The sequence below is a fragment of the Nonomuraea sp. NPDC002799 genome (assembly GCF_053592075.1).
This window is the reverse complement of the sequence record NZ_JBSFVA010000014.1, coordinates 1-114,278: the sequence shown is the minus strand read 5'-3', so window position 1 is coordinate 114,278 and position 114,278 is coordinate 1. Positions and strand designations below refer to the sequence as shown.

The 114,278-nt window shown below is 70.5% G+C and carries 100 protein-coding genes and 1 pseudogene (1 of these 101 running past the window's edge); 43 read left to right on the top strand and 58 right to left on the bottom strand.

Annotation, left to right across the window (positions count from 1 at the left end):
* Window positions 1-72, top strand: the 3' end of a protein-coding gene (locus tag ACWD0F_RS25280) for a 3-hydroxyacyl-CoA dehydrogenase NAD-binding domain-containing protein (protein WP_449879367.1). 2,019 nt of this gene lie to the left of the window's left edge; 72 of the gene's 2,091 nt are visible here — the last part of the coding sequence; its start codon lies off the left edge, out of view; its stop codon occupies window positions 70-72.
* 88 nt (window positions 73-160) lie between these two features.
* The gene (locus tag ACWD0F_RS25275) at window positions 161-544 is read left to right on the top strand and encodes an SSI family serine proteinase inhibitor (RefSeq protein ID WP_449879366.1); all 384 of its coding nucleotides are present in this window, start codon (window positions 161-163) and stop codon (window positions 542-544) included.
* Between the two features lie 46 nt (window positions 545-590).
* Here the strand turns inward: ACWD0F_RS25275 and ACWD0F_RS25270 are convergent, their stop codons facing one another.
* Complete coding sequence (locus ACWD0F_RS25270; RefSeq protein ID WP_449879365.1) at window positions 591-2,066, bottom strand: amino acid permease; 1,476 nt, start codon at window positions 2,064-2,066, stop codon at window positions 591-593.
* Between the two features lie 126 nt (window positions 2,067-2,192).
* A complete protein-coding gene (gene dxs, locus ACWD0F_RS25265) occupies window positions 2,193-4,073 on the bottom strand; it encodes a 1-deoxy-D-xylulose-5-phosphate synthase (protein ID WP_449879590.1) in 1,881 nt (626 codons plus the stop codon).
* A gap of 159 nt (window positions 4,074-4,232) precedes the next feature.
* On the opposite strand from dxs, the gene ACWD0F_RS25260 reads away from it, so the two are divergent.
* Together ACWD0F_RS25260 and ACWD0F_RS25255 are read left to right on the top strand one after the other, a co-directional pair.
* A complete protein-coding gene (locus tag ACWD0F_RS25260; protein WP_449879364.1) occupies window positions 4,233-5,093 on the top strand; it encodes a neutral zinc metallopeptidase in 861 nt (286 codons plus the stop codon).
* Window positions 5,094-5,142: 49 nt separating this feature from the next.
* Window positions 5,143-5,892 carry a neutral zinc metallopeptidase gene (locus ACWD0F_RS25255; RefSeq protein WP_449879362.1) on the top strand — a complete coding sequence of 250 codons (750 nt, stop codon included), beginning with the start codon at window positions 5,143-5,145 and terminating at the stop codon, window positions 5,890-5,892.
* A gap of 4 nt (window positions 5,893-5,896) precedes the next feature.
* Here the strand turns inward: ACWD0F_RS25255 and ACWD0F_RS25250 are convergent, their stop codons facing one another.
* The 6 genes from ACWD0F_RS25250 to ACWD0F_RS25225 form a co-directional block, all read right to left on the bottom strand.
* Window positions 5,897-7,102 (bottom strand): ROK family transcriptional regulator, encoded by a 1,206-nt coding sequence (locus tag ACWD0F_RS25250; RefSeq protein WP_449879360.1) that lies wholly within the window; start codon window positions 7,100-7,102, stop codon window positions 5,897-5,899.
* Between the two features lie 35 nt (window positions 7,103-7,137).
* Complete coding sequence (locus ACWD0F_RS25245) at window positions 7,138-8,400, bottom strand: sugar ABC transporter permease (protein WP_449879358.1); 1,263 nt, start codon at window positions 8,398-8,400, stop codon at window positions 7,138-7,140.
* On the bottom strand, window positions 8,397-9,161 hold the full coding sequence (locus ACWD0F_RS25240) for an ATP-binding cassette domain-containing protein (protein WP_449879356.1): 765 nt from the start codon (window positions 9,159-9,161) through the stop codon (window positions 8,397-8,399). The genes ACWD0F_RS25245 and ACWD0F_RS25240 overlap by 4 nt, the downstream gene beginning before the upstream one ends.
* Before the next feature lie 56 nt (window positions 9,162-9,217).
* The gene (locus ACWD0F_RS25235) at window positions 9,218-10,330 is read right to left on the bottom strand and encodes a sugar ABC transporter substrate-binding protein (RefSeq protein ID WP_449879355.1); all 1,113 of its coding nucleotides are present in this window, start codon (window positions 10,328-10,330) and stop codon (window positions 9,218-9,220) included.
* Between the two features lie 277 nt (window positions 10,331-10,607).
* Window positions 10,608-11,588: an aldo/keto reductase gene (locus ACWD0F_RS25230; protein ID WP_449879353.1), complete on the bottom strand. Its 981-nt coding sequence runs from the start codon at window positions 11,586-11,588 to the stop codon at window positions 10,608-10,610.
* Window positions 11,576-12,502 (bottom strand): EamA family transporter, encoded by a 927-nt coding sequence (locus ACWD0F_RS25225; RefSeq protein WP_449879351.1) that lies wholly within the window; start codon window positions 12,500-12,502, stop codon window positions 11,576-11,578. The genes ACWD0F_RS25230 and ACWD0F_RS25225 overlap by 13 nt, the downstream gene beginning before the upstream one ends.
* 35 nt (window positions 12,503-12,537) lie before the next feature.
* Here ACWD0F_RS25225 and ACWD0F_RS25220 point away from each other — a divergent pair, with 35 nt between their 5' ends.
* Together ACWD0F_RS25220 and ACWD0F_RS25215 are read left to right on the top strand one after the other, a co-directional pair.
* Entirely contained in the window at window positions 12,538-13,020 is a 483-nt protein-coding gene (locus ACWD0F_RS25220; protein WP_449879349.1) for an Lrp/AsnC family transcriptional regulator, read from the top strand.
* 335 nt (window positions 13,021-13,355) lie between these two features.
* On the top strand, window positions 13,356-15,335 hold the full coding sequence (locus ACWD0F_RS25215; RefSeq protein ID WP_449879347.1) for an alpha/beta fold hydrolase: 1,980 nt from the start codon (window positions 13,356-13,358) through the stop codon (window positions 15,333-15,335).
* Window positions 15,336-15,585: 250 nt separating this feature from the next.
* On the opposite strand, the gene ACWD0F_RS25210 is transcribed toward ACWD0F_RS25215, so the two are convergent.
* Window positions 15,586-16,065, bottom strand: coding sequence for an RrF2 family transcriptional regulator (locus tag ACWD0F_RS25210; RefSeq protein WP_449879345.1), 480 nt, complete (start codon window positions 16,063-16,065; stop codon window positions 15,586-15,588).
* A 76-nt stretch (window positions 16,066-16,141) separates the two neighbouring features.
* Window positions 16,142-16,708: a TetR/AcrR family transcriptional regulator gene (locus tag ACWD0F_RS25205; RefSeq protein WP_449879343.1), complete on the bottom strand. Its 567-nt coding sequence runs from the start codon at window positions 16,706-16,708 to the stop codon at window positions 16,142-16,144.
* Between the two features lie 69 nt (window positions 16,709-16,777).
* Here ACWD0F_RS25205 and ACWD0F_RS25200 point away from each other — a divergent pair, with 69 nt between their 5' ends.
* Window positions 16,778-17,566, top strand: coding sequence for an ABC transporter ATP-binding protein (locus ACWD0F_RS25200; RefSeq protein ID WP_449879341.1), 789 nt, complete (start codon window positions 16,778-16,780; stop codon window positions 17,564-17,566).
* 11 nt (window positions 17,567-17,577) lie between these two features.
* A complete protein-coding gene (locus ACWD0F_RS25195; protein ID WP_449879339.1) occupies window positions 17,578-18,888 on the top strand; it encodes an FtsX-like permease family protein in 1,311 nt (436 codons plus the stop codon).
* Window positions 18,889-19,414: 526 nt separating this feature from the next.
* Here the strand turns inward: ACWD0F_RS25195 and ACWD0F_RS25190 are convergent.
* Both ACWD0F_RS25190 and ACWD0F_RS25185 read right to left on the bottom strand, forming a co-directional pair.
* On the bottom strand, window positions 19,415-20,512 hold the full coding sequence (locus ACWD0F_RS25190) for a family 43 glycosylhydrolase (protein WP_449879338.1): 1,098 nt from the start codon (window positions 20,510-20,512) through the stop codon (window positions 19,415-19,417).
* The gene (locus tag ACWD0F_RS25185; RefSeq protein WP_449879336.1) at window positions 20,488-20,886 is read right to left on the bottom strand and encodes a family 43 glycosylhydrolase; all 399 of its coding nucleotides are present in this window, start codon (window positions 20,884-20,886) and stop codon (window positions 20,488-20,490) included. Before ACWD0F_RS25185 ends, ACWD0F_RS25190 begins: the two co-directional genes overlap by 25 nt.
* A 413-nt stretch (window positions 20,887-21,299) precedes the next feature.
* On the opposite strand from ACWD0F_RS25185, the gene ACWD0F_RS25180 reads away from it, so the two are divergent.
* Window positions 21,300-21,659: a cupin domain-containing protein gene (locus ACWD0F_RS25180; RefSeq protein ID WP_449879334.1), complete on the top strand. Its 360-nt coding sequence runs from the start codon at window positions 21,300-21,302 to the stop codon at window positions 21,657-21,659.
* A 92-nt stretch (window positions 21,660-21,751) separates the two neighbouring features.
* Here the strand turns inward: ACWD0F_RS25180 and ACWD0F_RS25175 are convergent, their stop codons facing one another.
* Together ACWD0F_RS25175 and ACWD0F_RS25170 are read right to left on the bottom strand one after the other, a co-directional pair.
* On the bottom strand, window positions 21,752-21,874 hold the full coding sequence (locus tag ACWD0F_RS25175; protein ID WP_449879332.1) for a hypothetical protein: 123 nt from the start codon (window positions 21,872-21,874) through the stop codon (window positions 21,752-21,754).
* 434 nt (window positions 21,875-22,308) lie between these two features.
* Window positions 22,309-23,037 (bottom strand): sulfite exporter TauE/SafE family protein, encoded by a 729-nt coding sequence (locus ACWD0F_RS25170; protein WP_449879330.1) that lies wholly within the window; start codon window positions 23,035-23,037, stop codon window positions 22,309-22,311.
* Between the two features lie 112 nt (window positions 23,038-23,149).
* Here ACWD0F_RS25170 and ACWD0F_RS25165 point away from each other — a divergent pair, with 112 nt between their 5' ends.
* The 8 genes from ACWD0F_RS25165 to ACWD0F_RS25130 all read left to right on the top strand — a co-directional run bounded on the left by ACWD0F_RS25165 (window position 23,150) and on the right by ACWD0F_RS25130 (window position 30,897).
* On the top strand, window positions 23,150-23,470 hold the full coding sequence (locus ACWD0F_RS25165) for a hypothetical protein (RefSeq protein ID WP_449879328.1): 321 nt from the start codon (window positions 23,150-23,152) through the stop codon (window positions 23,468-23,470).
* A complete protein-coding gene (locus ACWD0F_RS25160) occupies window positions 23,451-23,783 on the top strand; it encodes a type II toxin-antitoxin system PemK/MazF family toxin (protein ID WP_449879326.1) in 333 nt (110 codons plus the stop codon). The genes ACWD0F_RS25165 and ACWD0F_RS25160 overlap by 20 nt, the downstream gene beginning before the upstream one ends.
* 54 nt (window positions 23,784-23,837) lie before the next feature.
* Window positions 23,838-24,635: a neutral zinc metallopeptidase gene (locus tag ACWD0F_RS25155; protein WP_449879325.1), complete on the top strand. Its 798-nt coding sequence runs from the start codon at window positions 23,838-23,840 to the stop codon at window positions 24,633-24,635.
* A gap of 44 nt (window positions 24,636-24,679) precedes the next feature.
* Window positions 24,680-25,408, top strand: a complete 729-nt coding sequence (locus ACWD0F_RS25150) for a metal-dependent hydrolase (protein WP_449879323.1) — start codon at window positions 24,680-24,682, stop codon at window positions 25,406-25,408.
* A 143-nt stretch (window positions 25,409-25,551) separates the two neighbouring features.
* A complete protein-coding gene (gene acnA, locus ACWD0F_RS25145; RefSeq protein WP_449879321.1) occupies window positions 25,552-28,281 on the top strand; it encodes an aconitate hydratase AcnA in 2,730 nt (909 codons plus the stop codon).
* Between the two features lie 439 nt (window positions 28,282-28,720).
* Window positions 28,721-29,455: a PadR family transcriptional regulator gene (locus ACWD0F_RS25140; protein WP_449879319.1), complete on the top strand. Its 735-nt coding sequence runs from the start codon at window positions 28,721-28,723 to the stop codon at window positions 29,453-29,455.
* Window positions 29,456-29,558: 103 nt separating this feature from the next.
* Window positions 29,559-30,128, top strand: a complete 570-nt coding sequence (locus tag ACWD0F_RS25135) for a DUF1707 domain-containing protein (protein WP_449879317.1) — start codon at window positions 29,559-29,561, stop codon at window positions 30,126-30,128.
* 88 nt (window positions 30,129-30,216) lie between these two features.
* Window positions 30,217-30,897, top strand: coding sequence for a DUF6879 family protein (locus ACWD0F_RS25130; protein WP_449879315.1), 681 nt, complete (start codon window positions 30,217-30,219; stop codon window positions 30,895-30,897).
* Here ACWD0F_RS25130 and ACWD0F_RS25125 read toward each other — a convergent pair.
* The 6 genes from ACWD0F_RS25125 to ACWD0F_RS25100 all read right to left on the bottom strand — a co-directional run bounded on the left by ACWD0F_RS25125 (window position 30,887) and on the right by ACWD0F_RS25100 (window position 38,753).
* Window positions 30,887-33,229 (bottom strand): glycosyl hydrolase 2 galactose-binding domain-containing protein, encoded by a 2,343-nt coding sequence (locus ACWD0F_RS25125; RefSeq protein WP_449879313.1) that lies wholly within the window; start codon window positions 33,227-33,229, stop codon window positions 30,887-30,889. The two genes, ACWD0F_RS25130 and ACWD0F_RS25125, sit on opposite strands and share 11 nt — an antisense overlap.
* A 10-nt stretch (window positions 33,230-33,239) precedes the next feature.
* Window positions 33,240-34,115 carry an ATP-binding cassette domain-containing protein gene (locus tag ACWD0F_RS25120; protein WP_449879588.1) on the bottom strand — a complete coding sequence of 292 codons (876 nt, stop codon included), beginning with the start codon at window positions 34,113-34,115 and terminating at the stop codon, window positions 33,240-33,242.
* The gene (locus tag ACWD0F_RS25115) at window positions 34,115-35,056 is read right to left on the bottom strand and encodes an ABC transporter ATP-binding protein (RefSeq protein ID WP_449879312.1); all 942 of its coding nucleotides are present in this window, start codon (window positions 35,054-35,056) and stop codon (window positions 34,115-34,117) included. Before ACWD0F_RS25115 ends, ACWD0F_RS25120 begins: the two co-directional genes overlap by 1 nt.
* Complete coding sequence (locus ACWD0F_RS25110; RefSeq protein ID WP_449879310.1) at window positions 35,053-35,937, bottom strand: ABC transporter permease; 885 nt, start codon at window positions 35,935-35,937, stop codon at window positions 35,053-35,055. The genes ACWD0F_RS25115 and ACWD0F_RS25110 overlap by 4 nt, the downstream gene beginning before the upstream one ends.
* Complete coding sequence (locus ACWD0F_RS25105; protein WP_449879308.1) at window positions 35,934-36,929, bottom strand: ABC transporter permease; 996 nt, start codon at window positions 36,927-36,929, stop codon at window positions 35,934-35,936. Before ACWD0F_RS25105 ends, ACWD0F_RS25110 begins: the two co-directional genes overlap by 4 nt.
* A gap of 66 nt (window positions 36,930-36,995) precedes the next feature.
* Window positions 36,996-38,753 carry an ABC transporter substrate-binding protein gene (locus ACWD0F_RS25100; RefSeq protein ID WP_449879306.1) on the bottom strand — a complete coding sequence of 586 codons (1,758 nt, stop codon included), beginning with the start codon at window positions 38,751-38,753 and terminating at the stop codon, window positions 36,996-36,998.
* Window positions 38,754-39,327: 574 nt separating this feature from the next.
* Between ACWD0F_RS25100 and ACWD0F_RS25095 the strand changes: the two genes are divergently transcribed.
* Window positions 39,328-40,194: a CAP domain-containing protein gene (locus ACWD0F_RS25095; RefSeq protein ID WP_449879304.1), complete on the top strand. Its 867-nt coding sequence runs from the start codon at window positions 39,328-39,330 to the stop codon at window positions 40,192-40,194.
* A gap of 88 nt (window positions 40,195-40,282) precedes the next feature.
* Here the strand turns inward: ACWD0F_RS25095 and ACWD0F_RS25090 are convergent, their stop codons facing one another.
* From ACWD0F_RS25090 to ACWD0F_RS25075, 4 genes are read right to left on the bottom strand one after another with little or no spacing between them, the layout of a single operon-like run.
* Window positions 40,283-41,683, bottom strand: a complete 1,401-nt coding sequence (locus tag ACWD0F_RS25090) for a sugar porter family MFS transporter (protein ID WP_449879302.1) — start codon at window positions 41,681-41,683, stop codon at window positions 40,283-40,285.
* 54 nt (window positions 41,684-41,737) lie between these two features.
* On the bottom strand, window positions 41,738-44,197 hold the full coding sequence (locus ACWD0F_RS25085; RefSeq protein ID WP_449879300.1) for a polynucleotide kinase-phosphatase: 2,460 nt from the start codon (window positions 44,195-44,197) through the stop codon (window positions 41,738-41,740).
* The gene (locus tag ACWD0F_RS25080; RefSeq protein WP_449879298.1) at window positions 44,181-45,719 is read right to left on the bottom strand and encodes a 3' terminal RNA ribose 2'-O-methyltransferase Hen1; all 1,539 of its coding nucleotides are present in this window, start codon (window positions 45,717-45,719) and stop codon (window positions 44,181-44,183) included. The genes ACWD0F_RS25085 and ACWD0F_RS25080 overlap by 17 nt, the downstream gene beginning before the upstream one ends.
* A gap of 44 nt (window positions 45,720-45,763) precedes the next feature.
* Window positions 45,764-46,678 carry an LLM class F420-dependent oxidoreductase gene (locus ACWD0F_RS25075; protein ID WP_449879296.1) on the bottom strand — a complete coding sequence of 305 codons (915 nt, stop codon included), beginning with the start codon at window positions 46,676-46,678 and terminating at the stop codon, window positions 45,764-45,766.
* A gap of 119 nt (window positions 46,679-46,797) precedes the next feature.
* Between ACWD0F_RS25075 and ACWD0F_RS25070 the strand changes: the two genes are divergently transcribed.
* From ACWD0F_RS25070 to ACWD0F_RS25055, 4 genes are read left to right on the top strand one after another with little or no spacing between them, the layout of a single operon-like run.
* Window positions 46,798-47,901, top strand: coding sequence for a hypothetical protein (locus ACWD0F_RS25070; protein ID WP_449879294.1), 1,104 nt, complete (start codon window positions 46,798-46,800; stop codon window positions 47,899-47,901).
* Between the two features lie 41 nt (window positions 47,902-47,942).
* Window positions 47,943-49,061: a sensor histidine kinase gene (locus ACWD0F_RS25065; protein ID WP_449879292.1), complete on the top strand. Its 1,119-nt coding sequence runs from the start codon at window positions 47,943-47,945 to the stop codon at window positions 49,059-49,061.
* Window positions 49,058-50,152, top strand: a complete 1,095-nt coding sequence (locus tag ACWD0F_RS25060) for a sensor histidine kinase (RefSeq protein WP_449879290.1) — start codon at window positions 49,058-49,060, stop codon at window positions 50,150-50,152. The genes ACWD0F_RS25065 and ACWD0F_RS25060 overlap by 4 nt, the downstream gene beginning before the upstream one ends.
* A 55-nt stretch (window positions 50,153-50,207) precedes the next feature.
* On the top strand, window positions 50,208-50,807 hold the full coding sequence (locus ACWD0F_RS25055; protein ID WP_449879288.1) for a response regulator transcription factor: 600 nt from the start codon (window positions 50,208-50,210) through the stop codon (window positions 50,805-50,807).
* Window positions 50,808-51,161: 354 nt separating this feature from the next.
* Here ACWD0F_RS25055 and ACWD0F_RS25050 read toward each other — a convergent pair whose 3' ends face one another.
* Window positions 51,162-51,740, bottom strand: coding sequence for a DUF4352 domain-containing protein (locus ACWD0F_RS25050; protein WP_449879286.1), 579 nt, complete (start codon window positions 51,738-51,740; stop codon window positions 51,162-51,164).
* A gap of 873 nt (window positions 51,741-52,613) precedes the next feature.
* Between ACWD0F_RS25050 and ACWD0F_RS25045 the strand changes: the two genes are divergently transcribed.
* Window positions 52,614-53,468 (top strand): Ig-like domain-containing protein, encoded by an 855-nt coding sequence (locus tag ACWD0F_RS25045; RefSeq protein WP_449879284.1) that lies wholly within the window; start codon window positions 52,614-52,616, stop codon window positions 53,466-53,468.
* Between the two features lie 24 nt (window positions 53,469-53,492).
* Here the strand turns inward: ACWD0F_RS25045 and ACWD0F_RS25040 are convergent.
* Window positions 53,493-54,730, bottom strand: a pseudogene (locus ACWD0F_RS25040) (IS30 family transposase).
* 67 nt (window positions 54,731-54,797) lie between these two features.
* On the bottom strand, window positions 54,798-56,048 hold the full coding sequence (locus ACWD0F_RS25035; protein ID WP_449879282.1) for a class I SAM-dependent RNA methyltransferase: 1,251 nt from the start codon (window positions 56,046-56,048) through the stop codon (window positions 54,798-54,800).
* 97 nt (window positions 56,049-56,145) lie between these two features.
* Between ACWD0F_RS25035 and ACWD0F_RS25030 the strand changes: the two genes are divergently transcribed.
* Entirely contained in the window at window positions 56,146-57,789 is a 1,644-nt protein-coding gene (locus ACWD0F_RS25030; protein ID WP_449879280.1) for an alpha/beta hydrolase, read from the top strand.
* On the opposite strand, the gene ACWD0F_RS25025 is transcribed toward ACWD0F_RS25030, so the two are convergent.
* Entirely contained in the window at window positions 57,776-59,821 is a 2,046-nt protein-coding gene (locus ACWD0F_RS25025) for an APC family permease (RefSeq protein WP_449879278.1), read from the bottom strand. The genes ACWD0F_RS25030 and ACWD0F_RS25025 overlap by 14 nt on opposite strands.
* 103 nt (window positions 59,822-59,924) lie before the next feature.
* On the opposite strand from ACWD0F_RS25025, the gene ACWD0F_RS25020 reads away from it, so the two are divergent.
* Entirely contained in the window at window positions 59,925-60,590 is a 666-nt protein-coding gene (locus tag ACWD0F_RS25020) for a potassium channel family protein (RefSeq protein ID WP_449879276.1), read from the top strand.
* Window positions 60,590-61,249, top strand: coding sequence for a potassium channel family protein (locus ACWD0F_RS25015; RefSeq protein WP_449879274.1), 660 nt, complete (start codon window positions 60,590-60,592; stop codon window positions 61,247-61,249). Before ACWD0F_RS25020 ends, ACWD0F_RS25015 begins: the two co-directional genes overlap by 1 nt.
* A gap of 27 nt (window positions 61,250-61,276) precedes the next feature.
* On the opposite strand, the gene ACWD0F_RS25010 is transcribed toward ACWD0F_RS25015, so the two are convergent.
* A complete protein-coding gene (locus ACWD0F_RS25010) occupies window positions 61,277-61,480 on the bottom strand; it encodes a hypothetical protein (RefSeq protein ID WP_449879272.1) in 204 nt (67 codons plus the stop codon).
* 92 nt (window positions 61,481-61,572) lie between these two features.
* The gene (gene aroA, locus ACWD0F_RS25005; RefSeq protein ID WP_449879270.1) at window positions 61,573-62,820 is read right to left on the bottom strand and encodes a 3-phosphoshikimate 1-carboxyvinyltransferase; all 1,248 of its coding nucleotides are present in this window, start codon (window positions 62,818-62,820) and stop codon (window positions 61,573-61,575) included.
* Window positions 62,821-63,047: 227 nt separating this feature from the next.
* Here aroA and ACWD0F_RS25000 point away from each other — a divergent pair, with 227 nt between their 5' ends.
* On the top strand, window positions 63,048-64,778 hold the full coding sequence (locus ACWD0F_RS25000) for an HAD-IIB family hydrolase (RefSeq protein ID WP_449879268.1): 1,731 nt from the start codon (window positions 63,048-63,050) through the stop codon (window positions 64,776-64,778).
* A 151-nt stretch (window positions 64,779-64,929) separates the two neighbouring features.
* Here ACWD0F_RS25000 and ACWD0F_RS24995 read toward each other — a convergent pair whose 3' ends face one another.
* The 6 genes from ACWD0F_RS24995 to ACWD0F_RS24970 all read right to left on the bottom strand — a co-directional run bounded on the left by ACWD0F_RS24995 (window position 64,930) and on the right by ACWD0F_RS24970 (window position 69,130).
* Complete coding sequence (locus tag ACWD0F_RS24995; protein ID WP_449879267.1) at window positions 64,930-65,601, bottom strand: DUF3159 domain-containing protein; 672 nt, start codon at window positions 65,599-65,601, stop codon at window positions 64,930-64,932.
* A 4-nt stretch (window positions 65,602-65,605) separates the two neighbouring features.
* A complete protein-coding gene (locus ACWD0F_RS24990) occupies window positions 65,606-65,992 on the bottom strand; it encodes an OB-fold nucleic acid binding domain-containing protein (RefSeq protein ID WP_449879265.1) in 387 nt (128 codons plus the stop codon).
* Between the two features lie 28 nt (window positions 65,993-66,020).
* The gene (locus ACWD0F_RS24985; RefSeq protein ID WP_449879263.1) at window positions 66,021-66,665 is read right to left on the bottom strand and encodes a DUF3710 domain-containing protein; all 645 of its coding nucleotides are present in this window, start codon (window positions 66,663-66,665) and stop codon (window positions 66,021-66,023) included.
* Window positions 66,666-66,713: 48 nt separating this feature from the next.
* Window positions 66,714-67,181, bottom strand: a complete 468-nt coding sequence (dut, locus tag ACWD0F_RS24980; RefSeq protein WP_449879261.1) for a dUTP diphosphatase — start codon at window positions 67,179-67,181, stop codon at window positions 66,714-66,716.
* A complete protein-coding gene (locus ACWD0F_RS24975) occupies window positions 67,178-67,732 on the bottom strand; it encodes a PaaI family thioesterase (protein WP_449879260.1) in 555 nt (184 codons plus the stop codon). The genes dut and ACWD0F_RS24975 overlap by 4 nt, the downstream gene beginning before the upstream one ends.
* Window positions 67,733-67,897: 165 nt before the next feature.
* Complete coding sequence (locus tag ACWD0F_RS24970) at window positions 67,898-69,130, bottom strand: AI-2E family transporter (protein WP_449879258.1); 1,233 nt, start codon at window positions 69,128-69,130, stop codon at window positions 67,898-67,900.
* Window positions 69,131-69,336: 206 nt separating this feature from the next.
* Here ACWD0F_RS24970 and ACWD0F_RS24965 point away from each other — a divergent pair, with 206 nt between their 5' ends.
* Complete coding sequence (locus tag ACWD0F_RS24965) at window positions 69,337-71,484, top strand: DUF6351 family protein (protein WP_449879256.1); 2,148 nt, start codon at window positions 69,337-69,339, stop codon at window positions 71,482-71,484.
* Here the strand turns inward: ACWD0F_RS24965 and ACWD0F_RS24960 are convergent.
* Window positions 71,462-72,703 (bottom strand): MFS transporter, encoded by a 1,242-nt coding sequence (locus ACWD0F_RS24960; RefSeq protein ID WP_449879254.1) that lies wholly within the window; start codon window positions 72,701-72,703, stop codon window positions 71,462-71,464. The two genes, ACWD0F_RS24965 and ACWD0F_RS24960, sit on opposite strands and share 23 nt — an antisense overlap.
* 57 nt (window positions 72,704-72,760) lie before the next feature.
* Here ACWD0F_RS24960 and ACWD0F_RS24955 point away from each other — a divergent pair, with 57 nt between their 5' ends.
* Window positions 72,761-73,279: an ArsR/SmtB family transcription factor gene (locus ACWD0F_RS24955; RefSeq protein ID WP_449879252.1), complete on the top strand. Its 519-nt coding sequence runs from the start codon at window positions 72,761-72,763 to the stop codon at window positions 73,277-73,279.
* Between the two features lie 8 nt (window positions 73,280-73,287).
* Here ACWD0F_RS24955 and valS read toward each other — a convergent pair whose 3' ends face one another.
* Window positions 73,288-75,765, bottom strand: a complete 2,478-nt coding sequence (gene valS, locus ACWD0F_RS24950) for a valine--tRNA ligase (RefSeq protein WP_449879250.1) — start codon at window positions 75,763-75,765, stop codon at window positions 73,288-73,290.
* Window positions 75,766-75,872: 107 nt separating this feature from the next.
* Between valS and ACWD0F_RS24945 the strand changes: the two genes are divergently transcribed.
* The gene (locus ACWD0F_RS24945; protein ID WP_449879248.1) at window positions 75,873-76,157 is read left to right on the top strand and encodes a DUF4235 domain-containing protein; all 285 of its coding nucleotides are present in this window, start codon (window positions 75,873-75,875) and stop codon (window positions 76,155-76,157) included.
* On the opposite strand, the gene ACWD0F_RS24940 is transcribed toward ACWD0F_RS24945, so the two are convergent.
* From ACWD0F_RS24940 to paaN, 10 genes are read right to left on the bottom strand one after another with little or no spacing between them, the layout of a single operon-like run.
* Window positions 76,090-77,523 (bottom strand): alpha,alpha-trehalose-phosphate synthase (UDP-forming), encoded by a 1,434-nt coding sequence (locus ACWD0F_RS24940; protein WP_449879246.1) that lies wholly within the window; start codon window positions 77,521-77,523, stop codon window positions 76,090-76,092. The two genes, ACWD0F_RS24945 and ACWD0F_RS24940, sit on opposite strands and share 68 nt — an antisense overlap.
* Before the next feature lie 24 nt (window positions 77,524-77,547).
* A complete protein-coding gene (locus ACWD0F_RS24935) occupies window positions 77,548-79,092 on the bottom strand; it encodes an FAD-dependent monooxygenase (RefSeq protein WP_449879244.1) in 1,545 nt (514 codons plus the stop codon).
* Window positions 79,089-80,036, bottom strand: coding sequence for an MBL fold metallo-hydrolase (locus tag ACWD0F_RS24930; protein ID WP_449879242.1), 948 nt, complete (start codon window positions 80,034-80,036; stop codon window positions 79,089-79,091). The genes ACWD0F_RS24935 and ACWD0F_RS24930 overlap by 4 nt, the downstream gene beginning before the upstream one ends.
* 15 nt (window positions 80,037-80,051) lie before the next feature.
* Window positions 80,052-81,080 (bottom strand): 2Fe-2S iron-sulfur cluster-binding protein, encoded by a 1,029-nt coding sequence (locus ACWD0F_RS24925; protein ID WP_449879240.1) that lies wholly within the window; start codon window positions 81,078-81,080, stop codon window positions 80,052-80,054.
* Window positions 81,081-81,084: 4 nt separating this feature from the next.
* Complete coding sequence (gene paaD / locus ACWD0F_RS24920) at window positions 81,085-81,570, bottom strand: 1,2-phenylacetyl-CoA epoxidase subunit PaaD (RefSeq protein WP_449879238.1); 486 nt, start codon at window positions 81,568-81,570, stop codon at window positions 81,085-81,087.
* A gap of 40 nt (window positions 81,571-81,610) precedes the next feature.
* Window positions 81,611-82,324, bottom strand: a complete 714-nt coding sequence (gene paaC / locus ACWD0F_RS24915) for a 1,2-phenylacetyl-CoA epoxidase subunit PaaC (RefSeq protein WP_449879236.1) — start codon at window positions 82,322-82,324, stop codon at window positions 81,611-81,613.
* Window positions 82,321-82,593 carry a 1,2-phenylacetyl-CoA epoxidase subunit PaaB gene (gene paaB, locus ACWD0F_RS24910; protein WP_449879235.1) on the bottom strand — a complete coding sequence of 91 codons (273 nt, stop codon included), beginning with the start codon at window positions 82,591-82,593 and terminating at the stop codon, window positions 82,321-82,323. Before paaB ends, paaC begins: the two co-directional genes overlap by 4 nt.
* Window positions 82,590-83,507 (bottom strand): 1,2-phenylacetyl-CoA epoxidase subunit PaaA, encoded by a 918-nt coding sequence (paaA, locus tag ACWD0F_RS24905; RefSeq protein ID WP_449879234.1) that lies wholly within the window; start codon window positions 83,505-83,507, stop codon window positions 82,590-82,592. The genes paaB and paaA overlap by 4 nt, the downstream gene beginning before the upstream one ends.
* Window positions 83,501-84,310, bottom strand: coding sequence for a 3-hydroxyacyl-CoA dehydrogenase family protein (locus ACWD0F_RS24900; protein WP_449879233.1), 810 nt, complete (start codon window positions 84,308-84,310; stop codon window positions 83,501-83,503). Before ACWD0F_RS24900 ends, paaA begins: the two co-directional genes overlap by 7 nt.
* 37 nt (window positions 84,311-84,347) lie before the next feature.
* Complete coding sequence (gene paaN, locus ACWD0F_RS24895; RefSeq protein ID WP_449879232.1) at window positions 84,348-85,994, bottom strand: phenylacetic acid degradation protein PaaN; 1,647 nt, start codon at window positions 85,992-85,994, stop codon at window positions 84,348-84,350.
* An 80-nt stretch (window positions 85,995-86,074) separates the two neighbouring features.
* Between paaN and paaK the strand changes: the two genes are divergently transcribed.
* Both paaK and ACWD0F_RS24885 read left to right on the top strand, forming a co-directional pair.
* On the top strand, window positions 86,075-87,391 hold the full coding sequence (gene paaK / locus ACWD0F_RS24890; RefSeq protein ID WP_449879230.1) for a phenylacetate--CoA ligase PaaK: 1,317 nt from the start codon (window positions 86,075-86,077) through the stop codon (window positions 87,389-87,391).
* Window positions 87,392-87,395: 4 nt separating this feature from the next.
* Complete coding sequence (locus tag ACWD0F_RS24885) at window positions 87,396-87,986, top strand: TetR/AcrR family transcriptional regulator (protein ID WP_449879228.1); 591 nt, start codon at window positions 87,396-87,398, stop codon at window positions 87,984-87,986.
* Here the strand turns inward: ACWD0F_RS24885 and ACWD0F_RS24880 are convergent.
* The 4 genes from ACWD0F_RS24880 to ACWD0F_RS24865 form a co-directional block, all read right to left on the bottom strand.
* Window positions 87,975-88,796, bottom strand: a complete 822-nt coding sequence (locus ACWD0F_RS24880; RefSeq protein WP_449879226.1) for a hypothetical protein — start codon at window positions 88,794-88,796, stop codon at window positions 87,975-87,977. The genes ACWD0F_RS24885 and ACWD0F_RS24880 overlap by 12 nt on opposite strands.
* Before the next feature lie 15 nt (window positions 88,797-88,811).
* A complete protein-coding gene (locus ACWD0F_RS24875) occupies window positions 88,812-89,111 on the bottom strand; it encodes a DUF4193 domain-containing protein (protein ID WP_090929286.1) in 300 nt (99 codons plus the stop codon).
* 309 nt (window positions 89,112-89,420) lie between these two features.
* A complete protein-coding gene (locus ACWD0F_RS24870) occupies window positions 89,421-90,689 on the bottom strand; it encodes a sensor histidine kinase (protein ID WP_449879586.1) in 1,269 nt (422 codons plus the stop codon).
* Window positions 90,690-90,727: 38 nt separating this feature from the next.
* Complete coding sequence (locus tag ACWD0F_RS24865) at window positions 90,728-91,381, bottom strand: response regulator transcription factor (RefSeq protein WP_449879224.1); 654 nt, start codon at window positions 91,379-91,381, stop codon at window positions 90,728-90,730.
* Window positions 91,382-91,612: 231 nt separating this feature from the next.
* Here ACWD0F_RS24865 and ACWD0F_RS24860 point away from each other — a divergent pair, with 231 nt between their 5' ends.
* On the top strand, window positions 91,613-91,777 hold the full coding sequence (locus tag ACWD0F_RS24860; RefSeq protein ID WP_449879222.1) for a hypothetical protein: 165 nt from the start codon (window positions 91,613-91,615) through the stop codon (window positions 91,775-91,777).
* Between the two features lie 50 nt (window positions 91,778-91,827).
* Here the strand turns inward: ACWD0F_RS24860 and ACWD0F_RS24855 are convergent, their stop codons facing one another.
* Window positions 91,828-92,616: an inositol monophosphatase family protein gene (locus ACWD0F_RS24855; RefSeq protein ID WP_449879220.1), complete on the bottom strand. Its 789-nt coding sequence runs from the start codon at window positions 92,614-92,616 to the stop codon at window positions 91,828-91,830.
* Window positions 92,616-94,637 carry a prolyl oligopeptidase family serine peptidase gene (locus ACWD0F_RS24850; protein ID WP_449879218.1) on the bottom strand — a complete coding sequence of 674 codons (2,022 nt, stop codon included), beginning with the start codon at window positions 94,635-94,637 and terminating at the stop codon, window positions 92,616-92,618. The genes ACWD0F_RS24855 and ACWD0F_RS24850 overlap by 1 nt, the downstream gene beginning before the upstream one ends.
* Window positions 94,638-94,648: 11 nt before the next feature.
* Between ACWD0F_RS24850 and ACWD0F_RS24845 the strand changes: the two genes are divergently transcribed.
* Window positions 94,649-95,608 (top strand): ferrochelatase, encoded by a 960-nt coding sequence (locus tag ACWD0F_RS24845; RefSeq protein ID WP_449879216.1) that lies wholly within the window; start codon window positions 94,649-94,651, stop codon window positions 95,606-95,608.
* Here the strand turns inward: ACWD0F_RS24845 and ACWD0F_RS24840 are convergent.
* On the bottom strand, window positions 95,599-96,771 hold the full coding sequence (locus tag ACWD0F_RS24840; protein WP_449879214.1) for a lytic transglycosylase domain-containing protein: 1,173 nt from the start codon (window positions 96,769-96,771) through the stop codon (window positions 95,599-95,601). The two genes, ACWD0F_RS24845 and ACWD0F_RS24840, sit on opposite strands and share 10 nt — an antisense overlap.
* A gap of 92 nt (window positions 96,772-96,863) precedes the next feature.
* On the opposite strand from ACWD0F_RS24840, the gene ACWD0F_RS24835 reads away from it, so the two are divergent.
* From ACWD0F_RS24835 to ACWD0F_RS24825, 3 genes are all read left to right on the top strand, one after another.
* Window positions 96,864-98,066, top strand: a complete 1,203-nt coding sequence (locus ACWD0F_RS24835) for an MFS transporter (RefSeq protein WP_449879212.1) — start codon at window positions 96,864-96,866, stop codon at window positions 98,064-98,066.
* Between the two features lie 105 nt (window positions 98,067-98,171).
* Window positions 98,172-98,846: a polysaccharide deacetylase family protein gene (locus ACWD0F_RS24830; protein WP_449879210.1), complete on the top strand. Its 675-nt coding sequence runs from the start codon at window positions 98,172-98,174 to the stop codon at window positions 98,844-98,846.
* 44 nt (window positions 98,847-98,890) lie between these two features.
* Window positions 98,891-100,168, top strand: a complete 1,278-nt coding sequence (locus tag ACWD0F_RS24825; protein ID WP_449879208.1) for a D-arabinono-1,4-lactone oxidase — start codon at window positions 98,891-98,893, stop codon at window positions 100,166-100,168.
* Here ACWD0F_RS24825 and ACWD0F_RS24820 read toward each other — a convergent pair.
* Window positions 100,144-100,902, bottom strand: a complete 759-nt coding sequence (locus ACWD0F_RS24820; protein WP_449879206.1) for a hypothetical protein — start codon at window positions 100,900-100,902, stop codon at window positions 100,144-100,146. The two genes, ACWD0F_RS24825 and ACWD0F_RS24820, sit on opposite strands and share 25 nt — an antisense overlap.
* Before the next feature lie 141 nt (window positions 100,903-101,043).
* On the opposite strand from ACWD0F_RS24820, the gene ACWD0F_RS24815 reads away from it, so the two are divergent.
* Window positions 101,044-102,153 carry a S8 family serine peptidase gene (locus ACWD0F_RS24815; RefSeq protein ID WP_449879204.1) on the top strand — a complete coding sequence of 370 codons (1,110 nt, stop codon included), beginning with the start codon at window positions 101,044-101,046 and terminating at the stop codon, window positions 102,151-102,153.
* Window positions 102,154-102,314: 161 nt separating this feature from the next.
* The gene (gene sepH, locus ACWD0F_RS24810) at window positions 102,315-104,993 is read left to right on the top strand and encodes a septation protein SepH (protein WP_449879202.1); all 2,679 of its coding nucleotides are present in this window, start codon (window positions 102,315-102,317) and stop codon (window positions 104,991-104,993) included.
* 127 nt (window positions 104,994-105,120) lie between these two features.
* On the opposite strand, the gene ACWD0F_RS24805 is transcribed toward sepH, so the two are convergent.
* Window positions 105,121-106,782 carry a PH domain-containing protein gene (locus ACWD0F_RS24805; protein WP_449879200.1) on the bottom strand — a complete coding sequence of 554 codons (1,662 nt, stop codon included), beginning with the start codon at window positions 106,780-106,782 and terminating at the stop codon, window positions 105,121-105,123.
* Complete coding sequence (locus tag ACWD0F_RS24800) at window positions 106,779-107,300, bottom strand: PH domain-containing protein (RefSeq protein WP_449879198.1); 522 nt, start codon at window positions 107,298-107,300, stop codon at window positions 106,779-106,781. Before ACWD0F_RS24800 ends, ACWD0F_RS24805 begins: the two co-directional genes overlap by 4 nt.
* Window positions 107,301-107,919: 619 nt before the next feature.
* Between ACWD0F_RS24800 and ACWD0F_RS24795 the strand changes: the two genes are divergently transcribed.
* From ACWD0F_RS24795 to ACWD0F_RS24780, 4 genes are all read left to right on the top strand, one after another.
* Window positions 107,920-108,438 (top strand): YbhB/YbcL family Raf kinase inhibitor-like protein, encoded by a 519-nt coding sequence (locus tag ACWD0F_RS24795; RefSeq protein WP_449879197.1) that lies wholly within the window; start codon window positions 107,920-107,922, stop codon window positions 108,436-108,438.
* Window positions 108,439-108,622: 184 nt separating this feature from the next.
* Complete coding sequence (locus ACWD0F_RS24790) at window positions 108,623-110,188, top strand: hypothetical protein (protein ID WP_449879195.1); 1,566 nt, start codon at window positions 108,623-108,625, stop codon at window positions 110,186-110,188.
* A 78-nt stretch (window positions 110,189-110,266) separates the two neighbouring features.
* A complete protein-coding gene (locus ACWD0F_RS24785) occupies window positions 110,267-112,501 on the top strand; it encodes a SulP family inorganic anion transporter (RefSeq protein WP_449879193.1) in 2,235 nt (744 codons plus the stop codon).
* Between the two features lie 634 nt (window positions 112,502-113,135).
* The gene (locus ACWD0F_RS24780; protein WP_449879191.1) at window positions 113,136-114,125 is read left to right on the top strand and encodes a quinone oxidoreductase family protein; all 990 of its coding nucleotides are present in this window, start codon (window positions 113,136-113,138) and stop codon (window positions 114,123-114,125) included.
* The last annotated feature ends 153 nt before the right edge of the window (window positions 114,126-114,278 follow it).

Genomic DNA, 114,278 nt, shown 5'->3' with positions numbered 1-114,278 from the left:
CCGTACCTCGACAGAGCCGGCATAGCGCAACCGCGCTTCCTCGCTCCCGGGGTCGCCTCGCTGCCCGCGTGATTTTACGGAGGCCCGTACGGCGGGCCTCCGTAACTCCTTGCCCTCTCCGCCGTAGCGTTTGGTGCCGTCCTACGAACGGAGAGTAATCATGATGCGAGCAATCGGCACGATCGCACTCTGCGGCACCTTCATGCTGGGCGCGTCGGCGCCCGCCATGGCCGCGCCCGCCCCCAAGGCCGAGCTCAAGATCGTCGACGCGACCAAGGGCGGCCCGACGAAAACGGCCTGGCTCTACTGCGGACCCGCCGGCGGCACCCACCGCAACGCCCGTGAGGCCTGCCGCCTGCTGGACCGCGTCCAAGGCAAGCCGGACAAGCTGAACGTCTCGCCGAAAGCCGCCTGCAGCCAGGAGCTCAAGCCGCACGCCGTCGTGGTCGTGGGCCGGTGGTACGGCAAGTCGGTGCACTGGGCGAAGGTCTTCCCCAACGCCTGCCAGATGAAGGCCGCCACCGGCGCGGTCCTCGCGGTCTGATCCCGCCCGGGGGTGGGCCGTGCGCCCACCCCCGCCCCCTCTCGGCTCAGCGGCGCGCCTCGGGCGCGGCGGACCGCACCCTGCTGTGCCAGTAGCCGAAGCCGAAGTAGAGCAGCACGCCGATGACCATCCACACGACGAAGCGCACCCACGTCAGCGTCGGCAGGTTGAGCATCAGGTAGAGGCAGGCCAGCACGGACAGGATCGGCAACACCGGCACCAGCGGCGCCCGGAACCCGCGCGGCAGGTCGGGCCGGGTCCTCCTGAGCACGATCACGCCGATCGAGACGATCATGAACGCGAAGAGCGTGCCGATGTTGACCAGCTCGGCCAGCTCGCCGAAGGACACGAACCCGGCCAGCACCATCGTCACCACCCCCACGATGACCGTGAGCCTGGCGGGCGTGCCGAAGCGCGGGTGCACCGTGGCCAGGCCGCGAGGCAGCAGCCCGTCACGGCACATCGCGAACAGCACCCGGGTCTGGCCCAGCATCAGCACGAGCACCACCGTGGTCAGACCGGCCAGCGCGCCCACGCTGATGATCGTGGCCAGCCAGGGATAACCGACCGCGGTGAAGGCGTCCGACAGCGGCGCCGACGTGCTCAGCTCGCTGTAGCGCTGCATGCCGACGACGACGAGCGAGACGGCGACGTACAGGAACGTGCAGATGGCCAGCGAGCCGAGGATGCCGCGCGGCACGTCGCGCTGCGGGTCGATGGTCTCCTCCGCGGCCGTGGCCACGATGTCGAAGCCGATGAACGCGAAGAACACGATCGCGGCGGCGGAGAAGACGCCCAGCACGCCGAACGCGACCGGCGTGATGCCGAACATGAGCTGGATCAGCGGCGCCTCGATCCCCTCCACCCGCTCCGTGGGCACCGAGTCGGGGATGAACGGCGTGTAGTTGGCGCCCTTGATGAAGAACAGCCCGGCCACGATGACCAGCAGCACGACCGCGATCTTGGTGATCACGAGGATGAGGTTGACCCGCGAGGACACCTTGATCCCCACGGCCAGGATCGTGGTGAGGATGGCGACGATGATCACGGCGGGCACGTTGACCACGGGATCGTCGCCGGCGATCGTGCTCGGCAGGTCGATGCCGAGCGAGGAGGAGAGCATCGAGGCGAAGTAACCCGCCCAGCCGACCGCCACCACGGCCGCGGCCAGCGCCAGCTCCAGGATCAGGTCCCAGCCGATCACCCAGGCGGGGAACTCGCCCAGGGTGGCGAAGGCGAAGGTGTAGGCCGAGCCGGCCACCGGGATCGTGGAGGCGAACTCCGCGTAGCACAGGGCCGCCAGGCCGCAGACGACGGCGGCGATGACGAACGAGATCGCCACCGCCGGGCCCGCCAGCTCCTTGGCGACCTGCCCGGTGAGGACGAAGATTCCGGTACCGACGATGACGCCGATGCCGAAGACGGTGAGATCCGTGGCGGTGAGGCGCTTTCGCAGCTGGTGCTCGGGGGCCTCGGTGTCGCGGATCGACTGCTCCACGCTCTTCGTGCGAAAGATGTCCACGGCCGGTGATCCTTCCCGCACACGCGGTGATCATGCGCCCGACGGGCAGGATCAGTGCCGGTCCCGCGCCGCGGGCCGGGGCGGCGGTCGCCTACCGGCGGCCACCGCCCCGGCCCGCGGCGGTGCTCAGTGGCGGGCGGGCTCCACGGAGGAGGTCCGCTTCGCGACCGCCTCGGTGATCTGCCGGGCGAGGTCCTGGCCGGTGAGGCCGACGCGGGCGAGGATCGCGGCGCGCTTGGCGTGGTCGAGGAACTCCTGCGGGATGCCGAAGGTGCGGACGGGCACGTCGACGTCGGCGTCGCGGAGCAGGCGGGCCACGGCGTCGCCCACGGCGCCGACCCGGCCGTTGTCCTCGACGACGGCCACCAGCTTGTGCGCGCTCGCCGCCGGCACCAGCGCCTCGTCGAGCGGCTTGACCCAGCGCGGGTCGACCACGGTGGCCGCGATGCCCTGCGCGTCGAGCAGGACGGCGGCGTCCATGCAGATCTGGGCCATCGGGCCCACGCCGACCAGCAGCACGTCGGGCTCGCCCGCCGGGGCGCGCAGCAGGTCCATCGCGCCGAGCCGGCCCACGGGCTCGATCGGCTCGGCGACGGGGCCCTTGGGGAAGCGCAGCACGGTCGGGCCGTCGGCGACCTCCACGGCCTCGCGCAGCAGCGCGGCGAGCCGGTCTCCGTCGCGCGGCACCGCGATCCGCAGGCCGGGGACCACCTGGAGGATCGACAGGTCCCACATGCCGTTGTGGCTGGCGCCGTCGTCGCCCGTGACACCCGCGCGGTCGAGCACCACCGTGACGGGCAGCCGGTGCAGGGCGACGTCCATGAGGAGCTGGTCGAAGGCCCGGTTGAGGAACGTGGCGTAGACGGCCACCACCGGGTGCAGGCCGCCCAGGGCGAGCCCGGCGGCGCTGGTCAGCGCGTGCTGCTCGGCGATGCCGACGTCGTAGATGCGCTCGGGGTATTCCTCGGCGAAGGCGTTGAGCCCGGTCGGGTGCAGCATGGCCGCGGTGATCGCGACCAGGTCGTCGCGCTCCTTGCCGAGCCGGACGAGCTCCTCGCTGAAGACGTTGGTCCAGATGCGCGGCTTGGGCTTCTCCGCGCCGGTGGCCCGGTCGAAGGCGCCGGGCGAGTGGAACTGGTCCTCGTCGTGCTCCTCGGCGGGGGTGTAGCCGCGGCCCTTCTGGGTGAGCGCGTGCACGATGACGGGGCCGCCGAAGCCGCGGGCCTTGCGCAGCGCCGCCTCCATGGCCTGCTCGTCGTGGCCGTCGATGGGGCCGACGTATTTCAGGCCCAGGTCCTCGAACATGACCTGCGGCGACAGGACGTCCTTGACGCCCTTCTTGAAGCCGTGCAGGGCGTCGTAGAGGACGGGAACGTTCCCTATCTTGTCCTTGACGAATTCGAGCATGTCCTCATAGCGGCGGTTGACCCGCAACGAGGACAGGTGGGAGGCCAGGCCGCCGATCGTGGGCGAGTAGGAGCGGCCGTTGTCGTTGACCACGATCACCAGCCGCAGGTCCTTGGCGGCGGCGATGTTGTTGAGCGCCTCCCAGGCCATGCCGCCCGTCAGCGCGCCGTCGCCGATCACCGCGACCACCGTGCGGTCACTCTCGCGGCGTAGCTTGAACGCCTTGGCCAGGCCGTCGGCGTAGGACAACGCGGTCGAGGCGTGGGAGTTCTCCACGATGTCGTGCTCGGACTCGGCCTGGCTCGGATAGCCCGACAGGCCGCCCTCCTGCTTGAGCGCCTCGAAGCCGGCGGCCCGGCCGGTGAGGAGTTTGTGCACGTAGGCCTGGTGCCCGGTGTCCCAGACGACGGGGTCGTGCGGCGAGTCGAAGACCCGGTGGACGGCGATGGTGAGCTCGACCACACCGAGATTGGGGCCCAGGTGGCCGCCGAACCTGGCGCACGAGTCGACGAGCAGGTCACGGATCTCCCCTGCGAGCCGCGGCAGCTCCTCGACAGCGAGCCGTTTGACGTCGTGCGGTCCCTCTATCGAGCCCAGCAACCCGCTCACGGATCCGACCCCCCTCTGCTCTTGCCCAGCAATGCCCCGAGTCTAGTTCGCGGCGGCCTCACTGGCTCCATCGAGTCGATTGCACCCACATATGTCAGATCTTGACCTACCCTTTCGGTACCTATGAACTCCGTCCCTAAAAGTAAGATCGTGGCAATTGTGGCAGCGATGCTGGCACTAGCCCTGGCCGCGGCGGCCCTGGTGATCGTGCTGGCCGAGGTGGCCACGACGTCGACGGAGTCCGCCAACGAGGGCCAGCAGCTCGCTTCGCCGCCCGCCAAGGTCGCCGGCAAGCAGAAGGCGGCCTCCCAGCTCAGCGAGACGCTGGCCACGGAGAACGCGCTGTACGAGAGCGGCCGGCTCACCGACGTGAACTGCGCGCCCGGCGCCCTGCCCGCCGGGAGCATGACCGCGTACCGCCGCTTCCTGACCCGCGTGACGAGCTGCCTGAACAAGGCGTGGGGCGCCCAGTTCCGCAAGGCCGGTCTGCCGTTCACCAAGCCGCGGTTGCGCATCATCACCAGCAAGATCAAGACGCCCTGCGGCGCGTGGAACACCGGCGCCGACGGCGTCTACTGCTCCGCCGACCGCACGATGTACCTGATGATCAGCCGGACGCAGATCCGCAACCCGTTCCCGCTGGGCATCACCCGGCTGGTCGCCCACGAGTACGGCCACCACGTCCAGCAGATCTCCGGCATCTGGGACTACTACTGGTCCGCCAGGTCGGGCGCCGGCAAGGCCAGGCGGCTGCAGCTCTCGCGCAACTCCGAGCTGCAGGCCGAGTGCTTCTCCTCGGTGTTCATGAGCACCATGAAGGGCACGGCGCTGGTCACCGACTCCGACTGGGCCTACACCGTGGACTGGTTCCGGAAGAACGGCGCCAAGGGCTGGCCGCAGAACGACCACGGCAAGGGCCCGACGCAGGCCGCCTGGATGATGCGCGGCTTCGTCCGCGGCACCCCGGGCTCGTGCAACACCTGGTCCGCCCTCGCCAAGAGGACGCTCTGACGGCCGCGCACCTCCCTAAGCACCACAAATTCATCTATGATCCGCGATCGTGCGCATTTCCCTCATAGCGGTTGCTGTGTGCATGCTGGCGGGCCTGCTGGCCCCCCGGCCGGCCGACGCGGCGGCGGGGGTCGGGCAGGCCGGGCTGTCCGGCGTGATGAGCGGCGACGAGCTTCCGCGGAAATGCGCGATCCCGGGGATCCGGGTGGGCGACGCCGGCTCGCTCAAGTCCTTCCACCGCGCGATGGCCACGTGCGCCGACCGCTTCTGGGCCGCCAGGTTCGCGGCGGCGGGGCTGGCGTACAGCTCGCCCAAGGTCTCGATCACGACGGGGACCGGCTCGGTCTGCGGCAAGATCAGCAGCAGCGGCGCGCACTACTGCCCCGAGCAGCGGGCCATCGCCATCCGCATCATGAAGCACGACCTGCGCGATCCGTTCAGGATGAACATCGCGCATTCGGTGGCCCACGAGTGGGGGCACCACGTGCAGCAGCTCATCGGCGTGCTGGACGCGCAGAACGCGCTCTACTGGCCGGCCACCGACAAGGCGCGCGAGCTGCTGAGCCACCGGCTGGAGATGCAGGCCGAGTGTTTCGCCGGCGTCTTCTACAGCGCGACGCTGAAGTCCATCAAGCCCGGCATCGCGTGGAAGGAGTGGATCGAGGCGGTGCGGCTGGCGGACGAGAGCGAGATCCACGGCAGGCCGGGCAACCTGGCCTTCTGGCAGGACCGCGGCTACCGGGGTGGCGCCACCGGCTTCTGCAACACCTGGACCGCGCGGACGAGCAGGATCACCTGACGCGTCAGGTGTTGGCCCTGGCCAGGACTTCGAGGGGGTCGGCCAGCACGTGGGCGAAGGCCAGCTCGGCCGCTCCCACCAGCGTGGCGTCGTCCCCGAGCGACGACGTGCGCAGCCGCAGCCGCTCCCGCTGCGGCGCCAGGGCGTGCAGGGTGAGCTGGCTGCGCACCTGCGCCGCCGAGCCGAGATAGATCTCTCGCAACATCCCCCCGAAGATCACCATCTCCGGGTTGAAGATGTTCACCAGGTTCGCGACCCCGAGGCCGAGCCAGTCGCCGACCCTGCTCAGCGCCTCCTGCGCCACGATGTCCCCCCGGTCGGCGGCCTCGACCACCGCCCGGACCGCGTCGCGGCCGTGCTGCCCGGCCTTGAACCGCCCGGCCGACTCCAGCAGCGCCCCTTCGCCCACCTCCGCCTCCAGGCAGCCGTGCGAGCCGCACGGGCAGGCACGCCCGCCGGGGTTGACGACCATGTGGCCGACCTCGCCGCCGTAGCCGTCGTGACCGCCGAGCAGGTGGCCGCCGGCGATGATCCCTCCGCCGATGCCCACGTCGCCGTGCAGGTAGATGAGGTCTCTGACGGCCGCGCCGACGCCGCGGCTGTGCTCGGCCAGCGCGCCCAGGTTGGCGTCGTTGCCCACGCTCACCGGCAGGCCCAGGCCCAGCCTGCGGCCCAGCTCCTCGCCGAACGGCACCTCCTCGGCCTTGAGGTTGGGGCCGAACCTGACCACCCCGTCGGCCTTGCGCACGCCCCCGCTCACCGCCGCCGCCGCGCCGACGCACACGGTGTCGGGCCTGGTCTTGCGCCGCATCTGCCGGGCGAACGCGGACAACATCCCGGTCAGCACGTCCAGGTCGAACGTGGCGCGATCACGCACGCTCTCCCTGCGGTCGAGGATGACCCCGCCGAGCCCGACGCGGGCCACCGCGAGCCGGTCGGGGCCCACGTCGAAGGCGAACACGTAGACCCGCGCCGACTCGGGGCGCACCACGAGCGAGGGCCGGCCCGCCCGGCCGGTCTCGCGCGGCAACTCCTCGCGCACCAGCCCGGCGGCCGTGAGGTCGGAGGTCAGCGCCATGATCGTGCTGCGGTTGAGCCCCATCTTCGAGGTCAGCTCGGCACGCGAGATCGGCCCGCCCAGGTGGACATGACGAAGCAGCGCGCCGAGGTTGTGGCGCCTGATGTCCTCTTGGGAGGGGCCGGCACGCATCGTCTGGGGTTCCTTCAGGGGCTGTGAGTCGCTGATCACCTTAGACCAGCGGCCGCCGCCCGCTTGCGCGCCAGGGCGTCGACGCCTGCGGCGAGCAGCAGCACGGACCCGGTGACCAGGTACTTCACGCTCGCTCCGTACCCCATCAGGCCCATGCCGTTCTCGATCACGGCCACCACCGCGCCGCCGAGCACCGCGTCCAGCACCCGGCCCTTGCCGCCGAACAGGCTCGTGCCGCCGATGACGGCCGCGCCGACGGCGTACAGCAGGACGGAGCTGCCGCCGGTGTTCGGGTCGACGGAGCTGGCCCTCGACGCGGCCACGATCCCGCCGATCGCGGCCATCGAGGAGCAGATCACGAACGCGCTGATCCTGATCCGGTCGACCGGGATGCCCGCCCTGCGTGCCGCCTCGGCGTTGCCGCCGACCGCGTACAGGTGGCGGCCGAACCCGGTGCGGCGCAGCACCAGCGTCCACACGACCAGCAGCGCCAGGATGATCGGGACCACGATGGGCACGCCGGTCAGGGAGACCAGCGCGGGGTTGCGGCTGCGCTCCAGGTTGAGCGCGAAGACCGCGAGCCCGGCGAAGAGCGCCAGCGCGCCGACGCGGAAGGCGATCAGCGACAGCGGATCGGCCACCAGCCCCCGCTGGGTGCGCTTCCTGGCCCGCAGGAGCTGCACGCCCGCGTAGACGGCCACGCAGCCGGCGTAGAGCGCCCAGCCCAGCCAGGGCGGCAGGTTCTTGTTCGCGATCGCGACGATCACGCTGTCGCGGACGGAGATGTTGGTGCCCTCGTTGACGAGCACCAGCACCAGGCCCTGGAAGGCGAGGAACGCGGCCAGGGTGACCACGAACGACGGTATGCCGACCTTGGCGACCAGCGTGCCCAGCACGGTGCCGATGACCACACCGGTGAGGATGGCGGCCAGCGCGCACACGTACCAGGGCAGGCCGAGGCTGGTGAGCGTGACGGCGAGGACCGCCGCGCACACGCCGCTGGCGAAGCCGGCCGACAGGTCGATCTCGCCGAGGAGCAGCACGAAGACCAGGCCCATCGCGATCAGCGTGATCGCGGCGCCCTGGGTGAAGAGGTTGGCGAAGTTGATCGAGGTGACGAAGGAGGGCCGGGCGATGGCGAAGACCGCGCAGAGCACGACCAGCCCGAGCACGGCGGGGAGCGCTCCCATGTCGCCGCCGCGCACCCGCTGGAAGTAGGCGAGGAAACTGTTGGCGATCGACGGTGACTGCGCCGCCGCGACGATGGCCTCGCCGGGGAGTTCTTTGACCTTGCTCATGAGGTGACCCCGTTCTTGAGGCCGAGCTCGCCGCTGCGTCCTGAGGTGATCAGTTCGACGACCTGCGCGTGCGTCACGTCGGCGGTCTTGACCTGGGCGGCCATCCTGCCGAGGTAGAGCGCCGCGATCCGGTCGGAGACGGCGAACACGTCGTTCATGTTGTGCGAGATGAGCACGACGGCCAGACCGGTGTCGGCCAGGCGGCGCACCAGCTCCAGCACCTGCGCCGTCTGGGCCACGCCCAGGGCCGCGGTCGGCTCGTCGAGGATGACGACCTTGCTGTTCCACAACACGGCCTTGGCGATGGCGACGGTCTGGCGCTGCCCGCCGGACAGACTGGAGACCTGCTGCCTGATGGACTTGACCGTGCGCACGGAAAGGCTGCTCAGCGTCTGCTCGGCCAGTTGCTCCATGCTGTCCTCGTCGAGCAGGAAACCGCTCTTGCGCTCCCTGCCGAGGAACATGTTCTGGACGATGTCGAGGTTGTCGCACAGGGCCAGGTCCTGGTAGACGATCTCGATGCCGAGCTCGCCGGCGTCGCGCGGGCTGTGCACGTGGACCTGGCGGCCGTCGAAGAAGATCTCGCCCGAGTCGGTCGGGTAGATGCCGCCTACGCACTTGACCAGCGTCGACTTGCCCGCGCCGTTGTCGCCGACGAGAGCGGTGACCTCACCGGGGTAGGCGGAGAAGCCCACCTTGTGCAGGACCTTCACCGGTCCGAAGCTCTTGTCGATCCCGCGCACTTCAAGGAGGGGGGTCATGATGCTCCCTAAAGGGGGTACGGCCGCGCCCGTGGCGCGGCCGTACCCCTTTGGTGTTATTGGATTCCGGCCTCGGTGCACTTCGCAGCGAAGTCACCGGTGCACAGTTCCTCCTTGGTCACGTAACCGTCGGCCACCACGTCCTTGACGTTGTCGGCGTAGATGGCCTGCGGCTCGAGCAACTCGGAGGGGACGTCCTGGTTGGACTCCGGGTCCTTCACGCTGGCGCTCGCCGTGGGCTTCTCCCCCTTGGCCAGCGCCACCGCGAGCTTGGCACCCGCGTCCGCCTCCTTCTTGACGGCCTTGTAGACGGTCATGCACTGGTCGCCGGACAGGATGTTCTGCAGACCCTGGACGGTGGCGTCCTGGCCGGTGACCGGGACCTTGCCGTTGAGGTTCTGCTTCTTCAGCACGGTGATGGCCGCGTTGCCGAGACCGTCGTTGGCCGCCAGCACACCGGCGATCTTGGGCTGCTGGGTGAGCATCTGCTCGAAGATCGTGCCGGCCTGGGTGTTGTCCCAGTCGGGAACGGCCTGGTCAGGACCCTTGACATAGTCGCCCGCGTCGAACTTGGGCTTGAGCACGCCGTCGTACCCGTTCTTGAACAGGGTCGCGTTGTTGTCCGTCGGCGAGCCGTTCAGATAGGCCACGATCGGCTTTTCGGCCTTCTTGTCGGTCAGGCACTTGCTCAGGCCCTCGCCCTGCAGGGTGCCGACCTTCGTGTTGTCGAAGCTGACGTAGTAGGCGGCGCCGCCGCCGAGCGTCAGCCGGTCATAGTCGATGGTGGCCACGCCCTGCGACTTGGCCTTGTCGATGACGGCCTTGCCGCTGCCGCTGTCCAGGTTCACGATCATCAGGACGGTGGCGCCGTTAGTGATCATCTGGTCGGCGATGGTCTGGAACGCCGTCTTGTCGTTCTGGGCGTTCTGGATGTCGTACTCGACGCCGGCCGCCTTGAACGCCTCTTCCAGGTACTTGCGGTCCGCCGTCTCCCACCGTGCCGAGGACTTGCTGTCCGGCAGGATGACACCGACCTTGCCGGCCTTGGCCGCCGAGGCGGTGGCGGACGCCGTCGACGTGGTGGTCTGACCGCCGTCGCCCCCGCAGGCGGTGAGACCGAGGGCGAGTGCTGCTGCCGAGGCGGTCAGGCTGAGGATCCCCTTGCGCATGGTGCAGGGTCCTTTCTTTCGGAGGGGCCCGAATGAATGTTGTTTGCGGCAACGTATTCCGGGATGGCCTGCTTTGGAAGAGCTTGTCGCTGGGCAGTTTGTTGTATCGGGTAACAATCCAGAAACGTCACCTCAACCTTCCCGACGCCTGGCGGGTGTGGGTGCGGAGCCGGAGTGCGGGGCCGACGCCGTCGCGTCGTGGCTGTCCGGCCCGGTGCGGACGTACGCTCAGGTGGCCCGGGACCTGGGCATCAACCGTGAGACGCCGTCGCCTCGGTCAAGAGTGCCCGATGATCTGGTGGGGCCGGTAGGGGGCCTCCAGGCGGGCCGTCTCCTCCTCGCTCAGGGACACCTCCACCGCCGCGATCGCGTCGTCCAGATGACCCACCTTGCTCGCCCCGACGATCGGCGCGGTCACCCCGGGCCTGCCGAGCAGCCACGCGAGCGCCAGCTGCGCCGGAGGCAGTCCTCGTTCGCCGGCGACCGCACGCACCACGTCGACGACGTCGAAATCCGCGTCCTCGTACATGCTGTCGGCCAGCTGGTCGGTGCCGGATCGGACCGTACGCCGCTGACCGTCGCGCCGGCGGCTGCCGGTGAGCAGTCCGCGCGCCAGCGGGCTCCACGGGATGACGCCCACCCCCTGATCCAGGCAGAGCGGCATCATCTCGCGCTCCTCCTCCCGGTAGACCAGGTTGTAGTGGTTCTGCATCGACACGAACCTGGTCCAGCCGGCCGTCCGAGCAAGGTGCTGCGCCTTGGCGAACTGCCAGGCGTACATGCTGGAGGCCCCGATGTAGCGGGCCTTGCCGGCCCGCACCACGTCGTGCAGGACCTCCATGGTCTCCTCGATCGGCGTCTCGTCGTCCCAGCGGTGGATCTGGTACAGGTCGACGTAGTCGGTGCCCAGCCTGGTGAGCGAGGCGTCGATGGCGGCCAGCACGTGTTTGCGGGACAGCCCACGGTCGTTCGGGCCAGGTCCCATCGGGAAGTAGACCTTCGTGGCGAGAACGTAGTCGTCGCGGCGGGCGAAGAGCTTGGCGAGCAGCCGCCCGGTGATCTCCTCGCTCGCGCCGCCGGAGTACATGTCGGCGGTGTCGAAGAACGTCACACCGGCCTCGACCGCGCGCCGCACGATCGGTTCGGCCGCGTCCTCGCGCAGTATCCAGTCCCTGGAGCCCGGATCACCGTACGTCATCATGCCCAGGCAGATCCGGGAGACCCGCAGCCCCGACGATCCCAGCTTCACGTATCGCATTCCGTCGTACCTTCCGGTAAGGGTGTGGCTTTCTCCTCGGCTGGAGGAGGCTGAAGCTCGCGGTGGAGGGCGACCGAGAGCACGACGAGCCCGACTCCGGCGAGCTCGGCGGGTGAGGGGAGCTGCCGGAGCACCAGGATGCCGATCACCGTCGCCGTGGCGGGGAGCAGGGCCACCAGCAACGCGTACGTGGAGCGGGCCATGCGTGCCATGGCGAGTTGATCGCACACGTACGGGATCACCGACGAGCAGATCCCCACCCCGATCCCGGCGGCGAGCGCGACCGGGTCGATCACGGCCGGAGCGGCCTGCCAAACGCCCACCGGCGTGACGAACACACAGGCGACGAGCATGGCGGCGGCCAGCCCGTCGATGCCGCTGACGCCACGCAGACGCCGAGCCGTACGGTGGGCCAGCACGATGTAGGCGGCGAACAGCACCGCGTTGGCGAAGGCGAAGACCAGACCCAGCGGCTCCCCGGTCAGCCGGATGCCGGTCAGCACGTAGACACCGCCGACGGCTGCCACGAGCGCCGCGAGGTTACGTGCCGTCCGGGCGCCGAGCGCGGCCAGCACGATGACCGGCAGAAACTCGATCGCCGCGACGGTGCCCAGGGGGACGCGGGCGATCGCCAGATAGAAACAGACGTTCATGGCCGCGAGCACCGCGCCCGAGGCGATGATCGTACGACGGCCCTCGGCGTCGAGCCGGGCGAGCGTCCGCCAGGGACGGCGCCAGAGCGCGAAGACGAGTGCGGCGCTCCAGATCCGCAGCGCCGCGACCCCGAGCGGGGCGAGTCTGGCGAACAGGAGCACGGCGAAGGCCGGGCCGAGGTAGTGGAAGACGGCGCTCCCGATGAAGTAGGTCCAGGGAGGCGCCGCGGACAGGAAGGCACGACGGGCGGTGGGCGGCATGACTCTTATCGTCGGCCAACCCGTACTTTAGGAGAATGGCGAAGCGGAAGATCAGACCCGAGCGCGCATACGAATCCAAGGCGATCGACGCCATCGACCTTCGTATTCTCGCCGAGCTGCAGGTCGACGCCAGAGTGAGCTTCGCCGAGCTGGGCCGCCGGGTCGCCCTGTCGGCCCCCGCGGTGGCCGACAGGGTGCAGCGGCTGGAGGAGACCGGAGTGATCACCGGCTATCGCGCCGAGGTCGACCCGCGGGCCCTGGGCTTTCCGGTCACCGTGATGGTTCGCATCCGCCCGGCGATCCGGGAGCTCCAACGCATCTCCAAGATCGCCCAGGAGGTTCCCCAGATCGTCGAGTGCTACCGAATGACCGGCGACGACTGCTTCTACTTCACGATGCACCTGCGGGCGGTCGACGAGCTCGAACCGATCCTCGACCTGTTCACCCCGTACGGTCACACGACCACGTCTCTCATCCACACCGCGCCCGTGCCACGCCGCCCCCTGCCCCTGGAGTGAGGCCAGGGCCCGCATCGCCTTCACTTCAGGCCATTTGCCGATGCCGGCATGGTCTTCCGGGCGCCCGGGGCCGAACGCGTCGATCGTCAGGATGAGCTCGCCTCCCGCACGTCAGCGATCAACGGGTTCCCACCACGTCACCTTGGCGGCCACTCGTCACTCATCGCGCGGGTTGGGGGGGTGGCCCCTCCCCCGGATAGACCGGGTGGCATCCATGCGCCGGGGACTTCGGCCGTACCAGACTCGAGAGCGAGCACGTCGGCGTGGCGCTGGTCTTCGAGGGCGGGCGACGAAAGCGCCGCCTCCACTGCCCCGCACCCACCCGAGAGGTCGACATGGAGCCGAGGCCGCGATTACGAGGTTTCACCGGCGCGAGGATCGTCGCCCTGGCGGTGCTCGGGCTGATGGCGCTCGCCCTCGGCCACGTGAGCGTCCAAGGCAAGGCGGCACCGGTGGTGCCTGCCGGCGCCAGGGCCGGTGCGCTGACCCTGAGCCCTTGCACGTACGACACCGAAGCCGGAGCCCTCCCCGCCGACTGTGGCACGCTGGTGGTCCCGGAGAACCACCGCGTTCCCGGCTCCCGCCTGATCGCGCTGTCGGTGACCCGCGTCCGGGCCACCGGCCGCAACCCGGCCGAGCCGATCTTCCGGCTCGGCGGCGGCCCCGGCACGTCGAACATGTCCTTCAAGGAAGCGAGCCGCCTGACCGAGCGGCACGACGTCGTCCTGGTCGGGTACCGGGGCATCGACGGGTCGGCGGTCCTCGACTGCCCCGAGGTGACCTCGGCGCTGCGGCACTCGGCCGACCTCACCGGACCGGAGTCGTCGCGCCGCGTGACCCAGGCGTACACCGGATGCTCCAGGCGGCTGGCCGGGGACGGCGTCGACCTCGACGGCTATTCGATGCCCCAGCGCGTCGAGGATCTGGAGACGGCGCGCGTGGCGCTGGGCTACCGGCGGATCAACCTGATCAGCACGAGCGCGGGAACGCGCCTGGCGATGATCTACGCCTGGCGTCATCCCGGGTCGATCCACCGGTCGGTGATGATCGGCGTGAACCCGCCGGGCCACTTCCTCTGGGATCCCGGGATCACCGACGGCCAGCTCGCCCACTACGCCGAGCTGTGTGCCCAGAACACCCGATGCGCCGCGCGCACCGACGACCTCGCGGCCTCCATGAGGGCCACCGCGGCCCGCCTGCCGGACCGCTGGGGGTTCCTGCCCATCAAGAACGGCAACGTCCGCGCCGCGACGATGTTCGGGCTGGTCAACTCCACGCAAGCCGCCGCGCCTTTCAACGCGCCGGCGATGCTCGACGCCTGGCTGACGGCGGCCGACGGCGACCCGAGCGGTCTCTGGGCCGTCTCGGTGCTGGCCGACCTGTCCTTTCCGACCTCCTTCGTCTGGGGAGAGTCCGCCTCGACCGCCATGATCGACGCGGGACAGGTCGACCGCTACTACGCCGCGGGCGGCGATCCGGGCTCGATCCTCGGCAACGCCGGCGCGGACCTGCTGTGGGCCGGCGGGGGCCTCACCAAGGCGTGGCCGGTCAGCCCCGGCAACCTCGAATACCAGAAGGTGCGGCCGACCGACGTGGAGACCCTCCTGATCGGCGGCACCGTCGACTTCACGACACCGGCCGAGCTGGCCACCGACGAGCTGCTGCCCGCCCTGTCGAACGGCCATCAGGTGATCCTGGCCGAGCTCGGGCACAGCACCGACTTCTGGCACCACCAGCCCGAGGCGAGCCGGCACCTGCTGAGCGCCTTCTTCGACCGCGGCCAGGCCGACGATTCCCGGTACGGCCCCCGCCAGGCCACGTTCGACGCCGGCGCCCTCAGCATGCCCAACCTGGCCAAGATCCTCGTGGGTGTCCTGGCCGGCTTCGCGCTGATCGCGGTCGCCCTGCTCGGCGGGATGGCGCACCGGGTGCGTCGCCGGGGCGCCTTCGGACCCAGGGCCGGTGTCTGGATGCGCGTCCTGACCCCGCCGCTCCTCGGCCTCGGCGGCTGGTTCCTGGCCGTACTGATCGCGTCGAGCCTGTGGCCGGCGGCGTTCGCCGGTGATCTGCTCATGACCGTGCCGCCCATGGGCACGGCCATCGGGCTCGGCGCCTACTGGGCCTGGGTCCACCGTGACTGGACGCCCCAGGCCCGATACCGAGGCTTGGCGGCGGCGCCGGCCGGGGCACTCGTGGGAGCCTGGTTCGGCTTCTCCGTCGCCGAGGGCCTCACCGGAGCGATGACCACGATCGTGGGCGCGGCCATCACCGCCAACCTCGCCCTCCTCACCCTCGGCATCGTCCGCGACCGGTGAGCCCGTTCAGGAGCTTTCAGGTCGGCCGCCTGCTGCTCCCGGCCGTCGTGCGTGCCGTGAGGGCGGCGACCGCCAGGATCGCTCCGAGGCCGTACACGGTCGCCGGTCCCACGGGGAGGGTGACGCCTCCGAGTACGGTGCCGAGGCCGATGCCCAGATAGATCCCGGAGGAGTTCAGGGCGGATTCTCCTTACAGGCGTGCCCCACCGGTCTCGTGGAGCACTGAGCGAAGCCAAGTGGCGCTGAGTGATCAGCGCAGCGGGCGCTCGTAGTAGCGCCGGGTGCGGTCCGCGGCGTTGGGCGGCGCGGCGGCCATGATGTCGGCCAGCGTCTGCGCGGCGAGTTCGCGGCGCCATGCCAGCTCGGCCCTGCGCATCGCGGTGGCGATGCCGCAGGCCCGCTGGAACTCGCGGGCGGGTGCGCCCGCTCCTTCTCCGCGCTGGCGGATCTCGGTACAGCGGAAGGCGTCGTCGGGGCCTTCGATGGCGGTGACGACGTCCATGAGCGTGATCCGCTCGGGAGGCCGGGCCAGCCGGAAACCACCCCGGGCCCCCGGCGTCGAGCTCAGGATGCCGGCCCGGACCAGCGCTTGCAGCCGCTTGTTCAGATAGGCCGGTGGCAGGTCGAACCAGGCTGCCAGCTTCGCCGTCGGCACCGGTTCCTCATCCCCGACCCACGCCAGTGTCAGGCAGCAGTGCAGCCCCCACTCGACTCCCTCGCCCATCCGCATAACCAGGACATTACACCTCCAGATTCCAGGTCCCGCACCGCGGCGGCCACCCTTGCGAAGAGACAGCGTCAGCGCCTCACCAGCCGGAGCCGGAGTTGGCGGCGACGAACTGCTCTGCCGTCGGCGCGCGTTCAGGGTCGCTGAGCCATTGCGCGGCCAGCCCGACGAGCAGGGCGAGGTAGTGCGATCCGGCCGCGTGGACCTCGCCCGGATCGCCGTCCGGCCCGAGGCCGGCGAACGCCCGCGCCAGCGAGGCCCTCGCGAGCTCCTGACCGCTGGCGATCATCCCCCGGATCTCGTCGTCCTGCCGAACGGACGCGACGGATTCGAAGTTGACGAACCAGAGCGATCGGTTCGCCTGGATCGAGTCGATGATCCGGCCCCACAGGTCTTCCTGAGCGCCGGGCCCGGACCGCCGCGACCCGCCGGACTCTTCGAGCACCGCGAACAGCAGCTCACCCCACTCCGTGTTGAGATCGCGCAGGGCCCGGGTGAGCAGGTGCTCCTTGGACCCGAAGTGGTAGTTGATCGACGCCTGGTTCGCCCCCGACGCCGCGACCAGGTCTCGCACGGTCGTGTGCGCGTACCCCTGGGCCAGCAGACACTCACGCGCCGCCAGCAACAGCTTGTCCTTGGCACTCATATGCTCTACCGTATCAAATAAACATTCGTATGAAACGATCATTTAAAACGGTCCTTTAGAGAGGCTCCCTTGACTCCGCACGCCACTGCCGCACCCGCGCCACCCGTACTCCGCATCCGCGCTCTCCGCTGCGAATATCCAGGAGAGGCCGGACCCATCCACGCCCTGCGCGACGTCGACCTCAACGTCGCCCGATCAAGCTTCTTGGCGATCATGGGACCGTCGGGTTCCGGCAAGACCACCCTTCTGCACTGCGCCGCCGGGCTGCAGAGTCCGACGTCAGGCTCCGTCGAGCTCGACGGGCAGAACCTCCGCGGGCTCGATCAGACGCAGCTCGCGCGGTTGCGCCGGCGCCGCGTCGGATTCGTCTTCCAGTCCTTCAACCTCCTGCCCGCGCTCTCGGCCATCGACAACGTCGAGCTCCCTCTGCGCCTGGACTCCCGCAGGACCGAACCGGCGCGCACCACCGAACTGCTCACCCGCGTGGGTCTCGGCAACCGGGGCAGTCACCGCCCTCACCAGCTCTCAGGCGGCCAGAAGCAACGCGTCGCCGTCGCCCGAGCCTTGATCACCGGCCCCGACATCGTCTTCGCCGACGAGCCGACGGGCGCCCTCGACATCCGCAGCGCCAGGGAAGTCCTGCGCTTGCTGCGCGAACTCGCGGACCACGGGCAAACGATCATCATGGTCACCCACGATCCGGTCGCCGCCTCCTATTCCGACGCCGTCCTCTTCCTCGCCGACGGCCGGATCGTCGACCACCTCCGGCACCCCACCGCGCAGCAGGTCGCCGGCAGAATGGCCGTCCTGGTCGAGTCGGCGGAACAGGCCGCCCACGAAACGGCGGTGAACCGGTGATCAGGATCGCCATGCGCTCTTTCGCGCATCATCGCGCCGCCGCGATCGCCACCGGCCTGGTCACGCTCGTCGGCACCATCCTGGTGACGGGCATGATGAGCCTGCTCGGCACCGGGCTGGCCGAGAGCACGGCCGCCGCCGACCGCGCGTTCCTGGTGCAGTTCCCGCTCATCATGGGCGGCTGGGCGGTCGCGATCGTCCTGTTCGCCATGGTCTCGACGATCAGCGTCGCTCTCACCGGCCGCGCCGGGGAGATCGCGGGCATCCGTCTCATCGGCGCGACCCCCCGGCAAGTGCAGCAGATGCTCGTCGTCGAGACGGCGGCCGTCTCGGCCATCACGGCGCTCCCTGGCCTGGCCACCGGCTACGCCGTCGGCTGGATCGTCACACGGAGCATCCAGTCCGCCGGGCTCACCGACGCCGCCTCGGTCTTCGCGCCGGGCATGCTCCTCCCGGTCCTCGGCGTGCTCATCGTGATCGCCGCGAGCGTACTCGCCGCATGGATGGGCAGCCGCGCCCTCGCTCACCGCAGCCCGGTGGCCGACGCGTCTCCGCCCCCACGCCGTCGTACGGGACGGCATCCGGGACGGCGCCGCCGGATCACCGCGGCGATCATGATCGCCGCCGGCCTGGCCTCATCGGCCGCGGTCCTCGCCATGGACCCGGCCGACGTGCTCACCACCGCGATGACCGGGCCCGGCTGCGTCCTCGTCGCCGTCGGCATGTGCCTCCTCGCCCCGGAGCTCGTCGCCACGGCGAACGCCACGCTCAACGCCGTCCGCCCGGCGCACACCACCGCCCCCGCCCATCTGGCCGCGATCAATCTCTCCGCGGCCCCGGACCGGGTACGGCCGACCGTGACCTTCCTGACCCTCTTCATCACCGTCGCCGCGGGCACGCTCAGCATGCAGGGCATCGAGAACAGCGTCGGCACGGCGGACAGCACGGCCCAGGTCCTCGCCTCGATCAACTACTTCGTCGTCGCCCTGATCGCGGCGTTCATGGCCATCGCCCTCACCAACAACCTCGTCGCCTCCATCACCCAGCGCCGCGAGGAGTTCGCGGTCATGTCCCTCATCGGCTCGACCAGCGCGCAAACGCAGCGAATGCTCGTACGCGAGATCGGCGCGGCCACCGCCATCAGCACCATCGCCGGAAGCGCGGGGGCGTTCGTCACCGTCCTGCCCTTCGCCATCGTCAAGACCGGCGACCCCCTGCAGGCAGCGGCACCCCTGCCCTACGCGCTCACCATCGTGATCGGGATCGGCGTCACCCTCGGCGTCACCTCTCTCATCGGGAGGCGCGCCATCCGCACGGCGTGAGGTCGCTCACCTCCGCCTTCCGTGCCGGATGAGTGCCGCTGACCTTATCTTGACGTTGACAAGATAGCGATCCTCCTCCGATCTGTCCGATGACAAGATTGGAGGAGGGATGTTACGTCCGCATGGATGGCCTTTCGCGCTCGTTGTCACCCTGCAGCTGATCGGCGCTCTCGCGGGCCTGGCGCCGCTGCTGGCGGTCGCCGAACTGGGTCGTGCCCTGCTGGCCCCCGGTCCGATCGATCGCGGTCAGGTGTGGGCGGTGGTGATCGTGGGTGTGGCCGGCTTGCTGGTCCGGCTGGTGTGCACGGCCGCGTCGTCCGGCGCCGGGCATCTTCTCGACGGAGCCCAGGCCCGGTGGCTGTTACTACTCCGAAGAGGACGACCCGGCGGTTTGCCGCCGCTGAAGCGGATGCCGATGGAGGCGAGTACAAGGTCGCGCCCGGCCCCACGCCGGGTCCCGGACCCTGCTGAAGCACCTCATACCGAGTTCCCGCCTCGGCAGAATTCCACCAGCAACTCATCCACTTCACACCTCGCGACCGGTGTAACGGAAATCGAGGAAAGTGACGGTGCCGCCGCCGGCGTACATGCCGGTCACCCGGCCGGTGAAGGAGGCGCAGGTCTCGGCGGTCCAGTATCGGCCGTCCAGTTCGGTGACCAGCGTGTCGCCGGCGTAGAGACGGATGCGGTCTCCGCGCGTCATCTCGCCCATCGCGGCGGGCGGGGGTGGTGCGGTCTCGATCCGCAGGTCGATCTCGCCGGGTGGGACCTCGATCCGCCAGGACTGGGCCAGCCCGGCGAGGTGGGCCCTGGCCGTGATCGTGGTGCCGTGGGCCTCCAAGGCGAACCAGTGGTGCTCGTCGTAGCGCGAGGCCAGCCCGCCCGTTCCCGACCGCGCGTCGACAACGGCCGCGAAGGTCGATGTCATGTGCCGCTGCCGCCGCCCGAGGAACCGGACGTACGGGTGATCGAGGTCCGCCGTGCCGTTGATGGACAGCTCACCGTCGGCGACGGTGGCGGTCTCGGCCGGCGTGGCGCGCACCGACAGCCAGCCGGGGTCGGCCAGGGCGGTGACGTCGGCGAACCGGAAATGCTCTTCCTCGGTGCCGGGGCGGGGCGCGAGGTGGACGGGCTCGGCGTGGGGCCACCCGTCTGCCCACGTCAGGCTGGTGGCGAAGGTCTCACGGCCCAGCGGCGAGAACGACGGGAGCCCGCCCAGGGGGCGCATGCCGAGCAGGACCAGCACGTCGCCGTCCGGTGTGGAGACGAGATCGGCATGACCGGTGTTCTGGATCGGCCGGTTCGTTCCCTTGGCGCTGAGGAACGGATTGGCGGGGTGACCGATGAACGGCCCCTCGGGCGCCGGGCCGCGGGCGATGCTGACGCTGTGCCCGCGGTCGGTGCCTCCCTCGGCGATCAGCAGGTACCAGTGCTCGCCCCGGTGGTACAGATGCGGGGCTTCGGGCGCCTTGAGCCCGGTGCCGGACCACATCGGCCGCGGCTCCTCCAGTGCCTTTCCGGCCTCCAGGTCGACGCGTACCTGCTGGATGCCCTTGTGCGAGCCCGCCTCGGGGCCGTTCAGGACGAGCCCTGAGTACGTCACGTAGGCGGTGCGCCATCCCACGCCAGGTCGGGGTCGACGCCGCCGACACCCTCCAGCGTCGTGCCGTCGCTCCACGGGCCGGCCGGGTCGGTGGCGGTGAACACCACGCACCCGCGCGAGGTCATCGCGATCGTGACGATGACGTAGAAGACGCCGTCGCGGTGGCGGATGGTCGGCGCCCAGACGCCCCCATTGGAGGGCACGTCGTCGAGGCCGGCCTGCTCGGGACGGGTGATGACGTTGCCGATGTGCTCCCACGTCACCATGTCGGTGCTGCGATAGACGGGGATGCCGGGCAGGTATTCGAAACTCGACGTGACGAGATAGTACGCGTCGTCGGCGCGAACGACGCTGGGGTCGGGATTGAATCCGGGAATGAGGGGGTTGGGCAGCATAAGGCATTCTTTCGCGCGTCGAGCTGCCTCGGGGCGATCGGCCGCCTGGGGATCCCGGATCTTCCGCTTGCCGCATCCGCACCCCGGTACGCAGGACGCTCTCCAGCGCAAGCAGCCTGAGGCCGAAGGGAGCACTCAATCGCCAGGCGACAGTCCAGCAGAGTCCCCTCAAGGAGATCGCCGGGCGCACCGGTGTCGGTCTGAGCGCCGACGGGCGGTATCTGTACCTGGTCACGCTCGACGGATGCGAGAACGCCACGGACGGCTTCCGTCATGGAGGCGGCTCCTACGACATCGCGCAGTGGCTGATCATCGCGCGCGGCGTCCTGACCATCAAAGAGTAATTTGCCCAGCTAAACCCCGCTGAAGGGATGGATTCGGGTCAGACTGGAGCTGACGGGAGGGGGAACGTCATGATCGAAGTCAAGAGCATCGACAAGCCGGACGAACGGCGCGACTTCCCGAAAGGGCACTTGGAGGTGTGCAACCTCAGCGGTCTGAGCTTCGGCGTCGCCACCTTCGAGCCGGGCTGGCGCTGGTCCGAGTCGGTCAAGCCGATCGCGGGGACCGAGTCGTGCCAGGTCCACCACAACGGGTTCGTCGCCGCGGGGCGGCTGCGGCTGCGGATGGAGGACGGTACCGAGGCCGAGGCGGGGCCGGGCGAGGTGTTCGTGTGCCCACCCGGGCATGACGCGTGGGTGGTCGGAGACGAGCAGGCCATCGTGTACGACTTCGCCGGCGGCGCCGCCGAATACGCCAAGGCGCGGTCCTGAGGCCGGCGAGTCCAGCACGCCATAGGTGGCGGCGGCCTGCCTGTTCCTCGATCCTGCGGCAGGCGCGCCAGAGGTAAGAGCGGCAACGTGGGTCACCGCCGCCTGGCGGGCCGGCGATAGGTGACGACCTTGTCCCCCGGCCCGGGGTAGGCCATGATCAGCAACCGCTGGGTGCCTTCTTTCTCGCCCTTCCAGGGTGCCCAGGAGAAGTGCACGCGAATGCGGTAGTGCCCCTTGCTCGCCCAGCGGCCCGTAGCCGATACGTAACCAGCGGGGCATGGCCCCGGCGAGCACGACGAAGAACAGGACGAAGACGGCCGCGTGCAGCAGCGTGCTGATCACGCTCTGCCTCCAGAAGTACGGGATGGGGAGCCTGAAGAGACACGTGCAGGCGACGTCCGCGTACAGGGCCGCCCGCAGCAGGCCGACCGCCCGGCCGTGTCGGCCGGCTCGCCTTTGACACGTCCGCGCAGGATCTGCCAGAGGGCCCAGTCCTGCAGCGCCCCGCCCGCGACCAGGGCGGCCTCCAGCCACCAGGTGTAGGACCGCCCGCGGCGACGGCCGGACTCGGCACTGGCTGCGGACCTCCTGGACGGCGGCCTGGAAAGGACCGGGACCGGCGACCCGAAGACTGACGCGATCAGCGGGATCACGAGGTGAGGACGCCGGTGACCACGTTCTGCGCGATCAGCGCCAGCGCCGAGGCGACGGCCACCACCAGGACCGCCGTGCGCACCCGGCCGCCGTCGAGATAGCGCCGCAGCCGCCCCGACACCAGGAACCCGAGCACCATGGGCGCCAGCAGCACGGCGCCCGTCACCAGCGACCGGGCCGGCAGCTCGCCCACCGCCGCCAGGATGAGCAGCGACTGCAGGGCGCTCAGGAAGAAGAACATCGCCAGCGTCGCCCGGATCTGCGCTCCCTTGGCGTTCTGGTACACCAGCGCGATGGGCGGCCCGCCGATTCCGGTGGCCGTGCCGGTGATCCCGGAGACGAAACCGGCCGAGGCGATCGTCGCCCCGTTGCGCGGCACGCTCAGCGCCTTGGCCGTCAGCACGACGGCGATCAGCACCATGACGGCCACGAAGATGCCTCTGGTGTAGACAGAAAAGTAGACAATGATCGCTGCGCCTACGGCGCTGCCCGGCAGTCTGCCCAGCACCGCGAAACCGAGGCCGCGCCAGTCGACCCTGCGCCACTCCATGGCCAGGGTGAACAGCGGCAGCGTCATGTTGACGACCTGGATGGCGCCTGGCATGAGGTCGGGGCTGAGCATGGTGAGCACGGGCGCCGCCACCAGGCCGAGGCCGAAACCGACGCCACCCTGGACGATCGCACCGACGAAGACTGCCAGACCGCCGATTATCAGGATTAACACGGTGTTGGTCATGTCCGCCAGTCAAGCATCTTTACTCTCTGTCATCTTTTCGGCTGCGAGAGTGACGAGGCGGCCTTAGTATGGGCGATGACGCGGACGTAGCCTCTGGAGTATGAGCATGAAGTCTAAAGCGACGACAATACGCGTCAGCGTCAAAACAAGGGATCGCCTAGCCCGCATCGCCCGTCAGGAGGGCCGCAACATGACCGAGGTGCTCAACGACGCCATCGCAGATTACGAACACAAGCAGTTCTGGCAGGGAGTCAACGAGCAGATAGAGCAGACCCAGCGCGAAGACCCCGACGGCTGGGCCGACTACCTCGCCGAACGCGAGCTCGTCCTGGGCTCGCGCCCGCGCTCCCGCCACGTCGCGCCCGAGTGGGAGGGCCTGATCACATTCCCCGAGGAGAAGGATGAAACTGACACAAGGTGATATCTGGTTCGCCCGGTTCGGCGATCCCGCGGGGCGCGAGCAGGGCTTCGACCGGCCCGCTTTGATCCTCAGCAACGACAGTCTCAACCGGTCGAAGCTGGGTCTCGTGCTGGTGGTGCCGCTGACTACCCGCGAGCGCGGCTATCCCACCCATGTCCGCATCCGCCCGGACAACAGCGGGCTGGCCAAGACGAGCTGGGCGATGGTCGAGCAGATCCGCGCCATGTCGCCGGACAGATTCGACTTCTTCGTCGGCACCGCGCCCGACGAGGTCGTCGCCGACGCGACCAACGTGCTCATGCGGATGATATGAGTATTGCCGCCCGGCGAAATAGCACTTCGCCGGGTGGCGTTCTCATCGTGCCACATGCCGCTGATCGTTAAGCTGCCGATCGTGCGATCCCTCCCGTTCAAACGTGCCACGGCTCTCGTCGCCCTCATGACGATCGCCTGCGTACCCGGTCATAACGCCCAAGCCGCCACCCCCCACGCCGAGGCCACCGCTTCCGCGAAGAAGGTGTTTCCCAAGAAGGCCGGGAGGCTGGCGGACGGCTCGTGCCCGGAGACGGCGATCACCGCCGGCGGGATTCCGCGGTCGCGGCAGTACCTGGAGACCGTGGTGAGATGTCTGGACAAATCGTGGTCGGCGTATTTTGACCGGGCGGGGCTGCGGGGGTTCGTCGAGCCCGTCGTCCGCTACTACGAGGAGCCGGTGAGCACCGTGTGCGGCGGAGGGTGGCCTGACGCCGACGCCTTCTACTGCATCGAGCGGGGCACGGTGGTGTTCCCGCTCGACGGGGGCTGGATCCGGGACCGCACCGATCTCTACCCGTTCAAGACGGCCGCCCACGAGTACGGTCACCACCTGCAGTGGCTCATCGGATGGCGGCGGGCCTACGGGCCGGGCGAGCCCAAGCGGCGCTACGAGCTGCAGGCCGACTGCCTGGCGGGCGTGTTCATGGGCAGCGTGTGGAGCTCGCTCGCGCGCGGCGGGAGCGACTGGGCGGCGCTGCTCGACGCCGTCAGGGCCAATGGCGACGAGGGCGGCGAGCGCCGCACCCACGGCAAGGGCATCAACCGGGCCTACTGGCTGCAGCGCGGTTACCGGGCCGTCTCGCCCGCCGCCTGCGACACCTGGTCGGCGCCGGCGGCGAAGGTCGCCTGACGAGGCACCCGCGCAAAGGACTTCTTTGCCGTAAAGTTTTGATCATGATGGGGCACACGCACGCGATGACCGGGGCCATCGCCTGGCTGGGGCTGGCTCCCCCGTTGGCCGCGCTTCCGCTGATCAACGAGACCTCCCGATTCGTGGACACCGGCATCATGGCCAGCGCGCTGAGCCCCGCCGAGCTGATCGCCGGCGCGCTCATCTGCGCGGGGGCGGCGATGCTGCCCGACCTGGATCATCCGAGCGCGACCATCGCGCAGACGTTCGGGCCGGTCACGTGGGCCCTCAGCAAGGCCGTGTGCTGGATGAGCGGCGGGCACCGGGGGGCGACGCACTCGCTGGCGTTCGCCGTCGCGCTCGGGTTCGGGGCGCACTGGCTGGCCAACGCCTATCCGATCGGGCGCGACATCATGGTCGTGCTGCTCATCGGGCTGTCGCTGCGGGCGATCGGCGTCGGGATCCCGGGCAACAAGATGGGCTCCGCGCTGGTCAACGTCGGTCTCACCGCCGGACTGTACGCCGTCTTCCTCTCCCTGGGGGTCGGCTACGCCTGGCTGGGGCTGGCGGTCGGGATCGGCTGTCTCATCCATGTGGTCGGCGACTGCATGACCGAGCGGGGATGTCCGGTGTTGTGGCCGCTCGGAGCCAAGTTCGTGTTGCCGTGGAAGATCGGCATCAAGACGGGCAAGAAGTTCGAGCAGAAGATCCTCGCGCCGGTCCTGTCCGTGGCCATCGTCGGCCTGCTCTTCTGGCGGCTCGCACCGGTTTAACTTGATGTCGAGATAACCTAGGGATATCTTGACGTCGAGACATCCGCCGCAGCCTGCGGGTTAGGGTTACCTAACGTGCTTGGTGTTCGAAGAGTGCGGCAGGATTTGGTCTGAACACTTGTCTATCGAGGAGGCGAATCACCGTGTCCGCGAACAGCTTCGGCAGCCGTGACACGCTACGCGTCGGCGACGCGTCATACGAGATCTTCCGGCTGGACGCCGTCGAGGGCGCTGCACGCCTCCCGTACAGCCTGAAGATCCTGCTGGAGAACCTCCTCCGCACCGAGGACGGCGCCAACATCACCGCCGACCACATCCGTGCGCTGGGCGGCTGGGACCCGAACGCGGCCCCCAGCGTGGAGATCCAGTTCACGCCAGCCCGCGTGATCATGCAGGACTTCACCGGCGTGCCCTGTGTGGTGGATCTCGCCACCATGCGCGAGGCCGTACGCGACCTCGGCGGCGACGCCGCCCGCATCAACCCGCTGGCGCCGGCCGAGATGGTCATCGACCACTCGGTCATCGTCGACTACTTCGGGCACCCCGACGCCTTCCAGCGCAACGTGGAGCGCGAGTACGAGCGCAACCGCGAGCGCTACCAGTTCCTGCGCTGGGGCCAGACGGCCTTCGACGAGTTCAAGGTCGTGCCGCCCGGCACCGGCATCGTCCACCAGGTCAACATCGAGCACCTCGCCAGGGTCGTCATGACCCGCGACGGCAAGGCCTACCCCGACACGTGCGTGGGCACCGACTCCCACACCACGATGGAGAACGGCATCGGCGTTCTCGGCTGGGGCGTCGGCGGCATCGAGGCCGAGGCCGCGATGCTCGGCCAGCCGATCTCGATGCTGATCCCGCGCGTGGTCGGCTTCAAGCTCAGCGGCAAGCTGCCCGCCGGCGCGACCGCCACCGACCTGGTCCTGACGATCACCGAGATCCTGCGCAAGCACGGCGTGGTCGGCAAGTTCGTGGAGTTCTACGGCGAGGGCGTCTCCTCGGTGCCGCTGGCCGACCGGGCCACGATCGGCAACATGAGCCCCGAGTTCGGCTCGACCTGCGCGATCTTCCCGATCGACGGCCAGACCATGGACTACCTGCGCCTGACCGGGCGCCCGGAGGAGCAGACCGCCCTCGTCGAGGCGTACGCCAAGGCCCAGGGCCTCTGGCTCGACCCGTCGGCGCCCGAGCCGGTCTTCTCCGAGTACATCGAGCTCGACCTCGGCACCATCGTCCCGTCGATCGCCGGACCCAAGCGCCCGCAGGACCGCATCGTGTTGTCGGCGGCCAAGGAGACCTGGCGCCACGACGTGCAGAACTACGTGGCCGACGACGTCGACGAGGCGGGTGAGGAGACCTTCCCGGCCTCCGACCCGCCCGCCTCCAACTCCGGCGTCAACGGCCGCCGGCCGCACAAGCCGGTGCCGGTGACGCTGGCCGACGGCACCACGTTCGAGATCGACCACGGCATCGTCTCGATCGCCGCGATCACCTCGTGCACCAACACCTCCAACCCGTACGTCATGCTGGGCGCGGCCCTGCTGGCCCGCAACGCCGTGGAGAAGGGCCTGACCCGCAAGCCGTGGGTCAAGACCTCGCTGGCCCCCGGCTCGCAGGTCGTCACGGGCTACTTCGAGCGTTCGGGTCTCCAGACGTACCTCGACAAGATCGGGTTCAACCTGGTCGGCTACGGCTGCACGACCTGCATCGGCAACTCCGGCCCGCTGCTGCCGGAGATCTCCGACGCCATCCAGGCGAACGACCTGGCGGTCACGGCCGTGTTGTCGGGCAACCGCAACTTCGAGGGCCGCATCAACCCCGACGTGAAGATGAACTACCTGGCCTCGCCGCCGCTGGTGGTCGCCTACGCGCTGGCCGGGACCATGGACCTCGACCTCGACACCGAGCCGCTCGGGCTCGGCGCCGACGGCGAGCCGGTCTTCCTGAAGGACATCTGGCCCGCGCCCGAGGAGATCTCGGCCGTGGTCACCTCCTCGATCGGGCGCGACATGTTCGAGCGCGACTACGCCGACGTCTTCAAGGGCGACGACCACTGGCGCTCGCTGCCGATCCCGACGGGCAACACCTTCGAGTGGGACCCGTCCTCGACGTACGTGCGCAAGGCCCCCTACTTCGACGGCATGCCGGAGAAGCCGGAGCCCGTCACCGACATCGCCGGCGCCCGCGTGCTGGTCAAGGTCGGCGACTCGGTCACCACCGACCACATCTCGCCCGCGGGCTCGATCAAGGACGGCACCCCGGCCGCGCAATACCTGCGGGCCAACGACGTCGAGGTCAAGGACTTCAACTCCTACGGCTCGCGGCGCGGCAACCACGAGGTGATGATCCGGGGCACGTTCGCCAACATCCGCCTGCGCAACCAGATCGCCCCCGGCACCGAGGGCGGCTACACCCGCGACTTCACCCAGCAGGACGGGCCGGTGTCGTTCATCTACGACGCCTCGGTCAACTACGCCGCCGCTGAGACGCCGCTGGTGGTCCTGGCGGGCAAGGAGTACGGCTCGGGCTCCTCGCGTGACTGGGCGGCCAAGGGCACGGCCCTGCTGGGCGTGCGCGCGGTCATCGCCGAGTCCTACGAGCGCATCCACCGCTCCAACCTGATCGGCATGGGCGTGCTGCCGCTGCAGTACCCCGAGGGCGGCTCGGCGCTGGCGCTGGGGCTGACCGGCGAGGAGACGTTCGACATCACGGGCGTCGTGGAGCTCAACCAGGGCGGCATCCCGCGGACGGTGCACGTCAAGGCGGGCGACGTGGAGTTCGACGCGGTGGTCCGCATCGACACTCCCGGCGAGGCCGACTACTACCGGCACGGCGGCATCATGCAGTACGTGCTGCGCTCGCTTCTCGCGAAGTGACGTTCGCGAGGTGACGTTCGCGAGGTGACTTCCCGCGCCCGCGCCCGGCCATGAGCCGGGCGGGGGCCGGGGACCCTTGGCCGAGGCCGGGGGTGGGGCGTGATCCTCACGCGCCCGTATCGGGGGAACCACCCGACATGCAAAGAGCCGCCCGGCGGGACAACCCCGCCGGGCGGCTCTCGCGTTTTGCGGACCGGAACGAACCGGCCGCGAACGCAGACGAGGTCGTCTCCGCGGCGACAGCACCCCCCAGCCCTGCCGACGCGAAACGACCTCGTCTGCTCTGAACAACGTGCCTCCGGTCAATCCTGTTCCCCGATTCCGCAACTTTTTCGTGATGTGGCTCACTCAGCGTCTGGGCTTGCTAGCGACATACTATCGATATATCTTTGACGCATCGAGAACAGATCGAGAACCGATCGCGATATAGGGGGATCCTATGAGTTCCGCACAAGCAGCAGGCGGGCACTGGCCCGGAGCACATGAGTATGGCCGCGCCGCCCGCGAGGCGTTCAGGGCCGTGTCCGAAGCCTTCGAGCAGATGGGCGGCCACCACCACCGTCACCACGAGCACCGGCAGCGGGGCCGGCGCGGCGGGCCCGGTGGCCCCGGCGGTCCCGGCCCATTCCCGTTCGACTTCGGCCGCGGCGGACCCTGGGGCGGCCCCGGCGGCCCGTGGGGCGGCGGGCACCGCGGCTGGGGCGGCCGCGGCCGCAAGGCCAAGCGGGGCGACGTCCGCGCCGCGATCCTGGCCCTGCTCTCCGAGGAGCCGCGCAACGGCTACCAGATCATCCAGGAGATCGCCGAGCGCAGCGAGGGCGGCTGGAAGCCCAGCCCCGGCGCCGTCTACCCGGCGTTGCAGCAGCTCACCGACGAGGGCCTGGTCATCGCCGAGGAGAACGAGGGCCGCAAGTCCTTCCGCCTCACCGAGGAGGGCCGCACCTACATCGAGGCGCACGCCGACGAGGTGCGCGCCCCGTGGGACGAGATGCGACCGGACATCGACGACAACACCGCCGATCTCTGGCACATCGCCCGACAGTCCGCATTTGCCATGATGCAGGTTCTTCAGACCGGAAACGACGCACAAATCCGCGAAGCGCGTAAGACTCTGGTAGAGACCCGACGCAAGCTCTACCAGATCCTGGCCGACGGCGAACCCGGCGAGGAGTGAACGAGCCGGCTTCGCCGCTCGCCCAGCGGGCGGCGGAGCGACGCGACGGGGACGACGCGGCGGCACCGGGCGACCGGGCCGCCGCACCGAGGAAGGCAGAGACATGCGCATGACCGGCGTCACCAGGGATGACCGGTTCGGGGAGAGCGAGGAACCGGCAGTGGACCGCAACGATCTCCGCATCGGCGACGCCGAGCGTGAGCAGACGATGGCCGCCCTGCGCGAGCACTTCGCGCAGGGCCGCCTGACCCATGAGGAGCTCGACGAGCGACTCGACCGGACGCTGGCCGCCAAGACGGCCCGCGACCTCGGCCAGGTGACCGCCGACCTGCCGGGGGCGACGGCCGGCCTGCCGGGGCAGCAGCCCGCCCCTGACCTTCGCGAGCCCATGCCCCAGTGGGACCGGGACGCCTGGCGGTCGTCGATGCACGCGCACCGGCAGCAGATGCAGGCGATGCACCACGCGCGGCGCGAGATGCGCCGGCAGTGGTCCCAGCAGCAGCACCCGTGGCGCCGGAGCCGGGGACCGCACCCGATCCTGCCCGTGCTGTTCGTGTTCATGGTGCTCGGGTTGATCTTCGGCGGGTTCGGGATCTTCAAGGTGCTCTTCGTGGTGTGGCTGGGAGTCATGCTCTTCAGCCTCGTCCGCCGGCGTTTCCACCGCCGCGGCTGACGGCCCGGCCAGATCGTTTTTGGGCCTTGACCCTGTCAAGGGCTCAATTGATGATCTGGGCGGGTCTTCGACGCGAAGGGAACACCGTATGACCGAGCACGGCACTCCGGGTGGCCGCACGAACCCGTTCGCCGCCGTCGCGCACGCTGACGGCCTCGTTCTGGACGCGCCGGAGTACCAAGCCGGGTTCGACCACGACTACGAGCACAACACCGAGCCGATGTGGAAACTGGAGCGCGCGCAGATCTTCTACGAGCCGGACGTGGCGAGCTGGCGGGCGATGATGGACGGCGACTGGGCGGGCTCGCTGGCGCTGGCCGACCGCATGGCGGAGCCTCTGACCGACTACTTCCGCAGCCGGGCGCCGGTCCGGCGGGTGCGGGTGGTGGACTTCCCGATCACCGCGTACCTGCAGTGGGAGATGCACGTGCTCGCCCTGCGCGCCCGGGCGGGCGCCCCCTGCCGGGTGGTGGCCGCCGCGCGGGTGGCGGCCCTGGACCCCCTGCCGGAGCTGGTGATCTTCTCTCCGTCCCTGATGTACGAGGTCCTCTACGACCGGTACGGCGGGGGCAGGGGCGGCCGGCGGATCACCGATCCCGCGGTGGTCACCCCCTGCCTGCGGGCGGTCGAGGCGCTGTTCGCCGAGGGCGAGGACCTGCTCACCTTCCACCAGCGGGAGATCGTCCCGCTGCCGCCGCCGGTCGTCACGGACCGGATGCGGGCCGCGCTGCCCGCCTACGCGCACCGCACCGAGGAGTTCAGGGTCTGACCTCCTCGTTCACGCAGCGCAACACCGGGAAGCCGGTCAGCGCCCCGGCGTCCAGCTCCCGGGCGGAGGTGACGCGGAAGATCGTGCTCTCCCCCGGCAGCAGGGTGACGAGCTGGTCGTCGACGGAGGCGCCGGGGTCGAGCCGGTCGGGGAAGAGGGCCAGCTCGCGCAGCACGGTCACGGCGGTGACGATCACCCGGTAGCCGTCGTCCGTGCGCTCGACGTGCGCGTCGAAGGCCGCCCTCGGGAACGCCACGGCGGTGTCCTCGGCGTAGCAGCGCACGGTCCGGACGCCGCCGAGGCGGGCGGTGAGCAGCTCGCGCGCCGGATCGTCGGGAACGGCGACGGACGCGGGCAGCGCCACCTTGGTCACCGACCTCGGGTGCACGCGCACCTCGACGACCTCCTTGGCCAGCGGCCGGCCGGCGAGGTCCCGCCGGACCAGGCGCAGCTCGCCCGTCCAGGGCTCGGCGGCGTCGTTGACCAGGGCCAGCTCGCCGTCCTGGACGGTGAGCAGGCGGTCGGCGTAGGCGCGGCGCAGCGCGTACCAGAGCGGTTTGCGGCGGCCGTCGCCGTCGATCGCCGACCACGACGTGACCGGCCAGCAGTCGTTGAGCTGCCAGACGATCGTGCCCATGCAGTACGGCATGAGCGAGCGGAACCGCTCGATCCCGAACGCCATCGCGCGGGCCTGGTTGAGCTGGGTGTAGTAGTGCCAGTCGTCGAACGTCTCCGGCTGAGGCAGATGGTCGCCGAGCCCGCGCAGCAGCTTGGCCTGCCCGTCGGCGGCCTTCTGGTGCGCCGAGTCCGGGGTGAGCGGCTCGTCGGAGGAGGACCGGCGCAGGGTGGCGTAGGCCGGCGGCCCCTGGAAGCCGAACTCGGCCACGAACCTGGGCCGGTAGCCGGCGTAGCGCGTGTAGTCCTCGCGGTTCCAGACGTCCCAGATGTGCACGGTGCCGCGCGCGGGGTCGTTCGGCGGCAGTCCGGGGGCGCCCGAGTAGGGGCTGCCCGGCCAGTACGGGCGCGCCGGGTCGAGCTCGGCCACGATCGACGGCAGCAGGTCGTGGTAGAAGCCCGCGCCCCAGCTCCGCCCGTCGAGCCGGTCCTGCCAGTGCCAGTCGGCGTGGCCCTCCAGGTTCTCGTTGTTGCCGCACCACACGGCCAGGCTCGGGTGCCGGGCGAGCCGGGCGACGTGCTCGCGCGCCTCGGCGGCCACCTCCGAGCGGAACGGCTCCTCCTCCGGGTAGGCGGCGCAGGCGAACGGGAAGTCCTGCCACACCAGCAGGCCCAGCTCGTCGGCCAGGTCGTAGAAGCCGTCGCTCTCGTACCGGCCGCCGCCCCAGACGCGCAGCAGGTTGACCCCCATGTCCGTGGCCTGGCCGAGCCGCTCGGCCAGGCGCTCCCCGGTGACGCGGGCGGGGAAGCAGTCGTCGGGGATCCAGTTGACGCCCCTGACGTAGACGGGGACGCCGTTGACCTTGAGCGTGAACGCCTCGCGGTCCAGCTCGACGTCCCTGAACCCGATCCGGCCGTGCCACTCCTCGCCGCCGAGGCGCACGGCCAGGTCGTACAGGGGCTGGTCGCCGTGGCCGCGCGGCCACCACGGCGCGGCGCCGGGGACCCTGAGGGCGAGCACCGCGCTCCGGCCGTCGACGCGCTGCTCCGCGGTGACCCCGGCGATCTCGGCCGACAGGGTGAGCGGGCCCTCATGCGTGCGCTCGATCCGGACGTGCACGTCCACGCTGCCGTCGGCGCGCGCGAGCGGGCGCACCTCGGCCAGGCGGGCGCCGCTCCAGGCCGACAAGCCGATCGGGCCCCAGATCCCGGCCGTGACCACGGTCGGGCCCCAGTCCCAGCCGAAGTTGCAGGCCATCTTCCTGATGAACGGGTACGGCTCGTCGTAGGCGCCGGGCCGCTCCCCCAGCGCCGCCCGCTGCTCATCGGCGTAGGCGTAGGCCGAGCCGAAGTGCACGGTGAGCTCGTTGCCGCCGGCGCGCAGCAGGTGGCGGACGGGGAAGCGGTAGGAGCGGTGCTGGTTGGCGGTGCTCCCGATCCGGGTCCCGTTGAGGGTCAGCGTCGCCACCGTGTCCAGCCCCGCGCACACCAGGTCCGTACGCTCGTGCTCGTCCGGCGACCAGGTGAAGGTGGTGCGGTAGGTCCAGTCCGTCCGGCCGATCCAGGCCAGCCGGTGCTCGTTGTCGTCCAGGTAGGGGTCGTCGATCATCCCGGCGGCGAGCAGGTCGGTGTGCACGCAGCCGGGCACGGTCGCCGGAACCTCCGCGAGGTCCCGCGACGACAGGGTCCAGCCGGCGTGCAGCGGACGGTGGTCCAAGAAGATCTCCTTAGCAGTCTTCGAGCCGGGCGCACGCCACGTGGTGCCCGGGTTCGGCCTCCAGCAGGCCGCCCGAGCCGCCGCGCCGGTGGTAGAGGCAGGTGTCCACGGGGACGGCGTCGTCCCAGGCCGCGTGCAGGCGCGGCACGGCCGCCAGCAGCTCGCGCGTGTAGGGGTGCAGCGGGTTGCCGAAGACCCGGCCGGTCAGCCCCATCTCCACCACGCTGCCCGCGCGCAGCACCACCGTGCGCTCGGCCAGGTAGTTGCCGAGCGACAGGTCGTGCGTGATGTACAGCACCCCGAGGCCCCTGGCCTTCAGCTCGGCCAGCAGGTTGAGCACGTCGATGCGGGTGGAGGCGTCGAGCATGCTGGTGATCTCGTCGGCGACCAGCAGCTTGATCTCCAGCAGCAGCGCACGGGCGATGAGCAGGCGCTGGAGCTGGCCGCCGCTGAGCTGGTGCGGATATTTGCCGAGCACCTGGTCCGGGTTGAGCCGGACGTCGCGCAGGCTGACCGCGACCCGCCGCGCCCACTCGGCCGCGGGCACGGCCGGGTAGTAGGTGTCCTTGATCATGGCGAACACCCGGTCGGCCTTGAAGACCGGGTTGAAGGAGCTGAACGGGTCCTGGAAGATGCCCTGGATGTGGCGGTAGTACTCCTTGCCGGCCCGGACGGGCACGCCGTCGAAGGTGATCGAGCCCCTGGTCACCGCGTTGAGCCCGAGGACCATCCGGCCGATCGTGCTCTTGCCGCTGCCGCTCTCGCCGATCAGGGAGACGACCTCGCCGGGGACGACCTCGAAGCTCACCTCCCGCACGGCCGTGACGCTCTTGCCGCCGAAGGCGCCGATCCGGAACTCCTTGGTGACGTCGTCGAGTTTGAGCATCATGCCTTCCAGCAGGCGACGTGGTGGCCGGGGGTGGGCTCGGTCACCGGCGGATCCTGCGCGCACTCCTCGCCCGCGATGGGGCAGCGGTCGCGGAAGCGGCAGCCGGCAGGCGGGCCGAGGAGCGAGGGCGGGCTGCCGGCGATGCCTTCGAGCCGCCGGTCGGCGTAGCGGACGCCGACCTCGGGCAGGGCGTCGAGGAGCAGCCTGGTGTACGGGTGCCGGGGCGACTTGACGATCACGTCGGCGGGTGCCTTCTCGGCCAGCCTGCCGGCGTACATGACCATGATCGTATCGGCGATGTGGTGGGTGAGCGCGAGGTCGTGGGTGACGAAGATCATGCTCTTGACGTAGCCGCTGTCGCGGAAGCCGAGCAGGGCGCGGGCCACGGCCTTCTGCGTGGAGACGTCGAGCGCGGAGGTGACCTCGTCGGCGATCAGCAGGGACGGGTCCAGCAGGGTCGAGATGACCATCACCATGCGCTGCTTCATGCCGCCGGACAACTCGATGGGGTAGCGGTCGAGCACCTCGCGGGGCAGGCCGACCTGGTCCATGCGGCGTTCCAGCTCGGCGGCGTCGACGGCCACGTCCCTCGATCGGAGCAGTTCGGTGACCATTTTGCGGATCTTGCGGGTGGGGTTGAGCGCGCTCATGGCGTACTGCGGGATGAGGGAGACCTTCTTGAAGCGGAAGTCGTTCATCGCGCGGTCGTCGTCGATGGGCAGCTCCTCGCCGTCCAGGACGACCGTGCCGCCGGCGTGGCGCATCCGGCCGTCCATCCGGATGAGGCTCTTGCCGAGCGTGCTCTTGCCGCAACCGGACTCGCCCACGAGGCCGAGGATCTCGCCGTCCGACAACCCGAACGACATGCCGTCGAGGGCGCGGACCTCGCCCTTGAGCGTCCTGTAGTACACCCTCAGCTCGCTGACCTGCAGGCTCATGTCTCCCTCAGTTTCGGGTTGAAGACCTCGTCGAGGCCGACGTTGGCGACGTACAGGGAGCCGACGATGGCGGTGATGGCCGCCCCCGGAGGCACGAACCACCACCAGAGGCCGAGCTGGAGGGCGCTCCACTGGTTGGCGTTCTGCAACATCAGGCCGAGCGAGACGCCCTCGGTGGGGCCGAGGCCGATGAAGTCCAGCGAGGAGGCGATGAGGATCGAGCCGCCGAACAGCAGGATGAAGGTCATGAACAGGTAGGAGCTCATGTTCGGCGCGATCTCCCTGGTGATGATCCGCCAGGTGCCCGCGCCGCTCATCCGGGCCAGGTCCACGAACTCCCTGGTACGCAGCGAGAACGTCTGCGCCCTGATCGCCCGCGCCGCCCACGGCCACTGCGTCAGCCCGATGAACAGGCCCTGCACGGCCACGCTCCTGATGCCCAGGTAGGCGTTGATGATCAGCAGGACGGCCAGGGTGGGGATGACCAGGATGACGTTGGTCAGCATGTTGAGCACCTCGTCCACCAGGCCGCCCCGGTAGCCGGCCACGAAGCCGACGAGCATGCCGATGGCGGCCGCGATGCCGCCGCCGATCACGCCCACCGCGAACGTGCTGCGCAGGCCGTGCACGAACTGGGTGAAGACGTCCTGGCCGAAGGTGGTGGTGCCGAGCCAGTGCTCGCCCGATGGCGGGCTCATGACGCGCAGGCCGTACTCGTTCGGGACGCCGGTGCTCAGCAGCGGCCCGATCAGGCCGAGCACGAGCAGCACCAGCACGAGGCCGAACCCGAACAGCAGCTTGCCGTTGCGGGCCGCGAAGTAGAGCGCCTCGCGCCGCACCCCGGCCCGCTCGCGCGGCTCCACTTCCTGAAGTGCTGTCATGCCCGCGCACCCGCCATTCCCGCCCTGGTACGCGGATCGACCACGACGTAGACGATGTCGATGATGAAGTTGGCGATCAGCACCCCGAGCACGATGAACAGGAACGTGCCCTGGAGCAGGAAGAAGTCCTTGTTCTGGATGGCCTTCAGGATGAGGCTGCCGAGCCCCGGATAGGCGAAGACGATCTCGGTGACCAGGGCGCCGGCCACGAGCACGCCCAGTTGCAGGGCCAGGCCGGTGATCTGGGGCAGGACGGCGTTGCGGAAGGCGTAGCGGCGGATCAGCCGGGACGGCGCGCCGAGCGCCGACAGGTAGGTGGAGTAGTCGGACTCCAGCTCATAGATGATCATGTTGCGCATGCCGATGGCCCAGCCGCCCAGCGCCACCAGGAACAACGACAGGAACGGCAGCGTCCAGTGGTGCAGCAGGTCGAGCAGGAACGTCCAGGACCAGTTCGGCCGCATCGAGAAGCTGTAGCCGCCGGCGACCGGGAACAGGCCGGCGATCACGCCCAGCGACCAGGCCAGGAGCGCGGCCAGCCACATGTACGGCATGGCTGTCAGCACGTACCCGATCGGGAGCACGGTGTTGTCGAGGAGCCTGCGCCTGGCGGCGTAGGCGCCGAACCGGTTGCCCACCACCCAGCTCAGCAGCACCGACGGGATGATCAGCGCCAGCGTGTACGGCACCGCGCGGGTGATCACGTCGGCGACCGGCGTCGGGAACAACCAGATGCTGATCCCGAAGTCCCCCTGGGCCAGGGCGCCCCAGAAGTTGACGTACTGCTGCCACAGCGGCTGGTCGAAACCGAACAGGTTGTTGTAGTAGGCCCGCATCGAGTCCACCGCCGCGGCGTTCGCGACGTTGGCCCTGGCCACCATGCTCGCCACGGGATCGCCGGGCATGAAGCGCGGGATCATCCAGTTGACCGTGACGGCGACGAAGAAGGTCAGCCCATAGATCAGGAGTTTTCTACCGAAATAGCGACGCACGCGTGTCTCTCCGGAAAGGCCCTCCGCCCCCGGGGTCCTGGGGGCGGAGGGGGAGGGTTCGTCCGGTCAGGAGCCGGCGGGCTGGAGCTGGGTGAGCGTCTCGAAGCCGCCCAGTTCGAGCCAGTTACGCCACATCACGGCGCCGGTCTTGGGCGCGCCGCCGGCCGCGGCCGGCCAGTTCTTCCACACGCTGGTGCTGGACTGCGCCCAGAGGCCGTTGTACCAGAGCGGGATGACCGGCATGTCGTCCAGATGGATCTGCTGGAGCTGCGAGGTGATCTTCTTCATGCCCTCTTCGTCGTCGGTCTTGACCTGGTCGAGCTGCTGGACGAGGTCCCAGGCCTTCTTGTTCTCGTAGCGGGCGAAGTTGACCGTGTTCTGCTGCTTCTGGATCGGCAGCTGGAACAGGTACTCGTAGTAGGTGTACGGCGAGTTCGAGAGCTGGCGCTCGTTGTTGACGAGCAGGTCGAAGTCGCCCTTGGCGCGCTTCTCCACCAGCGCGTTGAAATCCGGGAAGTCCGGGGTGATCTGGATGCCGGCGGTCTTGGCGCTGGCCGAGATGGACCTGGCCGACTCCATCCAGTCGGTCCAGCCGGACGGCACGATCAGCGACAGGGCGATCTTGGAGCCGTCCTTGTTCTCCACGTACCCGTCGCCGTCGGCGTCCTTGTAGCCCGCGTCCGCCAGCGCCTTCTTGGCCTTGGCCGCGTCGAAGGCGAAGCCCGCCTGGGAGACCACGTTCTGGTCCACGAACTTGTCCCACTGCGGCAGCAGGCCCGTCGGGCTGGCGGCCTTGACGAGGTTGCCGTACACGCCTTCGACGATCTTCTTGACGTCGATCGAGGAGGCCAGCGCCTTGCGGAAGACCGGGTCGTTCAGCGGCTTCTTCGTGGTGTTGGGCACCAGCCAGGCGGTGTTGGCCGACAACATGTACGGGGGCTCGGGGTAGTAGGTGGTCAGGCCGAAGTTCCCCTGCACCAGGTTGGCCACGCCGGGCAGGAAGTTGTTGCTCAGGTCCAGGCCCTTCTGCAGCAGCATGCCCATCGCGACCTCGTTGCTCGGGGTGGCGATGTCGACGATGTAGCGCGGCTTGGGCTCCATGTTCAGCGCCGCCTTGCCCCACCAGTCGTCACGCCGCTGCAGGACCACGCGGTCCTGGTCCTTGCTCAGGAACGTGTACGCGCCCGTGCCCACCGGGTTCTCGTTGACGCCGTCGAGAACCTCCTTCTCCGAGCGGCTCTTCCAGACGTGCTCGGGGACCATCGAGCGGGTGTAGAGCATGAAGTCCCACTCCTGGTAGTTCGCCTTGGAGAAGGTGAACGTCACGGTCTGGTCGTCGGTCGCCTCGGCGCTCTTCAGCCAGTTCCACAGGTTGTGGTAGGGAATCGTCTCCATCTTGCCGAGCCCGAAGGAGAAGGCGACGTCCTTGGCGGTGAAGGGCTGGCCGTCGGCCCACTTGACGCCGGGACGGAGCTTGACCTCGTATGTGGTGTCGCCGGTCCACGCGCCGCTGGCGGCCAGCCAGGGCGTGAGCTTGGCGGCGGTGGTGTCGTAGTGGAACAGCGTCTCGTAGACCAGGCCCTTGGTGCCGATGGCCGAGTCCCACTCCCGGATGGGGTTGAAGTTGGCCGGCGGCCCCCATTGGGTGCCTGTCGTGTAGAGCGTCTCGTTGCGTGGCAACTGATCGGGATTGGCACTGGCCACCGCGCCCTGGCTCTGCGGTTGCGAAGCCGGCGGGGTCGGCGTGGATCCGCCGCCGGTGCAGGCCGCGGCGAACAGGGCCGCCGCCGCGAGCGGGATCAAGATCCGAGCCCGGTTACGCATCGCTTCTCTCCTTCCTCCGCGCCCGGCGCGAAGGCTCGCACGTGCTTGTCGACACCCCGATGGGCCGGCTTTCCCGGCGGGCGGCGGGCTCTCTTCGCGCCGCCCCTGGGAGCGCTCCCAGGGCTGACGCAAAGCACGCTCCCCCCAGGAGTCCGGTGAGCGATCACTCTTCTTCAGGCGCAGGCCGGCTAAGTCCTGCTGAACCGGATAAGTACCGCGAACGTAAATTCCGCGTGTCCATGCCGTCAAGGGCCGTGACGCTTTCGAGACGTGGCTCTGCAAACGCTCTCGCAGACGGGCATGCGGCGCAGGCTGGGCGGATGCGGCGAGAGGCGGCTCGGCGGGCTAACCGGTTCAACGTTCAGTGCGCGCCGCAAGGCGATCGAACGGAGTGCGGGTCCCATGCGTACCTCTCACCGTAGAGACGATCCGGGGAAGATCGCCTAGACGCCTCAGTGATCACTTTGGTTTACCTAAATTTCAGGAAATCTAGAGATCCAGATGACAAATAGGTCACGACCCCGACAGAATGCGGAGCCATCCAGCCGTCTACCGCAACTGGAGGAACACCCCTATGCGTAGACCCCTTGGGGTAATCGCCGCTCTCGCGAGCCTGGCGGCCTTCTGCACGCCCCTCAGCGCGGCAGAGGCCACCGCGGCGTCCGAGACGTCGACGGCGATGACATCGACGCAACTCAGGTGCCGGGTGAGCGTGGCCAGGCCGCGCCTCAAAGGCACCGCACTGAAGATCTCGACCACCGCGACCCGCCGTGGCTGCTTCGGCTCCGCGCTGCTCCGCATCCGCGTCAAGCGCGCCGTCCCGGGCCCCGACCCCGTGGTCAAGAGCGGCGCCACCAGGAAGGGCCGGCTCACGCTGAGCCTGGCGTGCGTGCCGGGCACGTACTACGCGACGGCCACCGACTACCGGGGCCGCTCCGCCAAGTCGCGGGCCGCCAGGCTGACCTGCGCGCCCGGCGAGGGCAGCACCCCGGCGCCCACGACGACCCCCACCACGCCGCCCCCGTCGTCGGGCACCGTGGGCAACACCGTGGGCAGCACCGTGGAGAACGAGGTCCTGCGGCTGACCAACGCCGAGCGCGCCCAAGGCGGCTGCCAGCCGCTGAAGCACGATCCGCAACTCCGCGCCGCGGCCTTCGGCCACTCCTCGGACATGGCGCGCACGGGTCACTTCGACCATGACTCCCAGGACGGCCGCACGTTCATGGACCGCATCAAGGCGGCCGGCTTCACCGGCGGATCGGCCTTCGCCGAGAACATCGCCTTCGGCCAGCCGACGGCCGCCTCGGTCGTCCAGGGCTGGATGAACAGCCCCGGCCACCGGGCCAACATCATGAACTGCCGGTACAACCTGATCGGCGTCGGCGCGGCCACCAGCTCCCAGGGCCGCATCTACTGGACGCAGGACTTCGCCGGCCGGTAACCCGCGGGTGGCTCGTCCCGCCGCTGACGATGGTGGCCAGGTGAATCGGGTGCCGACGGCGCCCGGACCCTGGCCCCACCGGCGAAGCTCAGCCCATGTCTTCGAGCTTGCGGCCCTTGGTCTCCCTGACCCACCGGGTGACGAAGAAGAACGACAACGCCGCGAAGAAGGCGTACCCGGCGTAGGTGAGCGGCAGGTTCCACTCCGACAGAGCCGGGAACGTCACCGTGATCAGCCAGTTGGCGATCCACTGGGCGGCGGCCGCGAGGCCGAGGGCGGCGGCGCGGATGCGGTTGGGGAACATCTCCCCCAGCAGCACCCAGACCACCACGCCCCAGGAGAGCGCGAAGAAGAGCACGAACGTGTTGGCGGCGACGAGCGCGACCGTGCCCTGCGGGTTCGGCAGGCTGACCGACTCGCCGACGAGCCGGGCCGCGCTGAACGCCCACGCCGCGGCGGCCAGCGAGACCGCCATGCCCGCCGAGCCGATCAGCAGCAGCGGCTTGCGCCCGATCCGGTCCACCAGCGAGATCGCGATGAACGTGCCGATGATGTTGATGATCGAGCTGGAGAAGCTGATCAGCAGGGAGTCACTCTGGTTGATGCCGACCGACTGCCACAACACGGACGAGTAGTAGAAGATCACGTTGATGCCGACGAACTGCTGGAACACCGACAAAACGATGCCGATCCAGACGATGCGCTGCAGCCCGAGCGCCGGGCCGCGCAGATCTTTCACGCCCGGCACGCGCTCGGTCCGCAACACGCGCTGGATCTCCGCGACGCGGCCGTCGAGGTCCACGTCGTCGCCCTCGACCTCGGCCAGCACCGCACGCGCCTGCTTGGTGCGGCCGGACATGATCAGGTAGCGGGGCGATTCGGGGATGTTCAGGGCGAACAGCAGGTACAGCAGGGCCGGCACGACGCACGCGCCCAGCATCCACTGCCACGCCTCCAGGCCCCCCAGCGCGTTGTTGACGTTCCCGCCGGCCAGCCGCACGATCAGGTAGTTGACGAGCTGCGAGACCGCGATGCCGAGCACGATGGCGAGCTGCTGGAAGGAGCCCAGCCGCCCTCGGTAGGCGGGCGGGGCCACCTCCGCGATGTACGCCGGCCCGAGCACCGACGCCATGCCGATCGCGAACCCGGCGACCACCCGCCAGATCGCCAGATCCCAGATCGCGAACGGCAACATCTGCCCGATCGAGCTGACGGCGAACAACAACGCCGCCACCTGCATCGACCTGGTGCGTCCCCACCGGTCGGCCAGCCCGCCGCCCACCCACGCCCCCACGGCGGAGCCCAGCAGCGCGATCGCCACCACGAACCCGGTCTCGACGGCCCCGACCCGGAAGTGGTTCTGGATCCCGATGACCGCGCCGTTGATGACGGCGCTGTCGTAACCGAACAGGAACCCGCCGATGGCCGCCGCCGCCGTGATGAACACGACGTGCCCCAGATGCTCATGATGGGTGTACTGAGTAGCCATGCAGGTCCTTCCCCCGGATGAGGGACATACCCGCAGGTCACACACGTATTCGCATCACAGCCTGGGATCGACCGGCTCGGATTCGAGGGCCAGCACGGCGAAGACCGGCTCGTGCACCCGCCAGCCCGCCTCGCCCTCCGCCAGCCGCGACAGCGCCTCCAGGCCGAGCGCGTACTCGCGCAGCGCCATCGAGCGTTTCTTGCCGAGGAAACGCCGGCGCAGCACGTCGAGCGACTCGGTGTAGTCGGGGCCGTAGATGATCCGCAGGTATTCGCGGCCGCGCACCTTGACCCCCGGCTGCACCCGCCCGGGCGTGTAGGCGGCCGGCTTGACCACCATGCCCTCGCCGCCCGCCGCCGTCATCGACTCCCACCAGGCGGTGGCCGCGGCCCGCGACTCGGGCGAGCCGAGCGTGACGGACACGTGCCGGGTCGCGGCGATCAGCGGCGAGTCGAGCCGGGCGAGCATGTCCAGGTGCCAGGCGTGCGGCTCCAGCGCCGTCGCCCGCCGCTCGCAGGCCAGGATCTGGAACGGCGCCACCTTGATGCCCTCCAGGCCGTCGACCGGCCAGCAGTAGCGCGCATACGCCGCGCGGAACAGGGCAGCGTTCGCTGTGCGGCGCCGGGTGCGGTCCAGCAGACCACCCACATCCAGCCCGCGCCCGGCCGCCGCTTCCAGAGCCGAGACCGCCTCGGGCAGCGCGGCGCCCGCCGCCGCGCCCACCGAGGCGTACTGCGACCTGATCAGGCCGCCGGCCTTCGCCGACCAGGGCAGCAGCTCACAGTCGAGCACCACCCAGTCGGAGCCGAGCTCGGCCCAGAGCGGCTCGCACGCCGCGCGCAGCCGCTCCACCAGCGGCGCGGTGTCGTCGAAGAACGGCCGCCCGGTGCGCGTGTAGACCGCGCCCGTGCTGCCGTCGGCCACGCCGAACTTGGCCGCCGCCACCTCGGGCGTTCTGGCCAGCACGGCGACGGCCCGCGAGCCCATGTGCTTCTCCTCGCACACGACCTCGAGCACCCCGGCCGCGGCGAACTCCTCGAACGCCTCGTGCGGATGCTCCAGGTAGCCGTCGAGCCGGGAGGTCTCCGGCGGGGCCATGGTGGGCGGCAGGTAGACCAGCCAGCGCGGATCCACCGCGAACCGGCTCATGACCTCCAGCGCGGCGGCCGCGTTCTCCTCCATGACCTTGACCCGGGTGCTGAACCGGGTCTCGACGTACCGGGTGCCGATCACGTCGTTGATGTCGAGCATGCCCGGGTCGCGGCCGGGGCCGCCGAGCGGCTTGGACGGCTCGTACCACACCTTCTCCGCTGGAACCTGGACGATTTGGCGCTCCGGGTAGCGCAGCGCGGTCAGGGTGCCGCCGAACACGCAGCCGGTGTCCAGGCAGATCGTGTTGTTGACCCACTCGGGCCGGATCGTGGGGGTGTGGCCGTAGACGACCATCGCCCGGCCGCGGTAGTCGTCGGCCCACGGGTAGCGGACCGGCAGGCCGTACTCGTCGGTCTCACCGGTCGTGTCGCCGTACAGGGCGAAGGAGCGCACCCGGCCGGAGGCGCGGCCGTGGTAGGACTCCTTGAGTCCCGCGTGCGCGACGACCAGCCGTCCGCCGTCGAGCCGGTAGTGGCTGAGCAGGCCGTCCATGAACGTCCGCGCCCGCTGCGTGAACTCGGGCGGCTGGGCGGCGAGCTGGTCGAGCGACTCCCGCAGGCCGTGCGTGGCCATGACCTTGCGGCCGTTCAGCGCGCGCACCAGCTTCTGCTCGTGGTTGCCCGCCACGCAGATCGCGGTACCGGCCTCGACCATGTCCATGACCAGGCGCAGCACGCCCGGCGTGTCGGGGCCGCGGTCCACCAGGTCGCCGACGAACACCGCCGTACGGCCCTCCGGGTGGGCGAGCCCCTCCCAGCCCAGCTCGCGCAGCAGCGTCTCCAGCTCCGAACGGCAACCGTGGACGTCGCCGATGATGTCGAACGGGCCCGTCAGCTCCGTCCGGTCCGACCACGCCTTCTCGTACGTGATCGCCGCGTTCTCGATCTCGTCGAGGCCGCGCAGCACGTGCACCCGCCTGAACCCGTCGCCGGAGATCTTGCCGAGCGAGCGGCGCAGGTCCTTGCGCTGGCGGATCACCACACCCGGGCCGAAGGCGCGGTCGGGGCGGCCGGCGTTGCGCTCGATGGCCACCTCCTCCGGCACGTCGAGGACGATCGCGTCGGCCAGAACGTCGTGCCGTCTGGCCAGGTCGAGCAGGCTCCGGCGGGCGGCGTACTGGACGTTGGTGGCGTCGACCACGGTGAACAGGCCCCTGGCCAGGCGCACGCCGACGATGTGGTGCAGCAGGTCGAACGCGGCGGGGGTGGCCGACTGGTCGTTCTCGTCGTCGGCGACCAGGCCGCGGCAGACGTCGGAGGAGATGACCTGCGTGGGCGTGAAGTGCCGGGCCGCGAACGTCGACTTCCCGCTCCCCGACACGCCGACGAGCACGACGAGGGACAGCTCAGGAACGCTGATCACGGGTGAAGACTCCCATCTGGGTGGGCGGGCCGACCTCGGGGTCGTCCTCGCCCACCGGCTCGAACGCGACCTGGTAGCCGAAGCGGCCGGCCACCCGGGTGGCCCAGCCGGCGAACTCGGCGCGGGTCCACTCGAAGCGGTGGTCGGGGTGGCGCAGGCCCGTCAGGAACTCGTAACGGACGTTGTAGTCGATGTTGGGGGTGGTGACGAGCACGTGCCGGGGCTTCGCCTGGCCGAAGACGACGTGTTCGAGCGCGGCCAGCCGGGGCGGGTCGACATGCTCGATCACCTCCATGAGGACGGCGGCGTCGTAGCCGGTCAGGCGCTTGTCGGTGTAGGTGAGCGCGCCCTGGAACAGGGTGAGCCTGGCGCGCTTGGTGTCGGCCATGCGCTCCAGGCGCAGCTTGCGGGCGGCGATGGTGAGGGCCATCGGCGAGACGTCCATGCCGCCGACCCTGGTGAACCTGGGCCTGGCCAGCAGCGCGCCGACCAGATCGCCCTGGCCGCAGCCGAGGTCGATCACGCTGGCCGCGCCGAGCTCCTCCAGCTTGGCCAGCACGGCTTCGCGGCGGCGGGTGTTGAGCGGCTTGGGCTTGGGCCGCTCCCCCTCCGGGCCGGCTCCCGGCTCGGCCACCGTTTCGGCTCCCGTTTCGGCCACCGTCTCGGCTCCCGTTTCAGCCACCGTTTCGGCTCCCGGAGCGGCTTCCGGATCGGCTCCCGTTTCGGCTTCCAGGTCGGTGGGGGGTTCCTCCGGCACGGCGGGCTCCAGCGCCTCCTCGGTCTCGTCGCCCAGCTCGGCCAGCCTGGCCAGCGCCGCGCGGGCCAGGGTCCAGCGCCGTCCCAGGTAACGCCGGGTGATGAGCCCGCGCTCCGGATGCCCGCGCAGCCACCCCGCACCGGCTCTGATCAGCTTGTCGACCTCGTCGGGCGCGATCCAGTAGTGCTTGCCGTCGTCGAGCACCGGGAGCAGGACGTACAGGTGGTTGAGCGCGTCGGCGAGGCGGACGGTCCCGGTCAGGGTGAGCCGGACATATCGAGATTCGCCCCACTCGGGAAAGCCTTCGTCGAGCGGCACCGCCTGCGCGCCGACCTCCCACCCGAGCGGCTCGAACAGCCGCCGCGCCAGCTCGGGCCCGCCCCTGCAGGGCAGCGCGGGCAGCCGGAGCTCCAGCGCCAGCGCCGTGTCCGGCAGCCCCGGCCTGGCCGTGCACCGTCCGGCCCGCGCGGTGCGGAAGACGTCTCCCAGCGCCACGGCCAGCAGCGAGGAGGCCGCGTAGGGGCGGTCGTTGACGTACTGCGAGAGACTGAAGTCGGGCGAGCCCTTGCCGCGCGACCTGGCCAGCGCGATCGGATCGACCTCCAGCATGAGCGCCACCGTGCAGCGCTCGTCACCGGCCTCCGGGTAGAACACCGTGGCCGCGCCGAAAGACTGGCTGAACTCCTGCACCCGCCCGGGATGCTTGTGCAGGAGGAAGCCCAGGTCGGTGGCGGGCCTCGCGGTGGTCGTGATCGTCAGCAGCACCTCCCAAGTGTGCCGTAACCGCGCGAAGCGCCGCCAACCGATTACTACACGTTCGGGAGGATTTCGGCGGCGATCAGCTCCAGGTGCTCCAGGTCGGCCAGGTCCAGGATCTGCAGGTACACCCGCTCGGCGCCCAGCTCCGCGTACTGACCGATGCGCTCCAGCACCTCGGCCGGGGTGCCGATCAGGCCGCTCTCGCGCAGGTTGTCGGGATTCTCGCCGATGGCGGCCGCGCGCCGCTCCACCTCCGCCCGGTCGCGGCCCACGATGGTCGTGTGCGCGCTGGAGAAGGTCAGGGTACGTCCCGTCTCCCCGGCCGCCTCGCGCACCCTGGCGAAGGCCGCGCCGGTGTCGGCCGGCGTGCGGAACGGCACGTTGTACTCGTCGGCGTACGCGGCCGCGAGCCGGGGCGTGCGCTTGGCGCCGATCCCGCCGATGATGATCGGCGGCCGGGGCCGCTGCACCGGCTTGGGCAGCGCGGGCGAATCGGCCAGCCGGTAGTAGCGGCCCTCGAACGAATACTCCTTCTCGGCGGTCCACAGGCCCGTGATGATGTCGAGCTGCTCCTCGAACCTGCCGAACCGCTCGCCCGTCGGAGGGAACGGGATGCCGTAGGCCGCGTGCTCGGCGTCGAACCAGCCGGTGCCGAAGCCCAGCTCGACCCGGCCGCCGCTCATCTGGTCCACCTGCGCCACGCTGATCGCCAGCGGTCCGGGCAGCCGGAACGTGGCCGGCGTCACCAGCGTGCCCAGCCGGATCCTCGACGTCTCCCTGGCCAGGCCCGCCAGCGTGATCCAGGCGTCGCTCGAGCCGGGGCCGGGGTCGCCCGGGCCGATGCGCTGGTAGTGATCAGAGCGGAAGAAGGCATCGAAACCCAGGCGTTCCGTGGCCTGGGCAACCGCTAGCAGGTCGTCATATGTCGATCCCTGCTGGGGCTCGGTGAAGATTCGCAGCTTCATGCCCACATTATCCGCACACTTCGGACGCGAACCGGAAAAGACCCGCGCTGTGCCGTTCCGGCTTGCTAGCGTTCACGCGCCAGCGCCGTACGTAGCCGACCGACCACGTGGAGTGGCCAATGCAGCGGCACCCGAGGGAACCGGGCCTGCTTCCACGCCCTCTCGCGCTCCTGGGGGCCCTGCTGCTCACCGCCGCCACGGGCGTCGCGATCCGCCTGCTGCCCGGGGGCGCCGCGCCGGCACCCGAGCCGCCGCCGGTGGCGAGGCACTCCCCTGCCGTCTCGTCACCGGCGGCTCCGCCGGCCCCCGCGTTCCTGGTGTTCGTCGACACCGCCCGGGAGCCCGGCTTCGACCTGCCCGCCGAGTCCCGCCGCACCGGCGTCCGCCGGTACGCGCTCGGCCACCTCGTCGCGGGTGGCGACGGTTGCGCCCCCACGTGGGCAAGACCGCCCCTTCCAGGCCACGAGCGGACCGGGCCGCTCGATCCTCCCCGGAAGCGGACCAAGCCGCTCGGCTTATCCCAGACACAGGCCGGGCGCCGGAAGCGGGCCGAACCGCTCCATCCGGGTGGGAAGGCGGTGGCCAACCGGATCGGCGGGCTCAGAGCGCTGGGCGGGGACGCCGAGCCGGTCTTCGGCGGCCCCGGCGGCCGGGAGCTGGCCGCCGCCTGCGCGGCCCCGGACGACCTGGCCGCCGCCTACCGCAGGGTGATCCGGGCGTTCGGCGCCACCGCGATCGCGTTCGAGGCCCCCGGCGACGACGACCAGGCCACGGTGCTGCGCAGGGCCCGAGCCCTCCGGGCCATGCAGCGCGAGCGGCCGCTGCGGGTGACCTTCACGCTGCCGCTGCGGCCGTACGGGCTGGCGCGGGAGGACGTCGCCCTGCTGCGCACCACCCGCCGGGCGGGCGCGAAGATCACCACTGTCAACCTGCTGGCCGGCGTCGAGCCCCGGACGGCTCCAGAAGGCCGCCTGCGCAGGATGTCGGCGGCCGTGCGGGCGGCCAAGAACCAGGTCGCGCGGGCCCAAGGAGTGCGCGACCCCGGGGCGGCCTGGGGGCGCATCGCGCTGACGCCCGTACTGAGCGGAAAGTCCGATCTGAGCGAGCTCGACGCCCGCAAGCTCTCCGCCTACGCCACCCGCCACGGGCTCGCCTGGTTGTCACTTCGCGGAGCTCCGCCCCAGGAGGAGGTAGCAGGCATTCTCTCGCGCACCCATCGCTGACTATAGGATTTGCCACATAACGGGCGGCGAAGGGGGGCGTGATGGCGGCGCGTCCACAGACTGCGCGCAAGATCCTGCTCTATTGGATGGACGCCATGATGGCCGTCATGGCCGTCATGTTCGTGACGCTCGCCGTCCTGTACGCGGCCCAGGGCCTGCTCTCCCCGCTGCACATGTCGATCACCGTCGTGTGCATGCTCGGCTTCTTCGCGCTCTTCCCCTTCCTGCTGAGAGAGGCCTTCGACAGGCGGCCACGGCCTACGCCGAAGCTGGCGCTCGCGGGGCTGTTCGCGGCGGGCGCGGTGGCGCTCGTGCCGCACCAGACGATAGACGGCCTGGTCACCTGGCAGGAGATCGGCATCCTGTGGTTGTCGACCGCCGCGCTCTACCTGCCCATGGCCGCGACCGCCTGCCTCACGGTGGCCGTGGTCGGCCTGGTCAGCGGCTACGTCGCGCTCAGCAGCGGCCAGTCGCTGCTGGTCACGCTGGCCGCGGAGACGCTCAGCGCCGTGCTCATCATCAGCGCCATGCTGCTGTGGCGCTGGCTCTGGTGGGTGATCAGGGACGCGCACGACAGCAAGGAGGCCAAGGCCCGGCTGGCGGTGGCGGAGGAGCGGCTGCGCTTCTCCCGCGACCTGCATGACCTGCTCGGTCACAGCCTGTCGGTGATCACGCTGAAGAGCGAGCTGGCGGCCAAACTGGCGACCAAGGACGCCGGGCGGGCCGCCGCCGAGATGGCCCAGGTACGCCGGCTCATCGACGACTCGCTGGCCGAGGTGCAGCAGGCGGTGCACGGCTACCAGACGCTCGACCTGGACGAGGAGCTCTCCGGCGTCCGCGCGGCGCTGGAGGCGGCCGGCGCCCGCTGCGTGATCGACGCCCGGATCGACGACCTGTCGCCGGCCGCCAGGGCGCTGCTGGCGTGGGCGGTGCGCGAGGGCGCGACGAACGTGCTCAAGCACAGCGCGGCCACACACTGCGCGATCACCATCGACGACGGCGTGCTCGAAATGCGCAACGACGGCGTGACGAGGCGGCCGGCCGATCCCGGCAACGGCCTGCGCGGCCTGTCGGAGCGGCTGGTCGCGGCGGGCGGCTCCTTCTCGGCGGAGCCGACGGCGGCGGGCGAGTTCCTGCTGCGCGCGGTGGTGCCCGCATGATCCGGAACGCGACGAAGCTGGACAAGGTCCGCTGGCTGACCGTCTACTCCACCGACATGCTTCAGCTTCTGTCGCTCTTCGGCTATTACGACCTGTTCCTCCGTGTGGAGCTCGGGCTCCCGGTGCCGGTGGTCGTGGGAGGCGCGGTCCTGCTGCTGGTCTTCAACGTGCTCTCGACGCGGCCGTTCAGGATCGCCATCAGAGGCGGCCGGCGTCCCACGGCGCTGCTGGTCGTCACCGGGGTGATCGTCTGCGTGCTGTCCGTCCTAGGACTCATGTGGGCGATTCCGACGTGGCTGGCGACCCTGGCGCCGTTCGTCCGCAGGCGTACCATCATCGTCGCGTCGGCCGCGTCGATCTTGCTCTTCGCCCTCTACGTGGGGGTGGTCGACCAGATCTTCGTGCCGTTGGTGGTGGCCATACAGACGGTGTTCACCCTCATCTCCGTGCTCGCGGTGATCGCCAACCTGAAGCTCTGGCGGATGGCCAACGAGGCGCACGGCGGGCAGGAGGCGCTGGCCAGGCTGGCGGTCTCCGAGGAGCGGCTGCGCTTCGCCCGCGACCTGAGCGACCTGCTCGGCCAGAGCCTCACCGACGTCGCGGCGCGCACGGCGCGCGCCGAGCGGCTCCTCGGCACGGATCCCGCGGCGGCCGAGTCGGAGATGTTCGGGGCGCGCGACCTGGCCAGGCAGTCGCTGCGCGAGGTGCGCTCCGTCGTGCAGAACTACCGGGCCGTCGACCTGGACGAGGTGCTCGCCAGCGTACGGGCGGTGCTGGAGGCGGCGGACGTACGCTGCACCGTGCGCGCCGAGACGGGCTCGCTCGCACCGGAGACGCGCACGCTGCTGGCCACGGTCGTCCGTGAGGGCGCCACGAACGTGCTGAAGCACAGCAAGGCCGAGCGGTGCACGATCACGATCGAGAACGGAGTGCTGGAGATGTCCAACGACGGGGTCAGCGGACCGGCGGGCGAGCACGCCCCGAACGGCCTGGCGGGCCTGGCCCAGCGGGTACGCGAGGCGGGCGGCAACCTGGAGGCCGAGCCGACGCACGAGGGCCGCTACCTGCTGCGGGCGGCGATGCCCGCATGAGCGCACGCGGCGGAGAGGGAGACGAGACCCGCATGACGGCCCGGAGGACGTTCGCATGAGCACGCGCGTGCTGCTCGCCGACGACGAGCACCTGATCCGCGGCGCGATCGCGGCCCTGCTGGACCTGGAGGAGGGCATCGAGGTCATCGCCCAGGTCGGCAGGGGCGACGAGGTCGTGGCCGCCGTCGCCGAGCACCGGCCCGACGTGGCCGTGCTCGACATCGAGATGCCCGGGATGGACGGCCTGAGCGCGGCGGAGCAGATCAGCTCCGCGTGCAAGATCGTCATTCTGACGAGCCTGGCCCGCCCCGGCTATCTGCGCCGGGCCATGGCGGCGGGCGTGAGCGGCTTCCTCGGCAAGGACGCCTCGGCGGAGGAGCTGGCGATGGCCATCCGCAAGGTTCAGGCGGGTGGCCGCTACCTCGACGCGGAGCTGGCCGCCGCGGCGATGGCGGCCGGCGACAGCCCCCTGACCGAACGCGAGCGCGACGCCCTGCGGCTGGCCGGCGACGGGGCCTCGATCTCCAAGATCGCGGCCGAGCTGCATCTGACCGAGGGCACGGTCCGCAACTACCTGTCGAGCGCCATGACCAAGCTCAACGCCCAGAACCGCCTGGAGGCCATCCGCACCGCCCAGCGCATGGGCTGGCTCTGACCCGCCGCTGACACTCGCTCTGACCCGCCGTCAACACGCCAAAGGGCACAGAACGTCAGTCCGCTTCAGCACTGAGCGATAGGCGGTGCCCGCGTTGTGCTCGTCCTCAGCCGCCTGACGCGGCGGCCTGCCATCCAGCAGAGGAGTATCCATGAGTACACGGGGGAACGACCGCCGCGCCAGGGCCACCGTCCTGCGCCGGCACGGGTGCGGGCGCTGACGGCACCGACACCTGCGACGCGGAGACCGAGTTCTTCTGCGAGAACTAGCAGTCCACGGGAGGCCGGCGACGGGGAGACCGGCCTCCCACCCGGGCGGCTCGACCGAAGAGAACCGGCCTCCTACCCGGGCGGCTCAGCCGAAGGGCACCAGGACGCCGGTGGAGCCCGGCTGGGCGTGCAGCTCGATGCTCTCCGGCGTCACGTTCCCCACGAGGTCGAACGGCACGATCACGGTGACGCTGCCGCCGGGGTTCACCGTCTCCGTCAGGGAGTCCTTCAGGTAACCCGCAGCCTTCACCGACGCCGCGTACTGCCTGCCGCCCGCGTTCAGCTTCTGCTGCGCCGCAAGGTAGGTCACCGGCCGGTCGCCCCGGTTGTACACGGCGACGTGCACGAGCAGGAACCGGCCCTGCGCCTCGGCGCCGGAGACGGTGGTGCCGACCTGATCGCTCCACACGAGCTGCATCACGGTGAACGCCATGTCGCCGTCCTGCGCCATGACACCGATGCCCGCCCCACGGACGGCGGCTCCGACGACGGGAGCGACGGGATCATCGCTGCGAACGGCGACGAAGGCGGCGACGGCGATGAGGACGACCGCGACCCCGCCACCCCCGAACATGACCAGTGCTCTGCTCCTCTTGCGCGGCGGTTGTCCGGGCTCGCCGTCAGCGGGCTGCGGGTGTCGCTCTTGGGGCAGCGGGCCTGCCATCGGGCCTCCGATCAACCGGGAAGAGGCAGAGCGTAGCCGTGCGACGCGATCGAAGCGGCGGGGTTGTCCGGATTGTCATGTCCAGAAGTGGACACGGGCTACGCCTTGACGAGCAGCGCCCACGTGCGAGGTCATCGGGAAGCGGCTCGCGTTATCAGCCGATCACGTTGTCCGGCCGGTCCAACCACACCTGCTGACCTTCTGGTGACCGTCATCCCGAACCGCTCCCTGCCGGGCTGCCCCCAGGACACCCACCGGAAGTAAGCGTCGGTCACCTCCTCCCACAAGGGACGTGCACCCATCTGGTAGACCCTGTGGTCACGCCTGCCGTGACGGTGCACCGCGGCCGCCCACCGGCCCGCATGCTCCGGGTCGCTGACGTACACCACGAACCGGTCTTCCTCCCGGCTCACGTGCGCGCACAGCCACGAAGCGAAGCGAAGCGGCTCAGGCGCTGCGATCTGCGTCGCTCGGCGACAGCGGTGACGCCTGTGTACGCCTCGGACAGCAAGTTGCGCACGGATGTGGGGCGCGCCTCCGACCTCGGCCGACGCGCGCGCTACATCCAGCTCGCGGACATACTGCCTGGTCTGCTCGAAGAACTCACCCGAGTAATCCACGCCAGCGGCGGTAACCGCCGCGACGAGCTGTACGGGAGACGGCCGAATGTGCCGGCAGTCACCCACGCACATACGGCCGTGCGTGGGCTGAAAAGCCCCCTGCCCTTGTCCCTCGGCGCTTCTAAGGGTCGTCGCAACACACCTGATCAATTAGTCGTTGCGGGGAGCATAGCGAGACGCTCGGCTAGGCTGCCCAAGCCGAGCGTCCTTTGCCATGTTGCATGGACGGCCCTGACGATTAAGCTGACCCGTCATGTCCGAGAGGATGCGCTTCTTCTACGAAGGCGAGCCCGAGCCGCAGACGGCCGAGGAGTGGGAAGCGTTCATGAACGATCCCGAACGCTCCCGCGGCTATCCAGGGATGCTCCCGGCGGAGGACATCACGGAGGAACAACTGCTGGAGCAGACGTCGGCGGTCAACACCCAGTCCATCGTGGACACCACTGACCTGCACGAAACCACCCCAGAGCCGGGTGACCCACCCGCCGAAGACACCGACCCGCCGACCGTGGTCGCCGCGGGGCCGGCCAAGGACGCGACGGGCGTGCCACCCCACACCGAAATCTGGGTTGTGTTCAGCGAGCAGGTCACCGAAGCTCGGATGGCGCTGAAGGGGCCCAGCGGGGAGCCGATCGCCGGGATGTCCAGGCAGGAGAACGAGGACATCGCGCAATTCCTGCCGGAGAAGCCGCTGACCGCCAACACCCGCTACACCGTAGAGGTCTCCGGCGCCAAAGACGCGGCCGGCAACGTGATGCCCGCCCCGCACAGCTGGTCCTTCACCACAGGCGGCCCGGACACCGACCCACCCACGGTGAATGGCACTCACCCCGCCGAGGACGAAACCAACATGCCGGTGGACACTGCCGTCATTATTGGCTTCAACGAGGCGGTATCCGGCGTCCAGATCACGGTCAAGGACCCGTCGAACGCGACCGTGCAGGGAACGACCGCCGGCGACACCGCCAAATTAAGGTGGACATTCACCCCCGCCTCGCCCTTCACCTCCTCGACGGCCTACCGAGTCGAGGTGAGCGGCGCCAAGGACCGCTCCGACAACATCATGGAGCCCTACACCTGGACATTCACCACAGCCGGGGATGTGTGATCACCGACTGCATCCGGGAAACGATCATCGTTCCAACGGGAAGCCACCGCCGGCGAGCACAGCCAACCGGTTAGCTGGGGTGTCCCAGTCGAGCGTTTTTCGCGATCTGGCATTCAATTCAGCAGCCACGGCGTCGAGCTGGTCACGGGTGTGGACGGACAGGTCGGTGCCCTTGGGGAAGTACTGGCGCAGGAGGCCGTTGGTGTTCTCATTGGAGCCGCGCTGCCAGGGACTGGCCGGGTCGCAGAAGTAGACGGGCATGTCGGCGGCGATGGAGAACTCGTGGTGGCGTCCCATCTCGCTGCCCTGGTCCCAGATGAGGGAGCGTTTGAGATGGGCGGGGAGCGTGGCCATGGTCTCCAGGAGGGCATCGCGCATGCTCTCAGCGCTGCGGTCCACGGGCAGATGGACGAGCATCACATAACGAGTGCTGCGCTCGACTAGGGTGCCGATGGCCGATGCCAGGTTCTTGCCGATGATCAGGTCACCTTCCCAATGGCCGGGTACGGCGCGGTCGTCGGCCTCGGCGGATCGCTCGCTGATCATCACCATGGGAGCGCTGTAACGGGGCTGGCGCTGCTGGGCCAGGCGGCGCGGCTTGCGCACGGCGCGGCCGGTGCGCAGCGCTCTCGTCAGCTCGCGGCGTAGTTCGCCGCGTCCTTGGACGTAGAGCGCTTGGTAGATGGTTTCGTGGCACACGTGCATCTCCGGCCGCTCGGGGAAGGTCCGGCGCAGGCTATGGACGATCTGCTCCGGGCTCCAGCGCTTATGCAGGTGGTCTTGAATGTATGTCCGTAACTCTGGACTCTGGCCTATCTTGCTGGGCTTGGGACGGGGCCGGCGCGCGTCGGCGCGGGACTGGGCCGCATGCGGCCGGTACTGGCCGTTGGTGGGGTGCCGGTTGCGGCGGATCTCCCGGCTGATAGTCGAGGGCGCACGGCCCAGCTCCCGGGCGATCTCCCGGATCGACGCTTTCTCCCGCACCTTGTCAGCGATGTAGATCCGCTCGTCTTCTCGCAGGTAGCGGGACATGACAGAAGGGGCCCCGTCGGTCGTCGGACCGGCGGGGGCCCCTTCTTTTTTGCCTTGTTCGGCGCTGAGCCTTCCCGCCACCGCTTGCCGGTCCGGTAGTTGATCCCGACGAGGCGGCAGGCTTCCATGCTGCTGAAACCTTGATCCATAAGCCGGAAGTATTCCTCCCGCTCACGGGTCAGCTTCCGTCGCCCCTGAGGGGACCGAATTTCCCGGATCTCGAACTCCATCGCACTCCCCAAGCTGGGGTGTTGCGACGACCGCTAGAAGGGAGGCTCCCCGGGCCAGGGCCCCGCGTCACGCCTTGACGAGCAGTGCCACGCACTCCACGTGCGAGGTCATCGGGAAGGCGTCGAAGGCCCGCAGGTCGGTCAGCGGGTAGCCGCGCTCGGCCAGCCAGGCGAGGTCGCGGGCCAGCGTGGCCGGGTCGCAGGAGACGTACACGATCCGGGACGCCTCCAGCGACGCGACGCGCTCCACCACCTCGCGTCCCAGCCCGGCGCGCGGCGGATCGACCACGACGATGTCGGCGCGCTCGATCTGGAAGCGGTCGAGCGCCTCCTCCACCCGGCCCCGCTCCACCTTGGCCTGCGGCAGGTCGCGCAGGTTGGCGCGGGCGTCGCGGACGGCGGCGGCGTCGGACTCCAGCCCGAACACCTCGCCCTCCGGCCCCACGGCCTCCGCGAGGCCGGCCGCGAACAGCCCCACCCCGCAGTAGAGGTCGAGCGCCCACTCCCCCGGCTCCGGCGCGGCGAAGTCCAGCACCGCGTTCATGAGCGTCTCGGGGGCGCCGGGGTGCACCTGCCAGAAGCCGCTGCCCGCGACCCGGAACTCCCGGTCGCCCACCTGCTCGTGCAGCACCCCGGAGCCGCGGCGCGCCGTGGTGCGGCCCTTGCCCTGGTCGAGCAGGATCGAGGCGGGCGCGTCGAGCTCGGGCACGGTGACGCTGCGCCGCGGTCTGGGCGCGACCACCACGGCCCGGTCGCCGCCGGAGGACGCGATGACCTCGACGCCGCGCGCCCCCGGCCAGTCGTACTGCTCCGCGCCGACCGCCTCCACCTCGGGATGGGCGATCAGGCAGGCGTCCACGACCTGGATGTCGTGCGAGCGCTGCTTGCGGAAGCCCAGCTCGCCGTTGGGCTGGGCGGCGAACTGCACCCGGGTGCGCCAGCCGAGCCCGTCCTTGGCGCCCGGCATCTCCTCGACCACGACCTCGCGCTCGATGCCCGCCAGCCGCTGCAGCTGCTCGGCCACGACCTGCGCCTTGAGCCGCCGCTGCGCCTCAAGGGTGGCGTGCTGCCAGTCGCATCCACCGCATCGGCCGGGCCCGGCGTACGGGCAGGGCGGCACGACGCGGTCGGGCGAAGCCTCCAAAATCTCCACGGCGTCGGCCCGCAGGAACCGGGTCGTCTCCTCGACCACCTCGGCGATGACCCGTTCGCCTGGCAGGGCATGCCGTACGAAGACCACGCGCCCTTCATGGCGCGCCACACACCAGCCGCCATGGGCGACCGGACCGACCGTCAGCTCGAGAGATACCTGTTCCACAACGACACCCTATGGGGGCCCGCGCACCGCGACCTACCACGGGTGGTGCTGCCGCGAGCCCGGATGACTACTCTATCCATTTGATCAACTACTGTAGGTGATCGTGAACACGGCGCGGGTGGTGCGGCGGCGGCTCGGTTTCGGAGGGGCGCTGCTCGCCACTCTGTTCGCCTGCGCCTCGCTGACGCCGTCGTTGCTGCCGCGCACGTGGCTGTATCAGGGCGTGATGGGCGCGATCACCGGCATCATGGGATATGCGGCAGGCGCCGCCCTGGGCGCGCTGGGCCGCGCGCTGATCTCCTACCGGCCGCCCGAGCGGGCCCGCGCCGTCGCCTGGCGGGTCATGATCGGCGGCTGCGCCGCGCTGGCGGTGGTGACGCTCTGGTACAGCATCGACTGGCAGCGCGACCTGCGGGCGCTCATGGGCATGGACACGCGGATCACGTGGTTCCCGCCGGTGATCGTCGCGATGACCATCGCCCTTTTCACGATAAGTCTCTTCATATCCAGGCTTGTACGCCTAGGCGGCCGCAAACTCATCACCTGGCTGGACCGCTACGTCCCCGTCTACGTCGGCCACGTCACCGGCGTGGCCATCATGGCCTTCCTCGTCCTGGTGTTCGCCAACGACGTGCTGTTCTCCGGATTCGTCGCCCGGATGAGCGACATCTCCTCCGTCACCAACGAGGGCACCCATCCGGGCCTCCGCGAACCCACCTCGGCCGCCGTGTCAGGCGGCCCCGGCTCACTCGTGACCTGGGAGTCGCTGGGCAGGGAGGGCCGGCGCTTCACCGGCACCGCCGCCACCCCGGCGCGCCTGGCCGCCTTCTCCGGCCGCCCCGCCGCCCAGCCCATCAGGGTCTACGTCGGCCTGGACACCACGACCTCGCCGCGGGCACAGGCGGCGCTGGCGGTGCGCGAGCTGGAGCGCACCGGCGCGTTCGGCCGCCCGGTGCTGGCCGTGCTCGGCACCACCGGCACCGGCTGGGTCGATCCGCACATCGCCGACTCGCTGGAGTACATGTACAACGGCAGCTCCGCGATGGTCGCGCTCCAGTACTCCTATCTGCCGAGCTGGGTGTCGTTCATGGTCGACAGGGACAAGGCGGCGGCCACGGGGCGGGCGCTGGTCGAGGCGGTCCGCGCCCGGTGGGCCGGGCTGCCCGCCGCCGGCCGGCCACGGCTGCTGCTGTCGGGCGAGAGCCTCGGCTCCTACGAGCTGGAGAACGCCTTCGGCGACCTGAACGACCTGGTGGCGCGGACGGACGGGGCGGTGTTCGTCGGCCCGCCGAACGCCAACCCCATCTGGCAGCACCTCACCACGCACCGCGACCGGGGCAGCCCGGTCTGGCGGCCGGTCTACCAGCAGGGCAGGACGGCCAGGTTCGCCGGGCGGCCCGGCGACCTGAGCCGGCCGGACGGGCCCTGGCCGCCGCCTCGGGTGGTCTACCTGCAGCACGCGTCCGACCCGGTCGTGTGGTGGTCGCCTGAGCTGATCTACCGCAAGCCCGCCTGGCTGACCGAGCCGCGCGGTCCCGGCGTGAACCCGCAGATGAACTGGTTCCCGCTGGTGACGTTCTGGCAGGTGCTGGTGGACATGACCGCCGCGCTGGCCGTGCCGACCGGCCACGGGCACCGCTACGGCGCCACCATCGTGGACGGCTGGGCCGCCGTCGCCGCGCCGCCGGGCTGGGACGCGGGCGACACGGGCCGGCTGCGCACCCTGCTCAGCGCGCGTTGAGCTGGTCGTCGTCCTTGACGGTCTGGTGCCACGGGCGGCGCACCGCTCCCGGCGCGAACGGCTCCGGCCGGCCCTTGAGACGGTCGGAGGAGTGCAACTGCCACGGCACGCTCGTGACCATGACGCCCGGCTTGTACAGCAGGCGGGCCTTCAGCCGCAGTGCGCTCTGGTTGTGCAGCAGGTGCTCCCACCAGTGGCCGACCACGTATTCAGGGATGAACACGGTCACCACGTCGCGCGGCGAGCGCCTGCGCAGCGCCTTGACGTAGTCGAGGATCGGCTGCGTGATCTCGCGGTACGGCGAGTCGAGCATCTTCAGCGGCACCGGGATGCCCCGCCGCTCCCACTCCTCCTGGAGCTGGCGCGCCTCCGCCCCCTCGACGCCGACGGTGACGGCCTCCAGCGTGGACGGCCTGGTGGCGCGGGCGTAGGCGAGCGCGCGCATGGTCGGCTTGTGGATCTTCGAGACGAGCACGATGGCGTGGTTGCGGGCGGGCAGGATGGCGGGCTCGTAGTCCTCGGTGAGCTCCAGCTCGCCCGCCGTGTTGTCGTAGTGGCGCCTGATGCCCTTCATCATGAGGAACAGGATCGGCATCGCGATGCACACGATCCACGCCCCGACCAGGAACTTCGTCAGCAGCACGACGACCAGCACGAGCCCCGTCATGATCCCGCCGAAGAAGTTGATCACCCGGGAGCGGTGCATCTGGTGGCGCACCTTGAGGTCGGTCTCGGTCTTCAGGCGGCGGGTCCAGTGGATGACCATGCCGGTCTGGCTGAGCGTGAAGGAGACGAAGACGCCGACGATGTAGAGGTTCAGCAGGCGGCTGACGTCGGCCTGGAACCCCCACAGCAGCAGGCACGCGCCGAGCGCCAGGATGACGATGCCGTTGGAGAAGGCCAGCCGGTCGCCGCGGGTGTGGAGCTGGCGCGGCAGGTAACGGTCCTGCGCCAGGATCGAGCCGAGCACCGGGAAGCCGTTGAACGCCGTGTTGGCCGCCAGGAACAGGATCAGCGCCGTCACCGCGGAGATCGCCACGAACGGCAGCGAGCCGCCGCCGAACACCGCGTCGGCCACCTGCGAGATGATCGGCTGCTGGTAGTAGCCGGGGCCGACGGGCGTGCCGTCCACCCTGAGCAGGTCCTCGGCGACCACGGACGGCTCGGCCATCGTCACGCCCGAGGCCAGCGCGATCGCGATGATGCCGCCGAACATGGTGATCGCGACCAGGCCCATCATGAGCAGGGTCGTGGCGGCGTTCTTGCTCTTGGGCTTGCGGAAGGCCGGCACGCCGTTGCTGATGGCCTCGACGCCGGTCAGGGCCGCGCAACCGGAGGAGAACGCGCGCAGGATCAGGAACGCCGCCGCGAAGGTCGTCAGGTTGACCTGTTCGGGCTCGATGGTGAAGTGGGCGCTCGGCGCCTCGATGTCGTCGTGCAGCACCAGCAGCCGGAAGCCGCCCCAGACGATCAGGGCGAGCACCGCGATCATGAACGCGTACGTGGGGACGGCGAAGGCGGCGCCGGACTCGCGGATGCCGCGCAGGTTGATCACGGTGATGAGGACGACGATGGCGATGGCGATGGCCGGCTTGTGCTGGCCCACGAAGGGGATCGTGGCGCCCACGTAGTCGACGCCGTTGGCCACCGACACCGCGACCGTCAGCACGTAGTCGACCATCAGCGCGCTGGCGACGGTCAGTCCCGCGTTCTTGCCGAGGTTGACGGTGGCGATCTCGTAGTCGCCGCCGCCGCTGGGGTAGGCGTGCACGTTCTGCCGGTACGACGCCACGACCGTGAGCATCACGATCACCACGGCGGCGGCGACGTAGGGGCTGTAGGCGTAGAACGACACGCCCGCCAGCGACAGGATGACCAGAATCTCCTGCGGGGCGTAGGCCACGGAGGAGAGCGCGTCGCTGGCGAAGACGGGCAGAGCGATGCGTTTGGGCAGCAGTTGCTCATGGAGCTGCCCGCTACGCAGGGCACGCCCCACGAGCACGCGTTTGACAAGATCCGTTACCTTCGCCACGTAACGAGATGCTAGCCCTATGTGGACGCCCTAAACGCGGCACTCCCCCCGCGGGCCATACTGGTGTCCAGCACTGGGCCGACCGCGAAAGATGCGGGGGGAAATGCATATAGTGATCATGGGGTGTGGCCGGGTCGGATCGACTTTGGCCCACATCCTCGAAGACAGCGGCCATTCCGTCGCCATCATCGACCGCGATCCGCAGGCGTTCCGGCGTCTGCGCGCCGGGTTCCGCGGGCGGCGGGTGACGGGCGTGGGCTTCGATCGCGACGTGCTCACCGAGGCCGGCATCGAGTCGGCGGCCGCGTATGTCGCGGTCTCCAGCGGCGACAACTCCAACATCATCTCGGCCCGGGTGGCCAGGGAGACGTTCGGCGTCGACGACGTGGTGGCCCGCATCTACGACCCGCGCAGGGCCGAGGTCTACCAGCGGCTGGGCATCCCGACCGTGGCGACCGTCCGCTGGACGGCCGACCAGATCCTGCGCCGCATCCTGCCCGAGGGCGCCGAGCCGCTCTGGCGCGACCCCACGGGCACCGTCATCCTGGCCGAGGTGACCGCGCACTCCGGCTGGATCGGCCGCCGCGTCCACGACCTCGAAGAGAGCACCAGGGCTCGCGTCGCCTTCATCAACCGCATGGGCGAGGCCCTGACCATCGCGGGCGACACCGTGGTGCAGGAGGATGACATCCTGCACGTCATCGCCGCGGAGAACGACATGGACAGGATCAACAAGGTGCTCGCCGCGGCTCCGGAAGAGGATCACTGATGCGCGTCGCCATCGCGGGAGCGGGCGCCGTCGGCCGTTCCATCGCCGCCGAGCTCCTGGAGAACGGCCACGAGGTCCTGCTCATCGACGTCGATCCCCGGGCCATCAAGATAGACAGCGTGCCGCGCGCCGAGTGGCTCCTCGCCGACGCCTGCGAGATCGCCTCCCTCGACGAGGCCGGCCTCAACAACTGCCACGTCGTGGTGGCCTCCTCCGGCGACGACAAGGTCAACCTGGTCGTGTCGCTGCTGGCCAAGACCGAGTACGGCGTGCCGCGCGTGGTCGCCCGCATCAACCACCCCAACAACGAGTGGCTGTTCAACGAGTCGTGGGGCGTGGACGTGGCCGTCTCCACCCCGCGCCTGCTGAGCGCGCTGGTGGAGGAGGCGGTGAGCGTCGGCGACCTGGTGCGCCTGATGACCTTCCGTCAGGGCCAGGCCAACCTGGTGGAGCTCACGCTGGCCGAGGACGCCCCGGTGGTGGGCCAGCGGGCCGGCTCGGTGCCGTGGCCGGTGGACTCCGCCCTGGTGGCGATCCTGCGTGAAGGCCGGGTCCTGGTCCCGACGGCGGACGACCCGCTGGAGGCCGGCGACGAGCTGCTGTTCGTGGCCAGCCAGGAGGTGGAGGGGGAGTTGGCCCACCTTCTGTCGCAACACTGACCGCGCTGAGGCTCCTCGCGAGGAGCCTCAGCGGAACAGGGCGGCCCAGTCGATGTTGGCGGCCCCCGGGCAGTTCGACGGGTCGAGCACCAGCGGGATCTTGTTCAGCGTGCCGATCACGGTGCACGCGGAGTAGCGGGGATCGCGGTGGTCGCCGGCGAGCGCGGGCACGGCCGCCAGCAGCAGGGCGGCACCGGTCAGGACCAGGCCGGCGATGATGCGTCTATACATGAGTCTCCCCCGATACGGTACGAAATGATCGTTCGCTCACCTTCGTACCCGACGGAGTGGATCAACCTGTTAAGGGTTGGCTCCAGAGACCTTTACCGCTCCCGCGCGAGCCCCCACTCCGCTCGCAGCTCGTCCAGCGCCTGGTGGAAGCCGGGGAACGTCTTCTTGACGCATCCCGGGTCGTCCAGCGTGATCCCCGGCGCGCGCAGCCCCGTGACGCTGAACGACATGGCGATCCGGTGGTCGCCGTGGCAGGCGATCTCGGCGGGACGCGGCGGCGCCGGCTGGATCTCGATCCAGTCGCGGCCGGTCGTGACGGGGACGCCGAGGCGGCGCAGGTTCTCGGCGCACGCCTCCAGACGGTCGCACTCCTTGACCCGGATGTTGTGGACGTCCTCGATCCGGACGGGGCCGTCCGCGAAGGGCGCGATGGCGGCGAGCGTGGGCACCGTGTCGGAGATGTCGCGCATGTTCACCGTGAGGCCGCGCAACCGGCCGTTCCCGGTGACGGTGACCGAGTCCTCGGTGAGCCGCACCGAGGCGCCCATCCGCTCCAGCACCCCGGCGAAGGCCACGTCGCCCTGCAGCGACCCCGATCCCAGCCCCGGGACGGTGACGCTGCGGCCGGTGAGCGCGGCCGCCGCGAGCGGGTAGCTCGCCGTGGAGGCGTCGGGCTCGACGGTGTACTCGACGGCCTCGTACGGCCGCGACGGGACGACGAAGGTGTCACCCTCGCGCCGCACCCCGACCCCGAACCGGCGCATCAGCGCCAGCGTGATCTCCACGTAGGGCGCGGAGACGAGATCCGTCACCGTGATGCGCAGACCTTCGCCGGTGAGCGGGCCGACGAGCAGCAGCGCGGTGAGGAACTGCGAGGACAGCCCGGCGTCCAGCGTGACCTGGCCGCCCTTGATGCCGTTCGCCGCGACGGTGATCGGGTGGTGCCCCTCCCGCTCCTCATGCCTGAGGTCGACGCCGAGCTCGCGCAAGGCGTTCGTGAGCGGCCCGAGCGGGCGGCGGCGCATCTGGGCGGAGGCGTCGAAGCGGAAGAGCCCTTGGCCGGCCGCGGCGAGCGCGGGCAGGAAACGCGCGGTCGTGGCGCCGTCGCGGCAGTAGACCTCGGCCTCGGCCCTGGGCGGGCCCGCAGGGCGGCCCTCGATCGTCCACTCCCCCGGCCCGCGCTCCACGCGGTAGCCCAGGGTGGCGAGCCCTTCCGCGAAGCCTTCGGTGTCGTCGGAGACCAGCGGGCGGCGCAGCACGCTCACGCCCTGGGCGGCGGCGGCGAGGAAGAGGGCGCGGGCGGTGATGGACTTCGAGCCTGGCACGTCGACGATGCTCACCCGCCCAAGCCTAGGCGTCCCACCGGCCACGTGCGCCTCCTGGCGCGTGCGCCACCGGCCGCGTGCGCCAGCCGCGTGCGCCAGCCGCGTGCGCCACCGGCCAGTCAGCCGCCCGTCTACGTGCGCCGTCTCCCCGCTGCGCGTCTGGAGCCGCACCGGGAACAAAGTTCACCACACTTTCACCTGCCCGTCCGGATGCCCGTCGCCCCCCGGGTAGTGATCAGCTCATGCGGTACAACGTGTTCGCCTGCGACTACGACGAGACCCTGGCCAGGGGCGGCCAGGTGGGCGAGGAGACGATCAAGGAGCTGGAGCGCCTGTCCCGGGCGGGGATCAGGCTGCTGCTGGTCACCGGCCGCGAGCTGCAGGACCTGCTCTCCGTCTTCGCGCAGCCCGCCCTGTTCGACCTGATCGTGGCCGAGAACGGCGGGCTGCTGTACGACCCCCGGCAACGCACCTGCGACACCCTGGCCGCCCCGCCACCGCCCGGGCTGGTCGAGCGCCTGCGGCAGGCGGGCGTCGACCCGCTGGGCATCGGGAAGGTGCTGGTCGCCACCCGCGAGCCGTATGACCACCAGGTGCACGAGGCGATCCGCGAGCTCGGCCTGGAGCTGCAGGTGATCTACAACAAGGGCGCCGTCATGGTGCTGCCCCCCGGTGTGAACAAGGCGAGCGGCCTGGCCGCCGCCCTCGACCGCCTGAACCTCTCCCCCCACGACGTGGTGGCGGTCGGCGACGGCGAGAACGACCACGCGTTCCTGACCGCGGCCGAGTGCGGAGCCACCGTCGCCAACGCGCTGCCCGCGCTCAAGGACACCTGCGACGTCCGCCTGCGGGGCGAGGCGGGCGAGGGGGTGACCGAGCTGGCGAGGATGTTGCTGGCGGGCGAGCTGGACGAGCTGGACATCCCCCGCCACCACGTCCTGCTCGGCCATCGGGACGGGGAGGAGGTGCGCCTGCCGCCGTACGGGATCGGGCTGCTGGTGGCCGGGCCCTCCGGCAGCGGCAAGTCCACGGTGACCACGGCGCTGCTGGAGCGGATCTCCACCGCCGACTATCAATGCGTGATCGTGGACCCCGAAGGCGACTACGCCGAATACCCGGACGTCATCGTGCTCGGCGACCCGGATCGGGTGCCCAGCGTGGAGGAGGTCCTGCATGTGCTGGAGCAGCCCGGGCAGAGCGTCGTGGTCAACCTGATCGGCCTGCAGCTACGTGACCGGCCCGGCTATTTCGCCGAGCTGCTGCCCCGGCTGACCGGCCTGCGGGCCAAGCTCGGGCACCCGCACTGGCTCATGGTGGACGAGGCGCACCACCTCCTGCCCGCCGAGGTACGGCACGTGCCGCTGCAGAGCGCTGCCGACATGGGCGCGATCCTGCTGATCACCGTCCATCCCGACGCGATGAGCCCGGACACGCTGCGGCTGGTGACGAGCACGATCGCGGTGGGCAGGGAGCCCGCGGAAACGCTGGCCGCGTTCGCCACCGCCCTGGGCCGCGACGCGCCGGCGCTCCAGCCCGCTCCGGACGGCGACATCGCGCTCTGGCTCGACGGCGACCCCTCCGCGCGGCAGCTCACCCTCGCGCCCGCCCGCGTCGAACGCACCCGGCACCGGCGCAAGTACGCGGCGGGCACCATGGCCAAGGACAAGAGCTTCTACTTCACCGGCCCCGGCGAGCGGCTGCGGTTGCGGGCCCGTAACCTGCACACCTTCGTCGAGCTGGCCGAGGGTGTGGACGACGACACCTGGCTGCACCACCTGCGGCAGGGCGACTACTCGGCATGGATCCGGGAGAAGCTGGGGGACACGGACCTGGCTGAGGAGGTCGTGGAGGTGGAGCGGGCGGACGGGATGAGCGCGGAGGACAGCAGGCGGCGCATGGCCGGCCTCATCAACGACCGCTACACCCTGCCCGCCGAACCCACCGACTTCGACCCCGACCACCACGACCGCTGACCACCGTCACTGACCCACCGGCCACCACGACCGCTGAGTCACCGACGTCAGCCTGCCCACCACAGCCGCCGGCCCACCGGGCCACCACGACCGCTGGTCCACCGCCCCGGCTCCATGCGCACCAGGCGCAGGGGCAGCGGGGCGGTGTGGCTCAGGCCGGGGCTACCGGGGGTTTGATGGGAGTGCGGCCGCGGCCGAGCAACCACAACATCGCAGCGAGGGCGGCGACCTGTAGCGGCCACCCCATCACGATCTTGGCGAACCCGAGCGCCGCCACCGCCTGATCCCCGCCCCCGAACAGGTAGACGGGCCCCTGCACGGCCACTCTGACCGCACAGGGCAGCATGAGCATCCACGTCAGCCGGATGCAGAGCTTCACGATGCCGGGATCCTTGTGCCAGGCGGTCGGATCGCCCGTGACCGAGCCGATCAGGAAGCCCACCACCGGCCACCGGGTGACGATCGACAACAACATCGCCGCCATGTAGCCGGCGTTGTAGAGGATGCCGGGCAGGAAATAATCCTTCGCGTCACCGGTCCGGCTGGCGAAGAACGCGCCGATCGCGATGCCGATCAAGCTGTTGATCACGAACTGCGGCGTGGACCGCTGCGCGACCCGCGCGAGCAGCAACACGACCGCCAGCGCGATGCTGATGATCAATGACGTCTTCAGATCCTCGGTGAAGATCCACGACAGCGTGAACGCGATCGTCGGAACCGCCGCCTCGATGATGCCGCGCACACCGCCGAAAGCCTTGGCGAGCTGGGCTCGCACCGCCGCTTCAACGGTGTCGTGGGCGACTTCTTCCGCCTCAGCACTCACCTGATCAGCCCCCTGGGCGCAGCTCGTAACGCGGATTGAACATCACCTTGCGCCCGTCCTGCATGCTGACCAGGCCCTCGGCTTTGACAGTGCGGCCAGGCTCGATGCCGGCGATCTTGCGGCGGCCGAGCCAGACGAGGTCGATCACGTCGGACCCGTCGTAAAGCTCGGCCTCCAAGGCAGGGGCGCCACCCCTTGGACGCAGTGTCACCGTACGTAGCGTACCGGCTACGCAGAAGCGCCGACGGCCGCCACACGACACGATCGGTGTCGCGCCGACCTCATCGGCGTCTTCTCGCAGCTCCTGGGCTTCGATCTCGGACTGGGGTGAAGCCAGCCGGCTGAGGAAGCCGCGCAATCCCCCACGTTTCGGAGGCTCTGCCGTACTCATGATGCATCAGCCTATGTGATGGTTGCGCTTAACGAATCTCGCTGATTTCCGGACCTCGTTTGAAGGGGTTCATGCCTGGCTGCTCTTCCGTTTCGCTCGCCGGCTCGTTGGGGCGGCGCAGCGGGATCGGCTCCTCGCGGGTCATCGGGTCGTCGCCGCGGACGACCACGACATCCTTGATGAAATCGACGAACGCCCCGGACACCGCCTCGTCGAACGCGCCAGGACCGGAGAGCACCGCGAGCAGGAACCAGCGCGGGCCGTCGATGCCGAGATATCGGGCCGGCCGGATGTTGCCGTCGACCTTCATCTCGCCGTTCAGCTCGCTGCCGAACGGACCCTCGCGCTCCTCCAAGGTCTTGGCCTGCGCCTGGATCTTGGCCTTGACCTCGTCCCACAGACCCGAGCTGCGCGGCGCGGCCAGCGCCTGGAGCTGCAGCGAGTTCTCCCCGTACAGGACCACGACGCCCACGTGCTGGTCTCCGACCGAGGCCAGGCGCACGTCGAAGTCGGGGTTGTGCGGCAGCCGCAGGCCCCCCAGGTCGATCCTGTCGGTGTCGGGGTGGGGCTCGTCGGCGTCCCACGGGCCGGACTCTCTCTCGGGGACGGCCGGCTGCTGCTCGACCGCCTGGTCCGGCTGCTCACGACGACGACGTCGGAACACGTTCCTCACGCTCCCTGCTTCTCGGGCCGGCGAACCTGGGGCCCGTCTGTCGATTGATCAACGTCCGGTCGATCCGAACCCGCCGGCGCCGCGCACCGAGCCAGGCAGGCGTTCCACCTCGTGGAACGCCGTCCGCTCGACCCGCTGGACCACGAGCTGCGCCACCCGGTCACCCCGCCGCAGCCGGAACGGCTCCTTGGCGTCGGTGTTGATGAGCGTCACCCTGATCTCGCCCCGGTATCCGGCGTCGACCGTGCCGGGCGCGTTGACCAGCGTGACGCCGTGCTTGGCGGCCAGGCCCGAGCGCGGGTGCACGAAAGCGGCATAACCCTCGGGCAGGGCGATCGCCACGCCCGTGCCGATGACGGCCCGCTCTCCTGGCATCAGCTCGGCGTCCGCGGCCGCGTAGAGATCGGCGCCCGCGTCTCCCGGGTGGGCGTAGGACGGCACCGGCAGCTCGGCGTCGAGCCGCTGGATGAGGACCTCCACCGTGGAGGCGGAGGGGTCCGTGCCTACGTCGCTCAAGGGTTCACCTCATAGTCCTGGTGTTCGGCGGCGATGGCGGCCAGATCGCCATGCTTGGCGAAGTGTTCCATGCCCACCTCGATGAACAACGCTGCCGCGCGGACGGCGACCGGTCCGTCGGGGGCGCCGATGCGCCCCTCAGCCTCAAGGTACGCCTTCCGGCCCGCGATGCCGTTGCACCAGGCGCGCAGGTGGAGTGTCGTGCCCACGGGAACCGGGAGGAGGTAGTCGGTCTCCAGCCGGGCCGTCACATAGGGCTTGCGGAACAGGTAGACGGACATTCCGATGACCTCGTCCATGGCGGCGGCCAGCACACCGCCGTGCGCCAGCATGGGCGCCCCCTGATGCGCCTCCCCCACCGTGAACCGGGCCCGCACGGTGGCGCCGTCGGGCGTCTCGGCCGTGAGATGCAGACCGGTCGGGTGGTCGGTGCCGCAACCGAAGCAGCGGCTGTAGTGGGAGGCCAGGGTGGTGCCCGGCGGCGGCGCGCCGGGATGCGTCGCGGGCGCGGCAGCGTCCGGCGGCGGTGTGGTTAGGGAGGAACGAGTCACGGGTGATGAGGTTACTCCGTGCTGGGCCGTCGGCTTTCCTCACTCGGCTTCACCTCCACCGCCGACAGCCGCTCCTCACCCCGAAGACCGGAACTGTCACCACGGCCGCGATCACCACCCCGCACATCGCCGCCGTCGCCACGCTGCCCATCACAGCGCTGCCCATCACCGCGCTGCCACGCCATCGCGCTGCCCGTCACCACCATCGCCATCATCGCCGCCCCCACCAGACACGCCGCCGTCACCACGCAGCACGTCATCGCGCTGGCCGTCACCACCATCGCCATCGTCGCCGTCCGGTGGGTCTGCGCCGGAGTAGGGCGTGTGGTCAGGTGGTGGGAGGGCGCGTTGCTCATGTCTCAGCTCCGGCAGCGCCCGGTAGATCACCGCCGCCACCGGCACCGCCACGGCGGCCCCCGCGATCCCGGCCAGGATGCCCCCGATGGCCAGCACCAGGATGATCGCCAGCGGATGGAAGTTGAGCGCCCGGCCCACGATCAGCGGTTGCAGCACGTGGTTTTCGAGCTGCTGCTCGACGATGAGGATGCCGAGGAAGATCAGCGCGTAGACGAGCCCCTTGGCGCCCAGCGTGACCAGGGTCGCGATCGTGCCGGCGAAGAAGATGCCGACGATGGGGATGAAGCTGGCGAAGAAGATCAGCACGGCCAGCGGCGCCCACAGCGGGACCCCCATGCCCGCCAGCACGATGCCCATGATCACCCCGTGCACGGCGGCCACCGCCACGGTGCCCTGCACGTAGTGGGAGAGCGTGGTCCACGCGGCCCGCCCCGCGCGGTCCACGCGCGGCGCCACGCCGCCGAACCCCTTCAGGAACCACGCCCAGATCCGGTCGCCGTCCTTGAGCAGGAAGAACGTCACGAACAGCAGCAGCACGATGGAGGCGAGCACCTCGAAGGCCACCGCGCCGGCGGACAACACCGTGCCGGTGATGGCCGAGCGCTGCGCGTTGACCATCACGGCGATCTCGTCGACGTAGCTGGTGATCTCCGCCTGTTTGAGGTGCAGCGGGCCGGTGATGAGCCACTCCTGCACGGACCTGGCGGTCGCCTGCACCTGCTGGACCAGGTTGGGGAACTCCTCGCCGGCCCGCGCCCCGACGAGCCACCCCGTGCCGGCGAGCACGGTGAGGGCCACCAGCATGGTGATCCACGTGGCGTAGATGGGCCGCATGCCGGCGCCGCGCAGGCGGTTGGTCAGCGGGAACAGCAACGCGGTCAGCAGCAGCGCGATCGCCACGGGCAGCGCCACGAACGTCAGCCTGGCGATCACCTGGATGAAGAAGTAGACGACCACGCCGACGAGGATCAGGCACACGCACCATGCGGCCGTCCTGGCCAGCACGGGCGGCACGAGCTTGGTTGGGTGGTCAGGCAGCACGTGTTCAAGACTGGCACGTCCGGGACCAGGATGCGCACCGATATTCGACCAGGCAGCTCACAGCGTAAAGCCGGCGCCTCCCACAGCCTGGAGATCGGGCGGCTCGAAGCCAAGAGATCGGGCAGCGTACAGCTCAAGGATCAGGCGGCTCACAGCGTAAAGATCGGGCCTGTGCAAGCGGTGGCAAGCGTGTCACCGTCGTGGCCATGAAGGCTGTGGTGGTCCTCATCGTGCTCGCGTCCCTCATCGGCACCCCCGCCCCCGCGTCCGCCTCCCGCGCCGATCTGGCGCTGGACGTGCTCTCCAGCCGCCCCGACCAGGTCACGGGCGGCGACGCCCGCGTCAGGGTCCGCCATCGCCCCGGTGCGCGGGTCACGATCACGCGCAACGGCCAGGACGTCACCGGGGACTTCACGCGCACCCCGGACGGCCTCACGGGCCTGGTCACCGGCCTGGCCGTCGGGGACAACACGGTCACCGCCGCGGCCGGGCCGTACAAGCGCACCCTGAAACTGCGCAACCACCCCATCCAGGGCCCGGTCTTCTCGGGCGCGCACCAGTACCCGTTCCTGTGCAAGACCGAGCGCAGCGGCCTCGGCCCGCCCGCCGTGGACAACCAGGACGGCCAGGGCATGCGCGTGAGCGGCGGCTGGAGCAGGGACTGCTTCGCCCCGACGGTCTCGGACCGCCTCTACCGGTCCACGGACGGCACGTACAAGCCCATGCCGGACGGGCGCCCCGCCGACATGGCCACGACCACGCTGCTGGACGGCCGCACGGTCGACTTCGTGGTACGCCGCGAGCGCGGCGTGATCAACCGTTTCCTCTACTCGATCGCCATGCTCGAGAACGGCTGGAACGGCCGGGCGATCTACCGCTTCGACGGCGGCGTGGCGATCGGCCACGACCAGGGCACGCTCGGCGGCGGCGCCCTCGACCCCTACGGCCTCGGCAAGGGCTACGCGATCCTGCACTCCTCCGGCACCCGCACCTCGACCCACTACAACCTGATCCTGGGCGGCGAGACGGCCCTCATGCTCAAGGAGCGCTTCATCGAGCAGCACGGCCTTCCGCTCTACACGGTGGGCGTCGGCGGCTCCGGGGGCGCCATCCAGCAGTACGTCTACGGCCAGAACCACGGCACCGCGATCATCGACGCCGCGATCCCGCAGTATTCCTATCCGGACATGGTCACCCAGACCATCCACGTGGGCGACTGCGAGCTGCTCGAACGCTACATGGACCACGACCCGCGCTGGGCCAGGTGGGAGGACCGGACGGCGCTCATCGGCATGAACGCCAGTGACACCGTCGCCAACCCCTACACCGGCGTTCCGGGCTCCGACGAGTGCGTCAACGGCTGGCGCGGCCTCACCCCGCTGGCCATGAACCCGCGCTGGACCTCCAACAACGACCCCGAGTGGCAGCGCATGGACCCGCCGGGCGTCAAGGACACCGTGCACTGGACCCACTGGGACGACCTCAAGAAGGTCTACGGCGTGGACGCCGCCGGGTACGCCCGCTCGCCCTGGGACAACGTCGGCGTCCAGTACGGGCTCAAGGCACTGACCGATGGCGTCATCACGCCGGCCGAGTTCCTGGACGTCAACGCGCGGGCTGGCTCGTGGAAGGAGTCGGCCGACATGGTGCAGGAGGGCTGCCCGTTCGTCCCGCCGGCCTGCCCCGCCGACTTCGACCCGTGGAGCGCGCGCAACATGAGCCTGGGCGATCCGGCCCCGAGGCGCACCGGAGATCCGATCGCGATCGCCGGCGTACGGCGCAGCGGCCTGGTGTTCGGCGGCGACATCGACCTCCCGGTCATCGACTGGCGTCACTACCTGGAGGAACGGCTGGACATGCACAACGCCCACCAGTCGTTCGCCGTCAGGAAGCGCATGCTGGACCACGACGGCCGGGCGGGCAACCAGGTCATCTGGTTCACCGACGCGCGTCCCGGCGGGCCGGCGTCCGACCAGACGCCGGAGGCGCTGCGGGTGATCGACGCCTGGATGGACAACATCCGGAAACATCCGGCGCGCGGCGTGGTCGGCAACAAGCCGCCCGACGCCGTGGACCGCTGCTTCGCCACCGACGGCACCCAGCTCGCGGCCGGCCCGCGCGTATGGGACGGCATCCTCGACCGCCGCGCCCCCGGCGCCTGCACCCAGCGTTTCCCGCTCTACTCCACCACCCGCGTCGTGGCGGGCGGCCCGCTGGAGGGCGGCGTCTACAAGTGCCGTCTCCAGCCGGTCGAGCGGGCCGTCGCCAAGGGCCTGTACGGCTCCTGGCAACCCTCGGAGGAGGAGCGGGCGCGGCTGAAGCAGATCTTCCCTACGGGTGTGTGCGACTACTGACCGGCAGCTCGCGCATCGAGCGCAGAGGCGAGGTGATCAGCCACAGGAACGCCAGGCAGGAGCCGGCCGCGGCGGCCAGCAAGGTGTTCCGCACCCCGATCGCCTCGCCCAGCACGCCGCCGAGCAGCCCGCCCAGCGGCAGCGTGCCCCAGACGAGGAAGCGCATGGTGGCGGTCATCCGGCCGAGCAGCGGCTCCGGCGTGATGCTCTGGCGGAAGCTGAGCTGGGTGACGTTGTAGAGCACCACCCCCGCTCCGACGGCGATCTCCTGCAGCACGAAGAGCGCCAGCCGCCAGTCCGCCTCCAGCCACGGCGACACGAACATCAGCGGCGTGGGCACGGCGACGGCCAGCCACATCGCCGGCCCCTGCCCGAGCAGCCGGGTCAGCCTGGCGGCGGCCAGCGCGCCGATGAGCCCTCCGAGCCCGGCGGCGGCCAGGAGCAGCCCGATCACACCGGGGCCCAGACCGAGCTCCCTGGCCAGCAGCAGCAGGACCATCGGCTGGGCCACGGCCGAGAACAGGTTCGCCGTGGCGGTGCAGCCGGCGATCCGGCGCAGCAGCCGGTGCCCCAGCACGAACCTGAGGCCCTCCCCGATCTCCTTCGCCAGACGGCCGCGCCGCCCCGCACGGGCTCCCGCGCGCGCCTCCGGCCGCCGGATCGTCGCCAGGCAGAGCGCCGACCAGGCGAACCCGGCCACCGTGGCGACCAGCGCGAACGGCGCGGTGAGGAGCTGGACCAGATAGCCGCCCGCGCTGGGGCCGCCGAGCTGCGCGACCGTCCGCACCACCTCCAGCGCCGAGTTCCCCTCGACCAGCCGCTCCCGCTCGACCAGCTGCGGCAGGTAACTCTGGTAGGCGACGTCGAAGAAGAGGGTGAAGACGCCGACCAGCAGCGCCACCGCGTACAGCTGGTACATCGTCAGCACGCCCAGCCACCACGCCACCGGCACCGAGACGAGCACCGCGGCCCGCGCCCAGTCGCTGACCACCATCACCACCCGCTTGCGCAGCCGGTCCACGACCGCGCCCGCCGGCAGGCCGATGACCACGAACGCCACCGTCTGGCACGCGGCCAGCGCCCCCACCTCGAACTCCGAGACCCGCAGCGCCGAGACCGCGACCAGAGGCAGCGCCAGCACGAGAACCTGGGAGCCCGCCTGGCTGGCGCTGTCGGCCAGGAACAGCCTGCGGAAGTCACGTTCTCGTAAGAGGTTCACCCGCACGAGAATTCATGACCGATTGATAAAAGTCAACCGGTTATAGGGTAGCCGACCATGGGCATCCAACGCCGCCCGGCCACCGAGGCCGAGGCCCGCGCTCTGGCCTCCTCCGTACGCCTGCGCATCCTGCGCCTCTGCCTGGACCAGGCGCTCACCAACAAAGAGATCGCCGGTCACCTCGGCGCCAACCCGGCCACCACGCTCCACCATGTGCGCAAGCTGGTCGAGACCGGCTTCCTGGCCGCTCAGCCGAGCCGTCCCGGCCCGCGCGGCTCCACCGAGATCCCCTACCGGACGACCGGCAAGTCGTGGGAGATGGACGTGCGGGAGAGCGGGGTCCGGGGCGGCAACGCGGCCATGCTCGACGCCTTCCTGGAGGAGATCAGGGTGCTCGACATCGAGCAGGGCAGCTTCACCAGGCTCGGGCTCAGGCTCACCGCCGCGGGCCACGCGGAGTTGCAGGGGCGGCTGCAGGAGGTGCTCGACGAGTTTCGCGACAGGCAGCCGCCGGTGGACGGCGAGGCGTTCTCACTCTTCATCGCCGTCCACCGGGACGTGGCCCGGGACACCTAGCGGCGGCGTCAGCCCAGGTGGACCTCGACCTTCAGCAGGTCACCGCCGTCCAGCACGAACTCCTCCACGACGCCCGCCGCGCACAGGTCGTCCTGCGCCTGCCGGACGACGTCGATCTCGGGCCCCGAGACGGTCAGCCGGGAGACCTCGGCCCGCATCGACACCTTGGCCTCCGACTTGGCCTTGCGTACCTGCCGGAGCACCTCGGAGGCCACGGTCAGCACCGCCGGGTCGCCGGTGCCGCGCTCGGGGGCGGGCCAGGGCGCCTGGTGCACGGAGCCCTCCCGCCACCACGACCACACCTCTTCGGTGACGAAGGGCAGGAACGGCGCGAACAGCCGCAGCAGCACGTCGAGCGCCTGCCGCAGGGCGGCGTGGGCGGAGGCGGCCTGCGGACCGCTCTCGTAGGCGCGGGCCTTGACCAGCTCCAGGTAGTCGTCGCAGAACGCCCAGAAGAAGCGCTCCACGGCCTCCAGGGCCTTGGTGTGGTCATAGGAGCCGAACGCCTCCCCCGCCTCGCGGACGGCCTCCGACAGGGCCGCCAGCATCGACAGGTCGAGCGGCTCGGTGACCTCTCCGTCGTCGCCGGCCAGCCCGAGCGTGAACCTGGACGCGTTGAGGATCTTGATGGCGAGCCGCCGCCCGACCTTGAGCTGCCCGGCGTCGAACGCGGTGTCCACGCCGTAGCGCCCGTTGGCCGCCCAGTAGCGCACGGCGTCGGAGCCGTGCTGCTCCAGCAGGTCGAGCGGGGTGACGACGTTGCCCTTGGACTTGGACATCTTCTTGCGGTCGGGGTCGAGGATCCACCCGGAGATCGCGACGTCGCGCCACGGCAGCACGCCGAACTCGGCGTGCGACCTGACCACGGTCGAGAACAGCCAGGTGCGGATGATCTCGTGGGACTGCGGCCGCAGGTCGGCGGGGAAGACCCGCTGGAACAGGTCGTCGTCGCTCCCCCACCGGCCGGCGATCTGCGGCGTCAGGGACGAGGTCGCCCAGGTGTCCATGACGTCGGGGTCGGCCATGAAGCCGCCGGGCACGCCGCGCTGCTCCGCGGTGTAGCCGGGCGGCACGTCGGAGGACGGGTCGACGGGCAGCGTGTCCTCCGCCGGCACGATCGGCGCGTCGTGGACGGGCAGCCCCTCGCCGTCGAGGGGATACCACACCGGGAAGGGCACGCCGAAGAAGCGCTGGCGCGAGATCAGCCAGTCGCTGGTGAGCCCCTCGACCCAGTTGTCATAGCGCACCCGCATGTGCGGCGGATGCCAGTCCAGCTCCGTGCCGCGCGCCAGCAGGCGCTCGCGCAGGGCCGCGTCGCGGCCGCCGTTGCGGATGTACCACTGCCGGGTGGTGACGATCTCCAGCGGCTTGTCGCCGCGCTCGTAGAACTTCACCGTGCGCTGCACGGGCCGCGGGTCGCCGTCGAGGTCGCCGGACTCGCGCAGCAGCTCCACGATGCGCTCGCGCGCGCTGTGCACGGTCTTGCCGGCCAGCTCCTTGTACGGCTCCGCCTCCACACCCTCCGGCGCCTCGGCCAGCAGCCGCCCGTCCCAGCCGATGACGGGCCGGGTCGGCAGGTGCAGCTCCCGCCACCAGACGACGTCGGTGAGGTCGCCGAACGTGCAGATCATCGCGATGCCCGAACCCTTGTCCCGCTCGGCCAGCCGATGGGCCAGCACCGGCACCTCGACCCCGAACAGCGGCGTCAGCACCGACGTGCCGAACAGGTCCTGGTAGCGCTCGTCGTCGGGATGCGCGACCAGCGCCACGCACGCCGGGATCAGCTCGGGCCTGGTCGTCTCGATCCAGACCGAGCCCTTCTCCCCGTAGAAGGAGATCCGGTGGAAGGCGCCCGGCCACTCCCGGTCCTCCAGCTCGGCCTGCGCGACGGCGGTGCGGTAGGTGACGTCCCACAACGTCGGCGCCTCGGAGAGGTAGGCCTCGCCGCGCGCCAGGTTGCGCAGGAACGCCCGCTGCGACACGGCCCGCGACTCGTCGCTGATCGTGGTGTAGAGCAGCGACCAGTCCACCGACAGGCCGACCCGCCGCCACACCTCCTCGAACGCCCGCTCGTCGATCGCGGTCAGCTCGTGGCACAACTCGACGAAGTTACGCCGCGAGATGGAGATCTCCCGTTTGCCGGGCTTCTCCGGTGGAACGAAACCGGGGTCGTAAGGCAGCGACGGGTCGCAGCGCACGCCGTAGACGTTCTGCACCCGCCGCTCCGTGGGCAGGCCGTTGTCGTCCCAGCCGATGGGGTAGAAGACCGACTTGCCGATCATCCGCTGGTAGCGGGCCATGATGTCGGTATGGGTGAAGGAGAAGACATGACCGACGTGCAGCGAGCCGGACACCGTCGGCGGCGGCGTGTCGATGGAATAGACCTGCTCGCGCGTCTTGGTGCGGTCGAAACGGTAGGTGCCCTCGTCTTCCCAGCGAGCTACCCATACCTGCTCCAAGCCGTCGAGGGTCGGCTTTTCCGGCATGGACGCATGGCGTAGTCGCTGTTGAGTCATGCCTCCTTATGGTACGGCTTCGCAGGCCGGGACCGCGTAGAGACTAGTGTTCGTTACAAAGGGGAAGGGAGATCGGTATGGCGGAGGACAAGCCCGATATCGCCTGGCGTGTCATCGGTGGCCTGGTGGGTCTGGCGACGGCGTGGGCGGCCAGGAAGATCCTCGGGTTCGCCTGGGTGAAGGCGACCGGCAAGGAGCCGCCCATCGACACCGACTCGCCCGAGGTCAACCTGGGTGAGGCGATCGGCTACGCCGTCCTCATGGGGGTGGGGATGTCCGTGGCGCAGATCGTGGTCAACCGGACCGCCAAGAAGCGCTACGACGCGTGGAAGTCTGTGAAGTCGGTGACTCCAAAGCACTGAGAAACTCGCTGGCCCAGCGGTCCACGTCGTAGGTCGCCACCCGCCGGCGCATGGTGCGCATGCGCCGGGCCAGCTCGTGCGGCGTGGCCCGCATCGCGGCCAGCATCTGCCGCTTGACGTCCTCGACGTCGTACGGATTGACCAGGTAGGCCTGCCGCAGCTCGTCGGCGGCCCCGGCGAACTCGCTGAGCACCAGCGCACCGTGCAGGTCGTGGTGACAGGAGACGTACTCCTTGGCCACCAGGTTCATACCGTCGCGCAGCGGCGTCACGACCATCACGTCGGCGGCCAGGTAGAGGGCGGCCAGCTCCTCGTGGTCGTAGGACTGGTGGAAATAGTGGATCGGCTGGTAGCCGAGCTGGGCGTGCTCGCCGTTGATCCGGCCGACCTGCAGCTCGATGTCGTCGCGCAGCCTGCGGTATTCGTCCACCCGCTCCCTGCTCGGTGTGGCGATCTGCACGAAGACCGCCTCGTTGGGCTGCAGCCGCCCGTCCTTGAGCAGCTCGCCGAAGGCCTCCAGCCGCTGCCCGATCCCCTTGGTGTAGTCGAGCCGGTCCACGCCCAGCAGCACGTGCTCGGGGTCGCCGAGCTCGCCCCTGATCTCCTTGGCGCGCGCCTGGATGTGCGGCTCGCGTACCAGCGTGTCGAGCTGCCCGAAGTCCACGGAGATCGGGAACGCCTGCGTGGTGACGACCCGGTCGTCGAGGAAGATCTCGTTCCCCTTGTACGGCAGCCCGAGCAGCCGCCGGCACAACCGGCGGAAGTTGGAGGCGCCGCCCGGCAACTGGAAGCCCACCAGATCGGCGCCGAGCAGCCCTTCGACGATCTCCTTGCGCCACGGCAGCCGCCAGAACAGCTCGGTGGGCGGGAACGGGATGTGCAGGAAGAACCCGATCCGCAGGTCGGGCCGGAGCCGGCGCAACATCGCGGGCACGAGCTGGAGCTGGTAGTCCTGCACCCAGACCATCGCGCCCTCGTCGGCGGCCTCGGCGGCGGCGTTGGCGAAGCGTTCGTTGACCTCGCGGTAGGCGTCCCACATCGCCCGGTCGAACACCGGCGGCGCCACCACGTCGTGGTAGAGCGGCCAGAGCGTGGCGTTGGAGAAACCCTCGTAGTAGAGCTCGACCTCGCCGGCCGACAGCGGGACGGGAATGAGGCTCATCCGGTCCTGGTCGAACGGCTCCAGCTTCTCGTCCGGCGCCCCGTGCCAGCCGGCCCAGGCTCCGTGGCGCCCCTGCATCACCGGTGCCAGCGCACTGACGAGCCCGCCAGGGCTCCTGCGCCACGAGGCCGCTCCGTCAGGCTCGATCGTGCGGTCCACCGGCAACCGGTTCGCGACGATCAGAAACGAGCTACGGCCAGTCACGCAGTCCTCCTATGGGGTCATGTGTCAGGGGGTGCCGCCCAGAGCGCGGCTCACAGCGGCCGCCACCGGTTCCGGCCCCGCATGGGGAATGATCGCGGCGATATGCGAATCGGGCCTGATGAGCCATGCCTCATCCGGCCCGGCGCCGAGCCTCTCAGCGAGCGAGCCTGTCCCCTCCATCTCCGCGAGCCCGCGAACGGCGAGCGGCGCCGTAGTGACCTTGCCCAGGACCTGCACAAACAAACGCGAATCGCACATATCGCCCAAAAGCACGAGGAATCCATCGCGGCATGACTCGCGCAGCCTTCCACCGGAAAGTGGTACGTCGGGCAGGATGACGCCGGGCGCGGGCGGGCACAGCGCGCCCTTGGGCGGCCGGCCCTGGAACGGCCGCCCCGGCTCCGGCGTGGTCAGCGGCGAGTCCACGTACCAGAACGGCTCGGCGAACCGGCCCGAGTCGATCTCCGCGACCAGGCCGCCCTCCAGCACGGCCCGGCGGCGCATCCGCTCCTCCACGCTCCTGGGCGCGAGGAAGCGCATGGTGGCGGCCGTCACGTCGAGGTTCTCCACGGCGGCGGCGTGCCGCTCGGCGTGGTAGCTCTCCAGCAGCCCGTCGCCCGCCCAGCCGTTGAGCACGAAGGCCAGCTTCCAGGCCGCGTTCTCGGCGTCGGGCACGCCGGAGTTGAGCCCGCGCGCGCCGAACGGGGCCACCAGGTGGGCGCAGTCGCCCGCCAGCAGGACCCGGCCGACGCGCATGCGGGAGGCGATGCGCGAGTGGAAGCGGTAGGTGCTGTGCCAGAGCAGCTCGAACGGCCGATCTCCGATGATTTGCCGGACTTTTCGCGTTATATCGACATCTGTTGGGATGAAGTCTGGCGCGATCTGCCAGTCGATCCTGAACGTCCCGCCGGGACAGGGATGGATCAGCACCTGGCGGCCGGGGTTCCAGACGGGGTCGAAGTAGAAGCGCCGCTCGTCCTGCCGGCCTGGCAGGTCGGCCTTGATGTCGCAGATGAGGAACTGGTCGTCGAACGTCTCCCCCGTGAACGTGACGCCGAGCTCCTGGCGGATCCGCTGGGCCCGCACGCCCGCGCAGGCCAGCACGTACGAGGCGCGCAGCCGCCGCCGGCCGCAGTGCACCGTGACCCCGGAGGCGTCCTGCGTGAACCCGGAGACCTCGTGGTTCCAGCGCACCTCGATCAGCGGCTGGGCGGCGATGACCTCGTCGAGGATCTGCTCGGTGCGGGTCTGGGAGATGTTCACGCACGGCGGGAGCGAGCCCTCGCGCTCGAACTCCCAGGTCATCAGCTCCCGGTCGCGGTAGTAGGTGCGGGCCGTGGTCCAGGCCAGCCCCTCCTCGGCGATCCGGCCCGCGCCGGCGGCGGCCCAGATGTCGAGCACGTCACGCTGCTGGCAGATGGACTTCGACCCGGCCGGGTCCCTCCCGGCCCGCCCGTCGAGCAGCAGCACCTGAACGCCCCAGCGGGCCAGCAGCAGCGCGGCGCTCTGCCCGACCGGGCCCGCGCCGACGACGATGACCTGCGCCTGTGTGCCGTCCGACGCGCTCATGACTGCAACTGGTCCCAGACTTCGCGGTCGCGCTCGGCGGTCCAGACGCGCGGCCGCTCGACGCCGTGCAACTCGTCCCAGAGCCGGGAGACGTTGAACGGCAGGCAGTGCTCGAAGATGGGCCACGAGCCGTAGCGCGGCTCCAGGGCCCGGTGCGTGCGGTGGAACGCCTCCTGGACCGAGCCCGACCCGCCGACCTCGCGCAACATCACGGCCAGGAAGTCACGCGTCTGCGCGATGGCCGCCGCCACGCCCTCCTCGCCGCGCACCACCGCTCCCCTGCCGCCGACCAGTGTCCGCGCCCCGAAGGAGGCCACCCGGTCGAGCGTCCCCGAGGACCAGTCGCGGTGGAAGGCGTCGCCGGTGTAGAGGGCGGCCTGCGACTCGACCAGGTCGCCGGCGAACAGGATGCCCTGCCGGGGCAGCCACGCCACCAGGTCGCCCTCGGTGTGGCCCCGGCCGCAGTGCTGCAGCACCAGGTCGCCCCGGTCGCCGCCCAGGTCGATGGTGAGCCTGTCGCTGAAGGTCGCCGTCGGCCAGGTCAGCCCGGGGATCGACTCGGGCTCCTTGAACAGGCGGGGCATCCTGGCGTACTCGCTGGCCCAGTCCTGCTCGCCGCGCTCGGCGATCAGCTCGCGGGTCTTCTCGTGGGCCACGATCACGTCCGCGCCGAACGCCGACGCGCCCAGCACCCTGACCGCGTGGTAGTGCGACAACACGAGGTAGCGGATCGGCTTGCCGGTGTGCGCGCGCAGCCTGGCCAGCCAGGCGCGGGCGGCCACGGGGGTCGCCAGGGCCTCGAAGCAGACCAGGAAGTCCTCGCCCTCGATCGCGCCCACGTTGGGGTCGCCCTCGGCCGTCAGCGCGTACACGCCGCCGGCCAGCACCTCCAGCACCTGCTTCTTCTCCCCGAGGTCCGCCGACGAGGCGAACGATCTGGCCATCGCTGCTCCTCCCGCTCAGGCGTCGAAGTCCACCCGCACCTCGTAGGTGGCCGGGCGGCTCTGACACGCCAGGACATACCCCGCCGCGAGCTCCTCGCTCTCCAGGGCGTAGTTCTGCTCCATGCCCACCTCGCCCGAGATCAGGCGCACCCGGCAGGTGCCGCAGACGCCGCCCCGGCAGGCGTAGGGGGCGTCGGAGCGGGCGCGCAGGACGGCGGCCAGCACGCTCTCGCCGCCGCGCATGACCACCTCGGTGGTGCGCCCGTCGAGGGTGAACGCCAGCGCCGTCCCTCCCGGGGCGCCCGCCGTCCCTCCTGGAACGCCCGCCGGGCCGTCCTGGCGCGGCTCGCCGGCGTAGAACAGCTCGTAGTGGACGCGGCCGGGCTCGACCCCGCGCAGCGCCCGGCGGGCCGACTCCACCAGGCCGATCGGGCCGCACAGGTAGTAGTGGTCGGCCGCGCCCATGATCGGCAGCAGCCTGGCCACGTCGATCCGGCCCGAGGCGATCGGGGCCTCTTGCGGCTCCCTGCTGAGCACGTGCAGCAGGTTGAGCCGGGGGCCGTGGCGGTCCTTGAGATCGGCCAGCTCCTCGGTGAACATCACCTCCCGGGCCGTCCTGTTGCCGTAGACGAGCGAGAACCTGCTGAGCGGCTCCACGGCCAGCGTCGTGGCCACGAGCGACAGGACCGGGGTGATGCCGCTGCCGGCCGCGACGGCCAGATGGTGGCGCGCCTCCCGCGGGCGCAGCGGGACGTGGAAGCGGCCGAGCGGCGGCATGGCCTCGACCACGTCGCCGGGCGCGAGCCGGTCGTTGGCGTACGCGCTGAACGCCCCGCCGGGCAGCCGCTTGACGCCGATCCTGAGCGGGCCGCCGGCCGGGGAGCAGATCGAGTAACTGCGCCGCACCTCCGCACCGGCCAGGCGGGCGCGGACGGTCAGGTGCTGGCCCTGCACGAACGGCACCCGCTCGGCGAACGTCACGGCCACGGCGTCGTCGGTCAGCCGGTCCACGGCGGCGACCGTCAGCGGGCGGAAACGGCTCACGGGCTCAGATCTCCTTGACGTGGTCGAACGGTTCCAGGCAGTCACCACAGGTGTAGTGGGCTGTGCACGCCGTGGAGGCGAACCTGCTGACCAGGCGGGTCCTGGGCGAGCCGCAGAGCGGGCAGCGGGCGCTGAGCGCCACCGGGACCGGGCCGCCGCCCGGCGCCGGGGCCGCGGCGAGGATCCGGCCCGGCGGTGAGACGCCGTGCTCGCGCAGCTTGCGCCGCCCCTCCTCGGTGATCCAGTCCGTCGTCCACGGCGGGGACCACACGGTCGTGACCAGCACGCCGGGCAGCGCGCGCCGCAGGTCGTCTCGGATGGCGTCCATGGCCGGGCAGCCCGAGTAGGTCGGGGTGATCAGCACTTCGATCCCGCCGTCCGCCGTGTGCCGGACGTCCCGCAGGATGCCCAGATCGCCGAGGGAGACCACGGGCAGCTCGGGGTCGGGAACGGCCGCCGCGACCACCCTGGCCTCGTCGAGCGTCACCACGCCATCGCCCCCACGGCCACCTGCGCCGCCACTTGCGCCGTCACCAGGTCGCCCCGGTGTGCTCGCGGTGCAGGCTCTGCAGCTCGCGCAGCAGCTCGGTGAGGTGTTCCGTGTGCTCGCCCCGGCGCCCGCCCGACCGCTGCGGCGCGTGGTCCGGCGCGTGGTCCGGCGCGTGGTCCGGCGCGTGGTCCGGCGCGTGGTCCGGCGCGTGGTCCGGCATGGCGAGCCCGGCCGCGCGCAGCGCGGCGCCGACGTACGCGGCCCAGGGCTCGCGCAGCCCGGCCCGGCCCTCGAACAGCTCGTCCGTGTACGGCCACAGCGCCTCCAGGGCGCCCGTCGTGCGCCGCCGGCTCTCCGGGGTGCCCCTGCCCAGCCGCGCCGTCCACAGCGCCGCGTAGTCGCGGTGGTAGGCCAGCTCCTTGACCCCCTTGGCGGCCACCTCGTCGCCGGGGTGGCCGGCGTACAGGGCGTGCAGGAAGGCCGTGTAGAGAAGGTGCCTGACGACCGTCTGGGCGAAGTCGCCGTTCGGCTGCTCGACCAGCAGGCAGTTGCGGAAGGCCGCGGGATCGCGCAGGTACGCCAGCTCGTCCTCGTCGCCGGCCCTGGACAGCAGCGCGCGGGCCTGGCCGAGGAGGTCGAGGCTGAGGTTGGCCAGCGCGATGTCCTCCTCCAGCGTGGGCGCCCTGGTGACCCACTCGGCCAGCCGCTGCGACAACACCAGGCAGTCGTCGCCGATCTCCAGCGGGTCGATCACAGATGTCTCACCCCTTCGGGCACCTCGTAGAACGTGGGATGCCGGTAGGGCTTGTCGGCCGCCGGATCGAAGAAGGCGTCCTTCTCGTCCGGCGAGGACGCGGAGATCTGCCCGGCCGGCACCACCCAGATGCTGACGCCCTCCTGGCGGCGGGTGAACAGGTCGCGGGCATGGCGCAGGGCCAGCTCCGCGTCGGGGGCGTGCAGGCTGCCCGCGTGCACGTGGGACAGCCCGCGCTTGGGCCGAACGAACACTTCCCACAAAGTCATGAAATTTCCCCCTGCTGGGCGGCGTAGGCGGTCGCGGCCTCGCGTACCCACGCCCCTTCCTCGTGCGCCCGGCGCCGGTGGGCCAGCCGCTCGGCGTTGCAGGGGCCGTCTCCCGACAACACCCGCTTGAACTCCGACCAGTCGATCGCGCCGTGGTCGTAGTGGCCGCGGCCCTCGTTCCAGCGCAGCTCGGCGTCGGGCAGGCTGAGCCCGAGGACCTCCGACTGGGGCACGACCATGTCGATGAAACGTTGCCGCAGGTCGTCGTTGGAGTGCCGTTTGATGTTCCAGGCCATCGACTGCGCCGAGTGGGTGGACTCGTCGTCGGGCGGCCCGAACATCATCAGCGACGGCCACCACCACCGGTCCACCGCCTCCTGGGCCATCCGCCGCTGGGCGGGGGTGCCGTGGGCGAGGTGGTGCAGCAGCTCGAAGCCCTGCCGCTGGTGGAAGCTCTCCTCCTTGCAGATGCGCACCATGGCCCTGGCGTACGGGCCGTAGGAGCAGCGGCAGAGCGGCACCTGGTTGACGATGGCCGCGCCGTCCACGAGCCAGCCGATCGCGCCCACGTCGGCCCAGGCCGGCGTCGGATAGTTGAAGATCGAGGAGTAGCGCTGGCGGCCCTCGTGCAGCGCGTCCAGGAGCTCGGCCCGGTCGGCGCCGAGCGTCTCGGCGGCGCCGTAGAGGTAGAGGCCGTGGCCCGCCTCGTCCTGCACCTTCGCGAGCAGGATGGCCTTGCGCTTGAGGCTCGGCGCGCGGGTGATCCAGCGGCCCTCCGGCTGCATGCCGATGATCTCGGAGTGGGCGTGCTGGGCGATCTGCCGGATCAGCGACCTGCGATAGGCGTCCGGCATGCCGTCGCGCGGCTCCACACGCTCGTCGGCGGCGATGATCTGGTCGAATCCGGTCACCATTCGTAGAACCCCTTTCCGCTCTTGCGTCCCAGCTCTCCGGCGGCGACCTTGTCGCGCAGCAGCCGGGGCGGCTCGAACCGGGGGCCGAGCCGGGCGTGCAGGTAGTCGGCGATGGCCAGCCGCACGTCGAGCCCGACCAGGTCGCCCAGCTTCAGCGGCCCCATGGGATGGCCGTAGCCGAGCGCCATGGCCGTGTCGATGTCCTCGGCGGCGGCCACGCCCTCCTCCACCATGCGGATGGCCTCCAGCCCGAGCAGCACGCCCAGCCTGCTGGTGGCGAACCCGGGCGAGTCGTTGACCACCACGCTCGTCTTGCCGACGTGCTCGACGGCCTGCCTGGCCCGCGCCAGCACCTCGCCGGGCGTGGCCGTCGTGACCACGATCTCGACCAGGCGCTGGACGGGGACCGGGTTGAAGAAGTGCAGGCCGATGAGGCGGCCGGGGCGGTCGAGGGCGGCGGCCAGCTCGCCGATGGACAGCGAGCTGGTGTTGGTGGCCAGGACGGCGCCGGGGCCGATCACCGACTCGGCCGCGGCCAGCACCTCGGCCTTGAGCGCCGGATCCTCCGGCACCGCCTCGATCACCAGCTCGGCGTCGGCGGGCACCGGGGCCATGGCGAGCCTGGACAGGGCCTCGTCCTTGTCGGCCAGGCCCTTGGACTCGGCGATGGTCAGGCCCTCGGCGATCCGCCATCGGGCCGCGTCGGCCCGCGGCTCCTGCACGGTGACGGCATCGCCCTTGACCAGGAAGACCTGCGCGATCCCCGCGCCCATGCGCCCGCCGCCGATCACCGCCACCTTCACGACCGCCTCCTCACTTCTTCGCTGCCTGCGCCGGCGCTCAGGCCGGTCGCCTGGACTGCACCACGTGGAAGCGGCCGGCGACGTAGCCGGGATCGGTCAGCGAGGCCGTGGCCGCCGGGTTGGCGCCGCTGCCGTGGTAGTCGCTGAACGCGGCCGACTGGTTGACGAAGACGCCGCCGGTCAGGTTGCACGACAGGTTGACGCCCGCGTCGACGGCCGCCCGTTCGGCCTCGTCGAGCACGTCGGACGAGGTGGAGTAGGCGGCGGCGGTGAGCGCCCCGCGGGCCTTGATCGTACGGCGCAGCGTGTCCAGGCTCTCGCGCGTCGACCCCGTCGCGATGACGAACGAGATGGGCCCGAAGTGCTCGCGCCCGTAGACGTCGGCCCGCGACGCGTCCACCCGGACGATCACCGGCGTCCGCACCACCGCGTCCGGGAAGGCCGGGTGCTTGATCGAGCGCGACTCCAGCACCACCTCGCCGAACGCCGCCGCGGCCTCCACCCGCGCCAGGACGTCGGGGTTGACGATGGCGCCGGTCAGCTCGACCGCGCGGGCGTCGTTGCCGAGCAGCTCGCCGACCGCGTCGGCCAGCCCCGAGGCGACCTCGTCGAAGCTCTTGTGTCCCTCGTCGGTCTCGATGCCGTCCGCGGGGATGAGGATGTTCTGGGGCGCGGTGCACATCTGGCCGCTGTAGAGCGCCAGCGAGAACGCCAGGTTGCCGAGCATGCCGCGCCAGGAGTCGGTGGAGTCGATGACGATCGTGTTGACCCCGGCCTTCTCGGTGTGCACGAGCGCCTGGGTCGCGTTCCGCTCCAGCCAGTCGCCGAACTCCGTCGAGCCGGTGAAGTCGACGACGCGGACGTCGGGGTGGGTGGCGAGGGTCGTGGCCAGCCCTCTGCCCTCCTCCACGGCGAGGGAGACCAGCGCGGGGTCGAAGCCGGCCTCGGCGAGCACCTCGCGGGCGATCAGCACGGTGATCGCGAGCGGCAGCACGGCGCGCGGGTGCGGCTTGACGATCACCGGATTGCCGGTGACGAGCGAGGCGAACAGGCCCGGGTAGGCGTTCCAGGTCGGGAACGTGTTGCAGCCGATCACCACGGCGACGCCTCTGGGCACGACGGTGAAGCGCTTGTCCAGGACGAGCGGGTCGCCCTTGGCCGGCTTCGCCCAGCGGGCCGTGGCGGCCGAGGAGGTCATGGCGGCGTAGCCGTACGCGATGGCCTCCAGGGCGCGGTCCTGGGCGTGCGGGCCGCCGGCCTGGAAGGCCATCACGAACGCCTGCCCGGTCGTGTGCTGCACCGCGCCGGCCAGCTCGAAGCTGCGCTGGTTGATCCGGTGGACGATCTCGGCGCAGGCCAGCGCGCGGGCCTCGGGCCCGGCGTCCCGCCAGGCGGGCAGCGCGGCCTTGGCCGCGCCGATGAGCTCCTCCGCGATCGGCTGCGGATAGGTGACGCCGAGGTCGATCCCGAACGGGGAGCGCTCCGCGCCGATCCAGGACCCGGTGCCGGGCTGTTCGAGGGGGAAGGGTTTGCCGAGGTAGGACTCGAACGCCTCCTTGCCGCGCTCGGCCGCTCCCTCGCCGTAGACGCGCGGGCTCGGCGACTCGGGATAGGCGCTCCAGTAACCCCGGCCCGCGATGGCGGAAAGGGCTTTCTCCAGAGTCTCGCGGTGCTGTTCGAACATCGTTTCCACCCTCTTGACAGGAACAGTCCAGCCGTGTTGTGTTTACCGAACATTCGGTCAGTTGACAAGGGAGACTTGCGTTGGAAAGCGCGCGTCGAAACCCCCCGGCACCGGAAGAGCTCGATCCCGTCGAGCGCGTCTCCCTCGACGAGCTGATGGCGCTGCAACTCGAACGCCTGCGCTGGACGCTCGGCCACGCCTACGACAACGTCCCGCTCTACCGGCGGAAGTTCGACGCGGCGGGCGTGCATCCGAGCGACTGCAAGGAGCTCGGCGACCTGGCGAAGTTCCCCTTCACCGGCAAGCAGGACCTGCGCGAGTGCTACCCGTTCGGCATGTTCGCGGTCCCGCGCGAGCGCGTGGCCAGGATCCACGCCTCCAGCGGCACCACCGGCCGGCCGACCGTGGTCGGTTACACCATGCGGGACATCGACACCTGGTCGGAGGTCATGGCGCGCTCGATCCGCGCCGCCGGCGGCCGGCCGGGCGACATCGTGCACGTGGCCTACGGCTACGGGCTGTTCACCGGCGGGCTCGGCGCCCACTACGGGGCCGAGCGGCTGGGCTGCACGGTGGTGCCGGTCTCGGGCGGGATGACGTCCCGGCAGGTGCGGCTCATCACGGACTTCCGGCCCGACGTCATCATGGTGACGCCGTCGTACATGCTCGCGCTGCTGGACGAGTTCGCCGCGCAGGGCCTGGATCCCCGGGCGTCGTCCCTGCGGATCGGGATCTTCGGCGCCGAGCCCTGGACCGAGCGGATGCGCGCCGAGATCGAGGACCGCTTCGACCTGCACGCCGTCGACATCTACGGCCTGTCGGAGGTGATGGGCCCCGGCGTGGCCGCCGAGTGCGTGGAGAGCAAGGACGGCCTGCACGTCTGGGAGGACCACTTCTATCCCGAGACCGTCGACCCCTTCACGGGCGAGCCGGCGGAGTCGGGCGAGCTGGTCTTCACCAGCCTGACCAAGGAGGCCATGCCGGTCGTCCGCTACCGCACCCGCGACCTGACCACGCTGCTGCCCGGGACCGCGAGGCCGGCCTTCCGGCGCATGGCGAAGGTGACGGGCCGCACCGACGACATGATCATCCTGCGGGGCGTGAACGTGTTCCCGACCCAGATCGAGGAGCTCGTCCTGCGGACGGCGGGCCTGTCGCCGCACTTCCAGCTCCACCTGACCCGCCCGGAGCGGCTGGACGTGATGACCGTCAGGGTCGAGGCGCGGCCGGGGTTCGAGGGCCGCGCGGCGGCGGGCGAGGCGCTGCGCCGGGCGGTCAAGGACGGCGTCGGCGTCAGCGTCGAGGTCGAGGTCGTGGATCCGGAGACGCTGGAGCGCTCGGTGGGCAAGCTCCGACGGGTCGTCGACCGGCGCGGATTAACAAAGGGGGATAATTAGCCATATGGCCGCTCCAACTCCCACACGCCGGCGCGGGCACGACCCCGAGTCCGTGCTCGCCATCGCCGTGGGCGTCTTCAACGAGCGCGGCTACGACGGCACGAGCATGGAGGACCTGGCCAGAGCCCTCGGCATGACCAAGTCGGCCATCTACTACCACGTGCCGGGCAAGGAGCAGCTGCTCGCGCGGGCCCTCGACCGGGCGCTCGACGGGCTGTTCGCGATGGTCGCCGACGAGCGCGCCGTCGCGGGGCCCGCGATCGACCGGCTGGAGTGGGTCGTCCGGCAGAGCGTGCGGATCCTCGTCGACCGCCTGCCGTACGTGACGCTGCTGCTGCGGGTGCGCGGCAACAGCCCCACCGAGCAGGCGGCGCTGGAGCGGCGGCGGGAGTTCGACAGATTCGTCAGCGACCTGGTCAGGCAGGCGGCGGCGGAGGACAACATCCGGCCGGACGTGGATCCCGCGCTGGTGACCCGGCTGCTCTTCGGCACGGTGAACTCGATCACCGAGTGGTATCAGCCCACCCGTGGCGCGTCGGCGGACGATCTGGCCGACGCGCTGCTGAAAGTGACCTTCGACGGGCTAAGGATCTAGCTCGTCGCGGTGCCGGGGCCCGACCTGGGGCCGCGCGGCGTCCGCGGGCAGCTTGCCCCGCAGGTCGTTGCGTACCGCCTGGCCGAGCTTCTTCGTCGCCATCCGGTTGAGCGCGCCGCCCGCCACCGCCCCGGTGAGGAACGGACCGAGCGTGGTCAGATGGCGACCGAGCGTGCGCAGCAGACGGTTGCGCAGCGCCGTCTTGGTGGCCGCGCCGAGCGCGAGCGAAACGGACGTCGGGGTGAGGGGGTCGATCCCGCGTTGTTTCGCCCAAGCGGCGGTAAAGGCGACCGCGCGCTGGGCGCCGGAGCCCTGAACGCGCACTCCGTAGACCTCGTGCAGCTCGGCGAGCAGCTTCACCTCGATGGCGGCGACCACGATGGTCTCGGCCACGAGCTGCGCGGGGGCGGAGAGAAGGAGGGGTGGTGCGGCGAACTCGGCCGCCGCGAGTGCTCCGCCGATGGCGCCGACCGTCATGGTCGCCTTCTGGGCGGTGCGCACCAGATCGTCGGCGAGTTGCTCACCGGACAGGCCGTGATGATGCTCGGCGAGGGTGTGCAGGTCCCTGATCGGGATGCGGGGCGCGATGTTGAGGAAGACGTCCGCCAGCCAGCGCCCCCGGTCCGCGCCGGTCGCCCGCGCCCTTTTAGCCCCGGCGGCCAGCGCCAGGGCGAGTCGGCCGAGCAGCCTGCGCCGCTCGGCCGGCTCCAGTTCACCGGACGCGGTGAGCCTGCCTACGAGCTCGCCGACCTCGCGATCGGGGTCGGCGATCTCACTGCCTGGTTGACGATCTTTCTCTGGTACGGCCACGCGATGCCTCCCTGGTCAGGCGGCGCACTCCCGGCAGACCTGCTGGCCGTTCCTCTCGGAGGCCAGCTGGCTACGGTGGTGCACCAGGAAGCAGCGTGAACAGGTGAACTCGTCGGCCTGACGGGGGATCACCCGCAGGGAGAGCTCTTCGTTGGACAAATCCGCGCCGGGCAGCTCGAGCGACTCGGCCAGGTCGGTCTCGTCGATGTCGATGCTGCCGGACGACTTGTCGGTGCGCCGCGCCTGAAGTTCCTGGAGGCTGTCCTCCCCCAGGTCGTCGTCTGTCTTACGCGGGCTGTCGTAGTCGGTAGCCATTGTGCTTACTCCATCCCCCTCATCTATATGTCTTCGCGCTCATCGCGCGTCTTCTAACGTCCGGGAGGCCCATCTTGTGCCCGTTCCGCCGGGGAGATTTCCCATCGGTACCCCGCGGGAACACACCACGAACCTCCCAACACGTCAGGGCCTGCTGCCGACGGCAATGGTTAGCCAAATATGGCGAAACCCACAGCCTTGGCGTCATGCACCACCGTGTTCGACGGCACATCCAACCACATGTACGGCGAGAACGAGACGCCCCCTGCGCATCAACACGCGGACGAACGCCCTGGAGCAACACCTGCGTCAGCGCCTCGGGAGCCGAATGGTCACCACAAGTCCTCCACCATCACGTGGCACGGCGGACACATTTCCGCCGTGCGCCTGCACCACCGCACGGACGATGGACAGCCCCAGCCCCGCCCCCTTGGCCGATTCCACCCGGTCCGCGTGGAGCCTCCTGAAGGGCTCGAACAGGCTGTTCACCTCGTACGCCGGGACGTGTTGTCCCGTGTTGGCCACCTGAACAACCAAGGCCCCGTCCACCATTCCCGTCCGGATCCATACTTTTCCGTTTTCGGGAATGTTGTACTTGACCGCGTTCTCGAGCAGGTTGCTCACGGAGCGCTCCAGCAGCACAGGATCGCCTACGGTAGGCGCGCTGACCAGTTCGGTGGTTACCGTAACCCCGTGTTCCCGGGCGAACGCGGTGACCTGTTCCACAGCCGTCTGAGCGACTTCCTGAACGTCGAGCGGTTTGCGCACCGCGAGTTCGCGTTCGCTCCTGGCGAGCAGCAGCAACCCCTCGATGAGCTTCTCGTTGCGCGCGTTGACTTCGAGGAGGGTACGCCCCAGCGCTTTGAGATCCTGCGACGCCTCGGGATCGGACAGGGCGATCTCCAGGACCGTCCGGTTAATCGTGAGAGGAGTTCGCAATTCGTGGGAGGCGTTGGCCACGAATCGGCGCTGGGTGTCGAAGGCCACGTTCAGCCGGGTGAGCATGTCGTCGAAGGTGTCGGCCAGCTCTTTGAGCTCGTCGTTGGGGCCCTCCAGATCGATGCGCTGGTGCGCGAGCGTGCTCTCCGAGAGCTTGCGCGCCGCGCCGGTCATCTTCGCCACCGGCCGCAGGGCCCGGTCGGCGACGAAGTAGCCGATGATGAGCGCCAGGATGCCCACGCCCAGCAGCGCGAGGAAGGCGTTCTGCAGCAGCACCTCACGCGCCCTGACGACGGCCGCCTCCTTGGCCTCCGCCCACTGCGCCTGCATGATGGCCGCGTCGATGGCGTCCACGCCCCGGGTCCGCAGGTCGGGCCAGGCATCGCCGATGGTGTTGCCGACGATGTAGTACATCGAGGACAACAGCACGGCGGCGGCCGCGAACACCATGACCCCGTAGGTGAGCGTGAGCCGCCAGCGGATGCTGAGCTTGCCGGGCAGCTCCCTGACCCGTGCGATCGTCGTCCGCTGGGCCACCGGGTGGTCCGGCGGGGGCGGGCCGTCCCAGGCGGGCGGGCCGCTGGGCGGCGGCGCCTGCTGCACCCGGGTCGTCTTCCTGGCCGAATGCGGGCTGATCATCGGGTGCGTGGGCCCGGCCTCGTGTTCTGGCCGTTCGGTCACAACTTGTATCCAACCCCGGGCACGGTCTCGATCACCTGCGGCTCGCCCAGTTTCTTACGCAGCGTCATCATGGTCACCCTGACCACGTTCGTGAACGGGTCGATGTTCTCGTCCCAGGCCTTGTCCAGCAGGTCCTCCTGGCTGACGACGGCGCCCTCGGCGCGCATCAGCTCTTCCAGGACCGCGAACTCCTTCTTGGTGAGCACGACCTCCTTGCCGTCGCGCTCCACCAGCCGCTTGCCCGGGTCGAGCCGGATCCCGCCGCGCTCCAGGACCGGCGGCAGCGCGGGCGCCGAGCGGCGGCCGAGCGCGCGCACCCTGGCGACCAGCTCGATGAACACGAACGGCTTGGCGAGGTAGTCGTCGGCCCCCAGGCCGAGCCCCTCCACCTTGTCGTCCACGTCGCCCGACGCGGTCAGCATCAGGATCCGCGAGGCGGTCCGCTGCTCCACCAGCTGGCGGCACACCTCGTCGCCGTGGACGACCGGCAGGTCGCGGTCCAGCACGATCACGTCGTAGTCGATGTAGGAGGTCCGCTCCAGCGCGCCGCCGCCGTCGTAGGCCACGTCCACCGCCATGGCCTCGCGCCGGAGGCCGGTCGCGATCGCGTCGGCGAGCACCCGCTCGTCCTCAACCACCAGCACTCGCACGGCGGTACACCTCTCTCCGATTTTGGTGTCCCATTCTGCCCACAGCGTCGATAAGCGCACGGTAAGGCATGTTCAAGGGACGGTGACCTCCGTGTGAGGGAACGCACGAGAAATTCATGTTTCGGAGGGCGACAAGCCGGGGTATGCCAGCGGGACACCCATTGCCCGGATATTTGCCGGCGACGGGCACCCTTCGCCCTACACGGATCGAACCCCTAGAGAGTAGGTGAGATGGGCGAGTTCACGACCACGATCGAACACCGCCTCGACCAGGCTTATAAGGGCCTGTCCGAGGCCCGCAGCACCGGCGACGACTACCTCGCCGACACCCTCACCGCCGAGATCGAGGACCTGCGCAGACTGGCCGACGATCATGGCATCCCGTTGCCCCGCTGACCGCACGGACGGCCGGAGCCCCGCTCCGGCCGTCCCGTCACCATCAGACCTCAGGCGTCGCGCTCGGGATCGAGCGGTGCCAGCAGGTCGTGTACCTCTTCGAACAGGCCCGGAGCTGCGCACAACGCGAATTCCGGGCTGACCGGCCGGCCGTTCAGCCCGCCGAGCCGGGCGCCCGCCTCGGTCGCCACCAGGCCCGCCGCGGCGAAGTCCCAGTGGTTGACGCCCCGCTCGTAGTAGGCGTCCACCCGGCCCGCCGCCACCGAGCACAGATCGATGGCGCATGACCCGCCACGCCTGATGTCACGCACGCGGGGCACCACCGCGGCGACCACCTGGCCCTGCACCGCGCGCCGGGCGGCGAAATAGCCGAAACCGGTCGAGACCAGCGCCTGGGCGAGCGGCACCCCGCTGTTGCAGCGCAGCCGGCGGTCGCCGAGCCAGGCTCCCTGGCCGAGCGCGGCCGTGAAGACCTCGCCGCGCGCCGGCACGTTGACGACCCCCGCCACGATCTGGCCGCCGACCTCGACGGCGATCGACACCGCCCAGTCCGGCAGGCCGTACAGGAAGTTGACGGTGCCGTCCACGGGGTCGACGATCCAGCGCACGTCGGACTCGCCGGGATCCTCGCCGCCCTCCTCGCCGAGGATCCTGTCACCGGGCCTGGCGGCCAGGACGCGGGCGCGGATGAGCTCCTCCGAGGCCTTGTCCAGCGTGGTCACCACGTCGGTGGGGCTGGACTTGGTCTCGATCTCCACGGACATGGTGGGCCGCCTGGCGAGCAGCATGTCGCCCGCCTCGCGGGCGATGTCCTCGGCCAGCTTCAGGAAGTCCGTCATCAGGCCACCGAGTCCGGGCGCTGCCACTCCTGGCCGAGCACGTGCTGGGCGAGGAAGGCGAGCACGGTCTCGTACCAGGCGACGGAGTTGCCCGGCTTGAGGATCCAGTGGTTCTCGTCGGGGAAGTACAGGAACTTCGACTCCACCTCGGTGCGGCGCAGGTCCCACCACAGGCGCAGGCCCTCGCCGATCGGCACGCGGTAGTCCTTGTCTCCATGGATGACGAGGAGCGGCGTGGTGATCTTGTCGAGCGACCGGTGCGGCGACAGCAGGTCGTAGCGCTCGGAGCCGACCTCGCCGAACTCGCGCTGCCAGTACATCGAGGCGTCGGTGGTGCCGGCGAACTGGTCGAGGTTCCACAGCGAGGCGTGGGTGACGATCGCCTGGTAGCGGTCGCTGTGGCCGGCCAGCCAGTTGGCCATGTAGCCGCCGAACGAGCCGCCCATGGCGGCGACGCGCTCGTGGTCGATCTCGGGCCTGGCCAGGGCCACGTCCACGATCGCGTCGAGGTCGGCCTGGGTGCGCGGGCCCCAGTTGCCCCAGCCGCGGTCGATCATCTCCTGGCCGTAGCCGGTGGACAGGCACGGGTCGGGCATGAGGACGGCGTACCCGTGGGCGGCCATGATCCACGACTGCCAGCGCCACTGCCAGTCGTTCCACGAGCCGAGGGGGCCGCCGTGGATCCACAACAGGAACGGCGCCGGGTCGTCGGCGGAGGCGCCCTCGGGCAGCACGAGCCAGCCGCGGATCGTGGCGCCGTCGTCGGCGGTGGCGGAGATCTCGGTCAGCGTGCCGGGCACCTCGGGGCGCGGCGCGGGCGAGGGCAGGTCGGTGATCTCGCCGGTGGCGACGTCGACCCTGGCCGGCGCGGGCGCCAGGGCGACGCTGCTGCGCAGGGCGTAGACGAAGCGGCCGTCGGCGGAGGCGCTGAGGCCGGCGTAGGCGGCGTCGTCACCGGTCAGGCGGGTCGTCTCGCCGTCCAGCGGAACGCGGAAGATCGGGCGGCGGCCCCGGTGGTCGGCCACGATGTAGACGGCCGAGGAGTCCGGCGCCCACTCGATGGCGGCGGGGAAGAGCTCCGGCGCGTACGCCCGGCCCGCGCCGGTGGCCAGGTCGGCGATCCACACCTCGGTGCGCGCCGACACCTCCAGCCCGGTGAGGCGCGAACGCGCGCAGGCGACCTTCGTCCCGTCAGGGGAGATCGCGATCGGGCCCGTGTGGTCGTGTCGGTCATCGCTCAGAAGGGTGCGCCGCTGGCCCGTGGCCACGTCGATCGCCACCAGGTCGGTACGCGACTCGCCCTTGGGCAGGTAGGTGCACCACGTGGTGATCAGGGTGGCGCCGTCGGCCGTCAGCTCGAAGTCGGCGTCGCGCAGCGCCTCGCCCGCGTCGGGGGTCAGGTCGCGCACGTCCTCCAGCCGGTCGCCGCCGAGCCGGGCGGCGAACAGCCTGGTGCGGCCGGGACCGAGGTCGTGGTCCCAGTAGCGGACCGGGTAGCCCTCGTGCAGGATGGCGCTGATCCCGGCGTCCTTGCGGGCCTTGCGCCGCTCCTCGTCGGCCGCCTCCTCGCCGTCGAGCACCTCGGAGGCGAACACGACGACGTCGCCGGACGTACGGACCGTGCCGATGCCGCCGGGGCGGGTGGCCACCTGGCGGGCCTCGCCGCCCGCGCGGGGCAGCAGCCACAACGCCGGCACCTCGTCGGTGGAGTCCTTGACGGTCGGGTCGGGCCGCGCGGAGGTGAACAGCACGTCGCCCCCGTCGGTGAAGACGGCCGGCGACTCACCCTTAGCCGAGCGGGTGAGCCGGTAGGGCTCACCGTCGAGGGGGATCGCCCAGAGCGCGGTGCCGAAGGACTTGCCGTCAGGGTTGAGGGACTGCACGGCCGAGACAAGCCTGGATCCATCAGGCGAAAGCCTCAGCGATTGCACCCGGGGGATGGCCACATAGTCACGTATGTCATTGAATGCGCTCACTCGATCGAACCTACCTCGCAGGAGGGACCGCGCACACTCCCGCATAGGGTTGTCACGTGGGAAATTACGACGCTGTGCTGGTCCTGTCGTTCGGGGGGCCGGAGGGCCCGGACGACGTGCTGCCGTTCCTGGAGAACGTCGTGCGCGGCCGCGGCGTGCCGCGCGAGCGGCTGCTCGAGGTCGCCGAGCACTACCAGGGCTTCGGCGGGATCAGCCCGATCAACCGGCAGAACCGCGACCTGGTCGAGGCGCTGCGCCCGGTGGCCGGCGTCCCGGTCTACTGGGGAAACCGCAACTGGCACCCGTTCGGCGAGGACACCGTGCGCCGGATGCAGGCCGACGGGATCCGGAAGGCGGCCGTGTTCGCGACGTCGGCGTTCGCCGGCTACTCCAGTTGCCGCCAGTACTACGAGGACATCGCCAGGATCTCCGTCGAGGGCGGCCCCGAGCTGGTCAAGATGCGGCACTTCGGCGACCATCCCGGGTTCGTGGCCGCGATGGCCGACCACACGCGGGCCGCCCTGGAGCGGCTCGGCCGCGACGACGCCCGGCTGGTGTTCACCGCCCACAGCGTCCCGGTCTCCATGGCCGACAGCGCCGGCCCGTCGGGCGGCCTGTACGAGGCGCAACTCCGCAGGAGCGCCGAGCAGGTCAACCAGGCGCTCGGCCGCACCGAGCCGTGGGACCTGGTGTGGCAGTCGCGCAGCGGCCCGCCGCAGGTGCCGTGGCTGGAGCCCGACGTCTGCGACTTCCTGCGCAAGACGGACGCCCGCTCGGTCGTGCTGGTGCCGATCGGGTTCGTCTCCGACCACATGGAGGTCGTCTACGACCTCGACACCGAGGCCAGGCAGGTCGCCGCCGAGCGGGAGCTGCCCATGGAGCGGGCGGCGACGGCGGGGACGCATCCGCGCTTCGTCCGGATGGTGCGCGAGCTGATGGACGAGCCCGAGCCCGTCCCCTGCGCCCTCACCTGCTGCCCGGCGCCGCGCCGGCGGCCTCAGGCCGCTCAGGCGTAGGCCTTGGCGTACGCGTCGGCGATGCCCATGACCTTGTTCACGTAGTCCCACGAGTGGTTGTAGAACCAGATCGCCTTGCGCAACCGCTCGCCGCCCAGGCCCGCCTTGTTGGCGCACAGGTAGTTGGCCGCGCCCGGCACGGCGTCGTACGGGCTCCAGATGTCCTTCTTGCCGTCGGCGTCGCCGTCCACGCCGTAGTGCTTCCAGGTGGCGGGCATGAACTGCATCGGCCCGAGCGCGCCCGCGCTGGAGGGGCCGTTGTTACGGCCGTGACTGCTCTCCACCTGCCCGATCGCGGCCAGCACCGTCCACGACAACCCGGGGCAGCGGGTGGCGGCGAGCTTGTAGAGCTCCAGGTAGCTGGCCGGCCGGCCCACGCTCGCGGTCTGGGGCTGCTGCTGCTTGGGGACCGGCGTCGTGGCGCGGTGCTCGGTGTCCAGCATGACGACCTGGGCCTTCTTGCCGAGCAGCTTGCGCACCCCCCGCTCGCTGATCTTGCCCGGCTTGCCGTGCAGCAACACCGCGACCCCCGCGGCGAACCCCAGCGACCTGCCCAGCTCCGCGCTCACCAGCCCGTCCACGCCCTTGAGCCCGAGGGCGGCCGAGGCCGCGGCCCGCAACCTCGGACCGCCGTCCACCTGGTACGTCGCGCCCAGCACCATCCCGAATCTGCGGAGCGCGGCCGAGTCGGCGACCAGCTCGCCCCTGCCCAGCGCGCTCCACACGGCCGGCTGGTCGGCGACGGGCTGCGGGGTCCAGGCGCGGAAGCCGGCCGGGTCCACGGCCAGCAGGTTCAGGCTGGTGCCCGACACCTTGACCGCTCCCGCGTCCACCACGGCGACCTTCTGCACGTACTTCAGCTTGCTGAGCGCGAGCCTGGTCTTCCTGGGCACGCCCGCCGGGGCGATGGCCAGCACGCGGGGCGGGGCGGAGGTGACGCCGGGGCCGCCCTGCCCGAAGTCGGTGACCGGTTCGGTGGTGGGCACGAGCTGGTCGAGGCCCGGGGAGGTGCGCGGCTTCGGCTGTTGCCGGCGTACGGGCTCCTGGGCGGGCTTGACCAGGCCGTCTCCTACGAGCACGACGGCCACGCCCGTCGCGACCGTGACCGTGAGCACGGCGATGATCATGAGCATGACCGCGCGGAAGGAGGGAAGACCGGACACTTGGGACACGTTAACCCACGCGCCCGAGAAAGCACTTGCCATCCGGACATATGGTGCGCAAGGGTTGATTGCTCGAGTAAGGGGGAAACTGCGTGGTCGGGCCTTACCGGGGGTTGTTCGAAAGGCCCGGAGTCAAGGCGTTCGTGCTGGCCGGGCTCATCGGGCGGATGCCGATGTCCATGCTCGGCATCGGCGTCGTGCTGCTGATCTCCACCCTCACCAAGTCGTACGCCACCGCCGGCGCGGTGGCCGCCACCACCAACGTCGCCTTCGCCGTGGCCGCTCCCCTGTCGGGCCGGCTCGTGGACAGGTTCGGGCAGGGGCGGGTGATCCCGCCGTTCGTCATCGTCAACGCGCTCGCGCTGGCGGCACTGATGATCTTCGTCGGAACCCGCCTGCCCGACTGGACGTTCTACGCCTCGGGCCTGGTCGTGGGCGCCACCTCGTTGTCGATCGGCTCGATGGTGCGGGCCCGCTGGTCGGCCATCCACGGCGGCTCGGAGCGGCTGCACACCGCGTTCGCGTTCGAGTCGGTGGTGGACGAGGTCGTCTTCGTCACCGGCCCCGCCCTGGTCACGGTGCTCGCGACCGCCGTGAACCCGTACGCCGGCCTCATCGTGGCGCTGATCTGCATGCTGCTCGGCTGCCTGGTGCTGGCGGGGCAGCGGCGCACCCAGCCGCCCGTCCAGCCGCTCAAATCGTCCTCGGGCACGCCCATCCGGATCCCCGGCATCGCGCTGCTGGCCTGCGTCTATCTGGCGCTGGGCGCGATCTTCGGCTCCGTCGACCTGATCACGGTGGCGTTCGCGGAGGAACACGGGGCGAAGTGGGCCTCGGGGTTCCTGCTGGCCTGCTTCGCGGGCGGGTCGATGGTGTCGGGGCTCTGGTTCGGGTCGAGGAACTGGCGGATCCCGCTGCGCACGCGGTTCGTCCGGGCGCTGGCCCTGTTCGTGGTCGGGCTGGCGCCGATCATGTTCATCGACGTCCTGTGGATCATGGCGGCAGCGCTGTTCCTGGGCGGCTTCGCCATCTCGCCGACGCTCATCACGGGCTTCTCGATCACCGAGCGGCTGGTGCCTCCGTCCCTGCTCACCGAGGGCATGGCGTGGATCTCGACCGCCATCGGGTTCGGCGTGGCGCTGGGGGCGTGGGCGGGCGGCCGGCTCACCGAGACGTACGGCGCCTCGGACGCCTACGCCTTCTCGTTCGGGGCCGCGATCCTCGCCGTGGTCGTGGGCATCGGAGGTTCGGGTTTGCTGAGACTTCCCCGCCCTCCTTCACCCACGGACGCTTGATCCGCTACCGTCGGGACATCCCTCGCAACAACCTCCACATTGGAAGCATTAGCTATGTCCCGACAAATCACTTCACTTCTAGCTATCGCGGCTGTTTGCGTCACTTTGGCTCCGGCACCCGCCTTCGCCCAGGCGCCGAAGAAGGCACCGGTCGACTGCGAGCAGGTCAAATGCATCGCGCTGACGTTCGACGACGGCCCTGGCCAGTACGCGGGCGCGTTGCTCGACACGCTGAAGAAGTACGACGCCAAGGCGACGTTCTTCCTCGAGGGCCAGTACGTGAAGAGCCGTCCCGCCTTCGTCAAGCGCATGGCCGCCGAGGGCCACGAGCTCGGTAACCACAGCTACAGCCACCCCGACTTCACCAAGAGTGAGCCCGGGACCATCAGAAGCGAGATCCAGAAGACGCAGGACGCGGTCAAGAAGGCGGCGGGCGTCGAGCCCAAGCTGCTGCGCCCGCCGTACGGGCTGATGGACCTGACGGTCTCCGACATCGCCACCGAGTTCGGCATGCCGATGGTCCTGTGGACCGCCGGCTCGCAGGACTGGAGCAGCAAGAACGTCGAGGCCATCAAGAAGCAGACCATGGCCGTGGCCGAGCAGGACGGCATCATCCTCATGCACGACTGGGTGAAGCAGACCGTCGACGCGATGCCCGCGATCATCAAGTCGCTGCAGAAGAAGGGCTATCACCTGGTGACGGTCTCCGAGGTGACCAAGAGCCAGGATCTCAAGGCCGGCGAAACCTTCCCAACCCCCGCTGGCTGGGACCCGAAGTGAGTATCGTTCACGTTTAACGGAACGACGCTTCGAAGGGGTGCTCCTTGGCCTTCGTGAACTGGGCCCGCAACCAGTCCGGCACCCCCGCCGAGGTGCGTGCGCCGGCCGCCGTCGCGGACGTCGTACGCGCCGTGCGGGACGCCGCGGACGCCGGGCGGCGGGTCCGCATGGTCGGCACGGGCCACTCCTTCACCGGGGTGGCCCTCACCGACGGGATCATGCTGACGCCCGAGGCGCTGACCGGCGTCAGGTCGTGGGCCGGCGACCGCGTCACCGTGCTGGCGGGCACCCCGGTGCGGACCCTGAACGAGCTGCTCGACGAGCGCGGCCTGGCCCTGGCGAACATGGGCGACATCACCGAGCAGACCGTCGCGGGCGCCATCCAGACCGGCACGCACGGCACCGGCCGCGACAGCGGCGGCCTCGCCGACCAGGTCGCCGAGCTGGAGCTGGTGCTCGCCGACGGCACCGTCACGACCACCGGCCCGGGCGAGGACCTGTTCGACGCGGCCAGGGTGGGGCTGGGGGCGCTCGGCATCCTGACGGCCGTGACCTTCCGGGTGGAGCCGGCGTTCCTGCTGCGCAACCAGCGGCGCAAGCTGCCGCTCAGCGACATCCTCGGCTCGCTCGGCGAGCTGACCCGCGACAACGAGCACCTCGACTTCTTCTGGCTGCCGCACACCGACACCTGCCTGGTCAAGACCAACAACCGGCATCCCGGCCCGGCCAGCCCGCCGTCCGCGGTGCGGCACTGGATGGACAACGTGCTCCTGGAGAACACGGTGTTCGGCGCGGCCTGCTTCACCGGGTCCCGCTTCCCCGACCTGATCCCGCGGATCAACGCGGTCAGCGCGGCGACGCTCGGCGACTCCGAGTCGGTCGACGCCTCGTACAAGATCTTCACGGCGCGGCGGGACGTGCGCTTCCTGGAGATGGAGTACGCCGTGCCGCGCGAGCACCTCGGCCAGGCCCTCCGGGAGACGCGGGACCTGGTCGAGCGGATGGGGTGGAAGATCACCTTTCCCGTCGAGGTGCGGGTCACGCCGCCCAGCGACGCGTGGCTGTCCACCGCGTACGGGCGGCCCTCGGCGTACATCGCCTGCCACGTCTACCGGCCGACGCCCAACCCGGCGTACTTCGAGGGCGTCGAGGAGATCATGACCCGGCTGGAGGGCCGTCCCCACTGGGGCAAGCTGCACACCCGGGACGCCTCCTACCTGGGCAAGGTCTATCCCCGCTTCGCCGACTTCACGGCGCTGCGCGACCGCCTCGATCCGCGGCGGCTGTTCACCAACGACTACCTGGACGTCGTGCTCGGCTGATCCTCGCTCGGGGGGTCCGCCTGCTCGGTCGGCTCCGGTGCCGGCTCGGTCACCGGCGCCTCCCCGTCTTCCCCGTCCTCCCCGGAGGGCGGGACGGTGCCGCTCGGCTCCACCTGCTCCGACCGCGTGGGCGTCGGCGTCGGAGTGGGGGTCGGTGTCGGCGTCCTGGTGAACTGCGGGGTCGGCGTGGGGCTGACCGGCGCGTACGTGGTCGTCTGCGGTGTGTGCGCCGGCGCGTCCGTGGCCGGCTCCTCCCGCTTGACCGGCCGCCCGTCGTCCTGCCGCTGGGCCTGCCCCGGAGTCTTGCCGGTCACCTGCTCGTGCACGGTCTGCTGGGCCACGGCCTGATAGGCGAGGATCCCGCCCATGCTCACCCCGAACACCAGCGCCGCGGCCGCCCCCAGCTTCAGCCACGGAAGCCTGCGGAGCGCCCCGGCGGCCTTGTCGATCGCGGGCATGACCAGCGTCGAGTCGCCCTCCTCCGAACCTGCGTCGTCCAGGGGCTCCGCGGGCGGCATGATCCGCGTGCGCTGCTTGACCCGATCTCCCGTGCTCTTGAGATAGTGCGTGTAGACGGCGCTGGCGACCGTGCTGGCCACGCTGACCACCGCCGCGCCGATCACCGTCCCGGCCACGCCGAGATACGAGGCGGCCACCGCCGCGGTGATCGCCGCCAGCGCGCTGCCCAGGATCTGCGGCATGCTCAGCTCGAACTTCCGCTGCTCGCCGCTCATCCCGGAACCAGCCCCCTCTTGATCATGCGTTCGTGTCCACGCGTTCTTGTTCACGCGTTCGGTAAAGACCTGTCTCGTGAATAGACGCGAGCGCGTGTCCTGTTGTTCCTGTGACCTGCGCGACAGGCACCCTTGCCACTCGTGCCCCGACGACTCGGCCTGCCCTCCGTATATCTCGCCGCGGCCGTGGCCACGGCCGCCACGACCGCCGTGCCCCTGGCCATGACACCCGCTTCAGGACTGGCCGCGCGCCCCGCCGCCACCGAGCCCGTCCGCCCGTACATCGTCATCGCGCGCGGCCGCGCGGCGGCCCGCGATCTCGTCGGTGAGGTCAGATGGCGGGTACGGCGCTACTACGCCGCCGCGCTGCCCGGGTTCGCCACCTTCCTGACGGCCCGCGAGCTGGCCGAGCTCCGGGACGATCCCCGCGTACGCGCTATCGAGGCCGACCGGCAGATCCGTCCCCTGGCGAGCCGGCCCCCCGCCCGCGCGCTCCCCGGCGCTCCGGGCACCGGCGCGGGCAGCACCGTGTACGTCCTGGACAGCGGCGTCGGCACCGGCCGCGCCACGAACCCGACCGGCGACGACCTGGCCGCCGGCGACCTGGCCGCCGAGAATCTGGCCGGCGAGGACCGATCCGAGGGGGAACCGTCTCAGGAGGGACGGGCGCTCGACGACCGTGCGCTCGACAACCGGACGCTCGACGATCGAGCGTTCGACAACCGGGCGTTCGACGATCGCGCCTGGCGCGCGTTCGACGCCACGGGCGGCACCGGCCGCGACTGCCTCGGCCACGGCACGCAGACCGCCGGCCGGGTGCACGCCATCGCGCCCAAGGCCAGGATCGCCTCCGTCCGCGTGCTGGGCTGCGGCGGCTCGGGCTCGCTGGCCGACGTGCTGGCGGGACTCGACTGGATACGCCGGCACGCGCGCGGCCCGTCCGTCGCGAACCTGTCCATCGACGGCGCCGGCTCTCTCTCCCTCGATCGGGCCGTCCGAAATCTGGTGCGATCGGGGGTCTTCGTGGTCCAGGCGGCCGATTCCGGGACCTGTCAGGTCACTCCGGGCGGCCAGGCGTACTCGGCGTCCGCCCCGTACGTGGCCGGGGCCGCCGCCCGCCTCCTGGAGCGCCATCCCGCAGTTCACCCGGCCATTTTGGGCAGTTGGCTCAAGTGCACGACGGCACGCGGCGTGATTCGCCAGAATCCGTCAGGGGCCTCTAACCTCCAAATGCGCGACGGCGGGCTCTAGAGGGCATGGATTCCACAAATGTGACCGGCGTCACAGAGTCCCGGGGCTATCCCAGGAAGGCGATGTTCGGACATGCCGGGTACGGTGCTGGCAGGCAACCGGCACACGCGAGAGACTCAAGGGTCCGGGGGAAGAATGGCGACGCTGACGAAGGGACTCGCATGCAGGAGCTCCGACTCGTCGCGGTGAGTGAGGACGGCACCTATCTTGTGCTGGCGACTGCCGGACGAGGTACGCGCTTCACGCTTCCCGTGGACGACCGGCTCCGTGCTGCCGTCCGCGGCAACTTCTCCCGTCTCGGCCAGTACGAGATCGAAGTGGAGAGTCCGTTGCGCCCCAAGGAGATCCAGGCCCGCATCCGCGCCGGAGAGACGGCGGAGGAGATCGCCGCTACCGCCGGGATCCCGGTCGAGCGCGTCCGCTGGTTCGAGGGGCCGGTGCTGCAGGAGCGGGAGTACGTCGCCCAGCAGGCCCAGCGTGTCGCCGTGCGAATGCCCGGCGAGTCCGCCCCCGGCCCCACTCTCGGTGACCTCGTCGCTGAGCGGCTGACCAGGCGTGGCGTGCCCACCGACGAGATCGACTGGGATTCCGCCAAGCGCGACGACGGCCTGTGGCGGGTCAAGCTCGGCTACGTCTGGAACGGTCACACGCGCCACGCCGAGTGGCTCTTCGATCCGCGCAAGCGCCATGTGACGCCCGCCGACGACGAGGCCATGCGCCTGTCGGCCGCCGATTTCGACCCGGAGCCCGCCGTGGTGGAGGACACCACGGTGACGCCGTTCGCGCCGCGGATGGCCAAGCTGCAGCCGGTGCCGCCGCTGGCCTCGGAGCCGTTGTCGTTCCCCTCGGTGGTCCGGCGCGAGCCGGAGGAGCCGGCCGTCGGCTACAACCCGCCGCCCAGGTCTTCCGAGACGGCGTACGCGCGGGGGCCCGAGGTGCCTTCGCGCGAGGCGCCGTTCGACCGCGCCGCTCCACCGCGCGAGCCCTTCGATGCGCCCGGCACCCGTCACGACCCCGGAAGAGACCCGGGCCCGTCGCCGGACTCCACCCGCGAAACCGGCTATGCCCGCCCCGGGGACACCTCGTCCCGCCGTGGCGGGCCTTCGCCGTGGCTGCCCGACTTCAGCCCGGGACGTCCGGCGGACCGCGACACCGACTCCTTCTACGCTCCCGCCGCCCCGACGCCCACGCGCCCCGACTCCCGCACGACCCCACCGCCCACCGCCGCGGAACCCCCTGCCCCAGGGCGCACCTCCGACCAGGAGCGTGCCGCAGAGCAGGCACACGCCGCAGCCCTGAAGCAGGCCGCCGCCCAAGAGCAGGCCGCAGCCCTGGAGCGCGCCGCCGCTCAGGAACAGGCCGCAGCCGCAGAACGCGTCGCATTCTTGGAGCGCGCCGCCGCCCAAGAACAGGCCGCAGCCTCGGAGCGCGCCGCAGCCCAGGAACAGGCCGCAATCCAGGAGCGCGCCGCCGCCCAAGAGCAGGCCGCAATCTTGGAGCGCGCCGCAGCCCAGGAACAGGCCGCCGCCCTGGAGCGCGCCGCAGCCCAGGAACAGGCCGCAATCCAGGAACGTGCCGCTGCCCAGGAGTCCTCCACCGTGGAGGAGCCCGCACAGCCCGGGGCCGTCTCACAGACGCCTTCCCGGACAGAGCCGCTACCCGCCGAGACGGAGACGGTCAGCGAACCGACGCCCGCAGCGCAAGCTCCGGTGCCCGCCGAGGCGACCGTCCAGGCGCCCGCGACCACCACTCCCGCACAGGCAGACACGACCACCGAGCCCGGCACAACCACCGAGCCTGCCGCCCAGGCGGGCGGGGCCATCGAGCGGACGTCCCCGCCTGTCACCCAGGCCGACGCGGACGCGCAGGCCAGCACTACTGCGCAGCCGAGCGCCCAGCCTGACGTCCGGCCCAGTGCGGTCGCGCAGCCGGGCGCTTCAACGAGCCCGGCCACACCGCCGACGGCCGAGTCCAGCGTGGCCGCGCAGTCGGCGACTCCACCGAGCGACGCCACGCAGGCGACCCCTCTGTCGAGCACTCCTGCCGAGCCGACCTCCGCGTCGCCCGCCGCCGCAGCTCCCAAGCCGACGGGTGCGAGTCCCGAGCCGACCGGTGCGAGCGAAATCACCGAGGCCCGCGCAGAGACGGCGAACACCACCGACGCCGAGAGCACGACTGCGGCAGACGCGACGACGGTCAACGCCACAGAGGCCACCCGGACCTCGGCCACCACCGAGCCCCGAACGCCCGCCACCGCAGAACCACCGGCACCGACCACCGCGGAGCTTCAGGCGTCGACCACCGCAGAGCCCAAGACACCGACCGCCGCGGAGCCCCAGGCCCCAGCCGCCGCAGAGCACCAGACGGCTGAACCGGCAGCTCACAAGGCTGCTGAACCGACACCGACGGACGCCAAGGTCACGGAGGTCACGGCGGAGGTGCCCGCACCCGAGCCGACGACGCCCAAGACCGAGCCCAAGACCGAGCCCAAGGCCGAAACCGAGCCCGATGCCGGGGCCGAGCCCAAGACGGAGGCCGCTGAGGCCGTACCGGAGGGTGAGCAGGAGCGTGACAGCGGCGCTCAGCCCGCCGCGCCGGCGCCCCAGCCGAAGCCGCCCGTCAAGGAGGTCAAGCCGCCGGCGCCCAAGCCGAAGCCCGCCCCGTCGGTGCCTGCGGCGCGGGCAGGCAAGGACGAGGCCAAGGAGGAGGAGCCGGCCGTGCCGGTGCCCTCTCCGCCGCCCGCCCCTGCGGCCCGTCCGGCACGCAAGGGTTCGAGGGGCCGCCGGGCCTCGGTGCCGACCTGGGACGAGATCATGTTCGGCGCCCGCCGCCAGGACTGACCTCAGTCACCCGGCACGGCAGCACGCGGAGTCCGGCGCGCCCAGCACCACCTCACCGGCGCGCCAGCACCGCACCCAGGCAGGTGTTCACTCCGGGGGGAAGGCCCATCGGCGCCACCCGGTGGCGTCAGCGCGGCTCGGTGAAGGGCGTGAGCCACTCGGGTGTCACCTCGGCCGGGAACGCCGCCCCCTGCGCCTCCGACACGTCGAGCGCCGAGTAGCCGCCCTTGCCGGCGCCGACACCGGCGATCAACGTCAGCACCCCGGCCCGCCGCTGGAACCAGGTCTGCCGCAACCGCCACCCCACCACCGCCCGGCGTTCGATCACGGCCTGGGAGCGCCGCAACGACCCCGATCGCACCGCCACCCGGACCCCGTCGTAGCCGTGCCCGAGAGACGCGTACCTGTCGAGCCCCAGCGGAACCCCGACCCCGGCGAGCAGCAACTCCAGGACCAGCAGGATCCACCACACCGTCGTCCCCGTCGCCCAGAGCGCCAGAACGCTCAGGGCCGCCAGCAGCAGCCACGGGAAGACGGCGCGGAACAGGCGGCGGTTGCGGGCCACGGGCGGGTGGCCGCGGAGCGGGGCCTGGTAGGGGCCGATCGCGTCGGCGGTCACCTGCTGCGCCACCGCGCGCGGCACGTCGGGCAGGAGTTGCCCGCGCGTCTGGGAGTCGCCGAGCCCGGTGACGATGGCCCAGACGCGTACGACTCCGGCCCACCGCTCGGCGAGGCCGTCCACGATCTCGTAGCCGCGTACCCGCGTCGACTCCAGCGACACGCTGCGCCGGTTGATCAGGCCGCGCTCGGCCACCAGGTATCCGTCGCGGCGCTTGAGCTCGAAGTTCCAGTTGAAGACCGCGTACATCAGCCCGCCCACGAACGGCATCGCCACCACGAGCAGCAGCACCACGGCGAGCAGCAGGTACGGGTGGTCCCAGAGCCACTGGCCGGCGGACCACGCCGCGTTCCGGCCGAACCCCAGCTCGTCGCCCCATTGGAAGGCCAGCCCGATGGCGCCGCCGGCGAGGGCGAACGGGGTGAGGAGGTACGCGCCGGACAGCGGGCCGTACAGGAGCCAGGTGCGCGGCACGCGGATGATCCGCCGCTCGCGTGGCCCGGCGTCCGCGACCTCCGCAACATGCCTCTCGGCCTGGGCCGCGCGGCGCAGGAGGAGGGACTTGAGCCGTTCCGCCTCCCGCTGCGTGACACCGTCGAGCTCGGCCTCCTCGTCGCTGCCGCTCGCACCCGTGTCTATCTTGACCACCGCCAGGCCGAGGAGCCGGTGCATGGGCGGGGTGGACACGTCGACGCCGCGGATGCGCTCCAGCGGGATGGTGCGGACCGATCGGCTGATCAGCGACCGCTTGGTCTCCAGGCGATCGCCGACGATCTCGTACGTGAACGTGGCCCATCTGACGATCGCGAAGATCACGGTGCCGACGACGCCGGCGGCCGCCCAGCCGTACGACCTGGGCGAGAAGCCGCCCACGAAGAGCACGCCCACGAGGGGAAGGAGAAGGGAGGGCAGCATGCGTACCGGATCGATGAGCAGCACCTTCGGGCTCAGCCGCAGCGACACCCTGGGACCCGGGCCATCGAAGCCCCCGCCACCCGGCGGCGGCCCGTAGGCGACGGGCCGCCCCCCGGTCTGAGGCGACGGCATCTCCCCCGGCGGGACCGCACCCCCGGACGGGACCGCACCTCCGGGCGGAGGCGCGTCGCCCGTGCGGGGCGGAGGGGCGGGGTCGGGTGCCGGGTCGTGCTCGGGCGGCCTGGGCTCGGTCATGTCGCGTCGTCTCTGAGCTGTTCGGCCCGCCGCGCCAGTTGCTCCGCGAGCCCCGCCGCCACCACGTGGTCGAGCCCCTTGATCGTCGAGGACCCGGCATGCGACGCCGTCCTGATCTCCAGGGTGGCGAGCCCGAGCAGCCGCTCCATCCACCCTTGCCCCTTGTCGACCGTCTGGATGCGGCTCACGGGCACGAACACCCACTCCCTCGTCAGGAAGCCCGACCGGGCGTAAACGACGTCGCCTGCGAGCTCCCAGCGATGCGTGGCGTACCGGACGAACGGCTCGGCCGCCAGCAGCGGCAGCGTCACCAGCGTGACCACGAGGGGCAGCAGCCACGTGTTGCCGGCGAACCAGCCGGGCACCCACGGCCACCTGCTCCCGTCGAGCCACCGGGCCACCAGCAGCGCACCGCCCAGGAAGAACGCGAACGCGACCACCGACTCCAGCAACCACAGGCGGACCGCCTTGGGCGAGACTCGGTTCACCGGATCGCGTAGCGGACCTGTTGACGTCACAAGGCCCAGCTTAGGGCGCGCAGCCGCGAAGAAGATCTGCGCGCGGGCGGTGAAGGGGCGTGGTGAAGATCCGCCGGACGCCCCGGCGTGTCTGCCGACCCGCCGTTCGGCGTGGGTGCCATGCTCGGTGGCGGCCGGCCGCAGGCTGTCGCGCTTGGCCACGTCGGCGGCGTCACGTTCGTGCCACCCAGGCCCGGCCGGCGCAGGACCGCACCACCGCGCGTGTGCCTCACGTGACGTGGCGGCCGCCGCTCACCGCGCTCCGCGCCTTTTACCTCGGGCGGCGATCTGGCGCACCTGGTTTTTCCCCCAGCGCCCGACCGAAACCGATGTCCGTTTTGTCGCGGTCGCCGTCCGCACTCCGCCCCGCCCCCGCCCCGAACGAAGCAGCAGGCGGGAAGGGTGCCTTGGTACGCCGCTCCCCGCCGGCCCCAGGAACGGCGAAGGTCATTCCTGTGTCGAAGGTCACTCTCCGGATGCCAGGATTCTGGCCGGTTTCGGATCCTTTACCGACCACCGACCCTCGGGAAACGGTCTGCGCACCGCCGAGAGCCGCGTAGCATCGTCCGACATGGGGCTGTGTAACACGGCATCACGCGTGCGACGCATCGCTGTCAGTGTGACGGTGGTGGTAGTCGCGTTCGCACTGTCAGGTTGCGGCAGTCTCTTCGGCAGGTCCGAGGCCAAGGAGATCGCGGAAGTCAACGTCTCAAGCCCGGAGTTGCGCGACGGCAAGCCGCTGCCCAGCGGATACTCCTGCGAGGGTGACCAGGGCAGTCCGCCGCTGCGCTGGTCGAGTCAGCCGCTTACCGACGCCAAGTCGATCGCGATCGTGGTCGATTCCCACACTTCATCCGAATCGGCCGTGCACTGGGTGCTCTACAACATCCCGGCGACCACGACCGAGCTGGGCCCCGACGCCGCGGCCGACCCTCCGACCGGGTCCGGCCAGGCGAAGGTGACCAGTGGCAAGGTGGGCTACGAGCCCCCTTGCGTTCCGGGCAGCTACCGCTTCACCGTCTACACGCTGAGTGGCAAGGTCACCGTCCAGGAGGGCGCCTCCCTCTCCGAGGTCTTGAAACAGATCGCGGACAAGACCATCGCCCGAGGCCGCCTGACGGCGGTCAACATTCAGTGACGGACCGGACACTGCAGGCTTTATAGGTGTACCAATTCTTCACGTAGGGTGTGACAACGCTCATAGTGGTCAGACACAATCAGATCCAATTGTTAGGCACTGGTGATCAAAGGGGGAAGATCGCGTCGATGGCCGCGCGATCTCACCGGCGCCGAAGGGAGGCCATGGCTTTGAGGGTGGTGCAATGATCGCGGTCGTAGTCAGCTTGGTCGCTGTCGTGCTCCTCGTGCTCGTCGTCGTGGCACTGGGCATGCGTTCGATGAATCGCCGGGAGAGTTCTCTCCCTCCGGAACGGCTGAAGGAGATGGCCGAGAAGGAGGAGATGACGACGATACGGTCGACCGACGAGTTCGCCGCGCACGAACCCCGGATGAACAATTTCAGCCCTGACTTCAGCCCCATCGGCGAGCCCAAGGTGAAGCCCGTGCGCACGGGTCAGCGTGGCAGGCGTGGCGTCGACGAGTGGGGCAACCCGAGCTCCGACGATGAGGACGAGGAGTTCTGGGCCAACATCCGCAGCGACGCCGAAGAGGGCGGCTTCGGTGCCGGTGGCACCGTGGCGGCCAGGAAGGGCGCCTCTCGTCCCGTTGAGCGCGAGCGTCCCGCCGAGCGACCGGCCGACCGGCCCGCCGCCGAGCGCCCTGCCGAGCAGCCCGCCGAGCGGCCCGCCGAACGCCGCAAGGAGCGTCGTGGCGAGCGTCGTGCCAAACCGCAGCCGGCGACCGCCGCCGCGGCCGACTCCGACGCCACCACCGTGCAGGCTCCCCTGCCGCGACGCCCGGCCTCCGCTCCGGCCGCCAACCTGGCCGATCTGGTAGAGCCCGCCGGCCGCGCCACTCCCTCGCAGTCCGAGCTGGCCGACCAGCGCACCATGACGTTCGCGGCCCCGACGGCCGACGTGATGACCATCCTCGGCGCCGGCGCGCAGGCCGTGCCCGCCACGCGTCCCGAGCAGGCGCCGTCGTCCGGCTCCTACCCGTCCGCCGGCGGCACCGGCTCGTTCGCCGCGACCAACGGCACCGGCTCCTCCTTCTCGTCCACGACCACCGGCACGGGGTCCTTCTCTTCCACGACCACCGGCACGGGGTCCTTCCCGGCCGTGCCCGCCGCGTCGGCGAACGGCACCGGCTCCTTCCCGGCCACGAGCCCCCTTTCCAGCGGCTCCTTCCCGGCCGTGCCGGCCGCGCCCATCCACGGCGCCCCGACGAGCGACCCCTTCCCCGCCTACAGCGGCACGCCGGACCCGCTCGACACCACCTGGACCGCCCCGCCCACGCCGGTCACGTCCGGCGCCTGGCCCGCCCCTCCCGACATCCTCGACGACCCCTCACCGTCCTACGGCTCGGGAAACTCGTGGCCGGCGTTCGAGCAGCCCGCCGCGCGCGCGTCCTATCCCAACTCCTACGAGGTGCGCCCCGGCTGGGCCGTGGCCGACGACTCCGACCCGCTCACCGGGCCGTCCCCCGCCACCGGCACCCCCACGGTTCCGGCCAGGGCGGTCTCGGCCTACGACGACGTGCTGTCGGCTCCGGCCCCGGCCCCGGCGCCGCAGTCCACGTTCGCGTACGAGACGGGCGACATCACCACCGTGGGCGGCGCCTGGCCTGAGCCGCCCGCGAACGGCGCTCCGAACAGCTGGCCGGCTGCGTTCGGCGGCCAGCCGGCGCCCGCCCAGGGCACCGGCGCGCAGGACGGTGGCACGCACCGCCGCTCGCCCGAACAGGACTACCCGCACGATTACTATCGGTGATCTTCAGGCGCCATTAATGGGTAAAACCCATGTGCTGTACCCCTAAAGCGGGGCCGACGGAGCAATAGGGTTTGCTCCATGTTCCCCGACACGAAGAGTAGCTGGCTGAGCACCCTCCGGCATGACGTGCCAGCCTCGCTCGTGGTTTTCCTCATCGCGGTGCCCCTGTCTCTCGGCATCGCGATGGCGTCCGGAGCGCCGCTGGCGGCCGGGCTGATCGCCGCCGCGGTGGGCGGCATCGTGGCGGGCGCGCTGGGCGGGTCGGCCGTGCAGGTGAGCGGGCCCGCCGCGGGGTTGTCGCTGGTGGTCGTGGACCTCGTGCAGACGTACGGGTGGCGGGCCACCTGCATGATCACCTTGCTGGCGGGAGCCGTGCAGCTCCTGCTGGGGGTGTTCAAGGCGGCCAGGGCGGCGCTCGCGGTGTCGCCGGCCGTCATCCACGGCATGCTCGCCGCCGTCGGCGTGATCATCGCACTCGCCCAGCTCCACGTGGTGCTCGGCGGCACCTCGCAACGTTCGGCCGTGGCGAACCTGATCGAGCTCCCCGGCCAGATCGCGGACCTGCACGGCCACAAAGTCGCCATCGGCCTGCTCACGATCACGGTGCTGGCGGTGTGGACGCGCCTGCCCAAGCCGGCCAGGTCGGTGCCGGCGCCGCTGGTCGCGCTGCTCGCGGCGGGGCTGGCCGCGTGGTTCTTCGACTGGGACGTCACGCGCGTGGACCTGTCCGGCAGCATCACCGCGTGGGCCTTCCCCGTCCTGCCGCAGGGCGACTGGCATCTGGTGGCGGTGGCGGTGCTGCTGGTGGCGCTGCTGGCCGGGTGCGAGTCGTTGTTGTGCTGCGTGGCGGTCGACGGCATGCACGGCGGCCGGCGGGCCGACCTCGACCAGGAGCTGACGGGCCAGGGCGTGGCGAACATGGTCACCGGCGCGCTCGGCGGCCTGCCGGTGGCCGGGGTGATCGTGCGGAGCAGCACCAACGTGCTGGCGGGCGCCCGGAGCCGGTGGTCGGCCATTCTGCACGGGGTGTGGGTGCTGACGTTCGCCCTCGGGTTCGGCTGGGCGATCAAGCTGATCCCGCTGGAGGCGCTGGCGGCGTTGCTGGTGTTCATCGGCGTGCAGATGGTGAACCTGGGTCACATCAAGAAGGTGCACGGCCACGGCGAAGTGCCCGTCTACGTGGCGACGCTGGTCACGGTCATCGTGCTGGGGTTGGCCGAAGGCGTGCTGGCGGGGCTGGCGCTGTCCGCCCTGCTCGCGCTCCGCCGCCTGACCTGGGTCACGGTGCTGAAGCGGGAGGACCGCGACGGCCGGATGCACGTGACGATCTCAGGGTCGCTGACGTTCCTGGGCGTGCCACGGCTGACGCACGAGCTGCGCACGGTCCCGGCCGGCACCGCCGTGGACCTCGACCTGAACATCGACTTCATGGACAACGGCGCGTTCGAGGCCATCCACTCCTGGCGGCTGCACCACGAGCGCATGGGCGGCACGGTCGACATCGACGAGCTGCACGACGAGTGGTACACGCTGGCGGCCAGCGGGGCGCGCATGTTCCCGGTGAAGTCGCCGCCCAAGGCGCCGGACCGCTGGTGGCTGCCGTGGGCGCACCGGCGCCGCCCTGAGCATCCGTCCGCGCCGGCCGACGGTGCGGCGGAGTGCCAGCTCACGGTCGGGGCGCGGGAGTTCCACCGGCGTACGGCGCCGCTGGTCCGGCCCATCTTCACCGAGCTGGCGCGCAAGCAGCAGCCGACGCACCTGTTCATCACGTGCGCGGACTCCAGGATCATGCCGAGCCTGATCACCGCGAGCGGTCCCGGCGACCTGTTCACGGTGCGCAACATCGGCAACCTGGTGCCGCGCAGGGGCTCCGAGCTGAACGACGACTCCGTGGTCGCGGCCATCGAGTACGCGACGCAGGTGCTGGGCGTGCACACGATCACCGTGTGCGGCCATTCCGGCTGCGGCGCGATGGCCGGGGTGCTGAGCGGCGGCGTACAGGCCGGCAGCCTGCCCGGGCTGCGCAGGTGGCTGCGGCACGGGGACCACAGTCTCGCCCGGTTCATCGAGACGGAGGGCGACCGGCTGCACAGCGGGGCGCTGGACGTGTTGTGCCGGGTCAACGTGCAGCAGCAGCTGGAGAACCTGCGGACGTACCGGAAGGTCGACGAGCAGGTCAGGGCGGGGAAGCTGGAGCTGGTGGGGTTGTACTTCGACATCGGCTCGGCCCGCGTGCACATGGTGCCGCCGCTGCGCCCGACGCTCTCCGTGAAGATGCCCGCCCGCAAGGTGGTGCTGACGAGCGAAGACTAAGTCCTCGCGAACGAGGCCAGAACAGGTCCCCGCTGATGCCCGCGACACTGCTGTACGGCTCTCGGCTCGGGGCTTGCGCTTCTGCGTAATCCTCCGCAGACCGGGCGGCGGATCCGGGGTTAGTGTCGCGGGGCAGCGAGGTTCTCCACGAAGCCCACGGCGCTCCTCGCGACGCCGGTCCTAACTCCCAGGGGCCGGAGGGGCGGAGGTACCCACTGTCACGCTATGGCCCCTGAACGGGCGGCCGATCATAGCGAGACAGCGGGGCTGTCACCTCCGCCCCTCACCACGAGCGCGCTGCACCACGGTCGCCATAACCCGTCGCTCGGCCTAAGCCGACGAACTTCGTAGCTGATCGATGTACTTGCGCAAACTGGCTGCGTTGGGGTGCTCGAATCCTCGCGCCGCCTCGTGATCGCCAACGCCCGCTGCCTCTGGGTGTAGGCATGCTGATGAAGCCCCTGAGCAGAGGAGAAGCACGCGGGGAGCCTCGTGCGGCATGATCGAAATCAGCCGACCCCCGGAGGCCCCCTGCCGCGGCGGCTCCGTTTCCCGCCCGGCTGATCGGAACACATGAAGCCGCGAAGGTGTTGCGGGATCCGCAGTGTTCTGATCGCGGCGGGAGAGGATGCGCATGCGCGCGCTCGGTTTCAAGGCGAACGGCGGCCCGGAGGTCTTCGAGGAGATCGAGGTTCCAGTGCCCGAACCCGGGCCGGGGCAGGTGCTGATCCGTGTCGCGTACGCGGGCGTGAACTTCGCCGAGGTCCAGCACCGTCGCGGGGAGTTCGGCGAACCTGACGGGCACGACGGCTACGACATCCCCGGACTCGAGGTCTCCGGCACCGTCGCCGGGCTCGGGACCGAGGTGCTCGGCCTCGAACTCGACGAGCACGTCGCCGCATACCTGCCGGCGTTCGGTGGATACGCCGAGTTCGCTGTGACTGATGCCGCTTTCGTACGACCGGCAGGCGCGGTACCACCGGCCCAGGCCGCCGGTCTGCCGTGCGTGTTCCCGACGGCGTACGGCATCTTGATCGACGCCGGGCGGCTGCGCGCTGGAGAAAGCGTCCTGATCCATGCGGCGGCCGGCGGGGTGGGCTCGGCCGCGGCGCAGATCGCGCGGACCCTCGGCGCGAAGCAGGTGTTCGGAACCGTCGGCGACGCACCGGGGAAACTGGAGCACGCGCGCACGCTGGGCTACGACGCGGTGTTCTCCCGGGACGAGTTCGCCGAAGAGATCCTGGAAGCGACCAACGGGCGCGGCGTGGACCTCGTCCTGGACCCGGTGGGCGGCGCGACCCGCAAGGCGAGCTTGGAACTGCTGGCCCCGTTCGGCCGCGTCGTCGCCTATGGCGACCTCGCGCTGTCCGGTGATTGGACGGCCGACGTCTGGGACCTGTGGAAGAACAACAAGACCATCGCAGGCTTCAACATCGGCGCGGTCGCACGCAGAACGCCGAACGCGATCGGCACCTACCTCTCCCAGGCCCTCGACGCCCTGATCCGCGGCGAACTCAACCAGCCCCTCCCGAGCATCGTGCCGGTGCTCGACGCACACCATGCCCATCACCTGCTGGAAACCGGCACCACCACCGGCAAAACTGTCCTGGCCGTCTCGCCGTAGCAGCTGTCCCGCTGTCCTGCGCGAGCGCGAGCCGGGGTGTGCACGGTCAGGAATTTCTGGCTCTGGCACAAAGATCGTGATGCCGTGACAGCGCGTGATCACGGTCGCGGTTCCGCAACTGACCGCGCATGAGGGCGGCCGCTTCGTAAAGAT

What these genes read in the sequence shown, in the direction of transcription:
- ACWD0F_RS24955 (WP_449879252.1), top strand. Translation starts at nt 72,761, where the DNA reads ATGGGCATCCAACGCCGCCCGGCCACCGAGGCCGAGGCCCGCGCTCTG.
- ACWD0F_RS24935 (WP_449879244.1), bottom strand. Translation starts at nt 79,092, where the DNA reads ATGAGCGCGTCGGACGGCACACAGGCGCAGGTCATCGTCGTCGGCGCG.
- ACWD0F_RS24860 (WP_449879222.1), top strand. Translation starts at nt 91,613, where the DNA reads ATGGGCGAGTTCACGACCACGATCGAACACCGCCTCGACCAGGCTTAT.
- ACWD0F_RS25120 (WP_449879588.1), bottom strand. Translation starts at nt 34,115, where the DNA reads ATGCTCAAACTCGACGACGTCACCAAGGAGTTCCGGATCGGCGCCTTC.
- paaN (WP_449879232.1), bottom strand. Translation starts at nt 85,994, where the DNA reads ATGTTCGAACAGCACCGCGAGACTCTGGAGAAAGCCCTTTCCGCCATC.
- ACWD0F_RS24990 (WP_449879265.1), bottom strand. Translation starts at nt 65,992, where the DNA reads ATGAGTACGGCAGAGCCTCCGAAACGTGGGGGATTGCGCGGCTTCCTC.
- ACWD0F_RS25225 (WP_449879351.1), bottom strand. Translation starts at nt 12,502, where the DNA reads ATGCCGCCCACCGCCCGTCGTGCCTTCCTGTCCGCGGCGCCTCCCTGG.
- ACWD0F_RS25110 (WP_449879310.1), bottom strand. Translation starts at nt 35,937, where the DNA reads ATGACAGCACTTCAGGAAGTGGAGCCGCGCGAGCGGGCCGGGGTGCGG.
- ACWD0F_RS24785 (WP_449879193.1), top strand. Translation starts at nt 110,267, where the DNA reads ATGTTCCCCGACACGAAGAGTAGCTGGCTGAGCACCCTCCGGCATGAC.
- ACWD0F_RS25240 (WP_449879356.1), bottom strand. Translation starts at nt 9,161, where the DNA reads ATGACCCCCCTCCTTGAAGTGCGCGGGATCGACAAGAGCTTCGGACCG.
- ACWD0F_RS24885 (WP_449879228.1), top strand. Translation starts at nt 87,396, where the DNA reads ATGGCCGCTCCAACTCCCACACGCCGGCGCGGGCACGACCCCGAGTCC.
- ACWD0F_RS25275 (WP_449879366.1), top strand. Translation starts at nt 161, where the DNA reads ATGATGCGAGCAATCGGCACGATCGCACTCTGCGGCACCTTCATGCTG.
- ACWD0F_RS25020 (WP_449879276.1), top strand. Translation starts at nt 59,925, where the DNA reads ATGCATATAGTGATCATGGGGTGTGGCCGGGTCGGATCGACTTTGGCC.
- ACWD0F_RS25205 (WP_449879343.1), bottom strand. Translation starts at nt 16,708, where the DNA reads ATGAGTGCCAAGGACAAGCTGTTGCTGGCGGCGCGTGAGTGTCTGCTG.
- ACWD0F_RS25210 (WP_449879345.1), bottom strand. Translation starts at nt 16,065, where the DNA reads ATGCGGATGGGCGAGGGAGTCGAGTGGGGGCTGCACTGCTGCCTGACA.
- ACWD0F_RS24870 (WP_449879586.1), bottom strand. Translation starts at nt 90,689, where the DNA reads ATGATCAGCCCGCATTCGGCCAGGAAGACGACCCGGGTGCAGCAGGCG.
- ACWD0F_RS24805 (WP_449879200.1), bottom strand. Translation starts at nt 106,782, where the DNA reads ATGACCGAGCCCAGGCCGCCCGAGCACGACCCGGCACCCGACCCCGCC.
- ACWD0F_RS25075 (WP_449879296.1), bottom strand. Translation starts at nt 46,678, where the DNA reads ATGAAGCTGCGAATCTTCACCGAGCCCCAGCAGGGATCGACATATGAC.
- ACWD0F_RS24945 (WP_449879248.1), top strand. Translation starts at nt 75,873, where the DNA reads ATGGCGGAGGACAAGCCCGATATCGCCTGGCGTGTCATCGGTGGCCTG.
- ACWD0F_RS25055 (WP_449879288.1), top strand. Translation starts at nt 50,208, where the DNA reads ATGAGCACGCGCGTGCTGCTCGCCGACGACGAGCACCTGATCCGCGGC.
- ACWD0F_RS25235 (WP_449879355.1), bottom strand. Translation starts at nt 10,330, where the DNA reads ATGCGCAAGGGGATCCTCAGCCTGACCGCCTCGGCAGCAGCACTCGCC.
- ACWD0F_RS25215 (WP_449879347.1), top strand. Translation starts at nt 13,356, where the DNA reads ATGGAGCCGAGGCCGCGATTACGAGGTTTCACCGGCGCGAGGATCGTC.
- ACWD0F_RS24790 (WP_449879195.1), top strand. Translation starts at nt 108,623, where the DNA reads ATGATCGCGGTCGTAGTCAGCTTGGTCGCTGTCGTGCTCCTCGTGCTC.
- ACWD0F_RS25050 (WP_449879286.1), bottom strand. Translation starts at nt 51,740, where the DNA reads ATGGCAGGCCCGCTGCCCCAAGAGCGACACCCGCAGCCCGCTGACGGC.
- paaB (WP_449879235.1), bottom strand. Translation starts at nt 82,593, where the DNA reads ATGACTTTGTGGGAAGTGTTCGTTCGGCCCAAGCGCGGGCTGTCCCAC.
- ACWD0F_RS24855 (WP_449879220.1), bottom strand. Translation starts at nt 92,616, where the DNA reads ATGACGGACTTCCTGAAGCTGGCCGAGGACATCGCCCGCGAGGCGGGC.
- ACWD0F_RS25245 (WP_449879358.1), bottom strand. Translation starts at nt 8,400, where the DNA reads ATGAGCAAGGTCAAAGAACTCCCCGGCGAGGCCATCGTCGCGGCGGCG.
- ACWD0F_RS25140 (WP_449879319.1), top strand. Translation starts at nt 28,721, where the DNA reads ATGAGTTCCGCACAAGCAGCAGGCGGGCACTGGCCCGGAGCACATGAG.
- ACWD0F_RS25150 (WP_449879323.1), top strand. Translation starts at nt 24,680, where the DNA reads ATGATGGGGCACACGCACGCGATGACCGGGGCCATCGCCTGGCTGGGG.
- ACWD0F_RS25060 (WP_449879290.1), top strand. Translation starts at nt 49,058, where the DNA reads ATGATCCGGAACGCGACGAAGCTGGACAAGGTCCGCTGGCTGACCGTC.
- ACWD0F_RS25095 (WP_449879304.1), top strand. Translation starts at nt 39,328, where the DNA reads ATGCGTAGACCCCTTGGGGTAATCGCCGCTCTCGCGAGCCTGGCGGCC.
- ACWD0F_RS24780 (WP_449879191.1), top strand. Translation starts at nt 113,136, where the DNA reads ATGCGCGCGCTCGGTTTCAAGGCGAACGGCGGCCCGGAGGTCTTCGAG.
- ACWD0F_RS25100 (WP_449879306.1), bottom strand. Translation starts at nt 38,753, where the DNA reads ATGCGTAACCGGGCTCGGATCTTGATCCCGCTCGCGGCGGCGGCCCTG.
- ACWD0F_RS25230 (WP_449879353.1), bottom strand. Translation starts at nt 11,588, where the DNA reads ATGCGATACGTGAAGCTGGGATCGTCGGGGCTGCGGGTCTCCCGGATC.
- ACWD0F_RS25220 (WP_449879349.1), top strand. Translation starts at nt 12,538, where the DNA reads ATGGCGAAGCGGAAGATCAGACCCGAGCGCGCATACGAATCCAAGGCG.
- ACWD0F_RS25070 (WP_449879294.1), top strand. Translation starts at nt 46,798, where the DNA reads ATGCAGCGGCACCCGAGGGAACCGGGCCTGCTTCCACGCCCTCTCGCG.
- ACWD0F_RS24850 (WP_449879218.1), bottom strand. Translation starts at nt 94,637, where the DNA reads ATGCGGGAGTGTGCGCGGTCCCTCCTGCGAGGTAGGTTCGATCGAGTG.
- ACWD0F_RS24820 (WP_449879206.1), bottom strand. Translation starts at nt 100,902, where the DNA reads ATGAGCGGCGAGCAGCGGAAGTTCGAGCTGAGCATGCCGCAGATCCTG.
- ACWD0F_RS25130 (WP_449879315.1), top strand. Translation starts at nt 30,217, where the DNA reads ATGACCGAGCACGGCACTCCGGGTGGCCGCACGAACCCGTTCGCCGCC.
- ACWD0F_RS25195 (WP_449879339.1), top strand. Translation starts at nt 17,578, where the DNA reads ATGCGCTCTTTCGCGCATCATCGCGCCGCCGCGATCGCCACCGGCCTG.
- ACWD0F_RS25010 (WP_449879272.1), bottom strand. Translation starts at nt 61,480, where the DNA reads ATGTATAGACGCATCATCGCCGGCCTGGTCCTGACCGGTGCCGCCCTG.
- ACWD0F_RS25045 (WP_449879284.1), top strand. Translation starts at nt 52,614, where the DNA reads ATGTCCGAGAGGATGCGCTTCTTCTACGAAGGCGAGCCCGAGCCGCAG.
- paaA (WP_449879234.1), bottom strand. Translation starts at nt 83,507, where the DNA reads ATGGTGACCGGATTCGACCAGATCATCGCCGCCGACGAGCGTGTGGAG.
- ACWD0F_RS25015 (WP_449879274.1), top strand. Translation starts at nt 60,590, where the DNA reads ATGCGCGTCGCCATCGCGGGAGCGGGCGCCGTCGGCCGTTCCATCGCC.
- ACWD0F_RS24965 (WP_449879256.1), top strand. Translation starts at nt 69,337, where the DNA reads ATGAAGGCTGTGGTGGTCCTCATCGTGCTCGCGTCCCTCATCGGCACC.
- ACWD0F_RS25155 (WP_449879325.1), top strand. Translation starts at nt 23,838, where the DNA reads ATGCCGCTGATCGTTAAGCTGCCGATCGTGCGATCCCTCCCGTTCAAA.
- valS (WP_449879250.1), bottom strand. Translation starts at nt 75,765, where the DNA reads ATGCCGGAAAAGCCGACCCTCGACGGCTTGGAGCAGGTATGGGTAGCT.
- ACWD0F_RS25180 (WP_449879334.1), top strand. Translation starts at nt 21,300, where the DNA reads ATGATCGAAGTCAAGAGCATCGACAAGCCGGACGAACGGCGCGACTTC.
- ACWD0F_RS25090 (WP_449879302.1), bottom strand. Translation starts at nt 41,683, where the DNA reads ATGGCTACTCAGTACACCCATCATGAGCATCTGGGGCACGTCGTGTTC.
- ACWD0F_RS25160 (WP_449879326.1), top strand. Translation starts at nt 23,451, where the DNA reads ATGAAACTGACACAAGGTGATATCTGGTTCGCCCGGTTCGGCGATCCC.
- ACWD0F_RS25250 (WP_449879360.1), bottom strand. Translation starts at nt 7,102, where the DNA reads ATGCGTGCCGGCCCCTCCCAAGAGGACATCAGGCGCCACAACCTCGGC.
- ACWD0F_RS25165 (WP_449879328.1), top strand. Translation starts at nt 23,150, where the DNA reads ATGAGCATGAAGTCTAAAGCGACGACAATACGCGTCAGCGTCAAAACA.
- ACWD0F_RS25135 (WP_449879317.1), top strand. Translation starts at nt 29,559, where the DNA reads ATGCGCATGACCGGCGTCACCAGGGATGACCGGTTCGGGGAGAGCGAG.
- ACWD0F_RS25000 (WP_449879268.1), top strand. Translation starts at nt 63,048, where the DNA reads ATGCGGTACAACGTGTTCGCCTGCGACTACGACGAGACCCTGGCCAGG.
- sepH (WP_449879202.1), top strand. Translation starts at nt 102,315, where the DNA reads ATGCAGGAGCTCCGACTCGTCGCGGTGAGTGAGGACGGCACCTATCTT.
- ACWD0F_RS24930 (WP_449879242.1), bottom strand. Translation starts at nt 80,036, where the DNA reads ATGGCCAGATCGTTCGCCTCGTCGGCGGACCTCGGGGAGAAGAAGCAG.
- ACWD0F_RS25185 (WP_449879336.1), bottom strand. Translation starts at nt 20,886, where the DNA reads ATGCTGCCCAACCCCCTCATTCCCGGATTCAATCCCGACCCCAGCGTC.
- ACWD0F_RS24875 (WP_090929286.1), bottom strand. Translation starts at nt 89,111, where the DNA reads ATGGCTACCGACTACGACAGCCCGCGTAAGACAGACGACGACCTGGGG.
- ACWD0F_RS25115 (WP_449879312.1), bottom strand. Translation starts at nt 35,056, where the DNA reads ATGAGCCTGCAGGTCAGCGAGCTGAGGGTGTACTACAGGACGCTCAAG.
- ACWD0F_RS25065 (WP_449879292.1), top strand. Translation starts at nt 47,943, where the DNA reads ATGGCGGCGCGTCCACAGACTGCGCGCAAGATCCTGCTCTATTGGATG.